The sequence below is a fragment of the Streptomyces sp. 3330 genome, from assembly GCF_031456635.1.
Taxonomy (GTDB): domain Bacteria; phylum Actinomycetota; class Actinomycetes; order Streptomycetales; family Streptomycetaceae; genus Streptomyces.
Genome location: NZ_JAVDVA010000016.1, coordinates 113,987 through 222,039 on the forward strand (window position 1 = coordinate 113,987; position 108,053 = coordinate 222,039).

Below are 108,053 nucleotides of genomic sequence, written 5' to 3' on the forward strand. Positions count from 1 at the left end.
GAATCGGCTGCGCCGCGCGCAGGGGCAGATCGCCGGCGTGATCCGGATGATCGAAGAGGGGCGCGACTGCGAGGACGTCGTCACGCAGCTCGCCGCCGCCTCCCGCGCCCTCGACCGGGCGGGGTTCGCGATCATCGCCACCGGCCTGCAGCAGTGCGTCGCCGACGTCGAGTCCGGGCGACAGAACGGCGAGGACACGGAGGCCATGCGCGCCCGGCTGGAGAAGCTCTTCCTGTCGCTGGCGTGAGGGCTCAGGCCGCCGCCCTCGCAGGGCGGCACGGGCCGACATGTGGACCAGCTGGTCCACCACCGGGCGCGCACGTCGCGGCCTTCGCTCCCGGTGGAGCACCCTCCCGGGACATGAGCGGCCGTGACACCCGATCCACCCACCCGAAAGCCATGCACAAGGAGCCGGGAAAGCCGCAGCAGCATCTGACGAAGGGCTGATCGTCCCGCGCCCCGCGAGCAGAGAAGAAGGACCGACGCCATGCGCTACGACCGCACAGTGCACCTCGACACCGACTTCGCCACCACGGTCACCCGGACCCGGGACGCCCTCGCGGAGCAGGGGTTCGGCATCCTCACCGAGATCGACGTCACCGCGACCCTCAAGGCCAAGCTCGACCACGACATGGAGGACTACGTCATCCTCGGCGCCTGCAATCCGCCTCTGGCGCAGCGCGCTCTGGAGACCGACCGCTCGATCGGCCTGCTCCTCCCGTGCAACGTGGTCGTCCGACGGGACGGCGACCGTACGGCCGTCCAGGCCCTCGACCCGAGCACCATGGTCGCCCTCAGCGAACGCGAAGCCCTGCGCCCCGTCGCCGAGGAGGCCGCCCGCCGCCTCGATGCCGCCCTGGCCTCGCTTGCGGCAGCCGACGCGGACGGCTGAGCTCCCGCCGGACGAGCGGAGACTCCGCTTTCCGACGCAGGCTCGGACCATCGCGCGAATCGACCGAGGAAGCTGACGCGCTCCTGGTCCCGCGCCGCATGGCACCGTCTGCGACCGAGCGCCTCCCGACACCGGTGAACAGCCCCGGGCGAGTCGGGCACGGGGCGCCGTCCACGCCGGTCGCCCCCTGCACAGGCACGACACCACCCCTGTGGGTGGTTCGGGGCGGCGACCCGCCCGGTCGAGAGCAGGATCGCGCGACCCGGGCGATCAGAGACTGCGGTCGCCCGACGACCCGTTCGTGATCTCACGCATGCCCGCGGCCGTGATCCGGCCCGGCGATTCTTCGGCGACCCGGCGCGGGACGGGGTGACGAACCCCGGGATGCCCTCCGGGAACCCAGGGTGCCCTTCAGGCGGCCGACGGCATGCGGAGCGACCGCCCGCCGACGCACGGCGACACGGCACCCCGCCCCGTGCACCGCTGGAGCCGACCAGGGTCGGCGCCGCGGCGACGCCCGCGCCCTCAGCGGCACATCGCCGGGCGACACCGGGACCGGCACGGGGGCCAACACCCGCAGGAATACCCCCAGGGGTATCAATGTTAGAGTTCGTATACCCCGGGGGGTACATTCGACGGGAAGGAAGCATCTCCGTGTTCTTCATCGACACCATCGAGCTCGAGGGCCTGGGAAACCGCAGCTACCTGGCCGGTGGCACGCGGACCGCCGTGGCGGTCGACCCGCCGCGCGATGTCGACCAGGTTCTGGCGGTCGCCGCGCGCCGCGGGGTGCGCATCTCGCACGTGGTGGAGACACATATCCACAACGACTACGTCACCGGCGGTCCGGAGCTGGCCCGGATCACGGGCGCCTCCTACCTGGTGCCGTCCGGGGCGCGGGTGTCGTTCGCACGCGTCCCGGTGTCCGACGGCGACACCGTCACCGTCGACGGCGAGCTGGAGCTTCGGGCGGTCGCCACGCCGGGCCACACCCCGCACCACACCTCCTACGTCCTGCTGGACCGGGGGCAGCCGGTGGCCGCCTTCACGGGCGGCTCCCTGCTCATCGGCACCGTGGGCCGTCCCGACCTCGTCGAGCCGCGCCTGACCGAGGATCTGGCCCGCGCTCAGCACGCCTCCGCGCGCCGCCTGGCGGCCGAACTGCCGGACGAGACGTCCGTGCTGCCCACACACGGCTTCGGCAGCTTCTGCTCCTCGGCGCAGGCCGAGGGCGACGCCACCACGATCGGCAAGGAGAAAGCGGTCAACGCCGCTCTGACGACCGACGTCGAGTCGTTCGTCGCCCAGCTCCTCGCGGACCTCGACGCCGTCCCCGCCTACTACGCGCACATGGGACCGGCCAACGCCGCCGGACCCGCGCCCGTGGACCTGACTCCCCCCGCCGTCGCGGACGCCGACGAGATCGCCGCGCGGCTCGCGGCCGGTGAGTGGGTCGTCGACCTCCGCAACCGGGTCGCGTTCGCGGAAGGCCACGTCGCCGGGTCGTTCAACTTCGAGGCGGACGGCAAGATCGCCACGTATCTGGCCTGGATGATCCCGTGGGGCAAGCCGGTGACGCTCCTGGCCGAGTCCGCGGAACAACTGGCCGCCGCACAGCGGGAACTGGTCCGGGTCGGCATCGACCGCCCCGCGGCCGCCGCCACCGGCACTCCGCGGGAGTGGACCGCCGAGGGCGCCACGCTCGCCTCCTTCCCCCGCTCGACGTTCGCCGGTCTGGCAGCCCGGCGGGCTTCGGACGGCATCGTCGTCCTGGACGTGCGGCGCGACTCCGAACGAGCCGCGGGACACATCGCGGGCTCGGTGCACATTCCGATCCACCAGTTGCACAAGAGGCTCGGCGAGGTGCCGGACGGCACCGTCTGGGTCCACTGCGCCGGCGGCATGCGCGCCGCCATCGCCGCCTCCCTGCTGGACGCGTCCGGCCGCGATGTCGTGGCGGTCGACGAGGGCTTCGACGCCGCCGAGGCAGCCGGACTGACCGTCACCACCGGCTGACCGCGGCGGACCGACCCGTACTCCGAGAACACTTCGAGAGGTTCTGTGATGTCACTTTTCCGTCGCCGCGCGCATCGCGTCAGCGTGGACGAGGCCCACGGGCGCACGCAGGGCGCCGACGCCCCGGCCGTCCTGCTGGACGTGCGCGAGCGGACCGAGTGGAACGTCGGACACGCGCCCGGCGCCGTCCTCGCGCCGCTGTCCCGCCTGGCCGCGGGAGGCGCCGTGCCGAGCGTGGCCCAGGCCATGCCGCTGGTGGTGATCTGCCGCAGCGGGCACCGCTCACAGCAGGCCGCCGAACTGCTGGCCCAGCGCGGCCACGACGTCGTCGACGTCAAGGGCGGCATGCAGGCGTGGGCCGCCGCCGGGCTTCCCGTCGTCGATGAACGCGGGAACGACGGCTCGATAGCATGACGGCTCTGATCCTCGCGCTCGTGGCCGGCGGCGTCATCGGACTGGCGCTCGGCGGACTCGGCGGCGGCGGCAGCGTCCTCGCCGTCCCCGCCCTGATCTACCTGGTCCACTTCACCCCGGCGCAGGCCACGACGGCCGGCCTGGTCATCGTCAGTCTCACGTCCGTCACAGCGCTGGTCGGGCACGCCCGGGACGGCAACGTCGTCTGGCGCACGGGGCTGCTCTTCGCGGCGGCGGGGATCGTGCCCGCGGTCATCGCCGGAGCCGCCGCGGGCCGTCTGCCCGACGCCCTGCTCACCGTCGCCTTCGCCGCCGTCGCGGCACTCGCCGCGGTACGGATGCTCCGCCCCGCGAATACCGGGCTCCCCGGCCCGGTCGACCCCCGGAAGGCCGGGGCAGCCGGCGCCGGACTCGGCACGGTGACCGGATTCCTGGGCGTGGGCGGCGGCTTCCTCGCGGTACCCGCCCTGGTCGGCGTGCTCGGACTGCCCATGCGCCGGGCGGTCGGCACGAGCCTCCTCGTCATCACGATCAACTCGATGGCAGCCCTCACCGCGCGGGCCGGCTCCGGTGCGCATCTGGACTGGGCCGTCGTCGCACCGTTCACCGCGGCAGCCGTCCTCGGCGCCTGGGACGGCAAACGTCTAGCGCAACGGCTCAAGGGCCGGACCCTTCAGCGGGTCTTCGCCTACGCGCTCCTCGCGGTCGCCGCCCTCATGCTGGTCGACGCGCTCTTCTGACCCGCCCGGGCCACGGACTCCGGCCGACCCGAAGATCCGCGGCCTCGCCCGGTGCGCTCCCCCTCGGCACCGGTCGACACGACTCCCCACCCGGTGACCGAATTCCACGGCCACCACGTCCTCACCCAACCCGTCAGCGCGAGAACACCTCGTCACGGGACACCTCGACACACAGGAATGACACCGACCATGACCACCTCCCCCACCACGCTCGACCCTCACCAGGCCCGCGCCCGTCTGCACGAACTCACCGTCATCGACGTCCGCACCCCCGGCGAGTACGCCGGCGGCCACCTCCCCGGCGCCCTGAACATCCCCCTCGATCAGCTCGACCGGGCGCTGCCCGACCTCCGCACCGCCGCCCAGCATGGTGAGGTCCTCGTCGTCTGCGCCTCCGGCGCCCGTTCCGAGAACGCCTGCCGGATGCTCGCGGAGAACGGCATCCACACCGCCACCCTCGCGGGAGGTACCGGCGAATGGGCCGCCCGGGGCCACGATCTGCAGCGCCCCGAGGGCGGCCGGAAGGCGAACTGGGCAATGGAGCGCCAGGTCCGCCTCACCGCCGGCTCCGTCGTCGTGCTCGGCCTGGCCCTGGGCGAGTTCCTCCACCCGGCCTTCAGGCTCCTGTCCGCAGGCCTCGCCGGCGGCCTGGTCTATTCCGCCGTGACCAACAGCTGCGGCATGGCCGCCCTGCTGGCCAGGCTTCCCCACAACCGCCCCCGCAAGGCCGACCTCGACGCGACCCTGACCCGCCTGCGCAACGTCGGCTGACGCACGCGGGCGTGCACGAAGGCGGGCCTCGCCCACCCACATGGCCTTCATCACAATTTACGCACTTCTGGGCATAGGGGCGCTTATAAGTAGGTTTACCGAAAGTTGCGCCCCTTCGGCGACCAACACAGTGACGTACAGACCAGCGACAGGGAGAGGCGCTTGATCACGCTCAACGGACGACGCACCCGACTGGCGGCCACAGCCGGAGTGCTCGGCTGCACACTCGCAGTCACGGCACTCGGCGGCTCGGGCATCGCGGCTGCCAGCGGCAACGATGCGGGCGCCCACCCGACAGCGCAGGCGACCGAGGCCGGCACCCAGGACGCTTCCGACGCCCGAATAAGGATCACGCCGGGGGAAGGCACTCACAACGTCGCGATCGACAGCCCGGTCAGGGTGACGGTCAGTGACGGCAAGCTCACCAAGGTGACCATGACCGCCGTCGCGACGGGTGACGAGGTCCAGGGCACCCTGTCCGCGGACGGCGCCTCCTGGAAGCCGGACGGCCGACTGGAGCGTGCCACCAGGTATCAGATCGCCGCAGAGGCCGAGGACGCCAAGGGCCGCTCCGCCACCGGTAACGCCACGATCACCACCGTCTCCCCCGCCAACGACTTCATCGGGCATCTCTCCCCCGCGGACGGCTCGACCGTCGGCGTGGGCATGCCGGTGTCGGTCAACTTCAACTCGGCGATCAGTGACAAGGCCACCGTGGAGTCGGAGATCCAGGTCAGCTCCAGCGGCGGCCAGCGGGTCGTCGGTCACTGGCTCAACGACCACCGCCTGGACTTCCGCCCCGAGAAGTACTGGAAGTCCGGCTCCACCGTCACCGTCACGCTCAGCCGCGACGGCGTCCAGAAGACGGTCACGTTCAAGATCGGCCGTAGCCAGATCAGCACCGTGGACGCGAAGACGAAGCAGATGACGGTCGTCCGGGACGGCAAGACGATCAAGACCATCCCGATCTCGTCAGGCAGCACCGAGCACCCGACGTACAACGGTCAGATGGTGATCTCCGAGAAGTTCAAGAAGCTCCACATGAACGGTGCGAGCGTCGGCCTCACGGAGAAGGACGGCAAGCCCTCGTACGACATCAAGGCCGTACCGCACGCCATGCGTCTGACCGACTCGGGCACGTTCATCCACGGCAACTACTGGGGCACCGACTCGGTCTTCGGCAAGGTCAACACCAGCCACGGCTGCGTGGGGCTGAAGGATGTCAGGGGCGGCGGCGACGACACCCAGCCGGCCGCGTGGTTCTTCGACCAGTCGATGATCGGTGACGTCGTGATCGTCAAGAACTCCGCGGACAAGACCGAGTTGGCCTCGGACAACGGCCTCAGCGATTGGAACATGCCGTGGAGCGCGTGGGTCGCGGGCGGCCCGACCTCCTGACGCGCGCCCTCCCCACCGGCCGAACCGCCAAGTCGACGGCACGCCTCTTCCGACAGGCAGCGGCGTCGCCGTGACGGTCGCCGGGTGCGGCGTCGGGACAGCGGCCGGTCCGGGCGGCGGACACGGGCAGCTCGTCCTGCTGCTGTCGCTCCGCGTCGGCTGAACACGATCTCGGCAACCCGCTGACCGCCCCACCACAGAGGGCAGGATCCGGACTCCCGTCGATCGGCGTTTCGGCTCCCAGGAGGCGCAACCTTCCCTATCGTGGGCGAGATGGAAGGGTTGGGGGAAGGCATGCGCATCCGGATCGAGACGACTGCCGACGAGGGGCAGGAGGTCCTGTCCGACCTGCACAAGTGGCTGCGGCTGGACGCCGATGTACGACGGCAGGCCACGATGGAAATGGTGCCGTGCGGCAAGCCCGGCGGCACCATGGGGACGGTCGAGGTCATCGACATGTTCCTCAGCCAAGGGTTCTCGGCGCTGAACCTGGCAATGTCCTATGCAGCCTGGCGCGCCGCGCGTCCGGCCGCGCTACCGATCACGATCACCGTCACGGCCACAGGCCGGCCCCTCACAGTCGATGACGCGTCCCAGGAGACGATCCGGCGCATCGTGGAGGCACTCCGGGCCGCGTCCGCGGGCGACCAAGCAGAGCGACAGGCGGAGGCCGGTGACGAAGCGGGCACCAGCCCGTGAAGCGACTGCCCGACCCGGCGAGATCCCGTGCCGTGATCGTGGGGGTGGACAGGTACGACACGCTGCCTGACCTGCCGTCGGTGGGGAACAATGTCAACCGCCTGGCGAAGGTTCTGGGCGACCCCGAGCTGTGGGGACTGCGGCGTCCCGATCAGTGCACTGTTCTGCTGAACCCGCCTTCCCCGGACGCAGTCCTGGACGCCGTGCACGATGCCGCAGCCGAGGCGGAAGACGCCCTGGTGGTCTACTTCGCGGGGCACGGACTGGTCTCCCCGAACGGTGAGCTCTATCTGGCCCTGTCGAATGCACACGCTCAGCGCCTCTACCGTGCCGTGGCCTATGAAGACCTGCGCCTGCAGTTGGTCGACACCTGTACGGCCACGAGCAAGGTGGTGATATTGGACTGCTGCTACAGCGGCCGGGCGCTCGTCGGACACATGGGCACAGCGATCGACGTGGCCAACCACGCCATGGTCGAGGGTACTTACCTGATGACCGCCTCGGCTGAGACGAAACTCGCCTGGGCACCCGAAGGAGAGACGTACACCGCCTTCACCGGCGAGCTTCTGAAAGCGCTGGAGTTCGGAATCCCTGGCGCTTCGGATCCGCTGGAGATGGAAACGCTGTTCTGGCACGTACGCCAGGAATTGGAGGCGAAGTCCCGACCGGTCCCGCAGCAGCGCGCACGCAATGCCGGTCACGCCATCGCCCTCGTACGCAACCGTGCGGTGGCCGCACTGTCAGTACCAACGGCCGCGCCTGCATCCTCGGTGGCCCCGCACGTTCCGCTCCCAGAACGCCACGCCGCGACTTCCTCACCGGGTGGCGTCATGGACGCAGGCCTCGTGACGGCGAATACCGACGGAGGACCACGCCCTCGGCAGGCCGATTCCGGACCGCTCGTCATCGACCTGCTGCACGGGAAATCGCGAGGCCGAACTGCGGGGGAACATGCAGGCTCGGCGCAATCGACGGCGGGCGAAGACTCCACGCCGATGCGTTGGAAGCCGGCACCCGGGACATGGAAGCGCTGGAGCTGGCTGACCGCGCTGGCTCTGCTGGCCGTCGCCCCTTTCGGAATCAGGTATTTCGAGGATGACGCCCAGAAGGGCGGCGCCGATCCGTCGCACGGACGCTCGACCCATTCGACTGCGACGCCCACATCGACACCGGTGACGACGCCAACCGCGTCATCGGCAACCGGCTACGTGCGTGCCCAGGGGCCGAACTTCAGCACCGAAGTGCCGACGAGTTGGCAGCCACACGACAAGAACGCCTCCGGGCAGTACCGGTACACGCACGGCTCCTACACGCTCACCGTCGTCCCCGGCCGTGACGCTGCTGCGGCCACGACGATGAGTCCTGTCGCCTACCAGCGCGAGGACGAACCGGAGCTGCAGATCTATCGGGAGGCGAACTGGGCCACGTCTAGCGGGATCCGCGCGGTCAAGGTGGGTCAACAGACCTCTGCTGTGGGGGAGTTCACGTGGTCCACGCAGGAAGGGAAGTCCGTGTACGCGAAGAACACGGTGGTGCTCGTCGAGGGGCGCTACCACGTACTGCTGACGACGGGGCCCGAAGAGGAGCGTGCGACGGTCGCCCGCGTGCACGATCATGCGGTCGACGCGTACAGGTCGAAGGCAGACTGAGATCGCACGCGGTCTCGGGCGAAAGCGGGCGGCTCATCTCAGGCCGCCCGACAGGCAGGTCGCGGAGGCCGCGGCCCGCTTCGGTCTCGGCCGCCCCTCGAGGAAAGCCCGGCCGTCCCGTCACACCGTACCGAGACGTGGTTCGACCGCTGAGGAGACGGCCCTGATGAACGGATCGGCACGGACTTCCTGGACGAGGCGGGGCGGGGCCGCGTGCCACCGCAGGTTCATCGCCCGTGTCCGCCGACAGAATTCCTCCCTCCGGGGCGACTGAGGAACTGGAGTGGCTGACGCGAGCCCTGCACGCCGAAGACGGGTGCTGGCAGGCTGGACCGCACGCGGGTTCAGGTGTGTCACCGGGCAGGGCCCCGACGACGGCTCGGCACGGCCGATTCTCGGGGCCGGAGCCGCCGTCGGCTCGACTGCCGTTCGGCCAAGGGCTGTTCAGGGCGTCGTCGGAGGGGCGGTCTCGGGGCGGGTGTCGAGGGAGCAGGTGTTCGGCAGGGTCGCGGGGTCCGCGTCCGCGGGCATCGGGACGGTGCGGGAGGCAGGCGGGCGGTGTCCCGTCGTGAGCCAGTTCTCCAGGGCGGTGAAGGCCGTGCGGTGGCAGGGTGCGAGCGGGCGCAGGCGGTCGGGGTAGAGGTCGAAGAGGGCGTCCGTGTGCGTGCCGCCCGCCATGCGGTAGTAGCGGTGCAGTGCGCCACGGCCGGCCTGGCGCACCATGCGGGCGTAGACGTCGGAGTCCTGTGCGATCGGCAGCAGGACGTCCAGGGTGCCGTGGAGGGTGATCAGAGGTTTTCCGATCCGGCCGGTCAGAGCGATCTTCTGCACGGCCCTCGCGACCTCGCGGGGGCGGGCGGCGTAGTCGTAGTCGGCGTCGCAGGCCGGTGTGCCGGGCGCGCAGTAGGGCGTGCCCGCCTCGGTCGGGCCGTCGAAGCCGGGGTCCAGCTCCTCGCGGTAGATGCGCTGGGTCAGGTCCCAGTAGACCTTGTGGTGGTACGGCCAGAGGAACTCGGATCCGGCCGGGAAGCCCGCGGTGTGCAGGGATTCACGTGCCGCGTCGGCTTCCGCTCCCCCGGCGGCGTACACCGGGTAGGCGCGGAGTGCCGCGGGCAGGAAGTCGAGCACGGTGGGGCCGTCGGAGCGCCACAGGGTGCCCTCCCAGTCCACTCCCCCGTCGTAGAGCTCCGGGTGGTTCTCCAGCTGCCAGCGCACCAGGTAGCCGCCGTTGGACATGCCGGTCACGAGCGTGCGGGACGGCGGCCGGTGGTAATGACGGACGAGCGCGGCCCGGGTGGCACGGGTGAGTTGGGTGAGCCGGTCGTTCCATTCGGCGATGGCGTCGCCCGGGTGCTTCCCGTCCCGGTAGAAGGCGAGGCCGCTGTTGCCCTTGTCGGTGGCGGCGTAGGCGTAGCCCCGGGACAGCACCTCATCGGCGATGGCCCGGTCGTTGGCGTACTGCTCCCGGTTGCCCGGGGTGCCGGCGACCACCAGGCCGCCGTTCCACCGGTCGGGCAGGCGGATCACGAACTGGGCGTCGTGGTTCCAGCCGTGGTTGGTGTTGGTGGTGGAGGTATCGGGGAAGTACCCGTCGACCTGGACGCCGGGCACCCCGCTGGGGACGGAGAGGTCCTTGGAGGTCAGGCCCGCCCAGTCGGCCGGATCGGTGTGGCCGGTGGCCGCCGTCCCCGTCGTGGTCAGGTCGTCCAGGCAGGCGGCCTCCTGGTGTTCGGCCCCTGGCACGCGTACCCGGGACAGCTGCGAGCAGTGGCCGTCATACGAGCTCGCCGGTGTCGCCGTGGCGGGCACGGGGGTGAGCGTGAGGGCGGCCAGGGCGAGGGCCGCGGGGCCACACAGCCGCCACGGGCGTGGCAAGGGACGGGGGGAGAGACGCATGGGTGGGCCTCCGTGATGGCGTACGGGGATGCCCGGGAGGCTATGGCGCGGCTTCACCGTGAGATATGGGGCTGCCACCCACCGTCCAGGGCGTCGGCATGGCGGCGAACACCACCCGGCGAACGGTGGATCGGCTTCGCTCCCGGGATGTTCCGGCCCGGAGGCTCTCGTCCTACCCGACCTGCCGTGGCCGGGCCATGTCCCGCCGTCACACGGGTTCGCGCCACTCATGGCTGTCCCACCCATGCCGACGCCGGCGCGCGAGCACCGATGATGCGTGCCACGCCGTTTCACCGGGCCTGTCCGCGCCGGTGGGCGAAGCGTCCCCACACATCAGGAGGCAGTCGTCATGGGTCAGTCGCATCCTGCGTTCCGCTTCTCCCGGAGCCTCGTCAGAGGCATGCGCCGCTGGGTCACCGCCGCCGCGGGAGCCGTGGCGCTGACCGGCGCTCTGCTCGCAGCCAGCCCTCCCGCGTCCGCCGCGGGCCTGACCCAGGTCACCGGATTCGGCACCAACCCCGGCAACCTGTCGATGTTCACCTACGCGCCCGCCGCACTGCCGTCCGGCGCCCCGCTGGTCGTCGCCCTGCACGGCTGCACGCAGAGCGCGAACGACTACTACGCGCACTCCGGCTGGCCCGAGTTCGCCGACGCCTACGGCTTCGCGCTGGTCTTCCCCCAGACGAGCAGCGCCAACAACGCCAACTCCTGCTTCAACTGGTTCGAGCCGGGTGACAGCGGACGCGGTCAGGGCGAGGCGCTGTCGATCAAGCAGATGGTGGACAGAGCCGTCTCGCTGTACGGCGGTGACACCCGTCGGGTCTACATCACCGGCCTGTCCGCGGGCGGCGCCATGACCGCGAACCTGCTGGCCGCCTACCCCGACGTCTTCGCGGGCGGGTCCATCGCCTCCGGACTGCCCGCGCGCTGCGCGACCACCGTGTCCACCGCTTACACCTGCATGTACAGCCCGCCGGACAAGAGCCCTGCCCAGTGGGGGGATCTGGTGCGTGCCGCCGCTCCGGCCGGCACGGTCTCCTGGCCGCGGGTGGCGATCTGGCAGGGCACCGCCGACACCACGGTGCAGCCCGCCAACGCCACGGAGTTGCGTGATCAGTGGACGAACGTGTGGGGCATCGGCCGGACACCCTCCCGTACGCAGAGCCTCGGCGGGAGCACCACGCTGAGCGTGTACGACGACGGCCTCGGCCGTCCCGCGGTCGAAGTCTACTCCGTCGCCGGAATGGCCCACGGGCTGGCTGTCGACCCGGGCAGCGGCGCCGAACAGTGCGGCAGCACGGGCGCCTACTACCTCGACACCATCTGCTCCAGCTATCACACCGCCCGCTTCTTCGGGCTGGACGGTGACGAGGACACCGGCACGCTGCCCGCGCCCACCGCGCTCACGGTCACGGGGACCACCGACACCAGCGTCTCCCTCGGCTGGGAAGCGGTCGACGGAGCGACCTCGTACACGGTCCTCCGCGGTGGCGCGGCGGTGGGCAGCACCTCGTCGACCTCCTACACCGACACCGGCCTGAGCACGGGCACGACGTACCGCTACACAGTCGCGGCCGTGGACCGGACAGGCGCGGCGGGCAGCGCCTCCCCTGCCGTGGAGGCGACGACGACCGGGTTCACGCCCACCTGCCACACGGCCGACAACTACCGCCACACGGTCGCCGGACGCGCCTACCAGAGCAGCGGCTACACCTACGCCGAGGGTTCCGGTCAGGCCATGGGGTTGTGGAACACGTTCACGGTCCACACCCTCAAGCAGACGGCGCCCGGCCACTACGTCGTCGACGACGCGGGCTGTTCGGCCTGAGGCCGCTCACGCGCGGCCGGCGTCCTCGGGTACACCGCGTACTCCCGGACGCCGGCGGCGCAGCCGGCGTCCTCAGCGCCTCGGCGTGCGCACCCGTCACCCTCCCGACGGCGGACGGCGACGGGACGCTCCTCCGGCGCCCTGTCCTCGCCCGGCCGGGGCGGCCCCCAGGGCGTCGCGAGCGTCGGCGACCGCAGCCACGAGGACCAGGCGTCCGACCGGGCCGTCGGGCTGGTCCCTCGATCAGTCCAGGGTGAGGACGATGCGATCGCGCACCCCTCCGCTCTCCAGCAGGCGGTGCGCCTCGGCGGCGTCCCGCATGGGCATGATCCTGCGTCCCTTGAGGCGCAACCGTCCCTCGGCCAGCAGTGACAAGCCCTCGTCCAGGGCGCCGGGAGCGCGATCCGCCGTGGGCACCGAGAGCGCGACACCGTGATCCGCCGCCCTCGGGTCGGACAGGGTGACGACGCGCTCGGGTCCTCCGGCGAGGACGACCGCGTCGGCGAGTCCGCCCTTGCCGGCCGCGTCGAAGACGGCGTCCACGGGGCCCCAGGCGCGGACGGCCTCGACGAGCCCTTCGCCGTACCGCACCGGCACCGCCCCGAGTTCCGCGGCCACGCCCTCGTCCCGCTCCCCGACGGCACTGATCACGTGGACACCCCGGACCACCGCGAGCTGGGTGGCGATCAGGCCGACCGAGCCACCACCGCCCAGGAGCAGCAGTGTCTCTCCCGGCCGGACTCGCAGCCGGCGGAGCACTCCGGCTGCGGCCTCCATGGAACTGGTGAGGGCCGCCGCGTCCGTCCAGGAGACCGCGCTCGGCTTGCGCGCCCAGATCGACGCCACGGCGTACTCGGCGTAGCCGCCGCGGTCGAGCAGCAGGACCGCCACCTCCTCTCCCAGGTCGATCCCCGACACGCCGGGTCCCAGGGCGTCCACCACGCCCGCGGCCTCGTATCCGAGGACAGGGGTGTCGGGCAGGGGGAACGACAGACGTCCGGCGCGGATCGCCAGGTCCGTCGGACCCACGCCCGCGCCCGGACCCGGATGCGTATCTGGGCGTCCCCGGGCTCGGGCATCGCCACCGCAGTCCACTTCAGCACGTCCGGCGGCCCGTATCCGGTCATCACCACGGCGTTCGGCATGGTTCCGACACCTCTCTCCCACACGGCCATTTTGGTTGACACATCATATAACTTTCGCCCTCCAAGCGGTGCTCGCGCGCACCGTGGCCCCGACGCCACACCCGCGGGATGGCGCGCGCCGCTCAGCGACAGCACCCCTTCAGGCCCTTTTCGCAGGCACGCGCGCAGCCGCCGCACCATGCACCCGCTCAGCGCCCGTCACTGCTCCCGCGGGAGCGGTGTCGGCCCACTAGTTGACGTGTCATCTTTCTGGAGTTACGTTGATTGAACATTGAACGGAGCGGTGGTCCCCGGGCCACCCGATCAAGGAGCACACCATGGGACAGCTGGACGGCAAGACGGTCGTCGTCACCGGCGGCACCAGCGGCATCGGCCTGGCCTCGGCCCGCCGCTTCCGCGAGGAAGGCGCCCGCGTCTACATCACCGGCCGCCGCAAGGACACCCTCGACCAGGCCATCGCGGAGATCGGCGGCGACGTCATCGGCGTCCAGGCCGACAGCGCCAGCCTCGCCGACCTCGACCGCCTCTACACGACCGTCGCCGACCACGGAGACCGCATCGACGTCCTCTTCGCCAACGCCGGCGGCGGCGAATTCGCCACCCTCGAGCAGGTCACCGAAGAGCACTTCGACGCCACCTTCGGCACCAACGTCAAGGGCGTCCTCTTCACCGTCCAGAAGGCTCTCCCCCTTCTCAACGACGGCGCCTCCGTCCTCCTCACCGGCTCCACCGCCGCCGGCGTGGGCAACGAGGCCTTCGGCGTCTACGGCGCTTCGAAGGCCGCCATCCGCTCGTTCGCCCGCACCTGGGCCAATGAGCTCCGCACCCGCAACATCCGCGTCAACGCCGTCGCGCCCGGCCCCATCACCACCCCGGGCCTCAACGGACTCGCCCCCGACGAGGAGCAGGCCGCACAGCTGCGCGACTCTCTCGCCGCCGGCGTCCCCCTCGGCCGCATGGGCCGGCCCGAGGAAGTCGCCTCGCTCGCCCTCTTCCTCGCCACCGACCAGTCCAGCTTCATCACCGGCACCGAGATGTTCGTCGACGGCGGCGCCAACCAGGTCTGACCCGCACCGACACCCCCACCCCGCGGGACACCGAACGGAAGGAACCTGGTGATGAACATCGGCACGACAGGCATCTGGAGTCCGGAGCTGCGTCTGCACCGCGACGGCGCGCAGATCGCCGACGCCGCGGCCGAGCTCGACTCCCAGGGGTGGGGGGCCCTGTGGATTCCCGGGCTGGGCGGCGGCGACATCCTGGGTGACGCCGAGCGCCTGCTGAGCGCGACCGAGAACACCGTCGTGGCCACCGGCGTACTGAGCATCTGGCGCCACCCGGCCGAGGAGATGGCCGTCGGCCACGCGCGGCTGCGCAAGGACCACGGCCACCGCCTCCTCCTGGGCGTCGGCGTCAGCGACGCGACCGCCGCCCAGCGCGCCGGCGGGACGTACCGTCCGCTGGCCGCGCTCGACGGTTATCTCGACCGCCTGGACGCGGCTCCGGATCCCGTCCCCGCCGACGAGCGGCTCGTCGGCGCCATGGGCCCCAAGCTCACCGAACTCGCCGCCCATCGCAGTGCCGGCACCCATCCGTTCCTCGTCACTCCCGACTTCACCGCCACCGCGCGGGCCGCCCTGGGAGCCGATCCCCTCCTCGCGCCCTACCAGGCCGTCGTCGTCGACGGCGATCCGCGGCGCGCCCGGGCGACCGCACGACGTTTCCTCGCCCCCTTCATCCAGATGGGGCACTACGCCAAGAGCCTGCTGCGCCAAGGCTTCTCGCAGGACGACATCGCCGACGGCGGCAGCGACCGCCTCATCGACTCCGTCGTCGCCCGGGGCACGGTCGACTCCATCGACGCCCGGGTCCGGGCACACCTCGACGCGGGCGCCACCCACGTCGCCCTGCACGCCATCAGTCCCCGCGACGGGCTGCCGCGCGCCGAGTGGCGGGAACTGGCTCCGCTGGTCCGCTGACCGGCCCGGAGCAGCCGGGAGCGGACGGGGCCGCGTTGCGGACACCACCCGACGGGCGGACACAACCTGACGCAGCGTCTCGACCCGGCGGCGCCGGGCGTGCGCCCCCGGCCATGGTTCCTCACGACGCGCGCCGTCCCGTCGGCGGCCGCTCCCCCGCATGGCCAGGGGTGACATGGACAGGAGGTGGCTGAATCGTCAACCTTTCCCTAGGGTGGCCCCATGACCGAAGCAACCCGCTGGCTCACTCCTGTCGAGGAGCGAGCATGGCGTGGCGTCCTGCGGATGCACGATCTCCTGGTGAATCAGGCCGGCCGATCCCTGCAGAGCGAGTTCGGACTGTCAGCCACCGACTACACCGTCCTCGCCGAGCTCAGCCGGGCCCCGGACGACCGCCTGCGCATGAGGGAACTCGCGAAGGTGCTGGGGTGGGAGAAGAGCAGGGTCTCGCACCATCTGTCGCGCATGGCGAAGCGCGGTCTCGTCGAGCGTGAGGACTGCGCCGACGACGGACGGGGGGCATTCGTCATCATCACCGCCACCGGCCGCGCGGCCATCGAGGCGGCCGCCCCACATCACGTCGAAGACGTCCGACGGCTGTTCCTGGACCACCTCACACCCGGCCAGACCGCACTGCTGGCGGAGATCACCGACACGGTCATCGAGCGCCTGGAGACGCCGTAGGCGGACTGTTCCGGCACCGCGTGGTCAGGTCCGTCGGACGTCACCGCACATCCCGGCGCCGCAACCGCCGCGCCCGGGCGCACCGGTGCGGTCACAGCGCCCGTCCACAGCGGCGCGGCCACTACGGGGGCGCCACGTCCTGCCGGACGGCCTTGTCGACGCCGGTGACGACCACGGTGACCAGGCAGAGGGCGATGACGGTCTCGGCCCAGAGGAAGGCGAACCAGTCCAGCACGCAGCCGATCGGGGGTGTGCCGGGGGCGGTGTTGCGGAACGCGGCGAGGGCGAACAGGGTGGCGGCCATCCAGGCGAGGCCGGGCCAGACGAGGCCCTCACCACCGGTCGTCAGGTACCAGGCCCCGAGGAGCACGGACGCCGCCAGCGCCCACATCACCGCCATCATGAAGACCGCGAAGACGAGCAGGCTGGCCGATCGCGCCAGCTCCAGCGCCACCACGGCCTCCTGCCGGGAGGCCGCGGGGTGCACGGAGACCGAGAACAGCGTGTCGTTGTTGGAGAACAGCATCCGTACCGGCACCTGCTTGCCGCCCAGGCGCGCCCGGAACGCGATGTCGGTCGCGTAGCTGTCGAACGGGTAGTCACTGATCGATCCGCCGGCGAGGGCCACCTGTACGTCCTTCACGGCGAGCCGCTCGTGGGCCGCGAACTCCAGGTCGCCGAGGGTCGCCCCCGAGGTCTGGAGGCTGAGGTCGGCCACCGGTGCCGCCCCGCCCGCCTCGCCGAGCGTTCCGCGCGGGGTCACCCAGACCCGCAGCACCAGCTCTCTGCTCGCGGCGTCGACACTCTGGACGACGGCCGCCACGTCCACCCGGTCGGCGGCCGCGGATCCGGCGGTGTGCACCGTGTCGACCGCCTGGCGCTCGGTGTACTGCAGCCAGGAGCCCACGGCCACCGCGACCACGATCAGGAACGCGACGGCGACGAGCACGGGCAGGACGGACCGCCCGGAACGTCGTGGGCGGGGCGCGTCGGCAGGCGCCGTGCGGCCCGGACGCATCACTCGGTCCAGATGTCGAGCAGCTGGTCCGCCGCCCGGAAGTTGTCGGGTGGATCCGCGTCGCACACGACGGTGACGGCGGCTGCCGGGGCAACGATCGTGCGCGGATCCAGCGAGGTGAACAACTCCTGCTGGACGAAGGCCGGGAACGGCTTGCCGCCGGCGAGGAGCGTCTTCGCGGTGACGGCGCGCCCTGCCGTCAGATCGGCCTGCCCTCCCCCCGCCTCCCGGACGACACTTCCCCGGACGGGCCCGGCTGCGCGGCAGCCGGGCCCGTCCGGGGAATACACCCGTTCCCGGAGAACCTCGGCACTGCGCGTTTCCGGGTCGTCGCCGCTCGCGCAGGCCTGCGGGTGCGCCACGTCGGCCAGTACGACGACAGCCCTCGCGCCCGCGGCCGTACTCACCGACACCGTCCGACTCACCGACACACCACCTGCTTTCGCGACCTGGAACGCGGTCGGCTCAGTGCCGTCTCGAAGTCCGGAGGGCAGGGTCGGTCCGCTGCGGCTGCGCCGCTCCCGGGAGGTGCCGTACCGGGGCGTCGGTCGGCACCCTGCCCAGTCGCCGGAGCGATCGGCACACGCCGCCGGCCGAACGGCCCGACGAGGAGGGTGCGCTCTGCCCTGCGGCTCCGCTCCCGGCCCGACAGTCACGGACGGGATCCCGCGCCCCTGCCGACCGTCACGGGGCCTCCCGGCCGACGGCGAGGCCGGGTTCACGGACCGCACATGATCCACGCTACGGGGTGGTCCGAGGACGTGCACGCGGACGAGGCGGCGGCAACGACGCGCGTGCCGCTGCCTCGGGCGTTCGGTTGAGCGACGCGACCGCCGCCGGAGCCAGGAGGCTCCGTACCGGGCCGACCGAGTGACCGGACGAGCAGCCGAGCAGCCGCCGGGAGACCGGCCGATCCGGGTGACCGGGGAGCACGCGATGCGAGGTGGGGCGGGCTGCTCCAAGTGGAGGCGACGAGTGGTGGCGGCCGTCGCCCGAACGCAGGCTGGCGTACGCGCCCTGCCCGGCCATGCGGCGGGGCGCAGCCATGCCAACCGTCCCCCGACCGGAGTGGCCGGGGCGTCAGAGAGACGAGATCACATGGCGGAGCACGACATCGGTCCCGGGCCCCTGCCCTCCCTCTCCAGGACCGGGACACCCCTACGGGGCCGGGCCCGGCACTCCCCTCCACGGTTCGGCCGGAGGGCGCGTACGAAGGCGGCCCTCCTCGCCGCGTGCGTGGGTGTCCTCGGCGCGGTCGGGACCGCACCGAGCAGCGCCCAGTCACCGCCCGCCGGCGGACCGCCGCCGCGGCATCCCGCGCGGTTCGTGCCGGGACCCTGCCCGCGGACGCCCGAGCCGGTTCCCGGACGGTGCGGCTTCCTGGAGGTCCCCGAGAACCGCGAACACCCCGGGAGACGGACCGTCCGGCTGGCCGTCGCCATCATCCCGGCAGCGTCGAAGGCGCGGGCCGCGGACCCCGTGGTGTTCATGGAAGGGGGTCCCGGCGGAGACGCGTTCGGAGCCATCCCCTTCCTGATCGACTCCCACGTGAACCGCGACCGCGATCTGATCGTCGTGGCCCAGCGCGGCACCCTGCACGCGCAGCCGAGCCTCGCCTGCCCGGAGATGGACCGCTTCAACGCGACCGCCGTGGGCCTGCCCTACGACGCGCCGTCCACCGGACGAGGGCTGGTACGCGCGGCGAAGGCGTGCCGGGACCGTCTGACGGCCGACGGGATCGACCTCAAGGCCTACAACACCACCGAGAACGCCGCGGACTTCGCCGCCCTGCGCAAGGCCCTGGGCATCAAGAAGTGGAACGTCTACGGCTACTCCTACGGCACCGACCTGGGCCTCACCTATCTGCGCCGGCACCCCCAGGGCGTCCGCTCGCTGGCGATCGACTCGGTCGTGCCGCCGCAGATCGTGAGCCTGCCGTGGGCCTGGGACAGCGCCCAGGAGGGGATCAACGCGATCTTCGCGGCGTGCGAGGCCCAGCCCGCCTGCAAGTCCCGCTACCCGCACCTCTCCCGCACGCTCACGGAGCAGGTCCGGCGGCTGGAGGCGAAGCCCCTGAGGCTGACCGTACCGCCGCCCGGCGGCGGAACCCCGGTGAAGGTCGTCCTCGACGGGGGGACGCTGGTGAACCTGCTGGTCGCCGACGGCCGGCTGGTACCCGCGGTGGACGTCCCCGCGGCGCTCTACGAACTCGCCGCGGGCGATCCTGAGCGCCTCGCGCGGGCCCAGGCCGCCGGCGCGACGCCCGCCATCGGCGAGTTCGCCCACGGTCTGACGCACTCGGTGGCCTGCGCCGAGTGGGTTCCGGGCTTCTCGAAGCGCGACGTGCTGAAGGCGGGTCGCCGGGCCTTCCCCGGATGGCCGGACTCGGTCCTGGCCCACGCGCCGCAGCTGCCCTTCGAGCACGACCTGTGCCGGGTCTGGAACGTCCCGGACCGTACCGCGGTCCAGCGCGTGGCCACCCGCAGCAAGCTGCCGGCGCTCATCATCACCGGAACCTTCGACGCGAAGACCGGGGCGAGCTGGGGACCGTTCACCGGCCGTACGCTGCCCCGCTCGACCGCCGTGGTGATTCCCGGAATCACCCACTGGGTGGTGCCCCAGGAGCCCTGCGCCGCGTCGGTCCTGGTCTCCTTCCTGGCGCGGCCGACCGCGCCCGACACCGGCTGCGTGCCGGGAGTCGAACCCAAGCCGTTCACCATCGTCCCCTGACCGGAGTACGCACGATGTCCCCTGGTACGACACTCAGCCGGCACCCCGCGCGACGGCTCCCGGCAACGCTGGCCAAAGTCACGGCCGGCGCCCTCGTCGTCGGCCTCGCCGCGATGCCCGCACACGCCGGGTCCGGCGCCGACGGCCCGATCGGCACCGTCGCCCGCACGGTGGGCGACGCCCGTTTCGAACCGGGCCCCTGCCCCAGAACCGCGGACCCCGTCCCCGATCTCGCCCGCGCCCGCTGCGGCACCCTCACCGTGCCCGAGAAACGTTCCCGGACCAAGGGACCCGAGGAGCCAGAGGGGTACGGGAGCCACGGCGGCCGCAAGATCACCCTCGCTGTCGCGATCATGCCCGCGCAGAGCCGCAGTCCCGCTCCCGACCCGATCGTCTGGTTCGCCGGCGGCCCCGGCGACGACGCGGTCTCCGAGATCCCGATGGCGCTCGCCGGCCACCTGAACCGCGACCGCGACGTGATCTTCATGTCCCAGCGCGGCACCTACTCGGCCGACCCGGAGCTCACCTGTCCGAACATCGACCGGTTCAACGCCCGCGCCCTCGGCCTCGTCTCCAACGCCCCGTCCACCGGGCGGCTGCACGTCGACGCGACCCGGGCCTGCCGCGACCGCGTGGACGCCAAGGGCGCCGACCGCAGCGCCTACAACGACATCGAGAGCTCGGCCGACTACGACGCCCTGCGCAAGACACTGCGGGTGAAGAAGTGGAACGTCTTCGGGATCTCCTACGGCACCCACCTGGCGCTCAACTACATGCGCCTGCACCCGAAGGGCATCCGTTCGGTCGGCATCGACGGCGTCCTGCCGCCGTCCATCGCCGGCGGCGCCGTGACCTGGAAGGCCGCGCGCGAGGGGTTCGACGGGCTGTTCAGGGCCTGCGCGGAACAGCCCGCCTGCAACACCCGCTACCCGAACCTGAAGGCCACCTTCCTCCGTCTCGTCAGTGAGCTGGAGGCCGAGCCGATCACGACCACCGTCACGGTCCCGGTCCACCCGGAGCCGGTGAAGGTCGTGCTGGACGGCGGCAACCTGGTCACCTGGCTGACCTCGGCCACCCATGTGGCGGCCGGGGTGCCGCGTTCCATCGACGAGCTGGCCCACGGCAACCCGCAGCGGATCGCCGAGCAGCTCGCGGGCGGCAAGTACAGCCCGCAGGCCATCGGAAGGGTCGCCCACGGGCTGGTCTACGGCATCTTCTGCAGCCAGTGGACGCCGTACGAGAGCCGGGCCGACATCGTCCGGGGCGGACGCCGCGCGTTCCCGTCGTTCCCCCGGTCGATGCTGGCCAACGCCCCGCAACTCGCCTGGCTCCACGACGACTGCCGTGCCTGGGACGTCCCCCCGGCGCCTCCGTGGATCCGGGACGTGACCCGCAGCGACATCCCGACCCTCGCCCTGTCCGGCGGGTTCGACGCCCAGACGGCGCCGAGCAACGGGGCGTACGTCGCCCGCACGCTGAGCCGCTCCACCGCCGTCACGGTCCCCTACGTCGCCCACGTGGTGTTCGCCGACTCGGTGTGCGCGCAGACGATCACCACGTCGTTCTTCGCGCGCCCGACCGCGCCGGACACCAGGTGCCTGGCGGGACTCCAGCCGCCGCAGTTCGAGATCGCGCCCTAAGCCCCCCGGGGCCCGCAGCCTCCCAGAGGGTGGCGGCTGCGGGTCCCGGCGGCACAGGCCGCCACCACCGGGCCGGTGCGGCTGCCGCCGGCGGCGCGGGCGCCACGCCCCGCAGCCACGGCACCTCGCCGCCGGTCGCAGGCTCCGGGCGGCACTTGGCGAGCAGGTCCGGGCAGGCGTCGGTGGCGATCCGGTACAGCCAGGCCCGGAAGGTGGACCGCCCCTCGAAGGTCTCCCGCCGCCGCCAGGCGCGGAGGAACGTCTCCTGCACGGTGTCCTCGGCGTCCTCGAACGACCCGAGCATCCGGTAGCAGTGCACGTGCAGCTCCCGCCGGTGCCGCTCCGCGAGCGCCGGGAACTGCGGCTCGTCGACCTCGCCCGGCCCGCTCACATCCAGCTCCTCCAGCCGCGTGTCCGCACTCATCACGTCATCCTTCCGCCTCGCCCTGTCCCGTCGCAGGTGTGACGGGCGCGGGCGCGAAAACTCATCACCGGGAGTCGTCCCTTGAGTGATCTCCGGGGGGGGGCGCAGGCGCCACGCCGGGTTGTTCGGCGGGGCTGGCCACGCCTGTGACCGTCGTGGCCGCCGCCCGTTGCAGGAGGCCCTGCCGCTGCTCGACCGCACCAGCCACCGGGCTGGACGGCCGGACGGTTGAACGGCCGGACGATCGTGCCCCTGCCAAGCGACGAGCGCCGGCGGGGCCTCCTGACAAGGTGGGTGAACATGTCCACGGAGGCCGTTCAGAAGCCGCCGTTGCGGGAACTGTGGGTCCATGCGCGCACTCGTCATCAACTGCACTCTCAAGCCGTCCCCGCAGCCCTCGAACACCGAGGCCCTCGCCGACACCGTCATCGCGGCACTGAAGGGCCACGGAGTGGAGGTGGAGGTCGTCCGTGCCGTCGACCTGAACCTGAAACCGGGCGTGGAGACCGACATGGGCGACGGCGACGACTGGCCCGGCGTGCACGAGAAGATCCTGTCCTCACAGATCCTCGTCATCGCTTCGCCGACGTGGGTCGGCCGCCCGTCCTCGGTCGCCCAGCGTGTACTGGAACGCCTGGACGCCCTGATCAGCGAGACGGACGACGAGGAGCGCCCGGTCGCCTACAACCGCGTCGCCGGCGTCCTGGTCACCGGCAACGAGGACGGCGCGCACCACGTCATCAGCGAGATCAGCGGAGCCCTCGGCGACATCGGCTTCACCATCCCCGGCCAGGCCTGGACCTACTGGCACCTCGGTCCCGGCCCCGGCCCCGACTACCTCGACGACAACCGCGGCCACGACTGGGCCACCTCCACGGGCCGGGCGATGGCCTCCAACCTCGTCCACGCCGCACGCGCCCTCAACGCGATGCCCCTGCCCGCACCGCCGTCCTGAGCTCGACCGGACCGAGGCACGTACGTGAGGTCGTCGCGTCGCTTGCCGCGGCGCGTGCGTCCCGTGGCCGGGTACGCAGGACGAGAGGACCGAACCGCGCCCGGCCCGGGACCTGTTGTCGGCCAGGATCGTACGCACGGGGAATCTCCGTCGGCGGAACCGGGTTGCCCACGATCACAACGGGGTGGACCGAGCGCCACTGCGGGGAGGGAACGGGAGCCCATGAGCCTTCGCCAGTTCGAATACGCCCTGGCCGTCGCCGAGGAGGGGTCGGTGACGGCGGCGGCGGAGCTGCTGCGCGTCGCCCAGCCGTCGGTGTCCCAGCAGATCCGCGGCCTGGAGCGGGAACTCGGCGTGACGCTGTTCGCCCGCACGCCGACCGGGCTGGTGCCCACCGCGGTAGGTCGCGCGTTCCTGCGGGACGCGGAGGTCGCGGTGAGGGCGGCACGGCGGGCGAAGGCGACGGCGCGGGCCGGTGCCGACGAGCTGGAGGGCGAGCTGGTGGTCGCGGCGCAGATGGGACTGGGCACGCGGCAGCTGCCGGGCGCGCTGAGCGCGTTGCGCCGCCGTTTCCCGCGGCTGGAGATCACGGTCTTCGAGGAGGCGAACCCGGCCGAACTGGAACGGCTGGCGCGCCGGGGCGTGGTGGACCTCGGCCTGATCGCGGGGCCGTGCAGGGAGGGCCTGTACGAGGGCCACCACCTCGGCGACGAGGAATTCGTGGTGGTGCTGGGTCCCGAGCACGCGCAGCTCGCCGCGGACCGGGTCGAGCTGCGCGTACTGGCGCGGGAGCCGTGGATCAGGTTCGACCACGGCAGCGCGCTCGACGGTGTGCTGCGGGGCGTCCTGCGGGACAACGAGCTGGCCCCGGCCACGGTCGCCCGTGTCTCCCAGACGGCGACGGCGGTGCGCTGGGCCGCCCAGGGGCTGGGTGTCACGCTCGTTCCGACCTCCGCGGTGCTCCCCGGTTTGGAGCACCTCACGCGTCCCGTCTTCCCCGCTGTTTCGATGCCCACCATCGCCGCGATCCGGCCCGGCGCGGGCCCGGCGGAAATGGCCTTGCTCGAATTTCTGCGCCAGGAGACCTGGCCTCATACCGGTTTTGCCGGTGACGCTCAGGGCCTGCTCACCACTGGGTGACGCCGCCGTCCACGCTTGATTCGACGCCTTGGTGCAGGTGGTGTCGACGGCCGGGGTACGTCACCGCCCTGGCGACTTCTTCCGGAATTCCGGATCGCCGCGCAGTTTCTCCGCGACCCGTTCCGCCGTGGACTGGTCGGAGGCCTCGGGCATCGTGCTCTCCAGGGTTTCTTGGCCCGGGCCCCGGCTCGCTTCGGCGACGTCAACGCCGGTGTCAGCCTCAACCGACGGGGAACTCGCCGCCGTCCACGGTGAGGTTCTGTCCGGTCAGCCAGCTCGCCCGGTCCGATACGAGGAACAGCACCGCGTCGGCGATGTCGTCGGGCCGGCCGTCGCGTCCCAGCGGAGGGGTGGTGTTGTCCTGGCCCGGCCCCTCGTCCAGGCGCGCCCACAGCTCCCGCGTCGCCTCGCCGCCGGGGGTGGCGGTCCGGCCGGGAGACACCGCGTTGACCCGGACTCCGAACGGGGCGAGTTCCAGGGCGAGTCCCCGGCTGTAGTTCTGCAGCGCCGCCTTCGCGGCCGTGTAGTGCAGGAACGGCGGCGCCGAGGTGGGGACGGCGGCCGTGGAGACGTGCACGACCGCACCCGAACGCCGTTCCCGCATCCCCGGAGTCAGCAACGAGTCCAGTCGCACCGACGCCAGGTAATGGAGGTCGAGTTGGTCCTGCCACTCCTCGTCGGGGATGGCCGAGGCGTTCTGGAACGGCCGCGCCCCGCCCGCGTTGTTGACCAGGATGTCCACCCCGCCGAACGCCTCGTGCGCGGCCTCGGCGACCGCTGTCGCGCCGGCCCGTGTGCGTACATCGGCCTCCACGAAGGCGGCGCCCTCCGGCACCGTCTCCGGCTTCGACCGGGCGGTCGCGAGGACCTCGGCGCCCGCGGCGAGCAGTTGACGCACGACGGCCGCGCCGATTCCACGCGAACCGCCCGTCACCAGAGCCCGCTTTCCGGCGAGTTCTCCCTTTCCCGATCCGTGCTCCATCGTGTTCATTCCACCGGCCCTCTCGCTTGGGTAAGCCTTGCGTACGCGTCCGCTCGAAAAGGAAGAAGTGAGGTGCGCAGAGCGCGAATCCGTGGAGGAATCGCGATGGGCACCTCATCGAGCCGTTTCACGCTACGTCCGGAAAACAAGGAGGGGCAAAGATGGAATGTCAGCAGACCCCCATAGGCGATTCCTATGGCGTACGTCCGCCCTCCTCCGCCCGCGACGGGCGCAGGAGGCCGGCACGTCCCGAGCGGCGGCACCTTACGTGCACAGGCCCATCGACGGCTCAAGCGGCCGGGCGCCCCCGCGTCAGTCCTTCGGCGTCGCCGTCCTCGGCCACGGAAAGCGGGAGCGGGAACGGGAACGGGAACGGGCAGAGTCTGCCCACGGCGCTCGGCAGCACTCGGCGATCAGGCCCCACCGGGCAGCGCGCTGCCGTCGGTGGCGCACAGCACGGCGCCCAGCACCTCGTTGCCCCGAGTGCCGTACCCCGGGAAGGTGAGCATGTCGCCGGGGTTCGCCCACCGGCAGGGGACCTCGTTTCCGTCGCCGTACACGACCGTCACGGAGTAGGCGCTGGAGCAGTCGTTGGTGACGAAGGTGTAGCGCCAGTCCGCGGTGAAACGCACACAGTCAGGCGCGGCGACCTGGCTCCCCGGGTACTCGGCAGTCGCCTCGTGGGCCGCAGCGCCGGACGCCGGGATCACGCACAGGGCCACGGCACAGGCCACGAAAGTTGAACGCACGTAACGCTTCATCGCATTGCTTCCCTTCACTTGTCGAACGGGCATCACCAGAGTACGAGGGCTCGGACGACACTGAAAGATTTTGCGGCAATTTTCAAAGCTTTTCAGTACGGCTTTCAATGACGCGTACGCATGGCATCAGAGCCCAACAGCCAGCTCACAGCGCCTCTATGACACTCCCTCAGCTTCTGGAGGGTGAGACCCACAGGATGCGGACGCGGCGACGCAACCGGCGCTCCGGGGAGATACGGCAGGAGTTACTCCTGTCACCAGGCGCCCTGTCATCGGGAGGCGAACCCATGCACTGGTGAGCCGATGTGGCGTCGACACGACCGAAAGCGATCGTTCCTGGTCGTCCGTCGCTGTCCTGCGCTTGTATGCGCAGCCCGGGGGGGGCACGCCGGACATGGATGTGCCCGCGCCGGTCTCCCGGCACGGGCACGTCCTGGCGAACGGTCGGGTCAGCGCTCGAAGACCACCACCGATCGGCCGGGCACCTCGAAAGTGCCGGTGCTTCTCGTGTAGGCGGCCGTCCTGACCACGCGGTCCGCGCCGGCCGCCTGTACCGGATGCAGCCGGTAGTCACTGCCGCGCAACTCCGTCACCTGCTGCGACTGCCGCTCGGGCGTGGCGTTGAAGACCACGACCAGGTCACCGAGGCGCATCGTGATGACACCGGGCGTCTCGTCGCGGCCCGACAGCGGAAACGACAGCGCGCCCTGTACCTGCCCGGCCGTGGTCAGTCCGAACGACTTCTCCGTCGTCCGGATTCTCAACAGATCGCGGTAGGCGGCCGAGGCGCCCTCGATGTCCGCGCACCCGGGGTCCTGCGCCGACTTCAGCAGCGGTCCGGCGTACGGCCATTTGGCCTCGTTGGCGGCCGCGACCGGCAGTCCCCGGCCGAAGCCGTTGCCGTCCCGGCAGTCCCAGTGGACGGAGTTGAACCAGTCGCCGCTGTTGAAGGAGTCGCGGTCCAGGGACTTGGAGCGCAGCAGATCGGTGCCCGCCTGGGACAGCGCGGGCCCCTGGGAGAGCGCGGCGGTGGCCATGGCGAGCACCTGCATCCGGGCCCGGTCGGACGCGGATGTGTCCGACGGCAGCTTGAAGGCCAGCGCGTCGTACAGGGACTCGTTGTCGTGCGCGTCGGCGTAGGCGAGGGCGTCGCCGGGCGCCTTCGCGTAGCCCGCCCGGGCGCCGTTGTAGTCGACCTCGGCGCCGGTGACCTGCTTGCCGTCGGTGTCCGTGAAGCCGTACGAGGCGAGGTTGCCGCTCAGCCCGACCTTGATCAGGTCCTGGTAGTGCAGCAGCCGGGCCTTCTGCTCGGCCGGCGTGCCGTTGCCCGTGGAGGAGTTGGGGTCGGTGTAGAGCCCGGACGCGAAGCCCTGGACGCCCGGGTCCGCGTCGAACGGCCCGCCGCCGCGCACGGCGTCGCGCGCCCGGTCGGAGAAGGTCGCGATGCCCGTTCCCGCCATGTTCTTCTGCGTGGCCTGGACGAACCGGGCGTCGTCGGCGACCTCGCCGAAGTTCCAGCCCTCGCCGTAGAGGATGATCTTCTTGCCGTCGACGCCGTCCTTGGCGGGGGTCAGCGCGTCCAGCGCCTTGCGCACCGCCAGGATGTTGGCCTTGGGGTGGTGTCCCATCAGGTCGAAGCGGAAGCCGTCGACCTTGTACTCCTTGGCCCAGGTGACGATCGAGTCGACGACCAGCTTGCCCATCATCGCGTTCTCGGTCGCGGTGTTCGCGCAGCAGGTGGAACGGGCGACGGAGCCGTCGGCGAGGAGACGGTGGTAGTAGCCCGGAACCACCTTGTCGAGGACGCTGGTCTCCGCCTGGCCGCTCGCCACGGTGTGGTTGTAGACGACGTCCATGACGACCCTGAGGCCGTCCTGGTTCAGTGCCTTCACCATCTCGCGGAACTCGACGGTGCGCGCGGTCCCGTCCGGGTCACTGGCGTACGAACCCTCGGGCACGGTGAAGTGGTAGGGGTCGTAACCCCAGTTGTAGGCGTCCTTCGCGGCGGTCTTCGCCACGCACGCCTGCTGCTCTGCGGAATCCGTCGCGTACGAGCCGAGGTCGCAGCCGGGCGCCGCCCGGTCGGCGGCCTTCTCCGGCACGGTGGAGAAGTCGGCCACCGGAAGCAGGTGGACATAGGAGGTGCCGGCCGCGGCCAGAGCGCGCAGGTGTCGGCTGCCCGCCGAGTTCCTCTCGGTGAAGGCGGTGTACGTGCCCCGCTCGGCCGCGGGGACCGTCGAGTCCTCGGCCGAGAAGTCCCGCACGTGCAGTTCCTGTATCTGCGCGTTCGCGAGCGGAACGGCCGCGGGTTTGGCGAGCGTGGACCACCCCGCGGGCGCCAGGGACCTGTCGTCCAGATCGACGACGAGACTGCGGGCCGAGTCGGCCGTCAGGGCGAGCGAGTAGGGGTCGGTGACCTTGTTGGTGACGACCTTGCCGACGCTGGGCGCCCACACGGTCACGACGTACCGGTAGGGCTTGTTCTTCCAGGAACCGGGCCCTGTCACCGACCAGACGCCCGTGGCGTCGTCCCGTCGCATGGGGATCCGACGGCCGTCCAGGTCGAGGGAGACCTTGCGGGCCGTGGGAGCCCAGACCGACAGGGTGGGCCTGCCCCGGTCGAGGACGGGCCCTAGGCGGGCGCTCCGCGCGGCGCCGTAGAGCTCGTCCAGCACGCCGGGCAGCTGCACACCCGTCGCCGCGAGGAGGGCGCCGTTGGCGGCGCGCTGGGTGGCGATGACCTGGCCGCGCAGCGCGGTGCGGATCCGGTCGCGGTCCCGCGGGTCGACCGTGAAGGCCGGGTAGTCCCCGAGATGCGGGTACGCGCTCTTCTGGGCGTCGCTGAGAGCCGTCGGCGTCAGCCGGAGCCAGTGCCCTTCGTGGGACAGGGCGCCGTCCCGGACGGTGATGTCGCCCTCGGGGGCGTAGACGAGCTGCTGGCTGGTGGCGTCGGTGGCCTTCACCTTCCAGACCACCGTGTCCGCGTCGATCCACTGCGCCTTCGCCGTCCCGAGGTCCAGATCGGGAGCGGCGCCGACGGTGGGCAGCAGGTAGGTGCTGTCGCCGCCGACGAGCCAGACGTCCTTGCCGTGCGTGGCGAAGTCCAGGGACCGGTCGCTGGGGATGTCCTTCTCGTCGCCCTTGTGGATGATGTAGCTGAGGGACGTCGCTCCGTCGGCGAGAGGCACCTCGAAGGTCACGCCGAAGGAGTCCTTGCCGACCGGCTGCAGCGGCTTGGACCAGTCCGTGGGGTTCGCCGCACCGGTCCAGGCGTGCAGGCCCCAGCCGTCGTAGTGGCCGTCGGCCCGGTGGTAGTGGATGACGGCCTTCTTCTGGTCCTGTGGCGGGTAGGCGCCCTCGGGAGCCGTCATCGCCTGCCCGTCCTTGCCCTGCTCGATCCAGACCTCGCCGGTCTCCGCCGTCACGATCGTGCGCTGCGGGCCGTCGGCGGCGCCGTCCTTGTCGACGGTGTACGTCACGTCGGCGGCGCCGTCGTCCAGTGCGACCCAGGCGAAGGCCCCGTAGGCGTCGCGACCGGTGAAGTCCGCCGTGCCGGCGGAGGACGTGAGCCGCGCCCCGTCGTAGGCGCCGTCGGTCCGCTTGTAGTGCACGACGGCGTAGTCACGGTCCACCGCGCTCGGCTTGGGCGTCCGCGGCGGTTGTCCGGCGGTGGTCGTGGCGGTGGCGCTCGCGGTGCGTCCGGCGCTGTCGACGACGACCGCCTTGTAGCGCAGCGCCGTCCCGGCCGTCACGGTGGCGGGCAGATGCTGGGTCACCCGGTAGGGGGCGTGATCGGCCGAACCCAGCGTCTTCCAGGGCCCGTTGCCGACCTGCGCGGCGAACACCACCCGGTTCAGCTGCCCGCCGTCCACGTCCGCGGAGATCTCCACATCGCCGGTCGCCCCGGCGGCGGGCGGCCGCACCGACACCGAGGGCCGGACAGTGGGGGACGACAGCGGTCTGGCCGCCTTCAGCACCACCGACGACAACGGCGGCACCTGGACCTTCACCTTCCGGTCGCCACCGCTGGTCACCCGCGCCGCAGACCCGTACACCCCGTGGAAGTCCATCCCGGCCGAATACGTCGGCACCTCCACGGTCCGCGCCTGCTCGGCGTTGTTGACGGCGACGACGTACTCCACACGTTCCTCGGAATCCGTGCGGGAGAACGCGTACACGCCCTGACCGTCGTCGGCGTACCGCTCCTCCTGTACGCCGTCGCGCAGCGCCGGATTGCGCTGTGTCAGTTTCGACAGCGAGGCGATCGCCTTGTACAGGGGATGCGAGGGGTCGAACGCGTCCGACGCGTGGGTGCGGTCCGTGCCGATCTGGTCGTCGTCCAGGTAGTCCGCCACCTTCGACGCGAACATCGTCTGCCGGGCGCCCTTGTCCCCGCCCGGCCCGGTGAAGCCCTGCTCGTCGCCCGCGTAGATCACCGGGTTGCCCCGGGACAGGAACAGCAGCTCGTGCGCGAACCGGTCACGCCGCAGCAACTCGGCGTCGTCCGCGCCCGGGTTGTCCTGGCTGACGAAGCTCCCGATGCGGCCCATGTCGTGGTTGCCGAGGAAGGTCACCTCCTCGTAGGCGTTGGCCTTGTCGGTGGTGTAGCGGTAGTCCTGGGCGAGGACGGCGGAGAGGGTACCGGCCGGCTTGTCCTGGGAGGCGTAGCCGCGGATCGCGTTCTGCAGCGGGAAGTCGAGCGTGGCGTCCAGCCGGCCCTGGGTCACATAGGGCGATGTGACCGCCGGGTCGGAGGAGAGGGTCTCGCCGAAGACGAAGAAGTCCTCCCTCCCCCGCTGGGCGGCGTACTTGTCGATCGCCGTGGCCCACTGGGTCCAGAAGGCCATGTCGACGTTGCGGACCGTGTCGACGCGGAAGCCGTCCACATCGAAGTCCCTGACCCAGCGCTGGTAGATCTTCTCCAACCCCTGGACGACCTCAGGCCGTTCCGTCCACAGGTCGTCGAGACCGGTGTGGTCGCCGTACAGGCCGCTCTCGCCGACGAAGGTCGAGTCACCGCGGTTGTGGTACATGGTGGGGTCGTTCAACCACGCCGGGACCTTCGCGTTCTTGTCGGCCGCGTTCACCGTCGGCGTGTACGGGAAGCTGTCCCGGTCGACCATGCCCATGCCGGTGGAGTCGTCGAAGGGGCGGCCCTCGGTGTCGAGGTAGGGGTAGGCGCCCTTGGACCGGTAGCCGTACTTCTGCTCGGTGTTGGTGACGGTGTCGGCCGTGTGGTTGGTGATGACGTCGAAGAAGACCTTCATGCCCTTGGCGTGGGCCTTGTCGATCAGCTCAGCGAGCTGGGCGTTGGTGCCGAAGTGCGGGTCGACCTGGGTGAAGTCGGTGATCCAGTAGCCGTGGTAGCCCGCGGACTCGCCACCGCCCTGCACCGGCTTGTTCTTGAAGATCGGCGCCATCCAGATCGCGGTGGTGCCCAGCCCCTTGACGTAGTCGAGCTTGTCGATGAGTCCCTTCAGATCGCCTCCCTGGTAGAAGCCCTTGTCCGTCGGGTCGAAGCCCGTCGTGGTCCGGTCTCCGGTGAGGCCTCCGCGGTCGTTGGCCATCGAGCCGTTGGCGAACCGGTCGGGCAGCAGGAAGTAGGACTGCTCCCGGGTGAGGTCGTGCCGGGCCGGCTCGGCGGCCAGCCGGGCGTCGGACGGCGGCGCGGGCGGGCGGGCGGCCGCGGACGCCGACGGTGCGGTGGTCAGCGTCGCGGCCAGCAGCGCGACCACCACGGCCGCGGCGGTACGGCCGGTCGTGCGGGGTGACGAGGGTGTGCGGCCTGCGGGGGCCGTACGGTCGCGGCGCACGTCCGCCGCACGGCCGCGCCCGGTCACGGTGCCCGTGCCGGTCGTGAACCGGGGCACGGCCCCACGCCCGCTCCGGCGCTCGCGGCCTCTGGTGTCTCTTCGGTCTGGGGACGAACCGGTCACTTGCTGGATCCTTCCGGTCGGTTGACTTCGATGTGCACGCCGGTGGCGCCCAGCAGGGCGCCGCTGTCGGCCCGTTGGGTGGCGATCAGCCGGCCTTCGAGTGCCTCGCCGACGCGATCGCGGTCCCGCGGATCGACGCGGAACGCCGAACCACTCGCGTACTGCGGGTACCTGGCCTTCTGCTCCTCGGTCAGCTCGCTCGGCACGAGCCGCAGCCACCGGCCCTCGTCGGACAGTGCGCCGTTCTCGAGCGTGAGGTCGCCCTCGGTCGCGTACACCAGTTGCTGGCTCGCGACGCCGGTGCCCTCGCCCGCCCACACGACGGTGTCGTCGCCGATCCAGGTGGCCTCCGACCGTCCGAGGTCGAGGCCGAAGGCGCCGCCGGGAGAGGGCGTCAGGTAGGCGGCGTCGCCGGCCACGCGCCAGACCTCGTGCCCGTACAGGGAGAAGTCGAGGGCCTCGTCGACGGGAACGTCCTTCTCCTCCTTCTTGTGCAGGATGTAGCTGAGCGAGGCCGCTGCGTCCTTCAGCGGCACTTCGAAGACCAGCCCGAAGGAGTCCCTGCGGACGGGCGGGACGGGGTCGTTCCACTCGGGCGGGTTCGCGGAGCCCGTCCAGGTGTGCAGGCCCCAGCCGTCGTAGTCGCCGTCGGGCCGGTGGTAATGCAGGACCGCCTTGGTCCCGTCCTGGGCCGGATAGGCGTCCTTGGGCCGCGCGTTGCGGACCGTCGCGCTGTTCTGTTCGGTCCACACCTCGCCCGTGGCGGCGAAGTCGAAGACGCGCTGGGGTCCGTCGGCGACTCCGTCCTTCTCGACGGTGAAGTCGATGGTGCGGGTGCCGGTGCCGGGCGTGATCCAGGCGAAGGCTCCATAGGCGTCGCGGCCGGCGAAGGGGGCCGTCGTGCCGTCGGCGGTCCGCAGCACCAGACCGTCGTAGTCGCCGTCCGCGCGCCGGTGATGGACGACCGCGTAGTGCCGCTTCGCCGTCGGTTTCCCGGGAGCGGGGCGTTGTCCGGCGGTGGTCGTGGAGGTGGCGCTCGCGGTGCGTCCGGCGCTGTCGACGACGACCGCCTTGTAGCGCAGCGCCGTCCCGGCCGTCACGGTGGCGGGCAGATGCTGGGTCACCCGGTAGGGGGCGTGATCGGCCGAACCCAGCGTCCTCCAGGGCCCGTTGCCGACCTGCGCGGCGAACACCACCCGGTTCAGCTGCCCGCCGTCCACGTCCGCGGAGATCTCCACATCGCCGGTCGCCCCGGCGGCGGGCGCCCGCACCGAGACCGAGGGCCGGACAGTGGGGGACGACAGCGGCCTGGCCGCCTTCAGCACCACCGACGACAACGGCGGCACCTGGACCTTCACCTTCCGGTCGCCACCGCTGGTCACCCGCGCCGCAGACCCGTACACCCCGTGGAAGTCCATCCCGGCCGAATACGTCGGCACTTCCACGGTCCGCGCCTGCTCGGCGTTGTTGACGGCGACGACGTACTCGACCTGCTGCGCCAGGTCGGTGCGGGAGAACGCGTACACGCCCTGACCGTCGTCGGCGTACCGCTCCTCCTGGACGCCGTCGCGCAGCGCCGGATTGCGCTGTGTCAGTTTCGACAGCGAGGCGATCGCCTCGTACAGCGGATGCGAGGGGTCGAACGCGTCCGAGGCATGGGTGCGGTCCGTGCCGATCTGGTCGTCGTCCAGGTAGTCCGCCACCTTCGACGCGAACATCGTCTGCCGGGCGTACACATCACCTGCCGGCCCGGTGAAGCCCTGCTCGTCGCCCGCGTAGATCACCGGGTTGCCCCGGGACAGGAACAGCAGCTCGTGCGCGAACCGGTCACGCCGCAGCAACTCGGCGTCGTCCGCGCCCGGATTGTCCTGGCTGACGAAGCTCCCGATGCGGCCCATGTCGTGGCTGCCCAGGAAGGTCACCTCGCCGTACGCGTCGGCCTTGTCGGTGGTGTAGCGGTAGTCCTGGGCCAGAACGCGGGCCAGGTCGCTCGTGGGGCCGCCGCGGGACACGTAGTTGCGGACCACGGCCTGGAGCGGGAAGTCGAGTGTGGCGTCGAGTCGGCCCTCGGTCAGATAGGGAGCCATGACGACCGGATCGGCGGAGAACGCCTCGGCGAAGACGAAGAAGTCCGGCTTTCCCTGCCGGGCCGCGTAGGCGTCCAGCGCCGTCGCCCACTGGGTCCAGAACGCCATGTCGACGTTCTTCGCGGTGTCGACGCGGAAGCCGTCCACGTCGAAGTCCCTGACCCAGGTCTCGTAGATCCGCTGCATGCCCTGGACGACTTCGGGACGCTCCGTCCACAGGTCGTCGTCGGTGACGAAGTCGCCGTACAGGGCGCTCTCCCCGGCGAAGGTGGAGGCGCCGCGGTTGTGGTACATGGTGGGATCGTTCAGCCAGGCCGGGACCTTGACGTCGTCCTCGTCCTCGTCGACCACGGGCGTGTACGGGAAGCCGTCCCGGTCGACCTCGCTCATGGCGGCGGAATCGTCGAAGGGGCGGCCCTCGGTGTCGAGGTAGGGGTAGGCGCCCTTCGAGCGGTAGCCGTACTCCTGCTCCGCGTAGTCGATCGTGTCGGCGGTGTGGTTCGTGATGACGTCGAAGAAGACCTTCATGCCCTTGGCGTGGGCCTTGTCGATCAGCTCGGCCAGGTCGGCGTTGGTGCCGAAGTGCGGGTCCACCTGGGTGAAGTCGGTGATGGCGTAGCCGTGGTAGCTGGCGGATTCCGTGCCGTTCATGACCTGCACGGGCTTGTTCTTGAAGACGGGCGCCATCCAGATCGCGGTGGTGCCCAGCCCCTTGACGTAGTCGAGCCTGCCGATCAGACCCCGCAGATCGCCGCCCTGGTAGAAGTACTTGTCGGTCGGGTCGTGGCCGGTCCGCGAGCGGCCGCCGGTGAGGCCGCCTTCGTCGTTGGCGGTGGATCCGTTGGCGAAGCGGTCCGGGAGGAGCAGGTAGAACTGCTCGCGGGAGGGCGCGGGCCGCGCCGGAGTGCGGGCGAGCGCGGTGTCGGAGGGCGGCCTCGGGGCCGCGGCCCGCGCGGGCGTGGTGGTGAACGGCAGCGCCGACTGCGCCACCAGGAACAGGGTGACGGCCGAGGCCTGGGCGGTTCTGCCCAGTAACGGCGGAACGGTCATGGGTCTTTTCTCCTCACCGGTCGAACGGGACGAACCTCCCTGTCCGTGACGGCGGAAGCCGGCACGGACAGGGAGGGCCGCCCGGTGCGCCGTGGGACGGCGAACCGGGCGGGCCTTCGGTCGGCGAGACGGAGCGCCGCCTGGCTCAGCTGCGCCAGGTGTCGCTCAGCAGCGTCTTGCCGTCGGACTGGACGGTGGCGGTGCGGTTGCTGCCGCTCTCCCAGGTGACGGTGCCTGCGGCGTCCTTGCGCACGTACTTGTACTCGAACGCGGTACCGGCGGGGAGGGCGACGTCGAGCTTCCAGACGGGGTAGGCCGCCGGGTCGAGCTTGAGCGCGGCAGCGGGGTCCCAGTTGCCGAGCGTGGAGTTGTTCCCGGTGACGTAGATGTTCTGGCCCCAGGAGGTGGTGGCGTTCACGCTGAACGAGGCGCCGGTGGTGACGGCGGGGTCCTCGGGGTCGGGGGTGGTTCCGCCGCAGGTGGTGGCACCCGTGTGCAGGGCGAGCGCGCTGTTGGCGCCGAGGGTGGCGGTGAACTGGCCGGAGGCGTCCACGGTGACGGACTTGTCGCTCTGGACGTCGCAGTAGGTACCGGCGGGCAGCGACGTCCGGAAGGTGTTGGTCAGTGACGAGGACTCGTGGTTGATGGCCACATAGGCCTTGGTGCCGCGGCCGAAGGCGATGGCGTTGTTTCCGTTGTCCCACCAGTCGGTCACCGCCGCGCTGCCCGCGGTGTTGCGGAACTTGACCATGCTCGCGATCTCACGCCAGGTGTGCTGGCACTTCCACCCGTCGGTGTAGCAGGCGTCGACCTGACCGTTGCCGGGGCCGCCGGCGTCCTTGTCGCTGAACTCGTAGCCGGAGTGGACGTCCGGCGAACCGTAGGGCCAGGCGAGGCTGAAGACCTCGGCGAGCGTGTAGTTCGCGCCGTCCTTGTAGCTCAGCGTCGAGCCGTTGCGTTCGGTGTCGTGGTTGGCGACGAAGGTGGCGGCCTTGCTGCTGGAGACGTACCCCCAGGCCTCGCCGAAGTTCTTCAGGTACGCCAGCTTCTCGCCGGAGAAGATGCGCTTCAGGTCCCTGCCGAAGGCGAACTCCTGGACGTCGCCGACGCCGGTGTACTCGCCCGGCTGCACGGCCTCGCCGGAGGCTCCGATGGTCTCCAGCTTCATGTAGACGCCCGTATTGCTGAGGCGGCTCTTGATGTCGGCGAGGTCGTCGGCCGCGATGTGCTTGGCCGCGTCGACGCGGAAGCCGTCCGCGCCGAGGGAGAGAAGGTCGTTCAGGTAGCCGGCGATCCTCTTGCGGACGTACTCCTCGCCGGTGTCCAGGTCGGGCAGGCTCGCCAGCTCGCAGTGCTGGACGTTCCAGCGGTCCGCGTAGTTGTTGATGTCCGTCTTGCAGTCGTCCATGTCGGACGCCGAGTACGTGCCCGGGTAGTCGTACTTGCTGTAGCTCGAGCCGCCGGTCCCGGTGCCCGCGCTGTTGGCCATGTGGTTGATCACCGTGTCCACCACGACCTTGACGCCCGCGGCGTGACAGGTGTCGATCATGTTCTTGAACGCGGTGCGGTCGCCCAGCTTCGTGGCGATCGTGTAGCTGACGGGCTGATAGGCGGTCCACCACTGCGGGCCCTGGGCGTGCTCGTTCGGCGGGGAGACCTGGACGTATCCGTAGCCGTCCGGCCCGAGTTCGTCCGTGCAGGCTTTCGCCACCGAGGCGAAGTTCCACTCGAACATCACGGCGGTGACGTCCTTGTCGCCGGGCGGGTCCGCCTGCGCGGTCGCGGGCGCCGTGACGACCACAGCGGCTCCCGCCACGAGGGCGAGTGCAGCGGTCACGGTCTTGTTGACCATCGTTCCTCCTGATCCACCTGATGCGGATGAGAGGCCTCACGCAGCAACGCGCCGTGCCCGACAGGCCTTTGAAGATTCTTGCTGAAACACATCAGCAAACACTTGCGGTCGAGACCGTACGAGCCTCTGGTTCATCGGTCAACCCTCCTGTCGAGACGCCCTGGTATTCCCTTCGTGGACGTCAAACACACTGTTTGGAGCGTTAGTTGAGTGGCTGGAAGCTCTTTCGTAAGCGTTTCAGAGGTGTTACGTTCAATCACTGTCCGGTCCGGCGGATCGGAGACCCGCACGGGTCCACGCGCCCGGCCCGCCGGACCGGATCTCCAGCCGGGGCTCCGCAGCCTCACGCCGCCCCGCTGCCCCGACCAGGGCAGGCTGCGGAGCCTCTCCCTCACACCCGGGTCACCCGTGCCGCCGGGCCGTGGACCCGCGGACGACCAGCTCCGGCTGGAAGACGAACTCCGCGCGCTGCACCGGATTCCCTCCGATCTCCTCCAGCAGCGCGCCCACCGCGGCGGTCGCCATGGCCTGCACCGGCTGACGCACGGTGGTGAGCGGAGGATCCGTGAACGCGATCAGCGGAGAGTCGTCGAACCCGATGACCGAGACGTCACGCGGGACCTCCAGACCGCGATCGCGCACCGCGCGGATCACGCCCAGGGCCATCAGGTCACTCCCGCAGACGATGGCCGTGCACCCTCTGTCGAGCAGCGCCGCCCCGGCCGCGTGGCCCCCCTCGACGGTGAACAGCGTGCGCTCCACACTCCGCTCGGCCTCGTCCGGCGGCGTCCCGCACAGCGAGCGCACGGCGGCCGCGAACTCCTCGGTCTTGCGCCGTGAGGGCACGAAACGGGTGGGCCCGACGGCGAGCCCGACCCGCTCATGGCCCAGATCGGCCAGATGACGTACCGCCATCCGCACGGCGGACCGGTCGTCGGACGAGACGAAGGAGGCCGTGATGTGCTCGTTGTAGCCGTTCACCAGGACGAACGGCACACGGCGCGAGGTGAGTTGGTGATACCGCGCGGGGTCGGCGGTCGTGTCCGCGTGCAGCCCGGACAGGAAGACGATGCCCGTGACACCGCGGTCCTCCAGCTGCTCCACCAGTTCGTCCTCGGTGGAACCGCCGGGCATCTGCGTGCACAGGACGGGCGTGTACCCGTGGCCTGCCAGCACCTGCTCGATGACCTGGGCGAACGCGGGGAAGATCGGATTCGTCAGCTCCGGGATGACCAGCCCGACCAGGCCGGCACTGCGCTGGCGCAGCCGGACCGGCCGGTCGTAGCCGAGCACGTCGAGTGCGGCCACCACCCGCCGCCGGGTGGCTGGGGCGACGCCGGGTCTGCCGTTGAGCACCCGGCTCGCCGTGGCCTCGCTGACCCCGGCCTGAGCCGCGATGTCGGTGAGCCGCGGGGCGCCGTTCTCGACGCCCCGCGCCAAGGAGAGGGTCACACCGCCCACCAGACGGTGGTCTCCGCGGGAAGCTCGGCCGTCTCGTCGGAGGGCAGCGGCCCGCGGCTGCTGAGCAGCGGCCGCCCCTGAACCGACCACCGCACCGGTGCGCCGGTCAGGTTGACGGCGCAGACCAGGTCGCCGTGCCACCGTCCGTCGCCGGGGCCCCGCGCGGTGCGTCGGAACGCGAGCACCCCGTCGGGGGCCTCGAGCCACTCGACGGCGTCCCCGGCGCCGAGCGCAGGGTGCTCCCGGCGCAGTGCCAGCGCACTGCGGTAGAGCTCCAGCGTCGAATCGGGATCCCCCGACTGGGCCTCGACCGACAGGTCCCGCCAGCCGTCCGGCTGCGGCAGCCAGGCCGGCCCTCCCGAGACGGGGCCGAAGCCGTACGGGGCCTCGGCGCCCTCCCACGGGATCGGCACCCGGCAGCCGTCGCGCAGTCCGTCCTGGCCGTTGTCCCGGAAGAACGAGGGGTCCTGTCGCACCTCGTCCGGCAGCCCGGTGACCTCCGGCAGGCCGAGCTCCTCGCCCTGGTAGAGGTAGGCGGATCCGGGCAGCGCCAGCATCAGCAGCGTCGCCGCGCGGGCCCGGCGCAGCCCCTGCTCGGGACCGTCCGCGGCGAGTCGCGTGGCGTGCCGGACGACGTCGTGGTTGGACAGCACCCAGGTGCTGGGCGCGCCGACCGGACGCATGGCGTCGAGACACTCGTCGACGGCCCGGCGCAGCGCCTCGGCGTCCCAGCCGGCACCCAGGTAGTGGAAGTTGAACGCCTGGTGCAGTTCGTCGGCCCGCAGGTACTTCGCCGTGCGTTGCGCACTCGGCGTCCAGGCCTCGGCGACGCCGATGCGTTCGCCCGGGTACTCGTCGAGGATGTCGCGCCACGAGCGGTAGATCTCGTGCACGCCGTCCTGGTCGAAGAAGGGCAGCGCCTGCGTGCCCAGCAGGTGCAGCTGACCGGTGTGGCCCGTGTCGGGCAGTCCGGCGGCCTTGACCAGCCCGTGGGCGACATCGATCCGGAAGCCGTCGATGCCCATGTCGAGCCAGTACCGCAGCACGGACCGGAACTCGTCCCGCACGGCGGGGCTCTCCCAGTTGAAGTCGGGCTGCTGGGGCGCGAAGAGGTGGAGGTACCACTCCCCCGGTGTGCCGTCCGGGTTCTCGGTTCGCGTCCAGGCGGGGCCGCCGAAGATGGACTCCCAGTCGTTGGGCGGGGCCTGCCCGGCGGGACCGCGTCCCGGCCGGAAGTGGAAGCGGTCGCGCAGCGGGGATCCGGGGCCCTCGCGCAGGGCGCGCTGGAACCAGTCGTGCTGGTCCGAGCAGTGGTTGGGGACCACGTCGACGATCACGCGCAGTCCGAGGCCGTGCGCTTCGCGGATCAGTTCGTCCGCGTCGAGCAGCGTGCCGAACACGGGGTCGACGGCCCGGTAGTCGGCGACGTCGTAGCCGCCGTCGGCCTGGGGTGAGGCGTAGAAGGGGCTGAGCCAGACGGCGTCGACGCCCAGGTCCCGCAGATACGGCAGTCGGGAGCGGATGCCCTGGAGGTCGCCGACGCCGTCGCCGTCGCTGTCGGCGAAGCTGCGCGGGTAGACCTGGTAGATCACGGCGTCCCGCCACCAGCCCGGTCGCTCGGCCGGGCTCGGGGGTCGGGTCTCGGTGCTGGGTTCAGCGAGGTGCTGGGTCATGTCTTCCCTGCCTGCGGTGGGGGGACGGTCAGGACTTGGTGGCGCCCGCGGTCAGACCCGAGACGAGGTGTCGCTGGACGAGCCCGAAGACGATCGCGGCGGGGACCGCGATGATCACGGCGGCCGCGGTCAGCGAACCCCAGTCACTCGTGTACTGGTTGACGAACGTCTGGAGGCCACCGGCGAGCGTGAGGTTCTCCTCGCCGGTCATGAAGGCGGAGGCGTAGGCCACTTCGGCCCAGCCGGTGATGAAGGTGTAGAAGGCGGTGACGGCGAGCCCCGGTTTGGCCAGGGGCAGCACCAGGCGCCAGAACGTCCCGAACGGGTTGAGTCCGTCGACGCGGCCGGCTTCGTCGATCTCGACCGGGATGCCGTCGAAGTAGCCCTTCATCATCCAGGCGCAGAACGGCACCGCGACGGTGAGATAGGTGACGACGAGGCCGCCCGGCTGGTTGAGCAGCCCGAGGTCGGCGAGCAGGTTGTAGAGCGGCACGATGAGCACCGCGACCGGGAACATCTGGGTGAGCAGGAGCATCCACATGAGGGCGCGCATGCCGGGGAAGCGGAAGCGGCTCACCGCGTATCCGGTGGTGGCGGAGATGAAGACGCCGATCACCGTGGTCAGGCCGACGACGACGAGCGAGTTCTGCAGCCAGGACAGGAAGTCCGTGTCGCTCACCACGTGGCGGTAGTTGCCGAGCGTGAAGTCCTTCACCAACGACGTGTCGAACGCGTCGGTCTTGGGCTTGAAGGAGGTGACCAGCAGCCACAGCGGCGGGAAGACGGCGGCCGCGGAGGCGGTCAGCAGCGTCAGATGCAGTCCGAGGGAGGCCAGCGGGCCGCGGTCGCCGCGCTTGCGCGGGGACACCGTGGACCGGGCGCCGGCGGCTTCGGGCGGGCGGGTTCGTGTGTCGGTCACCAGGTGTCTCCCTGCGTGCGCAGCGACCGGCGGTAGGCCGTCGCGAAGAGTGCGAGGAGCAGCAGGATCAGCACGCCCCAGGCGGCGGACGTCGCGTAGTCCCGGGGGCTGATGACGAAGGACATGCGGTAGGCGTACGTCACCAGGATCTCGGTGGCGTCCCCCGGGCCGCCCCGGGTCAGCAGGAAGATGACCGGGAACATGTTGAAGGTCCAGATGGCGCTGAGCAGGACGACCGTGCTCGACACGGACCGCAGGCCCGGCACGGTGATGTGGCGGAAGCGCTGCCAGGGGCTCGCCCCGTCCATCTCGGCCGCCTCGTAGAGCTCACCCGGGATGGACTGCAGGCCGCCGAGGAGAGCGATGAGCATGAACGGCACGCCCAGCCAGACGTTCACGGTGATGACGGAGACCTTGGCCCAGGTCGGGTCGTTCAGCCAGGAGATCTGCTCGATGCCGCCGTCGGCGAGGAGTTTGTTGAACAGGCCGCTGCGTTCGTTGAACAGCAGGCGCCAGGTGAACACGGAGATGAACGCCGGCACCGCCCAGGGCAGGATCAGCGCCGTGCGGTACAGGGAGCGGCCGGTGAAGGTGCGGTTGAGCATGACGGCCAGCACCAGACCGAGGGTGAAGGACAGGGCGACGCAGCTGACGGTCCACACCGTCGTCCAGCCGAGCCGGTCCCAGAAGACACCGTCCTGGAGGATCGCCTTGTAGTTGGCGAGTCCGACGTAGTCGTAGGTGGCGGGGATGTGGTTGACGCCGATGGTGCGCTCGACGTTCGCCTCGTCGGCGTCCGTGAAGGACAGCCAGACGCCGCGCGCCAGGGGGTATCCGATGATCACGCCGATCACGGCCACCACGGGGGCGACCATGCTCCATGCGTACCAGTGCGTGGTCAGGGCTCTGCGCAGCCGCCCCGGGGGCTTCTTGTGGTCGGTACGGCGGCCTCGGTCGCGGGCGCTCGGTGCGCCTGCGGCCCTCGCCGTCGACCTGCTGGTCTCGACAGCCATGGGTCGGTCAGCCCTCCCGCGGCCTACTTGTAGTCCTCGAGCAGCTTGCGGTAGGCGTCGCCGGTGTTCGCGGCCGCCTTGTCCGGGTCGGTCTTGCCGGACAGCACGTTGGCCATCTGGAGGCGGATCGGTTCGAAGAGGGCGTTGCCCTGGGCGATCCAGGGCCGTTCGACGGCCTTGTCGACGGCGGGCTTGAAGAACTTCACCATCTGGTTGTCCGCCACCGCCGGGACCTTGTAGACGGAGGCGCGGGTGGGAAGCAGGCTCAGCTTCTCGGTGGTCTGCTGCTGCACCGCGGCCGAGCTCATGTACTTCACGAAGGCGTAGGAGGCGTTGAGGTTCTTCGAGCCCGCGTACACCGAGAGGTTCCATCCGCCCTGGGGCGACCCCTGGCGGGCACTGCCGGCCGGAACGGGTGCGACTCCCAGGTTCTCGGGGTTCTTGAACTGGGCGCCCGCCCGTACGTCCTCGATGGCCCACGGACCGTTGAGCATCATGGCGACCTTGCCCGACTTGAAGGCGTTCTCCATGTTGTTCCAGCCGTCGGAGGCGTCCGTGATCGCCGCCTTGCTGTCCACCAGGTCCTTGAGGACCTGGTAGGCCTTCGTCCCGGCCTCGTCGTCGACGGTGACGGTCTTGCTCTTCTCGTCGACCAGGTCGCCGCCCTCGCCGTACAGGTAGGGCAGGAACCAGTACGGGTCGTCGCCGCGCAGGTAGAGCCCGGTCGCGCCGGTCTTCGCGGTGATCTTCGCGGCGGCCGTCCTCAACTCGGCGACGGAGGCCGGCGCCGGGACGCCGGCCTTCTTGAGTAACTGCTTGTTGTAGAAGAGCGCGAGGGTGTCGATCACCTGCGGCACCGCGTAGGTCTTCCCCTCGTACTTGGTGCTGGCCGCGGCCTGCGGGAGGTAGTCCGTCTCGTCGTCGAGTGCCGCCGTGCCGTCGAGCGGGGCGAGGTAGCCGATGCTGGCGAAGTCCGCGACCCAGGCCACCTCCGTGCGCATCACGTCCGGGGCGCCGGAGTTGCCGCCGGCGGCGTTCTTGAACTTGGCGTTCGCTTCGCCGAAGGGGACGCTGACGTATTTGACGTCGACCTTCGGGTGCTCCTTCTCGAAGCCTTCGGCGAGGGCCTGATAAGTCGCCTTCTCGGCTTCGTTGGAGGTGTCCCAGAAGGTGACGGTCCCCGAGAGCTCCTTGCCGCCGTCGGCGTTGTTCCCGGCGTCGTCATCCCCTGCGCACGCCGAGATGGTGAGGGCCAGGGTCGCGATCAGCGCGGTGGCCGCAATGCCACGCCGCATGTGAACTCCTCTGAGTGGTCCCGGAATTGGGCGGAGGCGTCGACGCCTCACGCGGTCCGCTCCTGCGCGGCGCCGGGGTTGCCAGGAACGTAACAGGATCGAAAAGCCACCGAAAGTACTTGCTGGATTTTGCAGCAAGTAGTTTCAGCCATTGTGCGGACGCCTTCCGGGCTCTCCGTTCGACCCGCGCGCGGACGTCGGGTCGCGGTGGCCGCGCCTCCCCGCACCGGGCGCCCTGGGCACGCCGAGAGCCTGCGGGTACAGTGCACTGCCATGACCGCGCGGCTTGCCCACATCGCAGCCCAGGCGGGCGTCAGCAAGGCCACGGTGAGCCGGGTTCTCAACGGCGCGCGCGGCGTGGCGTCGGGCACGCGCGATTCGGTCCTCGCCGCTCTCGACGCACTCGGCTACGAGCATCCGGTGCGCCAGCGGCGCGCGGAACTGGTCGGCCTGATCACGCCGGAGCTGGACAACCCCATCTTCCCCGCGCTGGCCCAGGTGATAGGCCAGGGGTTGACGCGTCAGGGGTACACGCCCGTGCTGGCCACACAGACGCCGGGGGGATCGACCGAGGACGAACTCACGGAGATGCTCGTGAGCCGCGGGGTGGCCGGCATCATCTTCGTCTCCGGACTGCACGCGGACACCACGGCCGACACCGGGCGCTACGACCGGCTGCACGAGCGGGGCGTGCCGTTCGTGCTCGTCAACGGGTTCTCCCCCCGGATCGAGGCCCCCTTCGTCTCCCCCGACGACCGGGCCGCCATGCGTCTGGCCGTGGCACACCTGGCGGAACTGGGGCACACCCGCATCGGTCTCGCGCTGGGGCCGGCGCGGTTCGTGCCGGTGCAGCGCAAGATCGAGGGGTTCCGGGCAGCCCTGCGCGAGCAGCTCGGACCGGCGCAGGAGGAGTGCCAGGAGCTCGTCCAGCACTCGCTCTTCACCCTGGAGGGCGGTCAGGCCGCGGCGGCCGCGCTGATCGGCAGGGGGTGCACGGCCGTCATCTGCGCCAGCGACATGATGGCGCTCGGTGCCGTGCGGGCGGCGCGGCAGCGAGGGCTGGACGTACCCGGCGACATCTCCGTCATCGGTTTCGACGACTCTCCTCTCATCGCTTTCACCGATCCGCCCCTGACCACCGTCCGCCAGCCCGTCAAGGCGATGGGGCAGGTCGCCGTGGACGCGCTGCTGGAGGAGATCGCCGGTACGCCGCCGCCTCGCGCGGAGTTCGTCTTCATGCCGGAACTGGTGGTGCGGGGCTCCACCTCCGCCGGTCCGCGGAGCGAGCAGCGCTCGCCGGACCGGCGCTGAGCCGCCGGAACCGTCCGGGCCGGGTGACCGGTGGCCCGCCGATCGCCCGGCGCACTCCCGGCGTCCCCGGGGCGAGGTCGCCTCACGGGGACGCGAACAGCGGTCCCCACCAGTCGGCATGCCGCTTGTACCACTCCACGGTGTCGGCCAGCGCGGTCGCGAAGTCGGCCCGGGGCCGGTACCCGAGCTCGGCCGTGATCTTGGTGTGGTCCACCGCGTAACGCCGGTCGTGGCCCTTGCGGTTCGGGACGTGCGCGATCCGGTCCGGACCGGCCCCGCACAACTCCAGCAGCCGGTGCGTGAGTTCGAGGTTGGGCAGCGAGGTGCCGCCCCCGATGTTGTAGATCTCCCCCGGTCTGCCCGACGCACGGACGAGTTCGACGGCGCGGACGTGGTCGTCGACGTGCAGCCAGTCGCGTACGTGCTGCCCGTCGCCGTAGAGCGGGACGTCGTCGCCGGAGAGGAGACAGGCCAGGAAGCGCGGGATGAGCTTCTCGGGATGCTGGCGGGGGCCGAAGTTGTTCGAGCAGCGGGTCACCCGCACATCCAGGCCGTGGGTGTGGTGGTGGGCCAGCGCGATGAGGTCGGAGGCCGCTTTCGACGCCGCGTACGGCGAGGTCGGGCGCAGCGGGTCGTCCTCCCTGGCTGCGCCGTGCGGGAGGGAGCCGTACACCTCGTCGGTCGAGATGTGGACGAAGGTGCGCACGTCGTGGCGGAGGGCCGCGTCGAGCAGCACCTGGGTGCCCAGCACGTTGGTGCGGGTGAAGGCGCCGCCGTCGGCTATCGAGCGGTCGACGTGCGACTCGGCCGCGAAGTGCACGATCTGGTCGTGCTGCGCGGCCAGGGCGTTCACCAGGGACGCGTCGCACACGTCGCCCTGCACGAAGGTGAGGTCGGCGTGGTCGCGCACGGCGTCGAGACGGGCGAGACTGCCGGCGTAGGTGAGGCGGTCGAGGACGGTCACCGCCGTGCCTTCGGACGCTTCGGGCGCCAGCAGGTGGCGGACGTAGGCGGAGCCGATGAAGCCCGCTCCGCCGGTGACGAGGATCCGGGCGTTCATGAGGTGAGATACACCTTGCTGTAGTCGCCGATCACGAGTTGGTGGGCCCGCGGCAGACGGGGGGCCGGACGCACGACGGCGCCGCGGCCGATGAGCGAGGACTCGATCCGCGACACCCCCTCCACCTGGGCTCCGCGTAACAGGACGGAGTGCTCGATGGCGCTGTCCTCCACCCGGCAGTCCTCCCCGATGGAGGTGTACGGGCCGACGCTGGAGTTGCTGACGACGGCGCCCGCGCCGATGACCACGGGACCCACGACGCGCGAACCGCGCACGATCGCGCCCTCGGCGACCCGCACCCGGCCGACCAGTGTGCTGTGCGCGTCGACCTTGCCCTCGACGAGGCCTTCCACTCCGTCCAGGACATGGTGGTTCACGTCCAGGAGGTCGTCGACGCTGCCGGTGTCGCGCCAGGGGCGGGTGGTGGTGTCGGCCCGCACGCGCAGCCCGTGCTCGATCATCCACTGCACGGCATGGGTGAGCTCCAGTTCACCGCGCGCGGACGGGGTGATGGCCCGTACCGCCTCGTGCACGGCCGGGCTGAAGGCGTACACGCCGATGAGGGCGAGCGCACTGCGGGGGCTGTCGGGCTTCTCCTCCAGGCGCAGCACGTTGCCCTCGGCGTCGACCTCCGCGACGCCGAAGGCGGACGGGTCCGCGACCGGGGTGAGCAGCAGGCGGGCCGCCGCGGGGTCCGCCCCCGTGCGGCGGACGAAGTCGGTGACACCCTGCGGGAGGTAGTTGTCCCCCAGGTAGAGCAGGAAGTCGTCGTCGCCCAGGAAGTCGCGGGCGATGCGCACCGCGTGCGCGAGGCCCAGGGGTCGGTGCTGCCGGAGGTAGGCGATGCGTAACCCGAACGCCTGGCCGTCACCGGTCAGTTCACGGATCTCCCGGCCGTACTCGCCCACCACGATGCCGACCTCGCGGATGCCGGCGGCGGCGAGGGACTCCAGGGCGTAGAACAGCACGGGCTTGTTGGCGATGGGAAGGAGCTGCTTGGCGCCGGTGTGGGTGAACGGCCTGAGTCTGCTGCCCGTGCCACCTGCCAGGACCAGGGCTTTCACCGAGACCTCCGGGTGGGCGGGCAGATCTGGGGGCGTGTTCTCACAGGTCCCTCCTCGAGCGAGAGGCGTGGTGTCGCCGTCAGCGCTTCGACTCAACCAGAGTACGACGACTCACCGCAATAGTTTTCTGAAAGCATCAGCAATGCCTTGCAGGGTTCTGCCTTCAAGTGTTTGACTCAACGCCGAACCGCCAACAGCGGTGCGCCGCACCGCAGTTCCATGTGGCGGTCTTGTGCGTTCGGCCCGACGAGCAGGGGCAGCGATGACAGGCTTACGGCAGACAGAGCACCTGGCACGAGAGGCACGGCACCTGGCCCCGGGCGCTTCCGAGGAAGCCGTCCACGGACGCCGGGTGTTCGCCGAGGGGCGCGGCCCCGTCCTCACCGACCTCGACGGCAACCAGTACCTCGACTTCGCGGCCGGCACCCTCACCCAGTCCCTCGGCCACGGGCACCCGGAGGTCGTCGAGGCGCTCACCGCTCAGGCGCGCCGCCTGTGGAACGTCCACGACAGCGCCACCCCGGACCGCGCCGAACTCCTCGAACTGCTGGCCAGACTCCTGCCCGAACAGCTCGACACCTACGCGTTCTTCTCCACCGGCGCCGAGGTCGTCGAGGCCGCCCTGCGGGTCGTGCAGGCGACCGCACCCCCCGGCCGCAACAGGATCGGCGCCCTGCGCCACGGCTTCCACGGGAAGACCATGGGCGCCCGGATGCTCGTCCACTGGGACATCGGCCACCAGGCCTTCAGCGGCAACAGCGTGCTGGGGTACAGCCCCTACTGCTACCGCTGCCCCCTGGAGCTGGAGTACCCCTCGTGCGACGTGCGCTGCGCGACGCTCGTGCGCAGACACATCGCCGAGAAGCCCAACGTCTCCGCGCTGGTCTTCGAGCCCGTCCTCGGCGCGGCCGGGGTGATCGTGCCGCCGCCCGGCTACTGGGAACGCGTCGCGGAAGCCTGCCACGACAACGGTGTCCTGCTCGTCGCGGACGAGGTCCTCACCGGCGGCGGCCGCACGGGCGCCTTCCTCGCCAGTGAACTCTTCGGCATAGAGCCGGACCTGGCCATGCTCTCGAAAGGCACCGCGAGCGGATTCCCCTTCGCGGTGCTCGCCGGCCGCGCCGAGCTGCTGCGCCGCCCGGAGGCGGCCACCACGGGCGCGTACGCCTCGACGTACGCCAGCAACCCGCTGGGGATCGCCGCCGCCCGTGCCACCCTCGAAGTCGTCGAGCGCGACCGCCTGATCGAACGCGTCCGCGTCCTCGGCGAGATCATGGAGGACCGCCTCGGCGGCCTGCGGTCCCGCTTCCCGCAACTGGGCCAGGTGCGCGGTATCGGCCTGCTGTGGGGCCTGGAGTTCGTCACCGACCCGGCGGAGCGCACGCCTGCGCCCGACGTGGCCCGGGCCGTCTACACGACCGCCCTCGACCTCGGGCTGCGCACCTCCCTCGGGGGCCACATCCTGCGCCTGGCACCGCCGTTCACCATCGAGGAGGCACTGCTCGACGAGGGCTTACGCCTGCTCGAGAAGGCAGTCGAACGGGTGGTCGCGTGATCGTGGCGGAACATCTCGTCAAGGAGTTCCGGCTGGCCGAGCGCAAACCCGGTCTGCTGGGCAGCCTCTCCACCCTCCTCAGCCGCGAGTACCGCGTCGTGCGCGCCGTCGACGACGTCTCCTTCGCGATACCGGCCGGCGCCAAGACCGCCTACATCGGCGCCAACGGCGCCGGGAAGTCGACCACCATCAAGATGCTGACCGGCATCATGACCCCCACCTCCGGCCGCTGCCTGGTGGGCGGACTGGAGCCGTACCGGCACCGCCGGCGCAACGCCCGCACCATCGGCGTCGTCTTCGGCCAGCGCAGCCAGCTGTGGTGGGATCTGTCGGTCCCCGACTCCTTCCGCATCCTGCGCCGCATCTACGACATCCCCGAACCGGTCTACCGGCGCAACCTCGCGCTGTACGACGACCTCCTCGACATCGGCGCGCTGGGTTCCACGCCGGTGCGCCAGCTGAGCCTCGGGCAGCGCATGCGCGCGGAGATCGCCGCCAGCCTGCTGCACGACCCGGCGGTGCTGTTCTGGGACGAGCCGACGATCGGCCTCGACATGGTGCTCAAGGACGCGGTACGCCAACTCGTCAACCGCGCCCACCGGGAACTGGGCACGACGGTGGTGCTCACCAGCCACGACATCGCCGACATCGCCGCGATCTGCGACAGCGCCCTGGTCGTCGACCACGGCCGGGTCGTCCACCAGGGGACCTTGCAGGACCTGCTGCGCACCGCCGACCACCGTTCGGTCGTCTTCGACCACCGGGACGGCACCACGGCGGCGACGGCCCGGGAACGGATCGAGGCCGGCCTGCCCGGCGTGCGCGTCACACCGCAGGACGGAGGCCGCGTCCGCGTCGACTACCCCACCGGCCGCTACACCTCCCGCGAGGTCCTCGCCTTCCTCCTGGACCGCTTCGACCTCGCCGACTGGTACGCCCCCGAACCCGGCCTCGAGGACGTGCTCCGCGAGATCTACGCCGGATCCCGCGCCGCGGCACCCGCGCTCGCCCCCGAGAGCGCTCCGTGATCGCCCGCGCGCGCCGCTACGTGCCGTTCGCCACCAGCGGCCTGCAGTCACTGCTGCAGTACCGCTCCATGTTCGCGATGACGGCCATGACCGCGGCCGCCGGCGCGGCCGTGACCGTCTTCCTGTGGCGCGCCGTGTACGCGGGCACCCCCGGCCGCGGCCCGGGCGGCTTCACGGTGGCCGACATCACCACCTATCTGCTGGTGGGACAGATCCTCCAGGTGCTGCACACCAACCGGGTGGACGACGAGGTCGCCGCCGAGGTGTACCGCGGCGACGTCGCCGTCATGCTCGTGCGCCCCGTGAGCTATCCGGTGATGCGGTTCTTCGCCTGCCTGCCGGTGGTGGCGGCCAACGCCGTCCTGGTCGGGCTGCCGGTCCTCGGCCTGTTCGCGCTGCTCGTGCCGCTCAGCGCGCCCCGCCCGGCCGATCTGCTGCTGTTCGCCGTCTCCACCGCGCTCTCGGTGCTGCTGGCGTTCTGCGTGAACCTGCTGACCGGGATGACCGGCTTCCTCACCACCAACACCTGGGGCGTGCGGATGGTCAAGCAGAGCGTCGTCGCCTTCTTCGCCGGACAACTCGTGCCGCTCGCGCTGATGCCGGGCCCGCTGGCGGCGCTGGCGCGGGCACTCCCCTTCCGCGGCATGGTCGACGGCCCGCTGACCCTGCTCCTGGGCCGGTACGACGGCTGGCCGGGCGCCCTCGGGCTGCTCGCCCAGCAGGCGGCCTGGGCGGCCGGACTGGCGCTGCTGTGCGCCGCGCTCTGGCGCGCGGCCCTCGGACGGCTGGAGGTGCTCGGCGGATGACACGCACGATGGTGCGGTACCTGCGGCTCTCCTGGTTCCTCGGCGGGGTCGGCCTGCACCGGCTGGCCGCCTACCGCACGGACTTCGTGCTCGGCGCGGGCGCGTTCCTGGTCCGGGTCGGCGTGCAGACGGCGGTCGTCGGCCTCGTCTTCCGGCAGGTTCCCGTCGTGGGCGGCTGGTCGTACCACGAGGTGCTGTTCCTGCTGGGCTTCTCCCTGCTGCCCCGGGGGCTCGACCACCTCTTCACCGACCAGCTGTGGGAACTGGGCCGCAAACTCGTCCAGCGCGGCGAGTTCTACCGCTACCTCGTCAGGCCGGTCGACCCGCTGTTCTCCCTGCTGTCGGAACGCTTCTTCCATCCCGACGGGCTCGGCGAACTCATCGTCGGCGCCGTGGTGGTGGGCTACGCGGGACACGAACTCGGCCTGTCCCTGACCGTGTTGCAGTGGGTCCTCGCGCCGCTCCTGGTGCTGTGCGGTGCCCTCGTGCACACCTCGGTCAAACTGCTCTTCGCCTCGCTGTCCTTCTGGACCGTGACGAGCATGCCGGCGATGTACGCGGCCAGTCAGGTGTCGGAGTTCTCCGCCTACCCGCTGGACATCTACCACCCGTCGCTGAAGGCCCTGCTCACCTGGGTGCTCCCCTTCGCCTTCACCGCCTATGTGCCCAGCGTCTACCTGCTGAACGGCGACAGGGGACTGCTCGGCTGGCTGCCCGTGGTGACGGCCGGCGCCCTCGCGCTCGCCCTGGCCGTATGGCGCCGTGGCGTCAACCGATACGAGATGACCGGAAGTTGAGTCGCCATGATGCGAGATGACGATCTCGGCCCGCTGCTCCGCGCGGCCCCCTGGATGTCCGAGGACGGCCGGCGGGCCGAGCGCTTCGAGTGTGTCGACCACGCGGAACTCGGCTCCGCGCACCTGCTGGTGGTGGCCGCCGTCGGCGGGCCGGCGGCGGGACAGCGCTGGTTCGTCCCGGTCCGCCGCGGCTCCGGGGGGACCGCTGCCGAAGAGGCGCACGGCAGCCCGGAGTACGACGCCGCCGCGCTGGACGCCGTCGGCGCCGAGGCCAGTCTGCGCACGTCCCGCGGCGGTTGGGTGCGTTTCCGCGGCAGCGGGCTCACCGGGCGCTCGGTGCGCCCGCTGCCGTTCGAGCGCGGCTGGTCCTCCAACGCCCTGTCGCTGCTCGAGAACGACGGCAGGGCCTACGTCCACAAGACCTACCGGCGGCTGGACGAGGCCGCCCGCGAGCCGGAGCTCCTGCGGCTGATGAACCGCACCGGCCGGACCCCCGACTGGGCCGGCGACTACGCCTACGTCGATCCCGCCGACGGCGTCACCCGCACTTTGGGCGTGTTCTACGCGTACGCGCCGGGCGACGGCATCGACCTGCCGCTGAGGCAGAGCATGCGGTCGCTGTGGCCGAAGGTGACCGGCGCGCAGGATCCCGGCGACCTCGCAGCCGCCGTGGAGGCGCATCTGCGTCCGCTGGCGCGCAACCTGCGCGACGCCGGGCGGTTCCTGGCCGGATTCCACCGGGACCTGGACGCCAGGCTCGGCGGACATCCCGGACCGCCCTATCCGGTGCGCGAGGTGCTGGCGCGCGGCGTCGACCGCACGGCCGCCCTGGCCTCGGCGCGGATCTCCGTGCCCGAGGCGCCCCGCGCCGCCGCCTTCGCGGCCCTGCGGCAGGAGGCCTCCCTGCTGGGCGCCGCCTTCGACGCCGCACCGGGTGGATTCCCCTCCGGGCCGTGCCACGGCGACCTGCACCTGTCCCACCTGCTGTGCCGGCCTCGGGACGACGGAGGCTGGTCGATGAACGTCATCGACATGTCCACCCCCGCGCTCGGACCGGACGAAGCGGGCTGGGCCGCGCAGTCACCGGTGCAGGACCTGGTGGCCGTCCAGCGCGCTCTGGAGTACTTCACCGCCGACGAAGCGGCCTTCGAGAGCGGGCAGCGCCTGGGCATCGACTCCCTCGACACCATGCGGGGCGCGCTGGACGGCGCCGAGGACTGCCCCGCCGGGCCGCGCGCCGAGCTGCGGCGGGTCTTCCGCGCCGCCGACATCTGGCGGACGCAGGTCCTGCGGCTGCTCCTGGGGCGGACCGCGGACGGCCCCCTGCGCCGCCTGCTGTACCTGGGCCGGCTGCTGCACGAACTCGCCTACAACATCGACCACGCCCGCCCCTACCACGCCGCGATCGACCTGCGCCATGCCCTCGCCCTCGGCGCCCTCACCCCGGCCCCGACTCTTCCCGCAAGGACGTGACCGTGACAGAGCCCCGTATGCACATCATCGAGACCTACTTCGAATGCTGCGGCTTCGACCACACCTTCCTGCAGGGCGGCACCTCGGTGTACCTGTGGAACCTGTCCCGGGCGTTCGCCGCCCGCGGCCACCGGGTCTCCATCGTCACTCCCGCGCACGGCAGACTCGACGACCTGCGGGGCAGGTACGAGGTGGAGGACCTCGACTACGCGGACGAGTACGTCCTGCCCCTGGTGCTCGACCCCGACGTGTGGCAGGACTTCCCCGCCGAGGTCCGGCTGCCGCTGCGCACCACCGCGCACCGCATCCGCCTGGACGGAGTGGACCTGTACTTCCTCTCCGACGACTACCTCGACCGGCTTCCGGACACCTTCTACCCGCCCTACTCCGCCAAGGGCCAGGACCTCGTCTTCTTCAAGCCGCTGGTCTTCCAGGCGGACAGCGTGCGCTTCCTGCGCCACTGGTTCGGCGAGGAGAAGGCGCTCGTCCACGCCCATGAGCCGTACTACCACTACCTGTTGCCGGCCGCGCTGCGCGACGACCCGCTGAAACTCGTCGTCAGCACGGTGCAGAGCAACATGCCGGTCGCGAAGAAGGTGTACGCGCCCGAGGTACGCCGGTTGCTCGAGCTGCTGGGCGCCACGGCCGACCTCCCGCCGGACGGCCCGCCTGCCGGGCCCGAGCTCGAAGCGGTGCGTCAGTACCAGCAACTCACCCATCTGCACTACGAGTACCCGCCGGACCACGTCGCCCTGTACCAGCTGATCCTGGAGAACGCCGATCTGATCGACTTCCTCTCGCCCGGCCAGCTCGACTTCTACGCCTCGTTCCGGGACACCCCCTTCGAAGCGCTCTTCGCGCACCTGCCCCTGGCCCGCGCCGTGCGGGAGAACGCGCACAAGATGTTCGTCGGCGGCTGCGCCATCTCCGACCAGTGGCTCGCCTGGGATCCGCGGGAGGTCGACCGGGCGAAGGTGCTGGGCGGGCTCGGGCTGGACCCCGCCCTCCCCACCTTCTTCCACAACGCCCGCTACGCCCTGCACCACAAGGGCCAGCTGGAACTGATGCGCGCCGTCGACCGGGTTCTGAGCGACGGTCTCGCCGCGAACTTCGTCGTGCGCTGCATCTCCGGCGCCCCGCTGGACGACCCGTACTTCCGCGAGGTCGCCCGACGGCACCCGGGGCGGCTGCACCTGGAGTCGGACCGGGTCGACGAGCGACGGGTGTTCGAGTACGCGGCGTCCGCCGACTTCTGCCTCTTCCCCTCCAAGTTCGAGATGGACACCTTCCTCATCGCCCAGGGCGAGGCGATGGTCTGCGGAGCCGTGCCCATCGCCACGGCGCAGGAGGGCATGGCCCACTTCCTCCACGCCCGGCCCGAGCCGGACACCACCGGCCTGGCCGTCAACCGCTCCTTCGCCGAGGACGACCAGCTGCTCACCGCCGCCCTCGTCGCCCGCATCCACGAGGCGGTGGCCCTGCGGACCGGGGACCCGGTCCGCTACCAGCTGCTGTCGGCCCGCGCGGAGGCCGTCGCCCGGCGGTTCACCTGGGAGCACTGCGCGGAACTGCACCTGGCCGCCTTCGGCCGTCTGTGGCGGGGCGAGCCCGCCGAGCCCGCCGCCGAACGGGCCCTGCGGCACGGCTGGTTCGACCAGCTGAAGGACGACGAGATCACCGCGGAGGCCGCACTCGACCACGGCGACCTGGCGGCGTACGCGCGACATGCCCCCGTCGACACCTCGGTCGCGCGCCGGTTCTACGGGACCGCGTGGGACCGCGCCGACTTCACCACCTGCGAGCACATCCTGGACCGCTTCCCCGACGCCGTGACCGCCGAGGAGGCACGCGGGCTCCGTGAACGGTGCTCGGTCACCGACGACGGCAGGCTGGTGTACCGGCTGCCGCACGCCGAGCGCGTGGAGCTGGTGACCCCCGGCCCCCGCGGCACGGCGGTCCGCGCGCTGCCCGAGGTGCGGGAGCTGCGCCGCACCGGACCCGGTGAGTTCGAGGGACCACCGCCGTCGTCGGAGGCCCGCCTGCTGCTCACGCTGGTCTCCGGGCGGGTCACCTGGGACGAGGCCCGTCATGGCTGAACGGGGAGGAGTGCGCGCGGTGCTGCTCGCGGGCGGCGAGGGACGGCGCATGGGCCCGCTGGGCACCGGACGCCTGAAGCCGCTCGTGCCCTACGGCGGCGCCTGCCGGCTGATCGACTTCAGCCTCGCCAACGCGCGCGCCTCGGGTCTGGGGGAGGTGCTGCTGCTGTCCCAGTACGAGGAACGCCTGCTCATGGACGACCTGCACCAGGTGTGGAACCGCGACCCGGGATTCCGGGTCCACTTCGGGCCGTACGACGACGCCTACCGGGCCGCGGGGGACGCGCTCCCGCGCGAGCTGCCCGAACGCACCTGGCCGGCCGAACGGGGCACCGCGGACGCGCTGATCCGCAAGGCCGGACACGTCTTCGGCGGCGGACCCGAACAGGTGCTGGTCCTGCACGCCGACCACGTCTACCGCTTCGACCACGGCCCGCTGATCGAGGCCCACCGCGCCTCCGGCGCCGCCCTGACCGTCGCCTACCAGCGGATCGAACGGCGCTGGGTCCACCTGTTCGGCATGGTCCGCTTCGATCGTGCCGGCCGGCTCACGGAGTTCGTGGAGAAGCCCGCCGAGCCGACCAGCGACCTGGTGTTCGCCGCCTTCTGCGTCTTCGACGCGGCGGTGCTGCACCGCTACCTGGAGAAGCTCGACGGCACCGACTGGCAGCACGACATCAGCCGGGACGTCATCCCCGCCATGCTGGCGGCGGGCGAGCACATCCGCGGCCACCGGGTCGACGGGCACTGGGAGGACATCGGCACCGTCGAGCGCTATCACCGCGCGCATCTGCTGCTCGCCTCCGCCGGCCCCCGGGCCGGACTCCCCGTCGAACGGATGCCGAGGACCCTCCGGCCCGAAGTGGACCGCGGCTGGTTGGCCGACTCCCACGGCGTGGTCGCCTCGGTGGTCCCGGCGGACCTCGTCAACGACGGCCGGGTGGAGCACAGCGTGCTGTTCCCCGGCACACGCGTCGGGGCGGGCGCCCGGGTCAGGCGCAGCGTGCTGCTGCCCGGCGCGACGGTCGGCCCCGGCCAGGACATCGACTCGGCGGTGGTCCTGGAGAACGGACAGGTGCAGCGGGTCGAGGACGCCGCAGCCGTCATGGAAGGAACCCGTACATGAGCCTGCCCCCCTACGACGTCCTGGTGGTCGGCGGCGCCGGTGTGGACACCGTCGTCCGCGTCGAGAGACTGGAGGTCCCGCCGGGCGATTCGCTGCACGTGCCGCCCGTGTACGACTACGTGGCGCACACCGGCAACGGCGTGGCGCTCGGCTGGCACGCGCTCGGCCTGACCACCAAGTTCATCGACTTCCTCGGCGACGACCCGCAGGGCCACGCGGTGCTCGCCGCGTACGCCGAGCGGGGCCTCGACTTCAGCCACGAGGTGTCCGCGCACGGCACGCCGCGCGGCGTGAACCTGGTCGACGCGCAGGGCCGCCGCTTCTCCTTCTACGACTCCCGGCACCCGGAGGACCTGCGGCTGCCCCGTGCCTTCTACCTGCCGCACCTGGAACGGGCACGGCACGTGCACCTGTCCATCGTGGGACACAACCGCGACCTGTACGAGGACATCCACCGGCTCGGCGTGAGCAGTTCCACGGACCTGCACGACTGGGACGGCGTCAACCCCCACCACCGCGTCTACGCCCTGTCCTCCGACTACGTCTTCATGAGTGCCGCGGCCGTGCGCGACCGGCTGGACGAGGTGCTGCACGGCATCGTCGAGGAGGGCCGGGCGCGTCTCGTCGTGGCCACCGACGGCGCGGAAGGCTGCCACCTGCTGCTGCGGGGCGAGGCCGAGGCGCGCCACTTCCCGGCGGTGCGGCCCGAGCGGCCGGTCGTCGACACCAACGGCGCGGGCGACGCGTTCGTCACCGCCTTCCTCCACTCCCACCTGGAGGGACGGCCGGTGGAGGAGAGCGTCCTGGCCGGTTCGGTGGCCGGGGCGTTCGCCTGCGCGAGCGCCGGCACCCACACCGAGTTCATCGACCTGCCCGGTCTGCGCGCGGCCTGCGCCCGCGCCCGGACCGGCGGACCGAGGGGGTGACCCGGATGCACCTCGTCCTCTTCTCCTTCGAATGCGGCGGCTTCGACAACCGGCTCATGCGCGGCGGCCTCTCACCGCTCGTGTGGAACCTCGCCCGTCAGTACGCCTCAGGCGGCCACCGGGTCTCCCTGATCACGCCCGCGCACGGCCATCTGGAGCTGCTGCGGGAGCGGTTCGGTGTACGGGAACTCGACTACCGCGACGAGCACACGGTGCCGCTGGTGCTGGATCCCAAGGTGTGGCCGGGCCAGCCCGCCGCGACCGGCCTCGTCCTCGACACCCGTGCCCATCTGCTGCAGCTGGAGGGCGTGGACGTGTATCTGCTCTCCGACTCCCACCTGGACCTGCTGCCGGACCGGCTCTACCCGCCACCGGCCGCCGAGGGCCGCGACCTCGCCCACTTCAAGCCGCTGGTCTTCCAGGTCGACGGCCTGCGGTTCCTGCAGCGGTATCTGGCGGACGGGCCGGCGGTCGTGCACGCCTTCGAGCCGGCCTACCACTACCTGCTGCCCGCGGTCCTCGCCGACGACGACCGCTACCGGACGGTGAGCACGATCGCGGCGAACGCCCCCATCACCCAGAAGGTGTACCGGCCGCAGGTGGAGAGGCTGCTGGAGCTGTTCGAGGTGCACGGTCCGGATCTCGACGCCCTGGACGGGCCCCCGCCCGCCGAGGACTCCCCCGCCGCCGCCGTGGCCCGGGCGCTGGCCGGCACCCGGATGCACGTCGAGTACGGCCCGGACCACGTGGGCGTGTTCCCGCTGATCGCCGCCGACGCGGATCTGATCGACTTCGTCTCCCCCGGTCAGCTCGACCACTACGTCACCTGGGAGGGCACACCGCTCGGAGCCCTCTTCGAGTCGCTCCCCGTGGCCCGCAGGCTGCGTGAGCGTCCCGACCGGCTGCTGGCCGGCGGATGCGGCATCGCCGACAGCTGGCTGGCCCGCGACCCGCAGTCGGTGGACCGGGCCGCGGTGCGCCGGTCGCTGGGTCTGACGGTGTCCGGTCCGGTCTTCTACCACGCGGCCCGCTACGCGGTGCACCACAAGGGACAACTGGAGCTGATGCGGGCGGTGGAGGAGGTGCTGGCCGCCGACCCGGAGGTCGGTTTCGTGATCCGCTGCGCGACCGGAGGCGGTGACGGTCCGGCAGCCGTCGCCAACGCCGCGTTCCAGCGGCTCGCCGACCGGCATCCGGGCCAGGTGTACCTGGACTGGCGGCTCGCCGACGAGGAGGCGCTGTTCGAGCAGGCCGCGAGCGCCGACTTCTGCGTCTTCCCCTCCAAGTTCGAACTCGACGGCTTCCTCATCGCCCAGGCCGAGGCCATGGCCTGCGGTGCGGTGCCGGTGGCCACGGCCCAGCGGGTCACCTCCCATTTCGGGCACCGGCGCCCCGTCACCGCCCCGGACGCGACCGGATTCTCACTGCCGGGTTCCTTCCGCGACGACGACCCGGGGCTGGCCGGTGCTCTCGCGGAACGCATACGTGAGGCCGTGACCGTCTTCCGTACGGCGCCGGACACCTACGCCAGGCTGTCGGACAACGCCCGTCGCCTGAGCCGCACCTTCACCTGGGCGCGCGCCGCCGGCCTGCGCCTGGCCGCCTACGAGCGGCTCCTGTCCGGCGAGCCCGCACCGGCCGCGGTGCCCGACCTGGTGGAGCGGGGCTGGCTGGACGCGCTGCCGCCCTCCGCCTTCACGGAGCACCGTGACCTGGTCGTCCGGGCGGCGACGGAACGCGGTGACGCCGATGCCCTCGCCCGCGCTCTCGGATGCGGAGCCGACGAGCTGGGCGCGAACACCTGGGACCGGCTCTTCGCGTCGGCCTACGGCAGGGCGGACTTCGCCCGCTGCGCCGAACTGGCCCTGCGCGCCGGGCGGCCGGACCTGCGGGCCCGGCTGGAGGGCCGGTTCCGGCTCACCAGCGGTCCGGACGGCGTCTGGCGGGTGCGATACGCCCACCCCGAGGCCTCCCGGGTGGAGCTCGTGGTCGAGGTGACCTCGTCGGCGTCCCGCCCCGGGCAGGCGGCCGCCGCGGTGGCCTGCCGCGCCGAAGTCTCTCCGTCCGGCCCCGGAAGGGCCGCGGCGGCGGACCCGGTGGGGGCCCACCCGGGAGGGGCCGCCCCGGCCGACCTCCCGGACTCGGCACGGCCTGCCACGGCTGCGACACCCGCGCCGACCGCCCGGTCCGCCGCCACGGCCGCCGCCGTCGCGAGCGGCCACTCCCCGGAGCCCGGCGCGCGTGCCGGGGTCCACCGGCGCACGGGCACGGCGGACCGGCCGGCGGGCCCGGCGCCGCGCGCCGCGCTGGAGTCCGCCGCCGAGGCCCTCGCCTCGGACGAACCGGCGCCCTCCGCGGCGGGAGCCGTCCTGCGGCCGCTGACGGCCGACGAGGACGACGGCGTGTTCGCCGGGACGCTGGACGGGCCGCCCCTCGGCAGCCACGCCGTGGCCATGGTGACGCTGCGCTCGGGCCGGGTGGTCTGGGACGCGGTGCCGGTGCGCATGCCCGCGTTCCGCCTGGTGGCGACCGACCTGGACGGGACGTTGCTGCGCAGCGACCTCACGGTGTCGGCGCGCACCCGGCGGGCTCTGGAGCTGGTCGCCTCGTCCGGCGCCCACCACCTGGTGGTCACCGGACGTCCGGCGGTGGCCTGCAAGCACCTCCTGGAGACCCTCGGCTACCGGGGCCTCGCGGTGTGCGGACAGGGCGCGCAGCTGTACGACGCGGGGACCGACCGGCTGCTGTCCTCCCTGTCCCTGGACCGCGACCTCGCCCGCAGCGTCGTCGAGCGGGTCGAGGCGGAGCTGGGCCGGGTCGAGCTGGGGATCGTCACCTCGCCGCCGGAGAGCCGTTTCAAGGTCACTCCGGGCTTCGGGGAGCGGGTCCGTCACGGCTGGGACGTGACCACCGACCGCGACCTGCTGTGGACCTCGCCCATCGACAAGCTGATCCTGCACCACCCTGAGGTCGACGAGGACCGGCTGGCCGCGGTGACCCGGCGGCTCACGGGCGGCGCGGTGACCGTCGTGCACTCGGTCAAGGGCATGGTGGAGGTCCTGCCCGAGGGCACGGACAAGGGCGCCGGCGTGGCCCGTGCCGCCGAACTGCTCGGCTTCACCGGCGCCGACGCCGTCGCGTTCGGCGACATGCCCAACGACGTCCCGCTGCTGGCCTGGGCCGCCCATGGCGTGGCGGTGGCGGGCGCCCACCACGAACTGCGGGCCATGGCCGACGAGATCGCCCCCGGCAACGACGAGGACGGGGTCGCCTCCGTCCTGGAGCGTCTCTTCGCTCCGGTGGAGGGACACGCATGAGCCGGGGAACCGCACCCGACGCGCCCCTGCGGGAACTGGCCCGCGCGCACGGCGTGAGCACCGAGTACGTCACCGACCGGGGGCGCCGTGTCACCGTCGCCGCGGACACCCTGGTCGCGGTCCTGGCCTCGTGCGGCGTGGACGCCAGTACCCCGGCCGCGGCCCGGCGGGCGCTCACGGCCCGCGCAGCGGCGGACGCGGACAGGCTGCTGCCGGCCTGCGTCGTCTCCCGCGCGGGATCGGCCGTGGAGCTGCGGCTGCCGTCGGACGCCGAGGCCCGTGTCCGGCTGGAGGGCGGCGGCGTGTGCGCTCTCTCGACGCCGCTGCCTCCCGGAGCGCACGTCCTGCACGCGAGCGCCGGTCGGCGGCGGGCCTCCGCTCCCCTGCTGTCGGTACCCGACCGCGTCCCGGTGCCCGGGCGACGCGGCTGGGGCTTCCTGGTCCAGCTGTACTCGGTGCTCTCCCACCGGTCCTGGGGCATGGGCGACCTGGCCGACCTCGCGGAACTGGCCGCCTGGTCCGGCCATGAACTCGGCGCCGACTTCGTCCAGTTGGGTCCGCTGCACGCGGTGGAGCCGGGGCCGCTGCCCGATCCTTCCCCGTACCGGCCGAGTTCGCGGCGCTTCGCCGACCCGATGCACGTCCGGGTGGAGGAGGTCCCGGAGTACCGCTACCTGGACCGGGAGGCCCGGCGCGCCGTGGACTCCTGCGCCGCCCGCGCCCGGGATCTCAACGAGCGTGTGCTGCGCGGCGAGACGCTGATCGACCGGGAGGCGGTCCGCGATCTCAAGCAGGAGGCCCTGCGCCGTCTGTACGCGGTGCCGCCCGCACCGGGCCGCCGTGCCGCGCTGGAGGCGTTCGTCGCCCGCGAGGGCGAGGACCTGACGGAATTCGCCACCTGGTGCGCGCTGGCCGAGGTGCACGGCGGCGCCTGGCGGTCCTGGCCCGAGGGACTGCGCGATCCCCGCTCCCCCGCGGTGGCCGAGGCGCGCGAGGAGCTGGCGGACGCCGTCGCCTTCCACCGCTGGTCGGCGTGGATCACCGACGAGCAGCTCGCCTCGGCGCAACGGGCGGCGACGGGCGCGGGCATGGCCATCGGGCTGGTGCACGATCTCGCGGTGGGCGTGGCCCCCGAGGGCGCCGACGCCTGGGCACTCCAGCACTGCCTGGCCGGCCGGATGAGCGTCGGGGCTCCCCCCGACGACTTCAACCCCCTCGGGCAGGACTGGGGACAGCCGCCCTGGCGGCCCGACGCGCTGGCCGCCGAGGGCTACCGTCCGCTGGCCGCGTTGCTGCGCGCCGGCATGCGGCACGCCGGCGCCCTGCGGGTCGACCACGTCATGGGCCTCTTCCGCCTGTGGTGGGTGCCCGAGGGCCGGCCCCCGTCCGAGGGGACCTACGTCCGCTACGACGCCGAGGCCATGCTCGGGGTGCTGCTGCTGGAGGCACACCGGGCCGGGGTCGCGGTGATCGGCGAGGACCTCGGCACGGTGGAGAGCGGTGTCCGCGAGGAGCTGGCGGCGCGCGGCGTCCTCGGCACCTCGGTGCAGCGCTTCGAGTACCTGGGCGGTTCCGAGGGACGCGACGGTCCGCTGCCGGCGGACCGGTGGCGTACCCACTGCCTCGCCACGCTGACCACCCATGACCTGCCGACGACCGCCGCCTGGCTGAGCGGCGAACACGTCGATCTGCGGGCCCGGCTGGGACTGCTGACCCGTCCGGAGCCGGAGGAGAAGGCGCAGGCGGCGGCCGAACGGGACGCCTGGCTGGCGGAGTTGCGCCGGTCCGACCTGCTGCCCGACGCCGACGGCGAAGTGGTGGCCCTGCACCGATTCCTGACCCGCACGCCCTCGACGCTGCTCGGCGTGTGGCTGCCGGACGCGACCGGCGACCGCCGACCGCAGAACCTTCCCGGCACCGCGGACGTGCACCCCAACTGGCGGCTGCCGATCGCGGACCGGCACGGCAGGCCGGTGGCGCTGGAGGAACTGCCCGCCCACCCCGACGTACAGGCCATCGCCCGCGTGTTCGACGACAGCGAACCGCACGGAACGAAGACCGAGGAGACAGATGTCAGGCCAGGCTCTTGCCCAAGCTGAGGGAGTGCGTGAGGACTCCGGAGGCTTCGACCTGCTGGCACCGGAAGGCACGCGGTACCGGGTGGACGTCACCGACGGCGTGTTCGACCCGCGCAACCCGCTGCTCGCCGACCGCGTGGAAGGACGCCGCGTCGTGGCGTTCGTCGGTCCGACGGTGGACCGGATCTACGGCGGCCGTCTGCGCGCCTACCTCGACGCCCGTCTCGAGGCGGGCAGTTGGAGCGTGCACACCATCGAAAGCGGTGAACGGAACAAGACACTGGCGGCGGCGGAACAGGTCTGCGCCGTCGCCAAGGCGACCGGCCTGGACCGTCACGGGGTGATGCTCGCCGTGGGCGGCGGGATCGTCGCCGACATCGTGGGGTTCGCCGCCTCGATGTACGCACGCGGAGTCCGGTACATCAAGGTCAACACCACGCTGGTGGGCCAGGCGGACGTGGGGGTCGGGGTCAAGACCGGCGTGAACGCCCTCAGCACGAAGAACATGTTCGGGGCCTACCACCCGGCGCACGCCTCGCTCAACGACCCGGGCCTGCTGGCCACCCTGCCGGCCCGGGAGATCCGCTGCGGCCTGGCGGAGATCGTGAAGATGGCCGCGATCCTCGACGCGGATCTCTTCGCGGCGCTGGAGAGCCGTCCCGACGCGTTCCTGCGCTCCGCCCACGGCGAGCTGGAGACCTACGTCCTGCGCACCTCCATGCGGCTGATGATGGAGGAACTCTGCCCGAACCTGCGCGAACACGAACTGGCCCGGCTGGTCGACTTCGGACACACGTTCAGCCCGGTCATCGAGACGGCGGGCGGTCACCGTCTCGAACACGGCGAGGCGGTCGCCGTCGACATGGCGCTGTCCGCGCATCTGGCGAGGCTGCTCGGTCTCGTCGACGCGGAGAGCTGCGAGCGGCTGGTGACCCTGCTGCGCCGCATCGGCCTTCCCGTCTTCGACCCCGCCACCTGCACACCGGAGCTGATGACACAGGCCCTCGAGGCGTCCTGGCAGCGGCGCGGGCGCAAACTGCATCTCGTGGTGCCCACCGGCATCGGCAAGGCGGACTTCGTGGAGCGGCTGGAGGACGTGCCCGCCGACATGCTGCGGGCCGCTCTGGAGTCCCTGGCGCACGCGGGCGGCACGTCGTGAGCGCGGACGACGTGGTGAACCTCGACCGGCTGCTTCGGGGCAAGGAGCACGACCACGGCGGGCTGGGCACGATCCTCGCCCACCGGGTGTTCTCCCGTCCCGAGGGCGGCCCCGGAGCGGAGTTCATCGACATCGCCGTGCTGCCGCCCGGCACGTCCATAGGGCGGCACCGGCACGGCCGGGACCGGGAGACGTACATCGTGCTCAGCGGCAGCGGCCTGATGCACCGCGACGGCACGGAGTTCCGGGTCGTCGCCGGGGACGTGGTCGTCAACCGTCCGTACGGCGAGCACGGCCTCGTCAACGACTCGGCCGCCGATCTGTGGCTTCTGGTTTTCGAGGAGGAGCTCCGTGACCGTCCCACAGTCTGACCGTCTCACCGCCGCGCCCGTCCCGGACGGTCGCCGGGCGGGGGAACCGGACAGCTCCGCGCGCCACGGGGACCCGACCGGCTCCGACGGCGGCTTCACCGTGCTCGACGTGGGCGGCACGACGCTGCGGACCGGGAGCTACGACCCGGCCGCTGCGGCCGTGCACCGCGTACGCCGGGTGCCGGTGGAGGGCATGGCCCGCCATCCGCGGGATCCGGTGCCCGTCCTGCAGCGGCGCGTGGTGGACCAGATCGTCCACGAGGTGGAACGGCACACCGCGGGCACGCCGCCGCGCGCCGTCGGGGTGGCCTTCGCCGGACCCATCTCGGCCGGCGGTCTCGTCCTGGCCGCTCCCACGGTGTGGGGGCGACGCGGTGACCCGCTGCCGCTGGGGCAGCTCCTGACCGAGCGGGTCGGGGCGCCGGTCGTGGTCGTCAACGACCTCACCGCCGCGGCCTGGCGTTACGCGGCGACGGAGACCGAGCCGTTCTGCCTGATCACCGTCAGCTCCGGCATAGGCAACAAGGTCTTCCGCGGCGGCGAGGTGCTGCTGGACGCGGACGGACACGGCGGCGAACTCGGTCACTGGGTGTGCGATCCCTCCCCGGAGGCGGCGCTGTGCGACTGCGGCGCCCGCGGCCACCTCGGCGCCATCGCCTCCGGGCGGGGCGTCCTCGCCGCGGTCCGCCGCGCGGCGGACACCGATCCGGCCGGCTTCGCCGGTTCCCTGCTGGCCGCCTTGTGCGACGGCCGTGCCGCCGCCGTCGGCAATCCGGCGATCGCGGCGGCGGTACGGCAGGGCGACGCGTTCACCACGCAGGTGCTGCGCGGCACCGTCACCCGCCTCGCGCAGGCGATCGGCGCCGTCTTCACCTCGGTCGGGGTGTGCCGGTACGTCGTGATGGGCGGCTTCGCGCTGGCGGTCGGCGAACGTTACCGGGAGCTGCTGGTGGACGAGTTGGTGCGCCTGGGCTGCTTCGGACTGGACGCGGACGCGGTCGACGGCATGGTGTCGCTCGGCCGACCGGACGACGACCACGGTCTGATCGGCGTGGGCAGACTGCTCGCCGACCGGATGTCCCGGCCGTCCCGGGCGGGCACCCGATGAGCGCCGGGAGCACGCTCGTCGTCGGCGGCGGATTCGTCGGCACGGCCGTCGCGCGGCGGCTGGCGGCGGCGGGCGAGTCCGTCACCGTCGCCTCGCGCCGCCGTCCGGCGGCACATCTTCCGGTCGGCGACGGCGTCCGGTGGGACGCGCTGGACGCCACCGATCCGGGCGCGTGCCGACGGCTCGTGACCCGGCTGAAGCCCCGTCGCGTGGTCCTCGTGCACGGACCGTCCGACGTCACCTGGTGCGAGGAACACCCCGGGCAGGCCCTGCGGGCGCACACCGCGGCGGCCGCCAACCTCTCCTCGGCGGCCGGTGACGCCAGGCTGCTGATGATCTCCACCGACAACGTCTTCGACGGGTCCCGCCCCGACAACGCCGAGGACTCGCCGGTCTCCCCCGCCAACGCCTACGGCCACGCCAAGCTGTGCGCGGAGGAGACCCTGCTCGGCGGGGCCGCGGACGCGGTGGTGCTGCGGGTCAGCCTCGTCTACGGCCACGAGCCGCCGGACGCCGGCAAGTGGCTCAACTTCTTCGCCGTGTGCGCACACCGGCTGCTGCGCGGCGAAACCGTCGCGGTGCCGGACGACCAGTGGACGACACCGGTCCTGGTGGACGACGTCGCGGAGGTGACGGCGGCCGTGCTGCACGCCGGGACGCCGCTTCCGCCGGTGCTCCACCTGGGCGGCCCCGACCGGGTGAGCCGCGCCGCGTGGGCCTCCCTCGTCGCCGGGACGCTGGGAGCACCGCCGCACCTGGTCGCACCGACCTCGCGGGCCGGCACCCGGTACGCCTCCCGCCCGGAGAACACGTGCCTGACCAGCTCGCTGCTCGGCCGGTTGCCGGCCACGAAGGCGATCGCCGTCCGGGGGGTCCACGAGGGCGCCCGGAGCCTGGCGGCGGCCTTCACGACCGCGGGCTGAACCGTTCGCCGGGTGCAGCGTCCCGCGTGCCGGTGGCCCGGCCCTCCCCTGGCCGGGCGCGGCACCCTCGCCCGGGCGGCGGCCCGTCCGCCCGGTCCGTCCGACGACCGCCGCTCGGCGGTGAGATCTGTGGAGCAGGTGGAGCATACGTATGGCAGGTACAGGAGCGGTGACCGGCTACGACGTCGTCGTCCTCGGCGGAGGCGTGGCGGGGTGCGTGCTGGCCGCCCGGCTGAGCGAGGACCCGGGCCGGTCGGTCTGTCTGGTCGAGGCCGGACCGGACTACGGACCGCGCGACCACTGGCCGGACAAGGTGCTGGACTCGCGCAGTCTGCCGCGCGACGACGTGTGGGAGCGGCAGGCGGCCGTGCACCGCATCCGAGCGCGGGTGATCGGCGGTTCCTCGTGCGTCAACGGCTGCTGGAACACCTGGGGCTCGCCGGCGGACCACGCCGAGTGGGAGCGGGCGGGCGGCGCGCGGTGGTCGGCCGAGGCCATGGAGCCGTTCCGTCTGGCCGCGGTCGAGCGGATGCGGCTGCGCCCCGTCCCGGAGAACGAGTTCTCCGTCTGGAGCAGCGGTGCGCTCGACGCGGCCCGCGAACTCGGTTACCGGGAGGTCGACATGGGAGTCCCGGGGGCGCCCGGCTATGGCACCCCCCTCCTCAACTCCTTCGACGGTCTGCGCTGGAACGCGGCGTTCGCCTACCTCGACCCGGCGCGGGCGCGCCCCAACCTGACCATCCTCGACCGGGCCCTGGTCGACCGGATGCATGTCGTCGGCGGCCGGGTGCGGGCCGTCGAGATCGACCGGGACGGCGAGCGGATCGCCCTGTCCGCCGACGACTACGTCGTCGCGTGCGGGACCTACGGGTCACCCGCCGTACTGCTGCGCAGCGGCCTCGGCCCCGCCGTCCACCTGCGAGAGCACGACATCCGGCCGGTGATCGACCTGCCCGGTGTGGGCGCCAACCTGTCCGACCAGCCTGGTGTGTTCGTGCCACTGTCGCCGACCGGCGAGCTGGACGAGGCCCTGGCCCGCAAGGAGGCGGCCGGCGACCTGTACGTCAGCCGCATGCTGGTGCGGGCGGCAAGCGGCCGCTGCCCGGACGGCTCCTGGGACCTGCATCTGCTGCCGGTCGCGGGTCCCCCGCTCTTCGGCAGTCTGCCGCCGGGCCGGTACGAGGCGGGCATCTCGTCCTTCCTCATGAAACCCGCTTCCCGCGGCCGTGTCGCGCTGCGCTCGGCCGATCCCGCCGCGCCCCTCGACATCGCTCCCGGCTTCTTCTCGGATCCGGAGGGCCACGACCTCGCCGTCGTCCGGTGGGGTCTGGGCCTCGTCGAGGAGATGGCCGCGACCTCCGCGCTGGGGAAGCTGGTACGACCGCTCGACGGTCGTCCCGCGCATCTCGCGGACGAGGAGATCAGGACCCGCGCGGGCGCGTACTGGCATCCGGTGGGGACGTGCGCCATGGGCTCCTCCGACGATCCGTCCGCCGTGGTGGACGGCACCGGCCGGGTGCACGGCGTGTCCAACCTGCGGGTCGCCGACGCCTCCGTGCTGCCGACGGTGCCTGCGGCCAACACCCAGCTGCCGGTGCTCGCCGTCGCCGAAGTCCTGGCCGACGCGGCGAGGGCCGGGACGGCGGCGCGCTGAGCGACCTCCGGGTCGACACGGCGCCGAGCCCGGGCGGCGGACGACCACGACGAACCCGGGGGTCGCCCGCGACCGACGGCGGCCCCAACCGGACCGGAGCGCGACGCCCCGGGTCCGACGGCACGACAGGAAGCGAGAGCATGCCCCCGCACACCGACATTCGTGAGGTCCGCCTGCTGTACGGCTGCATGGGACTGGGAGGGGGCTGGGACCGGCAGCACTGGACGGCGGCGGACGTCGCCCACGCGGAAACCGCCGTCCAGGCCGCGCTCGACGCCGGTTTCACGGCGTTCGATCACGCCGACATCTACCGGCACGGCAAGTCCGAGGCGGTCTTCGGAGAGGTCCTGGCCCGCGCCTCCGGGCTGCGCGACCGCATCCTGCTGCAGACCAAGTGCGGCATCGCACTGCCGGACGGCGACCGCCCGGGCTTCTACGACCTGCGGGGGCGCACGATCCTGCGGCGGGTCGAGGAGAGTCTCACGCGGCTGCGTACCGACTTCGTCGACGTCCTGCTCCTTCACCGGCCCGACCCCCTGGCCCGCCCGGAGGAGATCGCGGAGGCGCTCCGTGCGCTGCACGAGCAGGGGCTGGTGCGGCAGTTCGGGGTGTCCAACATGAGCGCCGCGCAGATCGCGCTGCTGCGGGAGAGCCTGGACGTGCCCCTCGTGGCCGACCAGCTCGAGATGAGTCTGGCCCGCCGGGACTGGCTGGAGTCGGGCGTCCTCGTCAACACCCCTGCCTGGGCGGACGGCGGGTTCCCGCACGGGACCGTCGAGTACTGCGTGTCCCACGGCATCCAGGTGCAGGCCTGGGGGCCTCTCGCGCAGGGGCGCTTCACCGGCGGGGCGGACACGCCGGCCGCGCGGTTCGTCGCGGATCTGGCGGCGCGCAAGGGAACGACGCCGGAGACCGTGCTGCTGTGGTGGCTGCAGCGCCATCCCGCGGGGATCGCCCCGGTCGTGGGCACCACACGGCCCGAACGCATCCTGGCCTGCCGCGACGCGCTGCGGGGCGCCCCCGCTCTCACCCATGAGGAGTGGTACGGGCTGTGGGTCGCCGCGCGGGGCGCACCGCTTCCCTGAGGCGGACGCGGGAGTTCCGGCAGCCGGGAGAAGGGGCGCTCGCCGAGCCTGCGGGACCCCTTTACGCCTCTGACATGTACCGGTAATCTCCGGGATGCCTGCAAGCGTTTGCTGCAAGTTTCTGAGTGCGGCGCATCGCAGGCACGGACGCAGGAGACCTCGAGGCGCGTCAAGGTCTCCGCCGGCGTCCGCACGGACCCGTCCTCCCCACCACGTCCTGGAGACGCGCATGAGACGCCGCCGATCCCTCGCCCGCCCCTGGGCGGCCGGAGCTCTCGCCGCAGGAATCCTCGTCCTGCCCCTCACCACCCCCACCGCCCCCGAGGCCGCCGCCCAGCCGGCCTCCGCCGCATCGGCCACCGCCACCTCGGCCACCGTCTTCTACTACACGAAGACGAAGAGCTGGACGGACAACTACCTCCATTACGCCCCCGACGGCGGTTCGTGGACCACCGTTCCCGGCACGCGCATGGCAGCCGCCTGCACGGACTGGGTGAAGCTCACCGTGGACCTGGGCTCAGCCGCCGGGCTGCAGGCGACCTTCAACAACGGCAGCGGGGTCTGGGACAACAACGGCGGGAAGAACTACGCCCTGGGCACCGGGGACATCACGGTCAAGGACGGCGTGGTGGCGCACAGCGACCCGTGCGCCGACACCGGCGAGGGAACCGGCAACGAGGCTACGGTCTACTACTCGACCCAGACCCTCGGCTGGACCACCGCCAACCTGCACTACCAGCCCGCCGGCGGCTCCTGGACGACCGTGCCCGGCGTCGGCATGGAAGCCGCCTCCTGCGCCGGGTGGTGGAAACGCACGGTCGACCTCGGCACCGCGGCCTCGCTGAAGGCCGCGTTCAACAACGGCAACGGGATCTGGGACAACAACAACGGCTCGGACTACACCATCGCGTCCGGGACCAGCACGGTGAAGAACAACACCGTCACCCCGAACGCGAAGGACCCGTGCGCCGCCGAGGAACCCGACACCGAGGCCCCCGGTGTCCCGGCGGACGTCCGGGCGAGCGCGACGAACACCTCCGTGGTCGTGACCTGGAGCGCCGCCACCGACGACACGGGCGTGACCAAGTACCAGGTCACCCGCACCGGCGGGACCACGGGCAGCACGGTCACCGACGTCGGCTCCACCGTACTGTCCGACACGGGTCTGGAGGAGGACACCGCCTACACCTACACGGTGAAGGCCGTGGACGCGGCGGGCAACACCTCGGCCGCCTCCGCCGCGGCCACGGCGACCACCGGCAAGAAGCCGAGCACGCCTCCCGGCAGCGCGCCGCTGGGCACGGACCCGCGCAAGGACCCGATCTACTTCGTCATGACCGCCCGCTTCTACGACGGCGACAGCTCCAACAACCGCGGCGGCAGCCAGCACGTGAAGTCCGGGAACGCGGCGAACAACGACCCCATGTTCCGCGGCGACTTCAAGGGCCTGGTCGAACGGCTCGACTACATCAAGGCTCTCGGCTTCTCGGCGGTCTGGATCACCCCCGTCGTCCTGAACCGCTCGGACTACGACTACCACGGCTACCACGGCTACGACTTCTACAAGGTCGACCCGCGCCTGGAGTCGACCGGCGCCTCGTACCAGGACCTCATCAACGCCGCCCACGCCAAGGGCATGAAGATCTACCAGGACGTCGTCTACAACCACAGCTCACGCTGGGGCGCCAAGGGCCTGTTCACGCCCACCGTGTACGGGGTCCGCGACTCCCAGTGGAGCTGGTACTACGACGAGAAGGCCGAGGGCTTCGAGTACGACGGCCTGACCGTCGAACCCAAGTCGGGGAAGTCGTACTACACCGGTGACCTGTGGTCGACGGCCGAGCCGACCGGCAACACGTGTCTGAACTGGGGCACTCCCACCGGAGGCAAGAGCGCCGAAGGCTACACCGTCTACAACTGCCAGTGGCCCAGCCCCACTTCGGGCATGTTCCCCAAGGCCTACTACCACCAGTGCTGGATCGGGAACTGGGAGGGCGAGGACGCGCGGTCCTGCTGGCTGCACGAGGACCTCGCCGACTTCAACACCGAGTCGACGCCCGTGCAGAACTACCTCATCGGCGCCTACGACAAGTACATCGACATGGGCGTCGACGGATTCCGGATCGACACGGCCGTCCACATCCCGCGCGTCACCTGGAACCGCCGCTTCCTGCCCGCCATCCACGACCGGGTCACCCAGAAGTTCGGAGCCGAGACGGCCAGCAACTTCTTCGTCTTCGCCGAGGTCGCCGCGTTCGTCAACGACAGGTGGAACCGCGGGTCCGTGAACCACTCCGCGCAGTTCTACACCTGGAAGGAGCGCAAGGAGTACAGCGCCGACGACACGGCGGCCGCCCTCGAGCAGTTCACCTACGAGAACGACCTCGGCACCGGCAACCAGCCGACGTCCACCAACGCCTTCCTGAACGGCAACACCTACCACGCGCCCGACCACAGCAAGTTCTCCGGCATGAACATCATCGACATGCGCATGCACATGAACTTCGGTGACGCCTACAACGCCTACAACAACGGCAAGGACTCCGACGACAGCGTCAACGACGCCACCTACAACGTCGTCTACGTCGACAGCCACGACTACGGCCCCAACAAGTCGAGCACCCGCTACAGCGGCGGCACCGACGCCTGGGCCGAGAACATGTCCCTGATGTGGACCTTCCGCGGCATCCCGACGCTCTACTACGGCTCGGAGATCGAGTTCCAGAAGGGCAAGCAGATCGACTGCGGCCCCTCCTGTCCCCTCGCCACCACGGGACGCGCCTACTACGGAGACCAGCTGGCCGGTTCCGTCACGGCGTCCGACTTCGGCACGGTCGCGTCCGCCGACGGCCAGGTCGCCACCACACTGGCGCAGCCACTGGTGAAGCACCTGCAACGTCTCAACCAGATCCGCCGGGCAGTCCCCGCCCTCCAGATGGGCCAGTACTCCACGGAGGGGATCTCCGGCGGCATGGCCTACAAGCGCCGCTACACCAGCGGCAGCACGGACAGCTTCGCGCTCGTCACCGTGACCGACGGAGCCAGCTACACGGGCATCCCCAACGGCACCTACACGGACGCCGTCACGGGTACGGTCAAGACGGTCACCAACGGGACGCTGTCCGTCGACGCCCCCGGAAAGGGGAACCTCCGGGTCTACGTGCTCAATGGTCCCGGGAAGATCGGCACGGACGGCCCCTACCTGAAGTGACGGACCGCCCTCACCTGAACCGAACTGCGCCGGCACGGGTCTGACGCACCGAGGGGCCCACCGAACCGTACCGGTGGGCCCCTCCCCCTGCGCCGGCCTCCTGCACCGCCCAGACCGACGCGGTGACCTGGACCGACAACCGGCGTCGCGGGGTCGCCACCCACGAACGGCCCGGGCCGGTACGACTTCGCACCCGCCCGCCACAGGAGGCCCGGGGCCTCCGCCCCCTGTGCGACCCTGCGCGGCCCTGCGACCGTCCACCTCGACGAGGACGTCGGCACAGAGGAGTGAGCGGATGTGCGTCAGGAGGAGGCGGGCGGCAATGCGCCGAGAACGGCCGCGAGGCGACGCGGGTCGCGGCGGGCGATGTTGTGACCGACGGGAATCTCGTGAACCCGCCAGCCCGCATCGTGGCGCAGCCGTTCGGTCAGGGTCACGAACGGGCTGCCCGCCCACGCGCCACCACTGACGTACGTTCGGCCGAGCGCGGGGCCGGGGTTGCCCCCGATCCTGATCGACTGGACGAAGCTCGCCATGGGGTGCGGTCGCGCGCGAGGGTCGAGTCCCTCAGGGACCGCCACCCAGCGGCCGTCGGCGCGGGCGCCGGCCATGAACAGCTCCCGGAAGATGTCGCTGGTCGACGACCAACACGAATCCCCGTCGTCCGGGACGTAGGCGTCGATATAGACGAGCTGATCGAGGCGGTCACCGACCCGATCCGCGACACCGGTGATCACCATCCCGCCGTAACTGTGCCCGCACAGTGCGAGCGGCGTCCCGTCGCTGCGGTCGATGATCTCGGCCACCTGGTCGATATGGGCGTCGAGGTTGGGCGGACGGTCCACATCGACCGGGCCGTCCGACTCCAGCCCCGCCAGGGTCACCGCCTCGACGTCGTGACCGTCACGGCGCAACTCGGCGGCAACCGAGTCGAACGCCCATCCGCCCTGCCAACCACCCGGCACCATCACGAACTTCACCCCGTCATCGTAGGCCCAGAGGAACCCGACCCGACGGGCACAGCCGCTGATCTCAAGCCAGGCAAAGCTCGGACCTGCTGATCCGTGAAGTCCTCCATGCCGCCGACACCGAACACGCCGTCGCCGGAACCGATCACCCGCCGCAGCGTCGATGACCGTGCGCCGGAGCGCCCGGAACGCTCCGGCGGCGCATCCGATCGTCATCGCGAGGACGGCGACGACCGCTCGCTCGCCCCCTCCGCCCCGCACACCGGTCCTGCCTTCACCGCTGCGGTGTGGGGGCGTCGTCCTCGACGGTTGCTCCGTCCGGGCGTATCCGTCACGCGATCGGCCGCGCGTCGGCCGCTCCGTGTGTGAGTGCCGCCCTCGCACAGCAAGGATGGCGGGTGGCTCACGTCATGGCGTGAGCAGACCGCGAGCATCGAGAGACGGACGACGCGTGAGCATTGTCGAACCCCCATCCCACGGCACGCAGCCAGTGGAGGACTCGTACGAGAACGAGCTGCCGGTCAGGCGCAAGCAGCCCGGCAACGTCGTGGTGAAGTGGCTGACGACCACCGACCACAAGACCATCGGTACGTTGTACCTGGTCACGTCGTTCGCGTTCTTCCTGATCGGTGGCGTGATGGCGTTGGTCATGCGCGCCGAGCTCGCCCGTCCGGGCATCCAGATCGTCTCGAACGAGCAGTACAACCAAGCGTTCACGATGCACGGCACGGTCATGCTGCTGATGTTCGCGACGCCGCTGTTCGCCGGCTTCACGAACTGGATCATGCCGCTCCAGATCGGCGCGCCGGACGTCGCCTTCCCGCGGTTGAACATGTTCGCCTACTGGCTCTACCTGTTCGGCTCGTCGATCGCTGTGGGCGGGTTCCTCACCCCGCAGGGTGCGGCCGACTTCGGCTGGTTCGCCTACTCCCCGCTGTCGGACGCCATCCGCAGCCCCGGGCTCGGCGCCGATCTGTGGATCATGGGTCTGGCCTTCTCCGGCTTCGGCACGATCCTCGGCTCGGTCAACTTCATCACCACGATCATCTGCATGCGCGCGCCCGGCATGACGATGTTCCGGATGCCGATCTTCACGTGGAACGTCCTGCTGACCGGTGTCCTGGTCCTGCTGGCCTTCCCGGTCCTCGCGGCCGCGCTGTTCGCCCTGGAGGCGGACCGCAAGTTCGGCGCCCATGTCTTCGACGCGGCCAACGGCGGCCCCCTGCTGTGGCAGCACCTCTTCTGGTTCTTCGGCCATCCAGAGGTGTACATCATCGCCTTGCCGTTCTTCGGCATCGTCACCGAGATCATCCCCGTGTTCTCCCGCAAGCCCGTCTTCGGCTACATGGGTCTGGTCGCCGCGACCATCTCGATCGCCGGTCTGTCCGTCACGGTGTGGGCGCACCACATGTATGTCACCGGTGGCGTGCTGCTGCCGTTCTTCTCCTTCATGACGTTCCTCATCGCCGTGCCGACGGGCGTGAAGTTCTTCAACTGGATCGGAACGATGTGGAAGGGCTCGCTGTCCTTCGAGACACCGATGCTCTGGGCGGCGGGCTTCCTCGTCACGTTCCTCTTCGGTGGTCTGACCGGTGTCATCCTGGCCTCGCCCCCGATGGACTTCCATGTGTCGGACTCGTACTTCGTGGTGGCGCACTTCCACTACGTCGTCTTCGGCACCGTCGTCTTCGCGATGTTCGCGGGTTTCCACTTCTGGTGGCCGAAGTTCACCGGCAAGATGCTCGACGAGCGCCTGGGCAAGATCACCTTCTGGACGCTGTTCGTCGGCTTCCACGGCACCTTCCTGGTCCAGCACTGGCTGGGCGCCGAGGGCATGCCGCGCCGCTATGCCGACTACCTGGCCGTCGACGGCTTCACCGCCCTGAACACGATCTCGACGATCAGCTCCTTCGTCCTCGGCCTGTCGATGCTGCCCTTCCTGTACAACGTGTGGAAGACCGCCCGGTACGGCAAGCCGGTCGGCGTCGACGACCCGTGGGGCTACGGCCGCTCCCTGGAGTGGGCCACCTCCTGCCCGCCGCCGCGCCACAACTTCCTCACCCTGCCGCGGATCCGCAGCGAATCCCCGGCGTTCGACCTGCACCACCCCGACATCGCGATCGCCGAGGCCGAGGCCCACGGCGTCCGCGCCTGACCGCCCGAGGCGCCCGGTGAACGGTCTGCCCGAGCGAAGTGCCGCGAGCGACCTCGGCACCACGGTGGAGGGATATCTGCTGTGGCAGGCCCGGATCGCGGAGGCGGAGCAGCGTGCGCAGGAGTTCGTCCGGCCGATGGAGTGGCTGACGACGTCACAGCGCGCGGAGATCGAACGCCACTACGCAGCCGACAGTCTTCGACGCGCCCGCCGTGACCTGGAGCGCGTCGCCGCCCGCAGCCTGTCCCTGCGCGCCGAGTACGAACACCGCTACCAGCAGTTGCGGCGCCGCTGCCTGGGCCTGGCGCTGACCGCGGGCGCGATCCTCACCACGCTGGCGACCACCCTGCTGTCGGTGCTGTGACCCGGAGCGGCGGCGAGCGGGGCGCGAGGCCCGCACGGGGGTGGCCGGTACGTCGTGCACGCCGAGATCGGCAGCGACGGACCCCGCCGTCGAATGGTCGACCTCGCTTGCACCCCGCGAGGTCGACTCCCACCCCGGCGCCCCACCGCCGCGCTGCCGCCCCCCTCCCCTGTCAGCCGTGAGGCGTCGTGGGGCACGCGCACGACGAGGAGGTCCTCACCCTCGGCTGCTGTGATCACGTGTGCTCGCTGCTCGAGAAGTCCGCCGATACCGTGGGGGCCGGCCGCGTGCGGGTACCCGGGTCGGGAACGGTGGTGAAGGAGCACCGCCCGCGCCTGGAGGGATGTCCCATGACCCAGCATGTCAGCGACGTCATGACAAGTGCCCTGGTGACCGTCGGGCCGCACACCTCGGTGACGGCCGTGGCCCAGATGATGCGGGACGAGAACATCGGCGCCGTCCTCGTCACCGACGACGAGCATCTGCGTGGCCTCGTCAGCGACCGCGACCTGGTGGTGCGCGCGCTGGCCGAGGGCGGCGACCCCAGCGACATGACCGTGGCCGACGCGTGCAGCGAGGATCTCGTCACGGTGGGACCCGACGACGATCTGACGGTCGCGGTCGAAGTGATGCGTGAGCATGCCGTCCGCCGGGTCCCGGTGGTCGACGAAGAGCGCCACCCGGTGGGCATCGTCTCCCTCGGCGACCTGACGATCGAACGCGACCCCCAGTCGGCTCTCGGAGACATTAGCGCCGCGAAGTCCAACCAGTGACGCAGAGACGCAGACATGGAAAGGAGTGCCCGCCATGACAACTCCTGACCCCGACCCCCGGAGCATTCCGGGAGTCGGGCCGCGCGGCGATGCGTCGCCCGGAGAGACGCCACCCGCCGAAGGGGGCACCCACGGCATCTCCCATCCGGAGCCGCCCGAACTGCGCAAGGGATGGGGAGCGATGCCGCTCACCCTCATCATGATCGTTGTGGCACTGGTAGCGATCGGGCTGATCGCCATGGTGGTGGCTCTGACCGCGTAACGGCCCGGGCCGGGCATCGTGCCGTGAGTTCGGACGCCCGGGCGCAGGCACCCTCGGCGTCAGCGTCCTCCCCGATCAGGCCACGCAGTGCGGGCTGGGTCATGAGACGGGGCTTGTCACCGCAGCAGTCGGATCGCCCGGTGCAGAGCACGGTGTACGAAGGCTGCTGCGGTCAGCCCGATCGCAGCGCCGGCGACGACGTCCGAGGGGTAATGGGCGCCCGTGTGCACCCGCTCGGCAGCCACCATGGCGGCTGGGACCGCGCACACCGCGCCCGCCCACGGCCACACCGCTGCCACCGCGGCACTGAACGCCACCCCCGCGCTGGTATGGCCCGAGGGGAAGGACGAAGAGTCGGGGCGGTCGTGGACCTCCTCGTGCGAGATCCATTCCTTCGGCGGCCGACGCCGATGCCACATGTGCTTGAGGACACCATTGGAGACCACCTCCGCGACGGCCATGCTCGCCAGACCGGCTGCAGCGGCCCTGCGCCCCCTCGGCCCAGTGGCGTACAGGACACCGGCGGCGCCCCACCACAGCTTGGTGTGCTGGGCCGCTTCCTCCACCGCCGGCAGGGCCCGCCGTGCGCAGTCCGACCGCCAGGACGCCACCCACCGCGCCAACCGATGATCGTCATCGCGCAGATCCGTCAGCACTCTCATGACCTACCAGTTCCCGGTCCGAACGGCAGCCAACTCGACAATTCAACAGACGGGAGCCGTCAGGGCAGCGGCGTTCCGCCGGTGGCATTGAGGATCTCCGCCGTAATGAAGCTCGCGCGGTCGGACGCGAGGAATACATAGGCGGGCGCCATCTCCGCGGGTTGTGCCGGCCGTCCCAGAGGTGCTTGCTTACCGAACTCCTTGGTGTCCGGCATCGTCGCAGGGATCAACGGGGTCCACACAGGGCCGGGAGCCACGGCATTGACCCGGATGCCGTCGGCCGCGACCATCTGGGCCAGTCCCTGGGTGAAGGTGACGATCGCGCCCTTGGTGGTGGCGTAGTCGAGGAGATGCGGGCTGGGTTTGTAAGCCTGCACAGAGGTGGTGTTGATGATCGATCCGCCTGCCGGGATGTGGGGCAGGGCCTTCTTGCACAGCCAGAACATCCCGTAGAGGTTGGTGCGGATGACCCGGTCGAACTGTTCTGTGGTGATCGCTTGGATGCCATCAGGCTGGGACATCTGGTAGGCGGCGTTGTTCACAAGGATGTCGATGTGCCCGAACTCTGCGACGGCGTGCTCGATCAGCCGGTCACACTGCGCTTCGTCACGGATGTCGCACGGCACCGCGATCGCCTTGCTGCCTGCCGCTTCGACGAGCCGCGTGGTCTCGTGCGCGTCTTCGACCTCCTGTGGCAGATGGGTGAACAGGACGTCAGCGCCTTCGCGGGCGAAAGCCAGGCATACGGCGCGGCCGATGCCTGAGTCTCCGCCGGTGACGAGGGCACTCCGCCCGTCGAGCAGACCGCTGCCTTTGTACGTCTCTTCACCGTGATCGGGAGGGGGGTCCATCGGGCCGGTCCAGCCGGGATGCTCCTGGTCCTGCTGCGGGAAGTCGGGCTGGGGGTGCTTGTCGGTGGGATGCTCACTCATCGCAGGCTTCTCCTCCGGGTGTGCGGGTGACTGGTTCCTACGCCACGTCGTGCTCGGTTCGTGGTGGGCGGGAGCCCTCCGGTGGCCGGAGCGCTGTCGAGGTATGTGCGTGCGACCTGCAATGTCTCCGGGATTTCCCGCGCCCCGGTCGACACTCCGGGGGTAAGCGAGGCCGCGCGGTCGGGCACTCGAGGTGACGGCTGCGGTGACGCCCTGGCCGAAGGCGAGGGCTTCGCAGTCCTTGACGAGGCGGCGCAGTGCCGCGGGCGGTGGCTCGGCTCGGGCGGTCTCCTTCAGACCGGGCGGCAGCCGGAACCAGGCGCTGAAACGCCGTCGGACAGGGCGTCGCTGCGGACACGGGCGCAGCTGGTGCTGATGAGGCGGGAGACGCAAGGAAGCCACAGCGGTCCGGAGCGTCCGCCGACTGGAGGGCGCCGACAGCCCCGATCCCGCGGGGGCTGTGCCTCCAGTCCGAAGCACGATTCTCGTCTGCCCCTCACTGCCGGCACGAAACACCCCACTCGTGGCCCCCTGCGTGGCCGAAGATCTGATGACCGTCCTCACAGGCGGTGTCATCGCCCTCGAAGGGACGGGCTGGGCTGAATCCCGGCTCCCTCCGGACCGCCCGGAGATCGTCATGCCGGACCTTCGGGGGTTGCGTGATCGTGCGGGTCTGGAGCGGGCTCAGGACATGGGGCCTTCCCCGGGCCGTGTCCAGCGCTGCCGTGCTGGAACAGCGATGAATCTCGGTGCCCGCCAGAGCCATGGCGTGCCCCCGCATGGACAGCGATCGTCGGGGTAGACGGGCGATGCTGTGGGAAGGGGCGCCAACGCCTGGGGAGGTCGACGCGGCCCTTCCCCGCTCTTCGTCGTGGCCCTGGCTGCGGATACATCAGGCGAGCCGGTCCTCGCTTCGCGTGGCTGCACGACGGCGTTGCCGGCGGAGTCACGGACCGCATACACATCTCCGTTCAGCCGGATGCCTGACCGAGCGCTCATCCCTCGACGCCGGTGGAGGTGTGGGGGGCGCCGACGGTTTGGACTCCGGAGAACCGCGCTGGCGCAGGTAGCCGGAGAGGATGGCCGTGGACGCGACGGCCACCAGCTCGGACTGCCAGTTCTGCAGGCCGCAGGCGGCCAGGGCCAGCAGGAGCACGCAGAGCGCAAGGATCCGGACCCTGGTGAGACGCCGGCCTTGTCGGTTCGCTCCGGCTCCCCTGTCGGCGGATACACGTCCCGTCTCATCGTGGCGGCCGTCAGCCCCGACTGTTGCCGGACACGCCCTGCCTCGCCCTCCGTGACACGCGCATGCTCGTCCGTTGATCTTGAGAAGACGCCCAACGCGGGCACGCGGTGAGACGCCTCCTCATCCGTTCGGCGGCTGCCTGCTCGCAGACCCCGGCACCCCCACATCAGATGGCATCAAGGCCGCCCCAGAGCCGGGTGAGGAGCGCGGGTCGGCGGGTACGCAGGAAGACGACCGGAATGCCGGTACGGCCGAGCGGGCCGAACCAGCCTGAAAGGAGAGCGTGATGCCGCAGGGCTCCAGCGCGAAGCGTGAGCGTCAGTACGAGCACATCAAGGAGAGCGCCGAGAAGCGCGGTACCTCCAAGGACCGGGCGAAAGAGATCGCGGCGCGCACAGTGAACAAGGAACGGGCCCGGTCCGGCGAGTCGAAGACGGCGAGCAAGACATCCACCGGGGACCCGAAGTCCGCTCCGCAACGCGGCGGTGAGCGTTCGCACCGCGGCGCCCAGGGACCGACGAAGGACCAGCTGTATGCGGAGGCGAAGAAGCGCGGCATCAGCGGCCGCTCGTCGATGACCAAGAAGGAGCTGGCCAGCGCTCTGGGCCGCTGACCGATGCGGCCGCCGGAGACAAGCGTTGGCCGATGCTGCCTCATCGGCGCGCTACCGCCCCGGCGAGAAGCGCGTGAAGCGGCACGGGCACCGCGCGAGCCGTCCGGCGCCAGTACCAGGGACTGCCCGTCGCGCCGCCGTGGGCGGGTTCGGCGAGGTGGCGGGCCGGCCCACCACGCCGATGGCGCAGGCGGAGATCTCGTTCCGGACGGGACAGCGCAGGCGCGTGAACACCCCCTGTCGGCGAGTGCTCTCGCACCCGGTGACGGCGGCTCTCGGCTCGCCCGCTCCGCCCGCTTCCGGGCGCTGCCATGGGCGGTCGTCGGTCAGGCCTGGGTCGGGTCCTCGGGGATCGCGTGCACCTCGACCGGTTCGTTGCCGGGCTTCCCGCCAGGGCCAGGACACGCGGACGCTCGTGCCGCGATCTCCAGGGCCCGCTCCTCGCTCTTGACGTCGACCACCCAGTACCCGGCCAGGATGCGTCCGGCCTCGGCCGGCCCGTCGGTCACCTGCGGCCCTCCGTCGCTTCCGGCCCGCACCGTCTTGACCAGCGAAGGGCCTCCCAAGCCTTGCCCGTCCACCCATTCTCCAGCGGACGTGAGGTCGTCGTTGAGTGCGTTCATGTGAGCGAACATGGCTTCCATGTCGTCCTTGGAGTACGACGACATGATGCCGTCCCACTGGGCCGCGGGCACGTTCATCTGGATCATGTACTTCATGTTCCTCACCCTTCTTGGGCGCCGCTGGTCTTCCGAGGCCTACAAAGAAGTAGGACACCGCAGAGCGGCGAAACTCATCTGCGCCCCGGCGACGTTTTCCTGGGGGTAGGCGCCGAGGTCGCCCCAGCGGTGGCCGAGGTCTCCCGATCAGTGCCGACCACTTGCGCGACCCCGTGCGGCTGCGCGACGACATAGCACCTGGCGGCAGCTGACGGGACGGTGGGTGTGCCGGTGCTAGCGTCGCCCGCATGCCTGAACTGACCGCGCCCACATGCCGACTTCAGCGCTCGTGGCTTGCCGCGCGGGACGAGTGGCCACCAGGCGCCCATCAGGATGGGACCGGCTTGCGTCTCGCTCCCCCGGATGGCGAGCTGGTGGACCCCGTGGTCTTCGCCGCTTGGGTCGAGCGTCTGCGCCAACAGTCGGACAGGTCGATGGCGCTTGGGGAAGGCCGCGTTCACGCGACCCACTGGTGGATCGTCGACGGCGACAGCTATCTGGGAGCTGTCGATCTGCGGCACTACCTGAACGCCCTTCTGCTCGACGTAGGCGGGCACATCGGCTACAGCATCCGCCCCTCCTTCCGGAGGCGCGGTGTGGCGACGTGGGCCCTCGGGGCGGTGCTCCCCGAAGCCCGTGCAATCGGCCTGGACCGGGTCCTTGTCACCTGCGACGACGGCAACATCGGATCGGCTCGCAGCATCGAGCGCAACGGGGGTGTCCTGGAGGACGTCCGCACAACCAGCGCCGGCATCAAGCGACGCTACTGGATCGACTTGCAGGGCATCGGCGCGACCGCGCTGGGCAGAACTGCTGGTTGATGGTGACGGCCGGCCCCGTGCTTCTGTCGCCCTGTCGCGTCACCTGCCCTTCGCCCACTTGCCGTCCCTCGTGGCCATGGATCTGTCGCAGCCGGCCGATCCCGTACTCCACCGCGTGACGCCGCTTGCAGTCGTCCTTGTCAGACTTCGAGGGTCGCCGCCCTCGGCGGGAGCCCCGTTCCTCACGGTTCCGGTCCGGATCCTGGTGGCCGTCCTCCCCCGACGCCCGCGGGCCGAGATCCGCAGACGGCGCGTACTCCCCTGCTCGGCGGGAGGTAGCCCGGCAGACACTTCGCGGCGGGCGGGGCTACTCGTCTCTGGCCTTGCCGGGCGTCGAGGCGAGCTCGATGCCGCGAATCCTGCGGAGCCAGCCGACGAACAGCCGCAGCGCGATTCCGCAACCGGCACACCAGCCCCAGCCCTCGGTCGCAAGGGCATGCAGACCGTCCTCGTGCTGGACGTACAGGATCTGCGCGCCGACGGCCGTAGCGATGAACCCGTGCGTGCGCGACTCCGCCGACAGCAGCCAGTCCACCGGCATCCACAGCGGAGCAGCGATGTCCCGGAGCCGCATGCGGAGCGCTGCCCAAAGGAAGCCGACGGCATAGCGCATCCTGCGGCGCGATGAGAGGACGATGCCGTTCCCGGGATCTCCGGCCAGCACGGCGGCCCACTCCTCCCGAAGGTGAGCCCTGCGCTCGCCAGCGACAAAGGACGCGAAGGCCAGAGTCCGCAGGCCGGCCGCGCGAGTGGGGGCGACCGTGCTCGAAGCGGCCCCGGACTCCCCCTCCGCCGGCTGCGGGGCAGCTCGCAGGGCAATGCGCAGCAGACTGACCGCGGCGACCAGGATCATGCCCGCCGTGATCCCACCGAATACCCAGCCGGTGGCGATCAGATCCCGGACGACCGCCGGCTCGGGATCGAACATCCGCAGGCCATAGCCGGTGGCCAGGAAGATCGCGCTCGCTGTGCCGGCCAGCAGCGGCCCCAGTACGGCGACCACAGCCATCGTTCCGAGGCCGGCGACCTCATCGGGGCGCTCGTCGGTACTCACGCCGCGCCCCCTTCGCCTGCTGGGCGCAGCCCGAAGAGTCGAGGCTTCCGCTCCCTGGCTTCGCACGCTGCACGCTGACCGACAGCGGTGAGCTCGTAGTAGTACCGCCTGGGCCGACCCGGATGCGCTCCCGTCTCCTGATACCGGATGGCCCATCCCGCGTCGATCAGGCGCTCGAGAATGGGGTACACGGTCCCGGATCCGAGGTCGGTCTGCTCACAGATCTTCAGACCCCATGCGGGGTCGTCGACGGTGCAGGCCAGCAGCACCTTGATGACTTCAAGTGTCGGTCTTGTAAGGCGAATCGATGCCATATCGCGAGTGAAGCACCGCAACCACCGTATGTCGAGAACGACATTCGAGGTGGTGGCACCCCCAGGCGTCGCGGCATGCAGCCGCGCCGATCTTGTCGGTGTCGGAAGGGCGTCAAGCCCGCCCGGAACGCTGTCCGTCATTCGCGCCGATCGTATGAAGATGTGCCGGACTCCCCCGGCGCACCTGGAGCGGCGCCCCGGAAGGCACCAGGAGCCACGCCGTCACCGTGTACGACCCCGACGCCCCCACCGGGTCCGGGTTCCGGCACTGGGCGGTCGCCGACATCCCGGCCGATGTCACCGAGTTGCCCGAGGGCGCCGGCGACGAGACGGGCTCAGGTCTTCCCGAAGGCGCCTTGCAGCTGCCCACCGACGCCCGAACGGCCCGCTTCGTCGGTGCCGCCCCGCCTGCGGGTCACGGCCCGCACCGCTGCTTCGTCGTGGTCCACGCCCTCGACGTCGACACCAGCGGCGTCTCCGCCGACGCCACCCCGGCCGCTCTCGGCTTCACCATGTCCAGCCACGTCCTGGGCCGCGCGATACTCACCGCCACCGCCGAGACGCCCGCCTGAGGAGCAGCCATGAGGCCCGCCGAGCGCCGACCCAAGACACTCCAACCGGTCGGCGCAGCCGGGCCGCACCGGCTCTCGCTCGCCTGGCTCCCCTGGGCGCGCAGCGGCGCGGTGACCGGTCGTACGGCGTCGGGTGAGGGAGCCTTGTGCTCGTCCGGGCCCAGGACACCACTCGCCACCTGACCGGCTGCTCTCCTCTCCGAGGGGGTACGCCGGGACGGAACATCAAGACCGGCCGGAACCCCCGCCGGCCACCCGGCCGGTCGCCCTCCTCCGTTCCCGACTCCCCCCCCGTGCCCTTCGGCAGTGTGCGTACGAAGCCGTGCGTCCCCGGCCCGGGGGCACGCGGCGGGTCCTACGCCTCCGCGGGAACCACCGAATCGGAGCCTTCCGCGGCGACGATGAGGATCCCCTCGTCCTCGCCGCACGGCAGCGAGGCATGGCGTACGCGGCTCTCCCACTGGGCGGGCCACAACGTGGTGGCGTCCCAGAGGATTCCCTCCAGGAGAACGCCGTCCAGTCTGGCGCCGCTGAGGTCCGCTCCGACGAAGTCGTTGCTGGCTCGTTCGACCTCCGCGACGGCCCGGGCGAGCATGTCGGCTTCCTCGCAGCCGACGGCCAGGTCGTCGATGAGGTCCTGGGCCACGGCGTCGACACCGAAGAGATACGGGCGCCCCCCGTGGTCGAGGGCCGCGACGGCGGGTGCGAGTTCTTCGTCGAGCAGCTCCCGGACGGCGTGCAGTCCCCCGGCGAGCCGTTCGGCGGGGTCGGCGAGGACGGACTCGACCGCGTCGAGGTAGTCCGGGTCGGTCAGCGACATGGGCGGCCGGTGCGGTTCGGGCAACTGGGACACCCGTTCGAGGTGGTCGCGCAGCCTGGTGAGCAGGACGAGGGCATCGGTCAGCGGTCGCGCTGCGTCGCCCAGGAGGTCGCACAGGTCGTGGACCAGTCGGATGGCCTCGTGCATGGCCTCGGCCAGGTCGAAGGGCCAGTAGAGGCGCACCATGCGCAGGGCGTCCTCGCGGTACTTCACCCGGACCGCCGCCGGTCGGCGGGACAGGGATCCCTTCGCGCCCATGCGTGCTCGGTGCGCGGAGTGCCGCTGGGCCAGGGCCGCGCTGGCCTCCCTCGACAGACGGCGGCTGACGCCGTGCCCCAGGGAGCGGTGGCTCGCCGCCAGGAGGCGGTCCAGTGCCAGGTCCGGGGGACGCAGTTCGGGCGGTCCGCCCCGGGCGTTGACCCGGTCGGTGACGGCGATGCCGAGCTGGTCGTGCGCCGCGGCGAGGAGGGCGTCGACGTCGTCCCCGCAGCGGTCGCCCTGCCGCCGTGCGCGGGGGCCGTCGGGTGTCATGCCTTCCCCCTCTCGTTGACGTACCGGCCTTCGAGCCGCAGGCCTTCCTTGAGTGCTGCTCTGGCGCGGGCCAGGTTCTGACGGACCGCCGCCTGTGTGGTGCCCATGGCGCGTGCGCTCTCCTCGGTGGTGAATCCGTCCAGGTGCCAGGCCATGGCGGCGCGTTGCTTGGCGGGGAGCTGAAGCAGTAAGGACAGCACCTGACGTTCTTCCTCTCCCAGTTCGGCGGCGTGCGCCGGTGTCTGCCAGCGCAGGCCCGGCCGGGGTTCGGGCAGGTCCGCGCAGGTCTCTTCGAGTCGCACCTGCTGGCTCACCCAGGACCGCCACGCCACGGTGCGCAGCCAGGCCCGGGGATAGACGACGCTCACGCCGGGGGCGCACATCTGGGTGAAGGCGTCCTGGGCGGCGTCCTGGGCCTCGTTCCACGAGGCCCCGTGCAGGAGCAGGAAGCGGACGAGTGCCGGATACTGCTCGTTGTGCAGGGCTCCGGCCAGCTCGATGCCCGGTTGCGGGCCGTCCGCGGTCTCCAGCGGCTCGGCCAGGCCCACCTCAACGCTGGGGGCGTCCTCCATGATCGTCACCCCCGCTCCGGTGGGCCGTCCCCGCCTCGGGACGGCGGGGCGGGTACGGAGCGGCCGGGACCACCCGCCCGGCGAGGGATCGCACCCGCTCGGTCTGTGCCGTCTCCGTGATCCGGGCTATCTCCACCGACACGTTGAGCCGCCGTTGAGCGATCTTCACTACGGCGTTGACGACACTGACGGCCACGGTCACCACCGCGCCGACGATCACAGGCTCCATGCCTCGCTCTTTCCTTCCACAGAAGCACCCATCCCACTCACTGGCATCACAACAGTGCTCTTTTCGCGGCGCGTTGTGACATCTGCCAGGTCAGGCGCCACCGAGGCAAGGGGAACCGCCGGCTCCTGACGCGGGACGGCGGGCAGCGGCGGGAGCAATGCCGCCGGGGTCCGGCCGACCTGCCCGGAAGCTTCATGCACCTGCAATGATCCGTCCCGGTCAGGGCCGGTGGACGTGGTGGCGTGAGCATTCCAGTGCTGCTGCACCGCAGGTTGTCCGTGGATCCGGCGCGCGTCGACGCGTCGATGTGTCGTCGCCTCTGACGTCGCCTCAGCCCCTCCGTCGAAAGGCGCCCCCGGCATGACATCCCTGTACACGGCAGCACCGAGGAGAGCCATGAGCACCGTCGCGAGCACCGAGCAGTCGGTACCGCTTCGGCGTGCTCACGGTGGCGGAGTCGGCTCCCGTCGCGTCAGTCGCGGACACCTGCCGCTTCGGACGCGTTCGAGGCACCGGGTACGGATCCGAGTGCTCGTCGGTCGCCGTCGCCGAGCGGATTCATCGGTTGCCGGCGGCGGGCCAGGGACTCCTTCGCCGCCTCCCGTGCGTGGCGCCGACGCCAGTAGGGGTTGTCGTGCGACAGCTTGCTGGAGACCCGGCCGTACATGCCGAAGGTGAGGATGACCAGCCCCATGACGAAGCTGAACATCACGTTGGTCATCCCGAAGTCGAGCACGTTGGCCGGCCGGTCCAGGACGAAGACATGGACGAAGCCGCTCAGCAGGAACAGCGTGCCCACCGTCATGTTGAGCGTCGACGCGAAGTTGCCTCCGACGACGGCCCCGCCGATGAGGACCAGCCCGACGACCACGGAGATCAGGCTCAGGACGCCGTTGGTCGACATACCGGCGAGCTGCTGCCCCTCCGTGTCGAACGGGCTCAGCCGGTCGGCGAATCCCAGGACGCCGAAGACCAGCAGGACCAGGCCGCAGAACGCGGCGCCGAAGCGGTAGACCGTGGCCAGCTTGTGGTCGACGGGCAGTTCGTCCCTCAACTTCATGGCGGATCCTTTCCGGAACCGGGGACTGTCCGTCCCCAGAGACTCTTCGTCCCCGTGTCGGGCTGCGCCCTTCCGCAGTCGCGTCGTCCCGTTCTTCTCATCGGTGGACGTCCGTGGTTGCACTCCGGACGGGTGACTTCGCGAAGTTCGCGTCCGTCGCCCCGAGCGGCGGCGGAGCCGGCGCACCGCACTGCCGTCGGACGATCAGGGTCGGAGCAGTCCGACCGTGCCGACGGCGACGACCTGTCCGCCGGTGTGGACGATGAACCGGCGGCCGAGGGGATCCGGTGCCACTTCCACGGAGGCGCCCGCACACGGCACCGGACCGCGCAGGTCCACGCTGAGCCCGGTGACGGCGGCCGCCGTACCGCCGTAGGACAGCAGCGCGGCCTGCCGCCCCGCCTCCAGGACGGCCACAGCCGAAAGCCGGCAGGACCGTCCGGGACGGAACACGGGATGGTCCGGATCCCGGGGCGCGATGGCGAGTCCCCGGGAAGTGCGCGCCACCATGACGTCGGGCTCGGCGGCAGCCCCTACGGCGGCCGCGGACGGGTGCACGAGGCCCTGACCGGCCGCGGCGCCGACGGCGGTACCGGATTCGCGCGGGAGCATCCGGATCGTGCCTGAGCCGAACCGCAGGCCCGCCTGCAGAAAGTCGGCGCAGAGGCGGTACCCGACGAGCCTGCCGCCGTGGAGCACCAGGTCGCTGACGGCTACCCGGACGAGTACGGCGGTCGCCACGCCCCGTTCCCGCGGCTGCGCCTCGTGGATCAGCCCCAAACGGACCGAGCCGGGCTCCAGAGGGGCGAACGGCCTCGGCAGGTGCCGTCGTTCCAGCGCCGCGGCGATCTGACGGACGGACTCGACCATGATCAGCGGATGGTGGGCGACGACCAGAGCACGCTCGTTGAGCGGATGGGAACGGGGCCACTGGCACCAGGCCTCGAACCCGCGCGACCCGAGTCGCCGCAGCGACAGGACGAGCATCGAGGCCATCGTCTCGAGACCGGCGCTGCGCCAGGTCAGCGGAGCGTCCGGGGCCTCGCGCTCCGGTGGCGGCGCCGCGCCGAGGGGCTCGGGCCGGTTCTCCCGCACCCGTGCGTCACGTGTCACGGCTGGCATGTACGGCTCCCTCGACGACGGGGCTGCCGGCGACGCGGTACGCGATCGCCGACCGAAGGGACGTGCACCTGCGCTCGGCACGGACCGACCGTCTGCCGCACGAGGACGGAGACGACGTCCAGGGCGGTAACGAGAGTCCAGGGCGGGAACAAGAGCCGAGCGGACGGCAGGCAACGGGCGCACCGGCGGCCACGTAAGGCCTGCCCTGACCGGCTCAGGGGGATCGTCCGGGCGGCCGACGTGATCGGCGCGGCCGCAGACGTGCACGAAGAGGGAGGCGGAGCAGGAGACGGCCGAGGTTGCGCAGGGCGGCCCGCGCCAGTGCGGCCGAGCGCTGCAGGATGCGGGTGCGCTCCAGCGGCGGAACGGGCGCGCTCGGCGGCGGGGTCGGTGAGCGCTCCGCGATCGTGTGCGTGCGTACCGCGGTCCACAGCCGGTCCGGGGGTGTCAGCAGTCCCGTTCCCGGGCGGCCCAGACGGCCGGCGGCGGCTGCCCGCTCGTAGAGCGCGAGCCGTTCGCGGCACGAACGACACACGTTCAGGTGCCGGACGACAGCGTCTCTCCACGAGGCACGGCTGCCGTCCAGAGCGCAGTCGACCAGCTCCGCGTGCGGGATGTGGGACATCACCCGGCCTTCGGTCACGCCGTCAGCTCCCTCCGTCAGCCCCTCACAGCACCTTTACCGGCGCCCGGTCCCGAGCGGATGCATCGCTCGCCGCAACGGCTCACGCGCGCGAGGCGAAGCAGGGGCAGGAGCCGTCTTGCGCGCCCATGCATCGCTTGTGCGTCGTTTCACTCATCGTGACCGCGCATCGCTCTCCTCGAGACACCTGCCGAGCCGGTGCAGACCGCGCCGGGCGTGACTCTTGACCGTGCCGAGCGGCCAGCCGGTGACCTCGGCGATCTGCGGTTGCGTCAGGTCGTCGTAGAAGGCCAGAGTCAGGACGCGGCGCTGGGCCTCGGGCAGCCTGGCGAGCTCGTGGGTGATGAGGACCCGGTCGAGCACGGCTTCCGGCTGGGCGTCACGGTCCGCCGGCAGCCCGGACATCCACTCCCCGGCCGCCGCCGCCAGTTCGGTCCGTCGCGTGCGCGCCGACAGCGCGTCGGCGATCTTGCGCCGGCTGATCCCCACCAGCCAGGCGCCCAGCGCGCCCCGCTCCGGCGCGAACCCGGCGCGCCCCTTCCACGCGGCGAGGAACACGGTCTGGGTGACGTCCTCCGCCTCCCGCGCATCACCCAGGGACCGCCGCGCCAGGGTGTACACCAGGGATCCCCAACGGCGGTAGGCGGCCGCCAGCCCCTCCTCGTCGCCCGAGACGAAGCAGGCGGCGAGTTCCTCGTCGGCCAGGGAGTCCTCCGTCGGAGCCCGGAGCGGGGCGCGGTCGACGATCTGCTCGGCGGCTCGGCGTGCAGTCATGGCGCTGCTCCTCGTGCGGGCGGTGACCTCTCGTCGCGGCAGGGAGACGGCCGATCCGCCTCGGGCGCCCTCGCGGGCCGATACCCTCGGTGACCTTCCCCTGCTGCTGCCCTCCCACCTTGCGGAGCGCACAACCGATGCGACAACTTGCATCGTCTCTGCATCGTTTTATGCGACGTGCAGCCGGAGCGGGTGGCGGGAGGCTGTCGTGCACGCGGTCGCCCAGGAACCGCCGGGCCGAGCGCCGAAGTGACCCGTCCTGCCGCAGGGCTACCGGAAGCACGCCCGTCCACGCTTCCGTGCCGCACAGCGCATCCGTCCGGCCGCCCCCGACAGAAGATCGGTCGAGCGACGCGGGCCGCGGGTCCGCACTCGAGCGAAAGAGGCGGAGCCCATGGCGAACGAGCACTTGTCGCGGTGCGGACACCCGCCCCGGCCCTCGTCAGCGGCCGCCCTCGTCGCCGAAGCCGCACGGCCGTGACGGCTCGCCCCGAGGCGAAGCCCGCCGTCACCGGCGTCACGACGGGCTCTCTTGCACGCAGCCTCGGCGTCTCCCCGACCACCCTCCGTTCCTGGGACCGCCGTTACGGCCTGGGGCCCGCCGTGCGTGCGGACGGCCGCCAGCGCCGCTGGTCCCCGCAGGACGTGGCCATGGTGAAGGAGATGTGCCGCCTCACCGCCACGGGCATGCCCCCCGCCGAGGCGGCGCGGACGGCCATGCGACAGGCCCGGCGCGGACCCGACGAAGGAACGTCCCCCGCCGACGCCACCCCGACGGTCCGCCGCACCGGCGGCCCCTCACCGGAGCAGCCCGGCGCGGCGGCCGGCGGAAGCCCGTCCCGCTCCCCCAGCGCGCTCCCCCTCGGGTCAGCCCGCCAGGAATGCCGCGGCCTGGCCCGCTCGGCCGTCCGCCTCGACGCCTCGGCCGTCCACGAGCAGCTCACGGCCGCTGTGCGCTCCTACGGACTCGTGACCGCGTGGGAGGAGGTCATGGCGCCCACGCTGCGCGCCGTCGGCCGCAAGTGGGAGTCCTCCGGCGACCGTTACGTCGAGGTCGAGCACCTTCTGTCCTGGCACGTCTCCACCGTGCTGCGCCACGCCTACGCGGCCTCCGCGCACATGCGGCGCGGCCAGGACACCCCGCCCGTGCTGCTCGCCTGTCTGCCCGGCGAGCAGCACACCCTGCCGCTGGAGGCCCTCAACGCCGCACTGGCCGAACGGGGGGTGCCGACGCTGATGCTCAGCGGCGCCGTCCCCGGCGAGGCGCTCGACGGGGCCGTGCGACGCGTCGGCCCCGCCGCGGTGGCTCTGTGGGCGCAGTCGAGATCCACGGCCAGCATGCCGCTGGCCCAGCACATCGCCTCGGCCCGGTGGGGCATCCGCGGCGCCCGGCGGCACAGTCCGGTCCTGGTGTGCGGCCCCGGCTGGGAGCGCGGCTCGTCCCGGGAACTGCTGCGCCCGACGGGACTGCGCGACGCGGTCCGCATCCTCGCATCACTGCACAGTTCGGCCCGGCCGTGAAGAGGGTCGCCCGTCGCGCCGGCCCCGCCCGCCGCCGCGGTGGTCCTCCGCCGAACCGGACCAGCGGCGGGACCAGTCGGGTGTGCCGGACTGTGTGGCCTCGGTGGCGCCGCCGGACGCGGGGCGGCCACCTGGGCCGAGCGACGCACTTGCCTAGCCGCCGACCTTTTCGACGAGATGAGGGTTGTTGTTACGAACGCTGTTGACCAGGGTGGAGACGGGGCGTGCGTCGAGGCGGCCGCCCGCGGGCTGTCCGAGGAGGGCGCGCAGTTCGACGGGGTCCTGGTGGGCCGGGTCGAGCCAGGCGTCGTAGTGGTCGGGGGTGAGGGCGAGCGGCATACGAGGGTGCACGCGGCCGGCCGCGTCGGTGGCTTCGGTGGTGATGATGGTGCAGGTCAGCAGCCAGGCGTCCGGGTCGTCGTCGTGTTCGACGGCCGGGTCGCGCCAGTACTCGTACAGCCCCGCCAGAGCCATCAGCTGGTCGTCCTCGGGGTGGATGAAGTAGGGCTGCTTGCGGGGCTTCCCGGTGCCGGGGTCCTTGATCTGTTCCCACTCGTAGAAGCCGTCGGCGGGAAGCAGGCAGCGGCGGCGCGTGAACGCGCGGCGGTAGGCGGGCTTCTCGTGCACGGTCTCCACCCGAGCGTTGATCATGCGGGAGCCGACCTTCACGTCCTTGGCCCAGGACGGCACCAGCCCCCAGCGCAGCGACCGCAGCTCTCGCAGGACGTCGGCGCTGTCGGCGCTGTCGCGGGGCGCCCGCTCCAGGACGGCCCACACGTCGTCGGTGGGGGCGACGTTCCAACTCGGTGCGAGCGTCTCCTCGGGAGGCGGGTCGGAGACATGGAAGAGAGGGGCGAGTTCCCGGGGACTGCGGGTGGATACGTATCTGCCGCACATGCCGCCACTGTGCCATCCGTGGCCGGGGGACGTCACCGACTGTCCGGGATCCGCGCGCCGACCGGGCAGGCGACGGATGGGCTTCTCGTGCACGGTCGCCATGGGTGCGGTACGACCGGACGCGCCCACCGGCGCACGAACACCGGACTCTCTGTCCCCCGTTCCTCTGTCCCCCCGTCCCTCTGTCACCCGGGTGGCTGCCGTCGACTCGGGGAAGTTCGACCACGGCCACCCCGCACGCCAGGGCGCCACGGAACGCACCGCACCTTCCGGCGCGATGACGGCGTTCCCCGCAGCGGCGGATGCCGACTGGGCCGTCGGGTGGCGCAGTCCGGGCCTCACGATCCGCGCCAGGGCGTTGCGTCGACGGGCAGGCGGGTGGGGGGCCTGCGGCGCGGCTTCGTATGAACCGGAGCCCCGGAGTCCCGGCCGGCTCAAAGGTGGATCGGCAGGTCCGTCCGTGCCTGTTCCAGGTCGGTCTCCCAGATCCACAGGCGGTGCTGTGGCGGCACTCGGTGGTAGCCGTACAGGCCGACCTCGGTCAGGTTCCGCAGATCGACGCACACCCGCTGATAGGCCTGGCCGATCGCCTCGGCCGGGTCGGCGAGTTCCCTGACGCCGAGTTTGACGCAGGCGCGGTACTCGTACCCCAGCAGCAGGTCCCGCCCGAACTCGGCCCAGGCGCCGCGCTGTTGTGTCCAGGCGGCGTCGGCGTCCGCCAGCAGCAGGTCGAGGTCCTCGGCGGGCGGGACGGAGGGGTAGATGACGAAGGTGGCCGCCCAGCCGAGCGCCACCATGTCCAGGTTGAACGTGCGTCGGCGCGGGTCGTCGCGCGGGGGCAGCGGATCGGAGGCGCTGCCGGTGAACCAGGGGGCGGTGTAGGCCAGCAGGCGTCCGTTGCCCTCGACGAGCTCACCGGTGGCGATCACGGCCATCTTGCGCTGCGATCCGTCGGGGCGGGTCAGCCGGTCGGTCACCATGGCCGTGTGGGCCTCCGCCGCCGCCTGGCCCGCGGCCTGGTGCCGTTGCGCCGCGTCGGGGGTGATCCGGGAGACGAGGTAGTCCCGCAGGTCCTGCGGGAGCGCGTCATAGGTGCCGTCCAGCAGTCGGGTCCTGGTGCGTTCCAGAGCGGCCTGGGCGGTGGCCGGGGCCCCGCCGTAGTGGCTCTCCGGGGTGTCGACGGACACCATGCGGATCGCCATCGCGATGTTGGGGGTGTCGCCGTCGGTGACACTCAAGAAGCGGTAGTCGTTGGCGGGCCGGCTGGGGCCCACGAAGCCGAGATCGACCACAGTTGCTCTCCCGAAGTTCTGGCCCGAGGGGCGCGGTAGTCGGGCGCCCGGCACAGCGCATCGGCTGCCGGTGACCTAGCGATTCCTGGCTCCGGCCCCCGCCAAACCTGCGCGAGGACGCCTCACCCGGCGGCGTACGCCCGCACGTACGAGCGCGAGCGGTGTCGGATCCCGGAGCGCCCGGCCCGGGCGGGGCCGGGCAGGCCCCGGACGGCGGGCCTGGGTCGGGCCGGGCACTTGACTGCCTCCCCCCGGGACAGCCCCCTTCACCATTTGTACACGCGGAGCACACCTCTCCATCACCTCAGATATGCTCCAGCGGCTCCATTCGCACCACTGAGGGGGGATTCCTCATGCGCACGCGCCACACCCTGGCCGCGCTCGCCGCCGCCGGCACGATCGCCGTGATCGCCGCCGGACCGGCCCAGGCCACCGAGTACACGTCCGCGCTGAAGCTCAAGGGCGTCCAGTACGACGCGCCCGGCAGCGACTCCAACCGGTGCTCCGGCGGCAACACCAAGGACGAGTACCTGACGATCAAGAACTACTCCCGCACCGCGACCGTCGACCTCAAGGGCTACGTCGTCAAGGACGCCACGGGCAACAAGTTCACCTTCACCGCCGGCCACAAGCTCGAGCCCGGCGACTACGTGAAGCTGCGCGGCGGCAGAGGCACCGACTCCGACGCCGGCAACGTCGTCTACCGCCAGAACTGCAACTTCATCTGGAACAACGACAAGGACACCATCTACCTGATCAAGCCCACCGGCGCCAGGGCCGACGTCCATTCGTACACCAAGCGCGCCAACGACGCGGACGGCAACGGCTACATCAACTACCACGGCTGACATCCCGCCGGCGTCTCCCCACGCCCTGCCGGTCGCGGGGAGACGCCTCCCTTCCGCTCACGGCTGGTACCGCCCCCGGCTGCCCGCCGTCGGCCGGTCGTTGCACGGTGGGCCCGCCCGCCGAATCCCACCGCCCCGGAACGCGGGCGCACACGCGCCGGGAAGGACCTGTGGCCCTCTCCGGCTCTCCGGTGCATGAGGCCTGTCACCCATCTCGGTCAAGCCGCACAGCGAGATTCCCCGCAGGGTGATGTGCTGGTGACAGCCTTCCTCCGCGTCGATGTTCTGGTTCTGGAGTACTTTCATGGCTTGTTCGGGCAAACTCTGGCGGCGCAGCACGGCCGTTCTCCTGGCTGTACTCGTCGCCGCGGCCGCTCCCGCCGCGGCTGCCGACGAGGCGACCGATCGTCCCGCCGCAGAAGACGGAAAACCGCGGGAGAGAATTCTGCGCGCCACGTCCAAGATCGTCCAGGCCTCCTATCAAGGGCCTGCCGGGTTCGTCCTGGGGGCGACTCTCGTGTTCTCCGAGGACATCTTCCAGGAGAACGACAGAATCGGGCGCAACGGCGGGACCTGCACGGTGACCGCCACCCGCCCCGACGGGACGGGCGACGCGCAGTGCGCCATCACCACGCGTCTGTCCGACGGGGACATCACGTTCCAGGGCCGTTTCCCCGTCGCGGCCTCGGGCCAGGGCTCAGGCCAACGTCCTGTCCTCGCGGGCGACTTCGAGGTCGCAGTCACCGGAGGGACCGGCGCCCACCGAACGGAGAGCGGCTTCATGCGGGGGCACCCCCTCGACCCCATGACCACTCAGGTGGAGGTCCACCTCATCAGGTGACGTGTCGATGGCCGCAGCCCCGCAGGGCACTCCCGGTTCCCGTGGACGACGCCTGCGGGGGACCGCTCGGCCGAAGCGGGGGATTCAGCCGGCCCCGTGCGGGATCGGGGCCATGTGGTCGGTGAACCAGGCACGCGCCAGATCGGTGACCTGCTCGAGGGCGCCGGGTTCCTCGAACAGGTGGGTCGCGCCGGGGACGACCGCGAGCCGGCTCTCGCAGCGCAGCCGGGCTCGCGCCTCCCGGTTGAGGTCGAGCACCAGTTCGTCGTGGCCCCCGACGATGAGCAGCGTGGGCGCGGTCACGGCCGGCAGCCGTGGCCCGGCCAGGTCGGGCCTGCCGCCCCTGGAGACGACCGCGGTGATCCGTGCGTCGGGCTCGGCGGCCGCCCGCAGCGCGGCGGCCGCGCCGGTGCTCGCCCCGAAGTAGCCGACAGCGAGCCCCCGGATCTCCGGCCGACCGCGCAACCAGCCGGTGGCGTCCGCCAGCCGCCGGGCCAGCAGTCCGGTGTCGAACACATGGGCCCTGTCGCTCTCCTCCTCCTCGGTGAGCAGGTCGAACAGGAGCGTGCCGAGCCCGGCCCGGTTCAGCCCGCGCGCGACGAACCGGTTGCGCGGGCTGTGCCGACTGCTGCCGCTGCCGTGCGCGAACAGCACCACGCCGGCCGCGTCCTCGGGCAGCGTCAGGTGTCCCCGCAGCACCGCCGTACCGGCCGGCACGTCCACGTCCAGGTCCTCCGGTCCCCCGTGACGCGGCTCGGTCCGGCGGGTGCTCGGCCGACGGGCCACGGCTTCTTCCAGACAGGCCATGACCTCCTCGTCGTCGGTCTGGGCGAAGTCGGCGTAGAACTGACCGATCGCGAAGAAGTCCCAGGGGGCGTGCACGCAGATCAGTTCGTCGGCGTCGTCACCGAGCCGTGCGGTCCAGTCGTGCGGGGCCACGGGGACGGCCAGCACGACCCGTTCCGCTCCCCTGGCGCGGGCGATCCGGCAGGCCACGCGCGCCGTGGACCCCGTGGCCAGGCCGTCGTCGACCACCACCACCGTGCGGCCTCGCGTGTCCACCGGTTCCCGGTCCGCTCGGTAGCGCCGGGCCCGGCGCTCCAGCACGCCCCGCTCACGGACTTCGACCTCCGCCAGCGCGTCCGGGGTGACGCGCGCGGTGCGCACCACGTCATCGTTGATCACCCGCACGTCGCCCTCGCCGATCGCTCCCATGCCCAGCTCGGGCTGGACGGGCACGCCCAGCTTGCGCACCATGCAGACGTCGAGCGGCGCGGCGAGCGCCTGCGCGACCTCCGCGGCGACGGGGACCCCTCCTCGGGGCAGCCCCAGCACCACCGCGTCGGTCCCCTTCAGATGCCCCAGGCGGGCGGCCAGCTGCCGGCCGGCATCACGACGATCCCTGAAGTACACGACCCGACCTCCTCGTCCCGGAGGAATACGGCGGGCGTGGACGGCACCCGCCCGTATCTCCATCCTCGACCCCCCGGCGCACAGATGCGCAATGCCGCACGACCCTCCCGTGGGTCGTTCGTGCCGTCGTCCCGCACTCCACGGGCCATGACGGTCGAGCCGCGGATCACCGGGAACGGGTAGGGACGGTGGCCATGGTCAGCCGGGCCGGTCGGGTGAGGCCACAGGCATGCCGCCGGCGGACGGGGCGACGCCGGCGTCCGGGCCACCGGGCCGCGACCGGAGGGACGCGTGCCCCTCGCCGACGACTGCGACCGGCCGTTCGCGCTGGCACGATGGTTCCATGCGGTGTACGCCCAGCGTCTGTGGCGAGGCGGTTCTCGTGCACGGCATCCGGAGGGCGGGACCCACCGGGCCGACGGCTCGTGCGCTGCCGTCATCGGCAACGTCGTCGGCCACGACCTGCACTCAGCGGCCGCCATGGCACAGACCCGCAGCATGCTCCGCGCCCTGTTCTACGACCACCTCGCCCCGCCGAGCGCCGTCCCGCACCGGCTCGACCGCATTCTCGGCGCCATCACCGACCTGCCCGTCACCACCGCCTGTCTCGCCCGCATCGAACCCGCCCGAGAAGGCTGGACCCTGCACTGGAGCAGCGCGGGCCATCTCCCGCCCCTGCTGATCACCCCCGACCGGCGGACACGCTGCCTCCACGCCGAACCAGGCCTGCCGCTCGCCATGAGCCCCGACGAGGCACGCCCCGACCACACGCATCCCCTGTCCCCGGGCGCCACCGCCGTCTTCTTCACCGACGGCCTCATCGAGCACCCGGCGTACACCATCGACGACGGCCTGGCGGCGCTCGCCGGACTCGCCACAGCCCACGCCCACCTTCCCCTGCAGGACTTCGTGGACGCTCTGGCCGACCACCACCCGAGCGACGGCCACGACGACATGGCCGTCCTCGCCCTCCGCACGCCTGACGCGTGACGCTTCTCGGCGCCTGCGCTCGGCGCTCGGCGGACAGTGAGCAGCTACGCGCGTCCCCCGCCGACCGCCACGGCCGACACGTGAGCGGCGTCCTCGGGAAAAAGGTGAGAGGTCAGGGCAACCCTGTCCCCGCCTCATCAGTCACACACGCTGCACCTGACTCTCATAGGTCCGGAAAGGGCCCCACCCTCTGTGATGACTCGTACCCGGCTGACCGCGCTCGCCGCGACGGCAGCCCTCGCCGCCACCGGCAGCATGATCACCGCCGCCCCGGCCTCCGCGGCCGTCACCTGCACCTCCCCCGTGTGGAAGGCGCAGTACTTCGGCAACACCACCTTCGCCGGCACGCCGAAGCTGACGGCCTGCGACGCGGCCATCAGCGAGAACTACGGGTACGGCGACCCGGCCGGCGTCACGCTGCCCAAGGACAACTTCTCCGTCCGCTGGTCCCTCACCCGGGACTTCGGTTCCGGCGGCCCCTTCCGGCTCTCCGCCGCCACGCAGGACGGCATGCGCGTGTACGTCGACGGCGTGCGGAAGATCGACCTGTGGAAGAACGTCTCCACGACCGCCCGCAAGACCGTCGACGTGACCGTCCCGGCCGGCAAGCACACGCTCCGCGTGGACTACGTCGCCTGGACCGGCCTCGCCACCGCCGGGTTCACGTACACCCCGCGCACGGAGGCCGCCGTCGACACGGTCAAGCCGCTCGCCCCGACCGGTCTGACCGCCGCGTACAACCGGGACACCACGAAGACGACGCTGCGCTGGGCCGCGAACAAGGAGATGGACCTCGCCGGTTACCGCGTCTACCGCCGGCTGGGCGCCGCCGCCTGGGCGAGGGTCAGCGGTGCGTCGCTGCTCGCCTCCCCGTCGTTCGTCGACGCGACGCCCGCCACCGGCCAGACGTTCCTGTACGAGGTCCGCGCCGTCGACAAGGCCGGCCGCGAGTCCGCGGGCAGCACCGACGCCACGGCCGTGACCGTGGACCGCACGGGACCCGCGGCGCCGACCGGTCTCACGGTCACCGGCGACGCCTGGTGGTCGGTCCTGGCCTGGCAGCAGGTCGCCGACGCCGCCCGGTACGAGGTGTACGCCGCCTCCGCGCCCACCGGTCCGTTCGAGCTGCTGGGCACGACGGACACGACGTCGTACCGCACCTACTCCCCCGTGAACACCGTCCAGTACTACCGGGTCCGCGCCCTCGACGCGCTCGGCAACCCGTCGGCGTACGCCACCGTCACCGGCGACGGCGTCGACCGGACGCCGCCGAAGGCCCCGACCTCCCTCGACTCCCTCGTCCGCGTCGACTACACCAACGTCTACTGGAAGCAGCCCGACGGCTTCTACGAGGACTACGACAACGGCGGCGGCTACCGGGTCTACCGCTCGACCGGCAAGACCCTCGACCCGTCCGCGCTCACCCGCGTGACCTGCGTCGAGGAGGAGAGCGACGAGACCAGCACCGGCGGGGTCTGCCATGACCTGGACATGCCCGAGGGCACGTACGTGACGTACGCGGTGACGGCGGTGGACCCGGCCGGCAACGAGTCCGCGCTGTCCGCCCCGCTCGTCGTCCGCACCGGCGACCGCGTCGCGCCCGGTCCGGTCACGGGCGTGCACGCCACGCCGCGCGCCGACGGCGTGCTGATGAGCTGGTCGGCGTCGACCGAGGACGACGTCGAGCGCTACGTGGCCTGGACCGGCACCCGACAGGCCGACGGCACGGTGAAGTGGCTCAGCTCGACCTCCTGCCGGGAGGGCACGAGCGACCCGCTCGCCGTCCTGTGCGGCGACCTGCCGGACGGGGAGACGTACGTGTACGCGGTCGTCGCCAAGGACCGCTGGGGCAACGCGCTGCACCCGAGCGACCCGGGCGTGACGGTCGTCGAGGCCACGGAGCTGGACGTCCGGCCGACCGTGACCGTCACCCGGGACTGGGACCTCGGCGGCGTGGGCCACGGAACCGTGATCGGCGGACCCGACGAGGACGGGCCCTCCATCAGCTGGCGCTGCGACCGGACGGAGGAGTGCGACACCGTCGCGGGCTACCGGGTCAGCCGCTGGAACGCGGCCACGAAGGCGTACGAGCCGCTGCACGCCGACCTGTTGCCGACGGACGCCCGTGCCTACACGGACACCACGGCCGCGCGGGGGACCACGCACTTCTACACGCTGGAGGCGGTGCGCGCGGACGGCAGTGTCGCGGGCACGTACGTGTGGAGCTGTGTCTTCCAGGACCGCGTCTAGCCGGTCGGGGGCGTCGGCCCGGTGACGTGGTCCCGCTCCCCCGGGGCCGTCCGCGCTTCCCGAGCGACTCGTTCGGGGGCGGGGGCGGCCCCGCTCGCGGATTCATCCGGGTCCGGCCGCCGGCCGGTCGGTCCGGACGGGCCTCCTGCCGGCCAGGATCCGGTTCAGCTCCAGGACACCCGTGCGGCAGCAGGCGGGCCCGACACCTGGTCGGGCCCGATCGGGCGGGTGTGCGCGGCTGCGGGCGTCGGGCTGTGACCGCCGGTCAGGGGCGTGGGACAGCCCGACGCACAGCAGGGGCACGGGTCGGCGCTATACGACGCCCTGGGCCGTCATCGCTTCCGCCACCCGCAGGAAGCCCGCGATGTTGGCGCCCAGGACGTAGTCGTCGGGCGTGCCTCCGTACATCTCGGCGGTGGTGCGGCACTGGGCGTGGACGCCGCGCATGACGGCCGCCAGCCGGGTCTCGGTCTGCTCGAAGGTCCACACGTCGCGAGAGGCGTTCTGCTGCATCTCCAGCGCGGAGGTGGCCACGCCGCCCGCGTTGGCGGCCTTGCCGGGACCGAACAGGACGCCCGCCTCGCGGAAGATCTCGATCGCCTCCGGGGTGCACGGCATGTTGGCGCCCTCGGCGACGGCGAGGACGCCGTTCTTCACCAGCACCCCCGCTTCCTGTCCGCCCAGTTCGTTCTGCGTGGCGCACGGCAGCGCGACATCGCAGGGCACCTCGAAGACCGAGCCCCGGTCGGAGAACCGCGCCGCGGGCTTGCCCTCCGCGTAGGTCGACAGACGTGCCCGGCGTACCTCCTTGACCGACTTCAGCAGCTCCAGATCGATGCCGTCCGCGTCGACCAGGTAGCCGGAGGAGTCGGAGCAGGCCACCACGGTCCCGCCCAGCGCGTGCACCTTCTCGATCGCGTAGACCGCCACGTTCCCCGAGCCGGAGACCACGACCTTCCGGCCGTCGAGACCGTGTCCGCGGGTGGCCAGCATCTCCTGCGCGAAGTACACGGCACCGTAGCCGGTGGCCTCGGTCCTGGCCTGCGAGCCGCCCCAGGAGACGCCCTTGCCGGTGAGGACTCCCGCCTCGAAGCGGTTGGTGATGCGCTTGTACTGGCCGAAGAGGTAGCCGATCTCGCGCCCGCCCACCCCGATGTCCCCGGCGGGGACGTCGGTGTGCTCGCCCAGGTGACGGTACAGCTCGGTCATGAACGCCTGGCAGAAGCGCATGACCTCGTGGTCGCTGCGGCCCTTGGGGTCGAAGTCCGAGCCGCCCTTGCCGCCGCCGATGGCCAGTCCGGTCAGCGCGTTCTTGAAGATCTGCTCGAAGCCGAGGAACTTCACGATGCCGAGGTTCACGCTCGGATGGAAGCGCAGACCGCCCTTGTAGGGGCCGAGCGCGCTGCTGAACTCCACCCGGAAGCCCCGGTTGACCTGTACCCGCCCCGCGTCGTCCACCCACGGCACCCGGAAGATCAGCTGCCGCTCGGGCTCGCACAGCCGCTCGGGGATCAACGCGTCGACGTACTCCGGATGCGCCCGCAATGCCGGCGCCAGCGTGTGCAGCACCTCTCCCACCGCCTGGTGGAACTCGGTCTCACCGGCGTTGCGCCGGCAGACCTGTGCGTAGACGGCCTCGATGTGAGCACTGGGGTTCATGCGCGCCTGCTCTCCTGTGATCCGCCAGGCACTCACCTCGTCCAGCGTGCCTGGCCGCTGTCCTGTCAACGAATACGGACGGCAGGAGTAGCTGTGTCAGCGAAGAAGGTCACTGATTTCGGCACCGGGACCGTTGCCGACCGGCGGCGGGGCGGGGCCGGGTCCCCCGTCCGGACGTCGGCCGTGCGGGTGATGCCCACTTTATGATCTTTTGAAAGTTACCTCAGGGTATGGCGTGACTTCTCATGGGGGTGCCAGTAGAACCCGTTGCACTCTATGGAGAGTGAGGAGTCACGCATGAACGATGATTCCCTACGTGGGAAGGGCATCAGCGGCGTATCCCGTCGAAGATTCATCACTGGAACCGGTTCTCTTCTCGGGTCGGCCGCGCTCGCCGGCCATGGAGTCCCGGCCCATGCCGCCACCACGGCCGCGACGGCGGTGATCGGATCCGGTGCGCATGTGCCCGTCCTCGTGATCGGCACCGGGTACGGCGGCTCCGTGGCCGCTCTGCGTCTCGCCCAGGCGGGTGTCGACGTCCACATGGTCGAGATGGGCATGGCCTGGAACAGCCCCGGGTCGGACGGCAAGATCTTCGCCAACACCACGAGCCCCGACTACCGTTCGTACTGGCTTCGCACCAGGACGAAGCAACCGCTCAGCAACTTCCTCGGCTTCCCCATCGACAAGGACGTCCCGCGCTACACCGGAGTCCTGGACGCCGAGGAGATGGGCGGCATCATCGTCTACCAGGGCCGTGGCGTCGGCGGCGGCTCCCTGGTCAACGGAGGCATGGCGGTCACCCCCAGGCGGGAGAACTTCGGCGCCGTCCTGCCGTCGGTCGACGCCGACGAGATGTACTCCGTCTACTACCCGCGCGCCAACGCGGGTCTCGGGGTCGGCACGGTGAACCCGACGTGGTTCGAGACCGCGGCCTGCTACCAGTACGCGCGGGTGGGCCGTAAGCACGCCCAGCGCTCGGGCTTCCCGTTCGTCTTCGTGCCCGACGTGTACGACTGGGCCTACATGGAACAGGAGGCGGCCGGAACCGTACCCCGGTCCGCGCTGGCGGGCGAGATCCTCTATGGCAACAACTACGGCAAGAAGTCCCTGCAGAAGACCTATCTCGCCTCGGCGACGGCGACCGGAAGGGTCGCCATCTCACCCCTGCACAAGGTCACTTCGGTCGCGCCGGCGACCGGTGGCGGCTACACGGTCGTCATCGACCAGCTCGACACCGGCGGCAACACCACGGTCACCAAGACCGTCACCGCGGACCGGGTGTTCTTCGCCGCCGGCAGCGTCGGCACCAGCAAGCTCCTGGTCAAGCTCAAGGCCACCGGCGCGTTGCCGGGCCTCAACGGCGAGGTGGGCAAGGGCTGGGGCGACAACGGCAACGTCATGTGCGGCCGCGCCAACCACCTGTGGGACCCCACCGGAGCCCTGCAGTCGTCCATCCCGTGCTCCGGTATCGACAACTGGGCGGCGGGCGGCGCGTTCGCCGAGGTGGCGCCGCTGCCCACCGGCATCGAGACCTACGCCTCGTTCTATCTGTCGATCACCAAGAACCCCCACCGCGCCCGGTTCTCGTGGAACGCGGCGACGGGCAAGGTCGACCTCGACTGGCAGACCGCCTGGAAGCAGCCGTCCATCGACATGGCCAAGACGATCTTCGACAAGATCAACGCCAAGGAAGGGACGATCTACCGCACCGACCTCTTCGGCGCCTACAAGATCTGGGGCGACCACCTCACCTACCACCCCCTCGGCGGAGCGGTGCTCGACAAGGCCACGGACAACTACGGCCGCCTGCACGGACATCCGGGGCTGTACGTGATCGACGGCGCGCTCGTCCCGGGCAACACCAGCGTCAATCCGTTCGTCACCATCACCGCACTCGCCGAACGGAACATCGAAGCGATCATCGCCGCGGACCTGTAGGGGGTCGCCTGAGCGCGTGCTGCCGGCACGGAACCGGACGCGGGGCGGAACGACAGCAGAGCGGACCGGGGCCGCCCTGGCTCGTGGGACGGCCCCGAACCGGCTCAGTGCCCCGGCAGCACGCACATGGCGTCGAGTCCCAGGACCCGGTTGAGCCGCCCGAACGCCAGCCACGAGCCCAGGCTCATGGTCAGCTCCACGATCTCGGGCTGGCTGTAGCGGGCGGTCATGCGGTTCCAGAACTCGTCGTCGAGACCGTGGTGGTCCAGGGCGTACCGCTCCGCGTACTCGGCTGCCAGGCGGGTGCGCTCGTCGAAGGCGTCGGTGGTGCGCCACTCGGCCACCTCGCCGGCGAACGCCTCCTCGACCTTCCGCCCGTCCCGCTCGGTCCGCCAGTCGAGGCAGAAGAGGCAGCCGTTGATCTGCGCGATCCGCAGCCGCGCGGCCTCGAACTCCTCCAGCCCCAGGGTGGTATGGGCGTAGACGGCCAGGGAGAAGTTGGCGGCGGCGGGCCCGATGCCGGGGACCATGTCGCCCCACACGTACTCGATCGGGTGCTTGCCCTCGGGGATGTCGATGTTCATCCGGGACTCCTTCGTGTACGCCCCCGGCCTCGGCGAAGGGAGGCGCGGCTGGGGCTGTCGGCGGGATGCGGAGGGGGAGTCGGCGTCACTTGCCGCCGAGTCGTCCGGCCGCCGGCCGCAGCGGGACGTCGAGCGCGTCGTACAGGCCGGGCCCCGCGTCCACCAGCCAGTCGATCGCGCCGACCAGCCTGCCGACCGCCGTGGCGTTGCCGCCCGCGGACCGGTTCGCGCCCTCGTCGGTCGCCTCGACGGTGATCTCGATGCGCGGGCGGCCCTCGATGATCACGCGGTGGGCCCCGTCGCCGTTGGGCGGCGACGGCCAGTCCGGGGCGCAGGACGGGTGGATCCGGGTGATGTGCTCGATGACGAGTCGGGGTTCCCCCCGCACGAAGCCCTGCACCTCGAACCGCACCGCGCCCTGGGTGCCCGCCTCGAACTCGCCCATGGTCCGGGTGCTCACCGTCGTGTCGAGGGCGCGGCGCCGCAAGGTCTCGCGGATCTCGTCGAGTTCGACACCGAGGGCCCTGGCCATCAGCCGGATCTGCCCGCCCCAGATCATGGTCGGGATCGACGGGGCGAGCATCAGCGGCTCCTGGTCCATCGGCCGGCCCATCCCGACCAGGTTGCGCACCGACTCCTCCTGGTCGTACGTGGAGTAGTCGAAGATCTCCTGGCAGCGGACGGCGTCGACGACCGTGCCCAGGCCGCTCATCAGCAGCGGGAGCACATCGTTGCCCCAGCCCGGGTCGACACCGGACACGAACAGCGACCCGCCGCCGTCCGCGACGGCGGCGAGCACCGGGTCCCGGAACTCGGGCGGGGCGTTGCGCTGGTCGTAGAGCGGGTACAGCGCCGGGGTGACGACCACGGCGCCCGCCCGGATCGCCGCGCAGATGTCGGCCAGGGCCTCGTCGGGCCGGATGTCGCCCGAGGCCGCGTACACCACCGCCCGGGGGCGCGCGGCCAGCACGGCCCCGATGTCGTCGGTCGCCGCGACGCCCAGGCCCCGGTCGAGGCCGCCGAGTTCTCCCGCGTCGCGTCCGACCTTCTCGGGGTTGTGCACGAGGACGGCCGCGAGATCGAGCGCCGGATGCGCCTCGACCGCACGGATCGCCGCCCGGCCGACGTTGCCGGTACCCCAGACCACCGTGGAAATCATGCGCCGGAGCGTAACCTGACGGTCCGTCAGTTTCCATACCCTTGCACCCACCTGCACGGCGTGCGCTCGACGGGGTCTTCTCGCAGTGGCGCACGTGGGCCTGTGGGACGGCGACTTCAGGCAACGGGCCGGTGACCGGCGGACGGGGTGGCTGCCTCGGGTGAGGCGACGTCGAGCGGCGCTCACACCCGCACCGGAGCGCCGAGCCGGCGCGCCCGCACCCGCTGACCTGCGCGACACGGGTCTGCCCGACGGCGGCGGGGCGGCCGGGTGCGACCGCCCCGCCACCGGCCCGCCCGCCGACGTCGGACCTCAGGCATCGGGCATCGGACGTCGGCCGTGCGAGCACCGGACCTCGGACATCAGACGTCCACGATCCGCCACCGCTCCTCGTCCGCGTTCTTCCAGGGCCGGGTGACGACCTGGTAGTCCTGGGAAGGCAGCTCGTAGGCGTCGAGGTACCGGCTGTTGCCGGCCTCCTGGATCGTGTACGTGCCGTTGGTGGACGGCAGGATGATCCAGGCCTGGGTCGGGTCGTTCTCGGCGGTGCGGGTGACGACACGGAAGTCGTCGCCGGACCCCTGATAGGCGTCGAGATAGCGGCCGTTGCTCATCTGCTGGAGCGTCGAGAGGCCGTTGCTCAGGTCGGTCAGCAGCCAGTGCTGGGTGCTGTTGTTCTGGAACGGCCGGGTCACCACCCGGTAGTCGAGACTCTCGGTCTCGTGCGCGTCCAGGAACCGGTTCGTGTCGGCCTGGGTGATGGTGACGACGCGCTGGGCCAGGATCGTCGGCGCGGCGGCGGGCGCGGCCTGGGCGACGACGGTCGACGCCAGCAGGGCGGTGGCCGCCAGTGCCGACGTCAGGGCGGCGCCCCCCAGGACTCTTCGCCCGCGACGGCCCCGGTCCGCGCCGCTCGACTCCTTCGTTCCCGTCTCTTCCGTCCTTGACTCTTCCATCCCCGTGTCTCCTGAAGGTCGTGGCTGTTGTGTCCACGAACGAGCGTGCCGTCCGCGTCGGCGCACGGCATGAGTAGCCGTTACTCAGCCCTGCGGACGCGCGGGGAGCGTCTCCTGTCCCAGCGTCCGGGCCAGCTCGCGGCGGGTCGTGACGCCGAGCTTGGCGTAGGCGCGGTGGAGGTGGTTGTCGACCGTGCGCACCGAGAGGGTGAGGGTGCGGGCGATGTCGACACTGGCGTTGCCGACGGCCGCGAGCAGGGCGACCTCGCGCTCGCGGGCGGTGAGCGGCGCGGCGGCGCGGGCGGTCGTCAGGAGCGGGGTGCGCGCGCCCTCGCAGCGCGCCGCGGCGGTGGCGGACCTGCGCGCGGCGGCCGCGGCCCGGCGGGGCTCACGGCCCCGGTGCCAGGCGGCGGCAGCGGCGGCCGCCGCCTCGGCGGTGAGCAGGTCGGCGCCGACGGCCTCGCACGCGTCGGCCGCCCGCAGCAGCCCCTCGGGGTGGTCGGCGGCGAGCGCCTGCGCCAATCGCGCCCGGGCCGGGAGGAGTTCCCCGTCGCAGGTGCGTGCCAGTTCGGTGAGCCGGGCGGTGACCTGGCGGGCCCCGCCGAGCCGGGCCACGTCGGTCAGCAGCAGCGCCTCTCCGGTGGCATGGCCGGTGGCCCGGGCGGTGCGGGCGCCGGCGACGAGCACCGAGCGGGCCCGGCCCAGTTGCCCTCTGGCTGCCAGCAGCCATGCCTGGCCGAGGCGTTCCTCACCGGCCGACAGCAGGCCCGGCTCGGGCGTGGCCAGCTCACGGTGCTCCGCGAGCGCCGTCTCGGCCGCCTCGAGCTCGCCCTGAACGGCCGCGCAGGCGGCGAGACCGGCCAGGACCAGACGCAGAGCCATGGCGTGGTCGAAGGTGCGGGCCAGCGCCGCGGCCTCGGCCCACCAGCGGCGCGCGGTGGCCGGCCGGCCCGCCAGCCACTCCGTACGGCCCAGCAGGACCGCCAGCCACACCCGCACCACCGAGTCGGCGGCGACGAGTTCGGCGTAGGCGGGCTCGCCCGCCCGGCGGGCCTCGGCCGGGCGGCCCGCCTCGGTGAGGGCGAGGACGAGCGGGATGCGCTGGAACGCGGGGTGGGAGGCCAGGGCGCTCTCGTCGACCCGGCGATGCCCGGCGTGGGCGCGCTCCGCCCAGTCGACGGCCTCGCGGGTGCGGCCCACCAGGGCCAGCCCGGCGGGCTTCATCCAGGCGCCGCGCAGCCAGGCGTCGACGTCGGACGCGTCCCCCACGTCCGTCTCCAGGTCCTCCAGCAGGGTCAGCCCCTGGGCGGGCAGACCGGCCGCGATCCGGATGAAGCCCTCGTTGATCTTGAGTTTGCGGCGGTCCGCGGGATGCGTGATCCTCGCCAGGGCCGCGTCGTTGGCCGCGAGCGCGTCGGCGACGGGGGCGTTGCTCCACAACAGGTTCGTCGTGCGGACCAGGGCGACCGCCAGCGTCTCGTGTTCGCCCTCGGCGAGCCGGTCCGCGTGGGCGAGCACCTTCTCGGCCTCGGTCCAGCGGCCCATCTCGAAGAAGGCGTCGCCGAGCATCGATCGGGTGGCGGTGGTGTGGCGCTCCTCGGGCACCGCCTGCAGGAGCCCCACGGCCCGGGCGTAGTCGTGGGCGTGGCGGGCGAGCACCGCGGCCTGGGTGAGCAGGTCGGGGTCGGCGGTGCCGGTGGCGGCCAGCCGCCAGGTGGCGATCCGCAGCGGGTCGGCGCGGCGGCGGGCGCCGCGTGCCTCGGTGCGGGCCGCCTGTTGCAGCAGCAGGGCCCGCCGGCGCAGCACGGGCAGCCCCGCGCGCAGGACCTCGCCGTACAGGGGATGGGCCAGGGACACCGAGGTGCGCCTGCCGCCCTGGCCGACGCGGATCAGCCCGGCCTCCTCCAGGTCCGACACCGTGTGCGGGGCGGCGACGGCCTCGGCGTCGGCCAGCGGCAGCGGCTCGCACAGCGCCAGCAGCTCCAGCACGGGCCGTCCGGCGAGGTCGGCGGCCGCCAGCCGTGCGCCGATCACTTCGGCCAGCCGCTCGGTGCCGGGCCGTCGGCCTTCGCGCAGCTGCCAGATCTCCCCGTCCTCGGTGAGATCCCCGGCGGCCAGCGCGCCTTCGACCAACTCGCGCAGGTACAGCACGTTGCCGCCGCTGGCCGCCGACAGCTCGTGCACCGTGTGCCGGGCGACGGGTCTGCGGAGCGCGGCCGCCAGGAGTTCGCCGACCCGTGCGGAATCCAGTACGGCGAGGTCGACCCGGCGCACCGAGTCCCCGCCGGTGAGGGCGGCGACGGCATCGCCGTAGGGCTCGCCGGTGCGGACCGTGCCGATCAGGCGGACGGCGTCCGCGTCCATCAGCTGCCGCAACAGGACCGCCGAGGCCGAGTCCAGCCACTGCAGGTCGTCGACGAGCAGCACCCGCTGCCGCCCTCCCCGGCCCTCGGCGAGCCGCGCGGCGACCGCGGCGAAGCCCGCGACCGGGTCACGGAGGTCCACCCCGGCGGGCAGCAGGTGCGCGATCGCACCCAGCGGCACGGCTCCGGCCGCGGCGGTCGCGGTGGCCCGGCCCACCCGGGACCCGCCGGCCGCGGCCCGCTCCAGACACTCCTCGGCAAGCCGTGACTTGCCGACCCCCGCAGCCCCGCACACGAGGAAGCCCCGGCACGCGCGGTCCTTCGACACCTCGGCGAACTCGTCCAGTTCCCGCTCGCGTCCCACCAACGGCCAACGGCCGACCCGATACCGCACCACGGCTCCCCCCGGAACGACATGACACGCGCAACACTCCGTCCAGCGAGCCTAGGAAGCGGGCGCCCGCACGACCACCCGGCGCTCCGTACGGCCACGCGTTCCCGGCCGATCCCCCGCCGTCCCCTCGGCGCCGCGCCGCACGGACAGCTCCGGCAGGGGACGGTACGCGCCCGCAGGATCCGTGCGGGCGCACACCGCGGTCACCCGGGCGGGCGTCAGTCCGCGTACGCCCGGTGCCGGCCCGTGTCCGATCTCGGCAGGGCGGAGCACCGGAAGGACAGGCAGGCAGGCAGGCCAGTGACGTCGGCGTCGGCTGACGGTGGGTCGGCGAGCGGCGGCGAGCGGCGTGCCAGGGGCGGGTCTCGGTGAGGCAGTGGGCAGGCGGGGCGGGCGGCCGTCGGCCGGCGGTGGCCTCCCCGTGGGCCGGGGAGGCCACCGCCAGGACACGCCCTAGCTGTATTGGTCACGAGCGTTGTTGACACGGGCCCGGGCTTGATCATGGTGAAGGCCCCCGTGTGTGGTGGAGGTGTCGAATCTTCAC

Annotated in this window: 83 protein-coding genes and 4 pseudogenes (1 of these 87 cut by a window edge); 48 read left to right on the top strand and 39 right to left on the bottom strand. The window is 71.6% G+C overall.

Translation table 11 applies throughout. The annotated features are described in order from the left end of the window. From J2X68_RS25515 to J2X68_RS25555, 9 genes are all read left to right on the top strand, one after another. On the top strand, positions 1–247 hold the 3' portion of the coding sequence (locus tag J2X68_RS25515; RefSeq protein ID WP_310434986.1) for a metal-sensitive transcriptional regulator. It extends 41 nt beyond the left edge of the window; only the last 247 of its 288 coding nucleotides appear in the window; its start codon lies beyond the left edge, outside the window; its stop codon occupies positions 245–247. Between the two features lie 240 nt (positions 248–487). Further along, positions 488–892: a DUF302 domain-containing protein gene (locus tag J2X68_RS25520; protein WP_310434909.1), complete on the top strand. Its 405-nt coding sequence runs from the start codon at positions 488–490 to the stop codon at positions 890–892. Positions 893–1,546: 654 nt separating this feature from the next. After that, on the top strand, positions 1,547–2,908 hold the full coding sequence (locus J2X68_RS25525; RefSeq protein WP_310434910.1) for an MBL fold metallo-hydrolase: 1,362 nt from the start codon (positions 1,547–1,549) through the stop codon (positions 2,906–2,908). A 48-nt stretch (positions 2,909–2,956) separates the two neighbouring features. After that, positions 2,957–3,322, top strand: coding sequence for a rhodanese-like domain-containing protein (locus J2X68_RS25530; RefSeq protein WP_310434911.1), 366 nt, complete (start codon positions 2,957–2,959; stop codon positions 3,320–3,322). Beyond that, positions 3,319–4,062, top strand: coding sequence for a sulfite exporter TauE/SafE family protein (locus J2X68_RS25535; protein WP_310434912.1), 744 nt, complete (start codon positions 3,319–3,321; stop codon positions 4,060–4,062). The genes J2X68_RS25530 and J2X68_RS25535 overlap by 4 nt, the downstream gene beginning before the upstream one ends. Before the next feature lie 189 nt (positions 4,063–4,251). Then, entirely contained in the window at positions 4,252–4,833 is a 582-nt protein-coding gene (locus J2X68_RS25540; RefSeq protein WP_310434913.1) for a rhodanese-like domain-containing protein, read from the top strand. 162 nt (positions 4,834–4,995) lie between these two features. Then, positions 4,996–6,231 carry an Ig-like domain-containing protein gene (locus J2X68_RS25545; protein ID WP_310434914.1) on the top strand — a complete coding sequence of 412 codons (1,236 nt, stop codon included), beginning with the start codon at positions 4,996–4,998 and terminating at the stop codon, positions 6,229–6,231. Positions 6,232–6,504: 273 nt separating this feature from the next. After that, complete coding sequence (locus J2X68_RS25550; protein ID WP_310434987.1) at positions 6,505–6,930, top strand: effector-associated constant component EACC1; 426 nt, start codon at positions 6,505–6,507, stop codon at positions 6,928–6,930. Then, complete coding sequence (locus tag J2X68_RS25555) at positions 6,927–8,579, top strand: caspase, EACC1-associated type (protein ID WP_310434915.1); 1,653 nt, start codon at positions 6,927–6,929, stop codon at positions 8,577–8,579. The genes J2X68_RS25550 and J2X68_RS25555 overlap by 4 nt, the downstream gene beginning before the upstream one ends. A 444-nt stretch (positions 8,580–9,023) precedes the next feature. On the opposite strand, the gene J2X68_RS25560 is transcribed toward J2X68_RS25555, so the two are convergent. Beyond that, entirely contained in the window at positions 9,024–10,475 is a 1,452-nt protein-coding gene (locus J2X68_RS25560; protein WP_310434916.1) for a tannase/feruloyl esterase family alpha/beta hydrolase, read from the bottom strand. Positions 10,476–10,875: 400 nt separating this feature from the next. On the opposite strand from J2X68_RS25560, the gene J2X68_RS25565 reads away from it, so the two are divergent. Continuing rightward, the gene (locus tag J2X68_RS25565; protein ID WP_310434988.1) at positions 10,876–12,303 is read left to right on the top strand and encodes a PHB depolymerase family esterase; all 1,428 of its coding nucleotides are present in this window, start codon (positions 10,876–10,878) and stop codon (positions 12,301–12,303) included. 243 nt (positions 12,304–12,546) lie between these two features. Here the strand turns inward: J2X68_RS25565 and J2X68_RS25570 are convergent, their stop codons facing one another. Further along, positions 12,547–13,332 carry a zinc-binding dehydrogenase gene (locus J2X68_RS25570; protein ID WP_310434917.1) on the bottom strand — a complete coding sequence of 262 codons (786 nt, stop codon included), beginning with the start codon at positions 13,330–13,332 and terminating at the stop codon, positions 12,547–12,549. A gap of 433 nt (positions 13,333–13,765) precedes the next feature. Here J2X68_RS25570 and J2X68_RS25575 point away from each other — a divergent pair, with 433 nt between their 5' ends. From J2X68_RS25575 to J2X68_RS25585, 3 genes are all read left to right on the top strand, one after another. Continuing rightward, a complete protein-coding gene (locus J2X68_RS25575; RefSeq protein ID WP_310434918.1) occupies positions 13,766–14,515 on the top strand; it encodes an SDR family oxidoreductase in 750 nt (249 codons plus the stop codon). Positions 14,516–14,566: 51 nt separating this feature from the next. Continuing rightward, a complete protein-coding gene (locus J2X68_RS25580; protein ID WP_310434919.1) occupies positions 14,567–15,427 on the top strand; it encodes a TIGR03620 family F420-dependent LLM class oxidoreductase in 861 nt (286 codons plus the stop codon). A 285-nt stretch (positions 15,428–15,712) separates the two neighbouring features. Continuing rightward, positions 15,713–16,111: a MarR family transcriptional regulator gene (locus J2X68_RS25585; RefSeq protein ID WP_310434989.1), complete on the top strand. Its 399-nt coding sequence runs from the start codon at positions 15,713–15,715 to the stop codon at positions 16,109–16,111. 121 nt (positions 16,112–16,232) lie between these two features. Here J2X68_RS25585 and J2X68_RS25590 read toward each other — a convergent pair whose 3' ends face one another. Together J2X68_RS25590 and J2X68_RS25595 are read right to left on the bottom strand one after the other, a co-directional pair. Continuing rightward, positions 16,233–17,066, bottom strand: coding sequence for a DUF4436 family protein (locus J2X68_RS25590; RefSeq protein ID WP_310434990.1), 834 nt, complete (start codon positions 17,064–17,066; stop codon positions 16,233–16,235). Between the two features lie 62 nt (positions 17,067–17,128). Next, positions 17,129–17,554 carry a hypothetical protein gene (locus J2X68_RS25595; RefSeq protein WP_310434920.1) on the bottom strand — a complete coding sequence of 142 codons (426 nt, stop codon included), beginning with the start codon at positions 17,552–17,554 and terminating at the stop codon, positions 17,129–17,131. 673 nt (positions 17,555–18,227) lie between these two features. Here J2X68_RS25595 and J2X68_RS25600 point away from each other — a divergent pair. Continuing rightward, positions 18,228–19,859: an alpha/beta fold hydrolase gene (locus J2X68_RS25600; RefSeq protein WP_310434921.1), complete on the top strand. Its 1,632-nt coding sequence runs from the start codon at positions 18,228–18,230 to the stop codon at positions 19,857–19,859. Positions 19,860–19,873: 14 nt separating this feature from the next. Continuing rightward, entirely contained in the window at positions 19,874–21,499 is a 1,626-nt protein-coding gene (locus tag J2X68_RS25605) for an alpha/beta fold hydrolase (RefSeq protein WP_310434922.1), read from the top strand. On the opposite strand, the gene J2X68_RS40320 is transcribed toward J2X68_RS25605, so the two are convergent. Continuing rightward, on the bottom strand, positions 21,411–22,352 hold the full coding sequence (locus J2X68_RS40320) for a sigma factor (protein ID WP_399040805.1): 942 nt from the start codon (positions 22,350–22,352) through the stop codon (positions 21,411–21,413). The genes J2X68_RS25605 and J2X68_RS40320 overlap by 89 nt on opposite strands. Between J2X68_RS40320 and J2X68_RS25615 the strand changes: the two genes are divergently transcribed. Both J2X68_RS25615 and J2X68_RS25620 read left to right on the top strand, forming a co-directional pair. Then, a complete protein-coding gene (locus J2X68_RS25615) occupies positions 22,273–22,878 on the top strand; it encodes a flavodoxin family protein (protein WP_310434923.1) in 606 nt (201 codons plus the stop codon). The genes J2X68_RS40320 and J2X68_RS25615 overlap by 80 nt on opposite strands. A gap of 222 nt (positions 22,879–23,100) precedes the next feature. Further along, positions 23,101–24,018 carry a LysR family transcriptional regulator gene (locus J2X68_RS25620; RefSeq protein ID WP_310434924.1) on the top strand — a complete coding sequence of 306 codons (918 nt, stop codon included), beginning with the start codon at positions 23,101–23,103 and terminating at the stop codon, positions 24,016–24,018. 220 nt (positions 24,019–24,238) lie between these two features. Here the strand turns inward: J2X68_RS25620 and J2X68_RS25625 are convergent, their stop codons facing one another. The 10 genes and pseudogenes from J2X68_RS25625 to J2X68_RS25670 form a co-directional block, all read right to left on the bottom strand. After that, positions 24,239–25,009, bottom strand: a complete 771-nt coding sequence (locus J2X68_RS25625; protein ID WP_310434925.1) for an oxidoreductase — start codon at positions 25,007–25,009, stop codon at positions 24,239–24,241. A 404-nt stretch (positions 25,010–25,413) separates the two neighbouring features. Beyond that, positions 25,414–25,761, bottom strand: coding sequence for an alpha-amylase (locus tag J2X68_RS25630; protein ID WP_310434926.1), 348 nt, complete (start codon positions 25,759–25,761; stop codon positions 25,414–25,416). 449 nt (positions 25,762–26,210) lie between these two features. Continuing rightward, on the bottom strand, positions 26,211–31,499 hold the full coding sequence (gene pulA, locus J2X68_RS25635; RefSeq protein ID WP_310434991.1) for a pullulanase-type alpha-1,6-glucosidase: 5,289 nt from the start codon (positions 31,497–31,499) through the stop codon (positions 26,211–26,213). Positions 31,500–31,732: 233 nt separating this feature from the next. Beyond that, positions 31,733–34,834, bottom strand: a pseudogene (locus J2X68_RS25640) (alpha-amylase family glycosyl hydrolase); the annotation flags it as partial. A gap of 145 nt (positions 34,835–34,979) precedes the next feature. After that, complete coding sequence (locus J2X68_RS25645; RefSeq protein ID WP_310434927.1) at positions 34,980–36,686, bottom strand: carbohydrate-binding module family 20 domain-containing protein; 1,707 nt, start codon at positions 36,684–36,686, stop codon at positions 34,980–34,982. Between the two features lie 402 nt (positions 36,687–37,088). Next, positions 37,089–38,147 carry a LacI family DNA-binding transcriptional regulator gene (locus tag J2X68_RS25650; RefSeq protein ID WP_310434928.1) on the bottom strand — a complete coding sequence of 353 codons (1,059 nt, stop codon included), beginning with the start codon at positions 38,145–38,147 and terminating at the stop codon, positions 37,089–37,091. After that, positions 38,135–39,820, bottom strand: coding sequence for a glycoside hydrolase family 13 protein (locus tag J2X68_RS25655; RefSeq protein WP_310434929.1), 1,686 nt, complete (start codon positions 39,818–39,820; stop codon positions 38,135–38,137). Before J2X68_RS25655 ends, J2X68_RS25650 begins: the two co-directional genes overlap by 13 nt. Before the next feature lie 28 nt (positions 39,821–39,848). Next, a complete protein-coding gene (locus tag J2X68_RS25660; protein ID WP_399040809.1) occupies positions 39,849–40,739 on the bottom strand; it encodes a sugar ABC transporter permease in 891 nt (296 codons plus the stop codon). Further along, positions 40,736–41,752: a sugar ABC transporter permease gene (locus J2X68_RS25665; RefSeq protein WP_310434930.1), complete on the bottom strand. Its 1,017-nt coding sequence runs from the start codon at positions 41,750–41,752 to the stop codon at positions 40,736–40,738. Before J2X68_RS25665 ends, J2X68_RS25660 begins: the two co-directional genes overlap by 4 nt. A 23-nt stretch (positions 41,753–41,775) precedes the next feature. After that, positions 41,776–43,047 carry an extracellular solute-binding protein gene (locus J2X68_RS25670; RefSeq protein ID WP_310434931.1) on the bottom strand — a complete coding sequence of 424 codons (1,272 nt, stop codon included), beginning with the start codon at positions 43,045–43,047 and terminating at the stop codon, positions 41,776–41,778. A gap of 273 nt (positions 43,048–43,320) precedes the next feature. Here J2X68_RS25670 and J2X68_RS25675 point away from each other — a divergent pair, with 273 nt between their 5' ends. Beyond that, a complete protein-coding gene (locus tag J2X68_RS25675; RefSeq protein WP_310434932.1) occupies positions 43,321–44,358 on the top strand; it encodes a LacI family DNA-binding transcriptional regulator in 1,038 nt (345 codons plus the stop codon). Positions 44,359–44,440: 82 nt separating this feature from the next. On the opposite strand, the gene rfbB is transcribed toward J2X68_RS25675, so the two are convergent. Together rfbB and J2X68_RS25685 are read right to left on the bottom strand one after the other, a co-directional pair. Next, positions 44,441–45,418 (bottom strand): dTDP-glucose 4,6-dehydratase, encoded by a 978-nt coding sequence (gene rfbB / locus J2X68_RS25680; RefSeq protein ID WP_310434933.1) that lies wholly within the window; start codon positions 45,416–45,418, stop codon positions 44,441–44,443. Beyond that, complete coding sequence (locus J2X68_RS25685) at positions 45,415–46,482, bottom strand: glucose-1-phosphate thymidylyltransferase (protein ID WP_310434934.1); 1,068 nt, start codon at positions 46,480–46,482, stop codon at positions 45,415–45,417. Before J2X68_RS25685 ends, rfbB begins: the two co-directional genes overlap by 4 nt. A gap of 262 nt (positions 46,483–46,744) precedes the next feature. Between J2X68_RS25685 and J2X68_RS25690 the strand changes: the two genes are divergently transcribed. From J2X68_RS25690 to J2X68_RS25770, 17 genes are all read left to right on the top strand, one after another. Next, positions 46,745–48,037 carry an aminotransferase class III-fold pyridoxal phosphate-dependent enzyme gene (locus J2X68_RS25690; protein WP_310434935.1) on the top strand — a complete coding sequence of 431 codons (1,293 nt, stop codon included), beginning with the start codon at positions 46,745–46,747 and terminating at the stop codon, positions 48,035–48,037. Next, positions 48,034–49,065, top strand: a complete 1,032-nt coding sequence (locus tag J2X68_RS25695; RefSeq protein ID WP_310434936.1) for an ATP-binding cassette domain-containing protein — start codon at positions 48,034–48,036, stop codon at positions 49,063–49,065. The genes J2X68_RS25690 and J2X68_RS25695 overlap by 4 nt, the downstream gene beginning before the upstream one ends. Then, entirely contained in the window at positions 49,062–49,871 is an 810-nt protein-coding gene (locus J2X68_RS25700) for an ABC-2 family transporter protein (RefSeq protein WP_310434937.1), read from the top strand. The genes J2X68_RS25695 and J2X68_RS25700 overlap by 4 nt, the downstream gene beginning before the upstream one ends. Further along, the gene (locus J2X68_RS25705) at positions 49,868–50,668 is read left to right on the top strand and encodes an ABC-2 family transporter protein (protein WP_310434938.1); all 801 of its coding nucleotides are present in this window, start codon (positions 49,868–49,870) and stop codon (positions 50,666–50,668) included. The genes J2X68_RS25700 and J2X68_RS25705 overlap by 4 nt, the downstream gene beginning before the upstream one ends. Positions 50,669–50,674: 6 nt before the next feature. Further along, entirely contained in the window at positions 50,675–52,141 is a 1,467-nt protein-coding gene (locus tag J2X68_RS25710) for a phosphotransferase (protein ID WP_310434939.1), read from the top strand. A gap of 2 nt (positions 52,142–52,143) precedes the next feature. Continuing rightward, positions 52,144–54,237, top strand: coding sequence for a glycosyltransferase (locus tag J2X68_RS25715; protein ID WP_310434940.1), 2,094 nt, complete (start codon positions 52,144–52,146; stop codon positions 54,235–54,237). After that, positions 54,230–55,363 (top strand): sugar phosphate nucleotidyltransferase, encoded by a 1,134-nt coding sequence (locus tag J2X68_RS25720; RefSeq protein ID WP_310434941.1) that lies wholly within the window; start codon positions 54,230–54,232, stop codon positions 55,361–55,363. Before J2X68_RS25715 ends, J2X68_RS25720 begins: the two co-directional genes overlap by 8 nt. Then, on the top strand, positions 55,360–56,289 hold the full coding sequence (locus J2X68_RS25725) for a PfkB family carbohydrate kinase (protein WP_310434942.1): 930 nt from the start codon (positions 55,360–55,362) through the stop codon (positions 56,287–56,289). The genes J2X68_RS25720 and J2X68_RS25725 overlap by 4 nt, the downstream gene beginning before the upstream one ends. 5 nt (positions 56,290–56,294) lie before the next feature. Beyond that, positions 56,295–59,606: an HAD-IIB family hydrolase gene (locus J2X68_RS25730; RefSeq protein ID WP_310434943.1), complete on the top strand. Its 3,312-nt coding sequence runs from the start codon at positions 56,295–56,297 to the stop codon at positions 59,604–59,606. Then, positions 59,603–61,705, top strand: coding sequence for a 4-alpha-glucanotransferase (gene malQ, locus J2X68_RS25735; RefSeq protein WP_310434944.1), 2,103 nt, complete (start codon positions 59,603–59,605; stop codon positions 61,703–61,705). Before J2X68_RS25730 ends, malQ begins: the two co-directional genes overlap by 4 nt. 4 nt (positions 61,706–61,709) lie before the next feature. After that, positions 61,710–62,843, top strand: a complete 1,134-nt coding sequence (locus J2X68_RS25740) for a sedoheptulose 7-phosphate cyclase (RefSeq protein ID WP_310434945.1) — start codon at positions 61,710–61,712, stop codon at positions 62,841–62,843. Then, a complete protein-coding gene (locus J2X68_RS25745) occupies positions 62,840–63,214 on the top strand; it encodes a cupin domain-containing protein (RefSeq protein WP_310434946.1) in 375 nt (124 codons plus the stop codon). Before J2X68_RS25740 ends, J2X68_RS25745 begins: the two co-directional genes overlap by 4 nt. Further along, entirely contained in the window at positions 63,195–64,322 is a 1,128-nt protein-coding gene (locus J2X68_RS25750; protein WP_310434947.1) for an ROK family protein, read from the top strand. Before J2X68_RS25745 ends, J2X68_RS25750 begins: the two co-directional genes overlap by 20 nt. After that, a complete protein-coding gene (locus J2X68_RS25755) occupies positions 64,319–65,245 on the top strand; it encodes a sugar nucleotide-binding protein (RefSeq protein ID WP_310434948.1) in 927 nt (308 codons plus the stop codon). The genes J2X68_RS25750 and J2X68_RS25755 overlap by 4 nt, the downstream gene beginning before the upstream one ends. 151 nt (positions 65,246–65,396) lie before the next feature. Continuing rightward, positions 65,397–66,899 carry a GMC oxidoreductase gene (locus J2X68_RS25760; RefSeq protein WP_310434949.1) on the top strand — a complete coding sequence of 501 codons (1,503 nt, stop codon included), beginning with the start codon at positions 65,397–65,399 and terminating at the stop codon, positions 66,897–66,899. Between the two features lie 140 nt (positions 66,900–67,039). Then, the gene (locus J2X68_RS25765; RefSeq protein WP_310434950.1) at positions 67,040–67,984 is read left to right on the top strand and encodes an aldo/keto reductase; all 945 of its coding nucleotides are present in this window, start codon (positions 67,040–67,042) and stop codon (positions 67,982–67,984) included. A gap of 229 nt (positions 67,985–68,213) precedes the next feature. Beyond that, entirely contained in the window at positions 68,214–71,195 is a 2,982-nt protein-coding gene (locus tag J2X68_RS25770; RefSeq protein WP_310434951.1) for a carbohydrate binding domain-containing protein, read from the top strand. Positions 71,196–71,497: 302 nt separating this feature from the next. Here J2X68_RS25770 and J2X68_RS25775 read toward each other — a convergent pair whose 3' ends face one another. Continuing rightward, on the bottom strand, positions 71,498–72,175 hold the full coding sequence (locus J2X68_RS25775; RefSeq protein WP_310434952.1) for an alpha/beta hydrolase: 678 nt from the start codon (positions 72,173–72,175) through the stop codon (positions 71,498–71,500). Between the two features lie 439 nt (positions 72,176–72,614). Here J2X68_RS25775 and ctaD point away from each other — a divergent pair, with 439 nt between their 5' ends. From ctaD to J2X68_RS25795, 4 genes are all read left to right on the top strand, one after another. Further along, positions 72,615–74,318 (top strand): cytochrome c oxidase subunit I, encoded by a 1,704-nt coding sequence (ctaD, locus tag J2X68_RS25780; RefSeq protein ID WP_310434953.1) that lies wholly within the window; start codon positions 72,615–72,617, stop codon positions 74,316–74,318. A 16-nt stretch (positions 74,319–74,334) separates the two neighbouring features. Continuing rightward, complete coding sequence (locus J2X68_RS25785; RefSeq protein WP_310434954.1) at positions 74,335–74,682, top strand: cytochrome C oxidase subunit I; 348 nt, start codon at positions 74,335–74,337, stop codon at positions 74,680–74,682. Positions 74,683–75,032: 350 nt separating this feature from the next. Next, on the top strand, positions 75,033–75,455 hold the full coding sequence (locus J2X68_RS25790) for a CBS domain-containing protein (RefSeq protein ID WP_310434955.1): 423 nt from the start codon (positions 75,033–75,035) through the stop codon (positions 75,453–75,455). A 34-nt stretch (positions 75,456–75,489) separates the two neighbouring features. Then, complete coding sequence (locus J2X68_RS25795; protein ID WP_310434956.1) at positions 75,490–75,717, top strand: DUF6480 family protein; 228 nt, start codon at positions 75,490–75,492, stop codon at positions 75,715–75,717. Positions 75,718–75,833: 116 nt separating this feature from the next. Here the strand turns inward: J2X68_RS25795 and J2X68_RS25800 are convergent, their stop codons facing one another. From J2X68_RS25800 to J2X68_RS40325, 3 genes and pseudogenes are all read right to left on the bottom strand, one after another. Beyond that, positions 75,834–76,379 (bottom strand): phosphatase PAP2 family protein, encoded by a 546-nt coding sequence (locus tag J2X68_RS25800; RefSeq protein WP_310434957.1) that lies wholly within the window; start codon positions 76,377–76,379, stop codon positions 75,834–75,836. 59 nt (positions 76,380–76,438) lie between these two features. Then, positions 76,439–77,311, bottom strand: coding sequence for an SDR family oxidoreductase (locus tag J2X68_RS25805; RefSeq protein WP_310434958.1), 873 nt, complete (start codon positions 77,309–77,311; stop codon positions 76,439–76,441). 995 nt (positions 77,312–78,306) lie between these two features. Next, positions 78,307–78,437, bottom strand: a pseudogene (locus J2X68_RS40325) (DUF6766 family protein); the annotation flags it as partial. Between the two features lie 406 nt (positions 78,438–78,843). Between J2X68_RS40325 and J2X68_RS25810 the strand changes: the two are divergent. Continuing rightward, positions 78,844–79,170 (top strand): plasmid stabilization protein, encoded by a 327-nt coding sequence (locus tag J2X68_RS25810; protein WP_310434959.1) that lies wholly within the window; start codon positions 78,844–78,846, stop codon positions 79,168–79,170. Positions 79,171–79,496: 326 nt separating this feature from the next. Here the strand turns inward: J2X68_RS25810 and J2X68_RS25815 are convergent, their stop codons facing one another. Next, positions 79,497–79,889 carry a YciI family protein gene (locus tag J2X68_RS25815; protein WP_310434960.1) on the bottom strand — a complete coding sequence of 131 codons (393 nt, stop codon included), beginning with the start codon at positions 79,887–79,889 and terminating at the stop codon, positions 79,497–79,499. Between the two features lie 248 nt (positions 79,890–80,137). Here J2X68_RS25815 and J2X68_RS25820 point away from each other — a divergent pair, with 248 nt between their 5' ends. Further along, positions 80,138–80,710, top strand: coding sequence for a GNAT family N-acetyltransferase (locus J2X68_RS25820; protein ID WP_310434961.1), 573 nt, complete (start codon positions 80,138–80,140; stop codon positions 80,708–80,710). A 307-nt stretch (positions 80,711–81,017) separates the two neighbouring features. On the opposite strand, the gene J2X68_RS25825 is transcribed toward J2X68_RS25820, so the two are convergent. Both J2X68_RS25825 and J2X68_RS25830 read right to left on the bottom strand, forming a co-directional pair. Next, positions 81,018–81,764, bottom strand: coding sequence for a hypothetical protein (locus tag J2X68_RS25825; RefSeq protein ID WP_310434962.1), 747 nt, complete (start codon positions 81,762–81,764; stop codon positions 81,018–81,020). Beyond that, on the bottom strand, positions 81,761–82,078 hold the full coding sequence (locus tag J2X68_RS25830) for a helix-turn-helix transcriptional regulator (RefSeq protein WP_310434963.1): 318 nt from the start codon (positions 82,076–82,078) through the stop codon (positions 81,761–81,763). Before J2X68_RS25830 ends, J2X68_RS25825 begins: the two co-directional genes overlap by 4 nt. 173 nt (positions 82,079–82,251) lie before the next feature. Here J2X68_RS25830 and J2X68_RS25835 point away from each other — a divergent pair. Then, positions 82,252–82,650, top strand: a pseudogene (locus J2X68_RS25835) (YbhB/YbcL family Raf kinase inhibitor-like protein); the annotation flags it as partial. 355 nt (positions 82,651–83,005) lie between these two features. Here J2X68_RS25835 and J2X68_RS25840 read toward each other — a convergent pair. The 7 genes from J2X68_RS25840 to J2X68_RS25870 form a co-directional block, all read right to left on the bottom strand. Further along, the gene (locus tag J2X68_RS25840) at positions 83,006–84,001 is read right to left on the bottom strand and encodes a hypothetical protein (protein ID WP_310434964.1); all 996 of its coding nucleotides are present in this window, start codon (positions 83,999–84,001) and stop codon (positions 83,006–83,008) included. After that, on the bottom strand, positions 83,998–84,573 hold the full coding sequence (locus tag J2X68_RS25845) for a sigma-70 family RNA polymerase sigma factor (RefSeq protein WP_310434965.1): 576 nt from the start codon (positions 84,571–84,573) through the stop codon (positions 83,998–84,000). Before J2X68_RS25845 ends, J2X68_RS25840 begins: the two co-directional genes overlap by 4 nt. Further along, complete coding sequence (locus tag J2X68_RS25850) at positions 84,551–84,802, bottom strand: hypothetical protein (protein ID WP_310434966.1); 252 nt, start codon at positions 84,800–84,802, stop codon at positions 84,551–84,553. The genes J2X68_RS25845 and J2X68_RS25850 overlap by 23 nt, the downstream gene beginning before the upstream one ends. A 472-nt stretch (positions 84,803–85,274) precedes the next feature. Further along, positions 85,275–85,862, bottom strand: a complete 588-nt coding sequence (locus tag J2X68_RS25855) for a DUF4383 domain-containing protein (RefSeq protein WP_310434967.1) — start codon at positions 85,860–85,862, stop codon at positions 85,275–85,277. Positions 85,863–86,066: 204 nt separating this feature from the next. Further along, entirely contained in the window at positions 86,067–86,984 is a 918-nt protein-coding gene (locus tag J2X68_RS25860) for a hypothetical protein (RefSeq protein ID WP_310434968.1), read from the bottom strand. Between the two features lie 214 nt (positions 86,985–87,198). After that, entirely contained in the window at positions 87,199–87,627 is a 429-nt protein-coding gene (locus J2X68_RS25865) for a hypothetical protein (protein WP_310434969.1), read from the bottom strand. Positions 87,628–87,780: 153 nt separating this feature from the next. Beyond that, positions 87,781–88,401, bottom strand: coding sequence for a sigma-70 family RNA polymerase sigma factor (locus J2X68_RS25870; protein ID WP_310434970.1), 621 nt, complete (start codon positions 88,399–88,401; stop codon positions 87,781–87,783). A gap of 477 nt (positions 88,402–88,878) precedes the next feature. Between J2X68_RS25870 and J2X68_RS25875 the strand changes: the two genes are divergently transcribed. After that, a complete protein-coding gene (locus J2X68_RS25875) occupies positions 88,879–89,922 on the top strand; it encodes a MerR family transcriptional regulator (protein WP_310434971.1) in 1,044 nt (347 codons plus the stop codon). A 153-nt stretch (positions 89,923–90,075) separates the two neighbouring features. Here J2X68_RS25875 and J2X68_RS25880 read toward each other — a convergent pair whose 3' ends face one another. Then, the gene (locus J2X68_RS25880) at positions 90,076–90,819 is read right to left on the bottom strand and encodes an SOS response-associated peptidase (protein ID WP_310434972.1); all 744 of its coding nucleotides are present in this window, start codon (positions 90,817–90,819) and stop codon (positions 90,076–90,078) included. A 434-nt stretch (positions 90,820–91,253) separates the two neighbouring features. Continuing rightward, positions 91,254–92,111: a hypothetical protein gene (locus J2X68_RS25885; RefSeq protein ID WP_310434973.1), complete on the bottom strand. Its 858-nt coding sequence runs from the start codon at positions 92,109–92,111 to the stop codon at positions 91,254–91,256. A gap of 353 nt (positions 92,112–92,464) precedes the next feature. Between J2X68_RS25885 and J2X68_RS25890 the strand changes: the two genes are divergently transcribed. Continuing rightward, on the top strand, positions 92,465–92,959 hold the full coding sequence (locus J2X68_RS25890) for a lamin tail domain-containing protein (RefSeq protein ID WP_310434974.1): 495 nt from the start codon (positions 92,465–92,467) through the stop codon (positions 92,957–92,959). 304 nt (positions 92,960–93,263) lie between these two features. After that, entirely contained in the window at positions 93,264–93,800 is a 537-nt protein-coding gene (locus tag J2X68_RS25895) for an allene oxide cyclase barrel-like domain-containing protein (RefSeq protein ID WP_310434975.1), read from the top strand. Between the two features lie 84 nt (positions 93,801–93,884). Here J2X68_RS25895 and J2X68_RS25900 read toward each other — a convergent pair whose 3' ends face one another. Next, complete coding sequence (locus tag J2X68_RS25900) at positions 93,885–95,213, bottom strand: phosphoribosyltransferase family protein (RefSeq protein WP_310434976.1); 1,329 nt, start codon at positions 95,211–95,213, stop codon at positions 93,885–93,887. A 429-nt stretch (positions 95,214–95,642) separates the two neighbouring features. Between J2X68_RS25900 and J2X68_RS25905 the strand changes: the two are divergent. Beyond that, a pseudogene (locus J2X68_RS25905) lies at positions 95,643–96,203 on the top strand (PP2C family protein-serine/threonine phosphatase); the annotation flags it as partial. Between the two features lie 195 nt (positions 96,204–96,398). Continuing rightward, positions 96,399–98,453 carry a PA14 domain-containing protein gene (locus J2X68_RS25910; RefSeq protein ID WP_310434977.1) on the top strand — a complete coding sequence of 685 codons (2,055 nt, stop codon included), beginning with the start codon at positions 96,399–96,401 and terminating at the stop codon, positions 98,451–98,453. Between the two features lie 312 nt (positions 98,454–98,765). Here the strand turns inward: J2X68_RS25910 and gdhA are convergent, their stop codons facing one another. After that, positions 98,766–100,112: an NADP-specific glutamate dehydrogenase gene (gdhA, locus tag J2X68_RS25915; RefSeq protein WP_310434978.1), complete on the bottom strand. Its 1,347-nt coding sequence runs from the start codon at positions 100,110–100,112 to the stop codon at positions 98,766–98,768. Positions 100,113–100,409: 297 nt separating this feature from the next. Between gdhA and J2X68_RS25920 the strand changes: the two genes are divergently transcribed. Beyond that, the gene (locus tag J2X68_RS25920; protein WP_310434979.1) at positions 100,410–102,053 is read left to right on the top strand and encodes a GMC oxidoreductase; all 1,644 of its coding nucleotides are present in this window, start codon (positions 100,410–100,412) and stop codon (positions 102,051–102,053) included. 104 nt (positions 102,054–102,157) lie between these two features. Here the strand turns inward: J2X68_RS25920 and J2X68_RS25925 are convergent, their stop codons facing one another. The 4 genes from J2X68_RS25925 to J2X68_RS25940 form a co-directional block, all read right to left on the bottom strand. Further along, complete coding sequence (locus J2X68_RS25925) at positions 102,158–102,637, bottom strand: carboxymuconolactone decarboxylase family protein (protein ID WP_310434980.1); 480 nt, start codon at positions 102,635–102,637, stop codon at positions 102,158–102,160. 85 nt (positions 102,638–102,722) lie between these two features. Further along, complete coding sequence (locus tag J2X68_RS25930; RefSeq protein WP_310434981.1) at positions 102,723–103,796, bottom strand: dihydrodipicolinate reductase; 1,074 nt, start codon at positions 103,794–103,796, stop codon at positions 102,723–102,725. A 362-nt stretch (positions 103,797–104,158) separates the two neighbouring features. Next, complete coding sequence (locus J2X68_RS25935; protein WP_310434982.1) at positions 104,159–104,752, bottom strand: RICIN domain-containing protein; 594 nt, start codon at positions 104,750–104,752, stop codon at positions 104,159–104,161. Between the two features lie 84 nt (positions 104,753–104,836). Beyond that, the gene (locus tag J2X68_RS25940; protein ID WP_310434983.1) at positions 104,837–107,512 is read right to left on the bottom strand and encodes a LuxR C-terminal-related transcriptional regulator; all 2,676 of its coding nucleotides are present in this window, start codon (positions 107,510–107,512) and stop codon (positions 104,837–104,839) included. Positions 107,513–108,053 lie beyond the last annotated feature (541 nt).

Coding starts and splice junctions, on each gene's coding strand:
- J2X68_RS25520 (WP_310434909.1), top strand. CDS start 488: ATGCGCTACGACCGCACAGTGCACCTCGACACCGACTTCGCCACCACG.
- J2X68_RS25530 (WP_310434911.1), top strand. CDS start 2,957: ATGTCACTTTTCCGTCGCCGCGCGCATCGCGTCAGCGTGGACGAGGCC.
- J2X68_RS25535 (WP_310434912.1), top strand. CDS start 3,319: ATGACGGCTCTGATCCTCGCGCTCGTGGCCGGCGGCGTCATCGGACTG.
- J2X68_RS25540 (WP_310434913.1), top strand. CDS start 4,252: ATGACCACCTCCCCCACCACGCTCGACCCTCACCAGGCCCGCGCCCGT.
- J2X68_RS25550 (WP_310434987.1), top strand. CDS start 6,505: ATGGAAGGGTTGGGGGAAGGCATGCGCATCCGGATCGAGACGACTGCC.
- J2X68_RS25560 (WP_310434916.1), bottom strand. CDS start 10,475: ATGCGTCTCTCCCCCCGTCCCTTGCCACGCCCGTGGCGGCTGTGTGGC.
- J2X68_RS25565 (WP_310434988.1), top strand. CDS start 10,876: ATGCGCCGCTGGGTCACCGCCGCCGCGGGAGCCGTGGCGCTGACCGGC.
- J2X68_RS25575 (WP_310434918.1), top strand. CDS start 13,766: ATGGGACAGCTGGACGGCAAGACGGTCGTCGTCACCGGCGGCACCAGC.
- J2X68_RS25580 (WP_310434919.1), top strand. CDS start 14,567: ATGAACATCGGCACGACAGGCATCTGGAGTCCGGAGCTGCGTCTGCAC.
- J2X68_RS25585 (WP_310434989.1), top strand. CDS start 15,713: ATGCACGATCTCCTGGTGAATCAGGCCGGCCGATCCCTGCAGAGCGAG.
- J2X68_RS25600 (WP_310434921.1), top strand. CDS start 18,228: ATGGCGGAGCACGACATCGGTCCCGGGCCCCTGCCCTCCCTCTCCAGG.
- J2X68_RS25605 (WP_310434922.1), top strand. CDS start 19,874: ATGTCCCCTGGTACGACACTCAGCCGGCACCCCGCGCGACGGCTCCCG.
- J2X68_RS25615 (WP_310434923.1), top strand. CDS start 22,273: ATGCGCGCACTCGTCATCAACTGCACTCTCAAGCCGTCCCCGCAGCCC.
- J2X68_RS40320 (WP_399040805.1), bottom strand. CDS start 22,352: ATGACGGTGTCGGCGAGGGCCTCGGTGTTCGAGGGCTGCGGGGACGGC.
- J2X68_RS25620 (WP_310434924.1), top strand. CDS start 23,101: ATGAGCCTTCGCCAGTTCGAATACGCCCTGGCCGTCGCCGAGGAGGGG.
- J2X68_RS25625 (WP_310434925.1), bottom strand. CDS start 25,009: ATGAACACGATGGAGCACGGATCGGGAAAGGGAGAACTCGCCGGAAAG.
- J2X68_RS25630 (WP_310434926.1), bottom strand. CDS start 25,761: ATGAAGCGTTACGTGCGTTCAACTTTCGTGGCCTGTGCCGTGGCCCTG.
- J2X68_RS25645 (WP_310434927.1), bottom strand. CDS start 36,686: ATGGTCAACAAGACCGTGACCGCTGCACTCGCCCTCGTGGCGGGAGCC.
- J2X68_RS25655 (WP_310434929.1), bottom strand. CDS start 39,820: ATGACCCAGCACCTCGCTGAACCCAGCACCGAGACCCGACCCCCGAGC.
- J2X68_RS25665 (WP_310434930.1), bottom strand. CDS start 41,752: ATGGCTGTCGAGACCAGCAGGTCGACGGCGAGGGCCGCAGGCGCACCG.
- J2X68_RS25670 (WP_310434931.1), bottom strand. CDS start 43,047: ATGCGGCGTGGCATTGCGGCCACCGCGCTGATCGCGACCCTGGCCCTC.
- J2X68_RS25675 (WP_310434932.1), top strand. CDS start 43,321: ATGACCGCGCGGCTTGCCCACATCGCAGCCCAGGCGGGCGTCAGCAAG.
- rfbB (WP_310434933.1), bottom strand. CDS start 45,418: ATGAACGCCCGGATCCTCGTCACCGGCGGAGCGGGCTTCATCGGCTCC.
- J2X68_RS25690 (WP_310434935.1), top strand. CDS start 46,745: ATGACAGGCTTACGGCAGACAGAGCACCTGGCACGAGAGGCACGGCAC.
- J2X68_RS25705 (WP_310434938.1), top strand. CDS start 49,868: ATGACACGCACGATGGTGCGGTACCTGCGGCTCTCCTGGTTCCTCGGC.
- J2X68_RS25710 (WP_310434939.1), top strand. CDS start 50,675: ATGATGCGAGATGACGATCTCGGCCCGCTGCTCCGCGCGGCCCCCTGG.
- J2X68_RS25720 (WP_310434941.1), top strand. CDS start 54,230: ATGGCTGAACGGGGAGGAGTGCGCGCGGTGCTGCTCGCGGGCGGCGAG.
- J2X68_RS25725 (WP_310434942.1), top strand. CDS start 55,360: ATGAGCCTGCCCCCCTACGACGTCCTGGTGGTCGGCGGCGCCGGTGTG.
- J2X68_RS25730 (WP_310434943.1), top strand. CDS start 56,295: ATGCACCTCGTCCTCTTCTCCTTCGAATGCGGCGGCTTCGACAACCGG.
- malQ (WP_310434944.1), top strand. CDS start 59,603: ATGAGCCGGGGAACCGCACCCGACGCGCCCCTGCGGGAACTGGCCCGC.
- J2X68_RS25755 (WP_310434948.1), top strand. CDS start 64,319: ATGAGCGCCGGGAGCACGCTCGTCGTCGGCGGCGGATTCGTCGGCACG.
- J2X68_RS25760 (WP_310434949.1), top strand. CDS start 65,397: ATGGCAGGTACAGGAGCGGTGACCGGCTACGACGTCGTCGTCCTCGGC.
- J2X68_RS25765 (WP_310434950.1), top strand. CDS start 67,040: ATGCCCCCGCACACCGACATTCGTGAGGTCCGCCTGCTGTACGGCTGC.
- J2X68_RS25770 (WP_310434951.1), top strand. CDS start 68,214: ATGAGACGCCGCCGATCCCTCGCCCGCCCCTGGGCGGCCGGAGCTCTC.
- J2X68_RS25790 (WP_310434955.1), top strand. CDS start 75,033: ATGACCCAGCATGTCAGCGACGTCATGACAAGTGCCCTGGTGACCGTC.
- J2X68_RS25795 (WP_310434956.1), top strand. CDS start 75,490: ATGACAACTCCTGACCCCGACCCCCGGAGCATTCCGGGAGTCGGGCCG.
- J2X68_RS25800 (WP_310434957.1), bottom strand. CDS start 76,379: ATGAGAGTGCTGACGGATCTGCGCGATGACGATCATCGGTTGGCGCGG.
- J2X68_RS25805 (WP_310434958.1), bottom strand. CDS start 77,311: ATGAGTGAGCATCCCACCGACAAGCACCCCCAGCCCGACTTCCCGCAG.
- J2X68_RS25810 (WP_310434959.1), top strand. CDS start 78,844: ATGCCGCAGGGCTCCAGCGCGAAGCGTGAGCGTCAGTACGAGCACATC.
- J2X68_RS25815 (WP_310434960.1), bottom strand. CDS start 79,889: ATGAAGTACATGATCCAGATGAACGTGCCCGCGGCCCAGTGGGACGGC.
- J2X68_RS25820 (WP_310434961.1), top strand. CDS start 80,138: ATGCCTGAACTGACCGCGCCCACATGCCGACTTCAGCGCTCGTGGCTT.
- J2X68_RS25830 (WP_310434963.1), bottom strand. CDS start 82,078: ATGGCATCGATTCGCCTTACAAGACCGACACTTGAAGTCATCAAGGTG.
- J2X68_RS25840 (WP_310434964.1), bottom strand. CDS start 84,001: ATGACACCCGACGGCCCCCGCGCACGGCGGCAGGGCGACCGCTGCGGG.
- J2X68_RS25845 (WP_310434965.1), bottom strand. CDS start 84,573: ATGGAGGACGCCCCCAGCGTTGAGGTGGGCCTGGCCGAGCCGCTGGAG.
- J2X68_RS25850 (WP_310434966.1), bottom strand. CDS start 84,802: ATGGAGCCTGTGATCGTCGGCGCGGTGGTGACCGTGGCCGTCAGTGTC.
- J2X68_RS25855 (WP_310434967.1), bottom strand. CDS start 85,862: ATGAAGTTGAGGGACGAACTGCCCGTCGACCACAAGCTGGCCACGGTC.
- J2X68_RS25860 (WP_310434968.1), bottom strand. CDS start 86,984: ATGCCAGCCGTGACACGTGACGCACGGGTGCGGGAGAACCGGCCCGAG.
- J2X68_RS25870 (WP_310434970.1), bottom strand. CDS start 88,401: ATGACTGCACGCCGAGCCGCCGAGCAGATCGTCGACCGCGCCCCGCTC.
- J2X68_RS25880 (WP_310434972.1), bottom strand. CDS start 90,819: ATGTGCGGCAGATACGTATCCACCCGCAGTCCCCGGGAACTCGCCCCT.
- J2X68_RS25890 (WP_310434974.1), top strand. CDS start 92,465: ATGCGCACGCGCCACACCCTGGCCGCGCTCGCCGCCGCCGGCACGATC.
- J2X68_RS25895 (WP_310434975.1), top strand. CDS start 93,264: ATGGCTTGTTCGGGCAAACTCTGGCGGCGCAGCACGGCCGTTCTCCTG.
- J2X68_RS25910 (WP_310434977.1), top strand. CDS start 96,399: ATGACTCGTACCCGGCTGACCGCGCTCGCCGCGACGGCAGCCCTCGCC.
- gdhA (WP_310434978.1), bottom strand. CDS start 100,112: ATGAACCCCAGTGCTCACATCGAGGCCGTCTACGCACAGGTCTGCCGG.
- J2X68_RS25920 (WP_310434979.1), top strand. CDS start 100,410: ATGAACGATGATTCCCTACGTGGGAAGGGCATCAGCGGCGTATCCCGT.
- J2X68_RS25925 (WP_310434980.1), bottom strand. CDS start 102,637: ATGAACATCGACATCCCCGAGGGCAAGCACCCGATCGAGTACGTGTGG.
- J2X68_RS25930 (WP_310434981.1), bottom strand. CDS start 103,796: ATGATTTCCACGGTGGTCTGGGGTACCGGCAACGTCGGCCGGGCGGCG.
- J2X68_RS25935 (WP_310434982.1), bottom strand. CDS start 104,752: ATGGAAGAGTCAAGGACGGAAGAGACGGGAACGAAGGAGTCGAGCGGC.